Genomic DNA, 111,970 nt, shown 5'->3' with positions numbered 1-111,970 from the left:
ATTGCATGACCGGGAGATCGACGTCGCCGTATGTACGCAGACCACGCTCAGCGACGCGCGTATCGTCGAGGTCCCGTTGTTCTCCGAAGCATTCGTCGCGGTCGTCGCGCGCGCACATCTGGCCGGGCGCCAGCAGGCCGACTGGCGAACGCTGGCCGCCGAACTGCCGTTGATCCGTTACACCGCACGTTCCGTGATCGGCCAGCAGGTCGAGCGGTTCGCGCGCCATCTCGGCATTGATAGCCCGAGGCGCTTCGAATTCGACGCGACGGATCCGCTGCTGAGCCTGGTTGCCGCCCGGCTCGGCTTCGCGATCTCGACGCCGCTGTGCCTGTGGCAGGCGCGCCATTACCTCGGCGACGTCGTGGTCGTGCCGCTGCCGGGTGGCCGGCTCGGCCGGCGCGATTTCTTTCTCCTGCACCGACAGGGCGAGTGGGAGGACTTCGTCACGGAGATCATCGAGCTGACGCGCGGCGTGCTCGACCATTCGATCCGGCCGGCGCTCGCGCGCGCCGTGCCGCAGTTACCCGAAGATGCATTGCTTTGATTCGTACGGAGTGCTCGATGAGTGACCTATACACGCTGCAACGCGGCGATGCGCCGCTGCTGATTTCGATTCCGCACCTGGGAACGGCGATACCCGCGCCGTTGCGCGACGCGTACACCGACCGCGCGCTGACACTCGCCGATACCGACTGGCACCTCGACCGACTGTACGCGTTCGCGACCACGCTCGGCGCGACGATGCTCGGTGCGACGGTTTCACGTTACGTGATCGACCTCAATCGTCCGTCGGACGACGAGAGCCTGTACCCGGGCCAGACGACGACGGGCTTGTGTCCGACCGAAACGTTTCGGGGCGAGCCCGTCTATCGCGAAGGATCCGAACCGGATGCGGCGGAGAAAGGTCGCCGGGTCGACGCATACTGGCAGCCGTACCACATGGCGCTGGCGGCCGAGCTGGCGCGGCTGCGCGAGCGTCACGGGCACGTGCTGCTTTGGGAAGCGCACTCGATCGCGAGCCTGCTGCCGCGGCTGTTCGACGGCAAGCTGCCCGACCTGAACATCGGCACGCAGGACGGCAGGACCGTCGCGCCGTCCGTGCAGGCCGCGGTCGAGCGCGAGGCTGCCGCAAGCCCGTTCACGTGGGTCGCCAACGGTCGCTTCAAGGGCGGCTTCATCACCCGCTCGTCCGGCCGGCCGTCACACGGCGTGCATGCGATCCAGCTGGAGATGTGCCAGTCGACCTACATGGACGAAGCTTTCCCGTTCGCCTACGACACCGAACGCGCGGCCCGCGTGCAGCCGACCGTGCGCCGGATGATCCGGGCGGCGCTGGATGCGCTGGCGGCACTGCCGCGGCTCACAGCATAAGGAACGCTGATACATCTTCGTAATCAGGGTTCCCGTATCAGTGCGACGTTGCACCGAAGTTGGCGTGGCGCTGCACCCGCAGCACGCAGGGAGCGGGTTCTCACCCGCTGACGCACGGGTGCCATCTCGCCCGAAGTGTTTATTCACGGGAATCTTTGATTCCTGTAGATAAACCTGGCACGAGGCTTGCATTATCTCTCGCGACGGGAGGGTCATTCGTCGGCAGGGGGGCCGTAGACGAAGATCGACAGGAACTGGATCGGGGTCTTGATCAGGCGTTCCGGGCCGTGCGGTACGTCGGCGCGGAACGTCAGGGTGTCGCCCGGATGCAGGATGTAGGTCTGCTGACCGTGCCGGTATTCGATCACGCCCTTGAGCATGTGGATGAACTCGGTGCCGGGATGCTCGAAGACGGGAAAGCGTTCCGCCTGGTCCTCCATCGTGATCAGGAACGGCTCGAAGGTTTTACGCGGACCCTGGTCGTAGGCGAGCAGATGGTAGGTGTGGCCGCTTTTCGTGCCTTTCCGGACGACTTCCATGCCAGCGCCCTTCTTCACGAGCTGGGCGCCGCCCTGCGGGACGTCGAAGTTGCGGAACAGCACGGCCATGGAGACGCCGAGCGCCTGGGCAATGCGGTGGAGTACGTCGAGACCGGTCGAGGTCTGAGCGTTTTCGATCTTCGACAGCATGCCGCGGCTGATGCCGGCCTGTTCGGCGACCTGGGCGATGGTCAGGCCGTGGCTCTGGCGAAGCTCGCGGATGGTCGACCCGAGATAGCGTTCGAGCGGGGTCTTGCTGTCGTCAGCGGTATGCATCGTCGACCTCGGAAAAAGGGGCAAGGGTAGCAGATTGTGGTACGCGCGCCGGCACGGTCGGGACCGCCGGCGTGCGCACCGCAAGTTTCATATGGGGAATTATTGTTTCACAACAATAAATCCCTTCGCATGCAGAAGGCGTGATCGCAGCGTACCGGACGCGGTGCTTGCCTCATGTCGCGCAATTGGGCCGCTCGCCAGCCGGGCGGATTCCACAAACCAGTGAACGCAGCAGTTGCAAGGAGAGACGATGAACCTGAACGATGCGAGCCCGTTGCCAGTCAACGCACTCGGAAGCGTACCGCGCTTCGATTCGGTGGACGAAGCGCAGACATACCTTGCGCAACACGGTGTGAAGTATGTGCTCGCGCAATTCGTCGACATTCACGGCGTGGCCAAGGCGAAATCGGTGCCGGTCGCGCATCTGGGCAGCGTGCTGACCGCGGGCGCGGGTTTCGCGGGCTTTGCGATCTGGGGTGTCGGCATCGAGCCGAACGGGCCGGACTACATGGCGGTCGGCGATCTCGCGACGCTGACGCCGGTGCCGTGGCAGTCCGGGCTCGCGCGCATCGCGTGCGACGGTCACGTCGACGGCGCACCGTGGGCGTTCGATTCACGCGTGACGCTGAAGAAGCAGGTTGCCCGCCTGACCGAGCGCGGATGGACGCTCTTTACCGGCCTCGAGCCCGAATTTTCGCTGCTGAAGCGCTCCGCGTCGGGCACGCTCGAGCCTTGCGATCCGAGCGATACGCTGGCGAAGCCCTGCTACGACTACAAGGGGCTGTCCCGCACGCGCGTGTTCCTGGAAAAGCTCACCGAATCGCTGCGCGCGGTCGGCATCGACGTCTACCAGATCGACCACGAGGACGCGAACGGGCAGTTCGAGATCAACTACACGTATACCGACTGCCTGACGTCGTGCGATCACTACGTGTTCTTCAAGATGGCCGCGTCGGAAATCGCGAACGAGCTCGGGATGATCTGTTCGTTCATGCCGAAACCCTTCGCGAACCGCCCGGGCAACGGCATGCACATGCACATGTCGATCGGCGACGGCAAGCGCAACCTGTTCGCCGACGCCGACGATACGCTCGGCATGGGCCTGTCGGCACTCGGCTACCGGTTCACGGCGGGCCTGCTCGCGCATGCGTCCGCGCTGGCGGCGCTCTGCAACCCGACGGTGAACTCGTACAAGCGCCTCGTCGTCGGGCGCTCGCTGACCGGCGCGACCTGGGCGCCGGCCTACATCAGCTACGGCGACAACAATCGCTCGACCATGGTGCGGATGCCAGGCGGCCGGATCGAACTGCGTCTGCCGGACGGCGCATGCAACCCGTATCTCGCGACGGCGGCCGTGATCGCCGCCGGGCTCGACGGCATCGACCGCGACCTGTCGCCGGGTGCGCCGGCGAACGAGAACCTGTACGAGTGGCCTGCGCAGAAACTTCGCGACCACGGCATCGGCGTGCTGCCGCAAAACCTTGGCGAGGCGCTCGACGCGCTCGAGGCCGACCGGACGATCTGCGATGCGCTCGGGCCGGTGGTCGACGAGTTCATCAAGCTCAAGCGAATGGAGTGGCTGGAATACATGCGCCACGTATCGGACTGGGAAATCAAGCAGTACGTCGAATTTTTCTGAGGAGCAGGCAACATGTGTGGAATCGTAGGATTGCTGGTCAAGACGCCGGCGTTGCGCGACCGGCTCGGCGAGCTGATGGTGCCGATGCTGATCGGCATGACCGAACGTGGCCCGGATTCGGCCGGTCTCGCGGTGTTCGGCGACGCGGTCGAGCCGAACCAGCGCAAGCTGAGCCTGTACTCGGGCTTTACGGATGAAGGCGAGCATTTTCCGTGGGACGTGCTGCTCGATCGGCTGAAGGCGTCCGTCGACGCCGCGGCGCGTGTCGATGCGAAGGGAAACCACGCGGTGCTGACCGTCCACGCGCAGGCCGACACGGTCAGGCACTGGCTGAACGAGCATTACCCGCGCGTGTACCTGCTGTCGGCCGGGCGCTCGATCGACCTGTACAAGGACATCGGCCTGCCCGCGGAGATCGCCGCGCGTTACGCGTTCGGCGGCCTCAAGGGCTCTCACCTGGTCGGCCATACGCGGATGGCGACCGAGTCCGCGGTGACGCCGGATCGCGCACATCCGTTTACGGCCGGCGAGGACTTCTGCCTGGTCCACAACGGCTCGCTGTCGAACCCTTACGGCGTGCGCCGGAAGCTGGAGCCGAAGGGCATTCATTTCGATACCGACAACGACACGGAGGCGGCGTGCCGCTTCCTCGAATGGCGACTGCGCGAGGGCGACACGCTGCCGGTCGCACTGCAGAAGGGCTTCGAGGAGCTCGATGGCTTCTACACGTTCCTGATGGGGACGCCCACCGAGCTGGCGCTGATTCGCGACCCGTTCGCATGCAAGCCGGCCGTCGTCGCCGAGAACGACGACTATGTCGCGATCGCGTCGGAATTTCGCTCGCTCGCGCATCTGCCGGACATCAGGAACGCCAAGGTATTCGAACCCGCACCCGAGGAGATGTACGTATGGAACGCATGACATTCGACCTTGAGCACGCAACCGTCAGGGACGTCAACCAGTACCTGCACGGCAGCGCGGACGTGCTCGACGGGCAGGCGATCGTCGTGGCCTCGCCGAACGGTGCGCACAACATCGCGGTCGGCGTGGACGCCGACGTGACCGTGACGATCGATGGCCACGCCGGCTATTACGCCGGCGGCATGAACCAGCGCGCGACGATCGTCATCGAGGGCAGCGCCGGGACCGGCGTCGCGGAAAACATGATGAGCGGCAAGGTGCACGTGAAGGGTTTCGCGTCGAACGGCGCGGGTGCCTCCGCGCACGGCGGGCTGCTCGTGATCGATGGCGATGCCGGGTTGCGTTGCGGCATCTCGCTGAAAGGCGGCGACATCGTCGTCGGCGGGTCGGTCGGCAGCTTCTCCGCATTCATGGCCCAGGCGGGCCGGATGGTGATCTGCGGTGACGCGGGCGACGCACTCGGTGATTCGCTCTACGAAGCAGTGCTCTACGTGAAGGGTGAAGTGAAGTCGCTCGGCGCGGACGCGCAGTTCGAGCCGATGGCCGACGCGGACTTCAGTGCCGTCGCGGCGCTGCTCGATGCGGCCGGGCTCGACCACGATCCGCGCGCGTTCAGGCGCATCGCTTCGGCCCGCACGCTCTACCACTGGAACGCCGACGCGAACCAGGAATATTGAATCCACGCTCCATCGAGGCAACGCCATGGAAGTCAAACCCATTCATTTCGCCCGCTTGCAGCAGGAAGAGTCGTACGGCTACGACCGCAAGACGATCGACTACATCCACACGGCCGCCCAACGCGGCCTGTACGAGATTCGCGGCCTCGGGGCGAAGCGTCACGTACCGCACTTCGACGATCTGCTGTTCCTCGGTGCTTCGCTTTCGCGTTACCCGCTCGAAGGATATCGCGAGAAGTGCACGACGCAGACCGTGCTCGGCACGCGCTTCGCGAAGAAGCCCATCGTGCTCGACATCCCGATCACGGTGGCCGGGATGAGCTTCGGCGCGCTGTCGGCGAACGTCAAGGAAGCGCTCGGCCGCGCGGCGACGGCGGCCGGCACGTCGACGACGACCGGCGACGGCGGGATGACGCAGGAGGAGCGCCGTTCGTCGAAGACGCTCGTCTACCAGTGCCTGCCGTCGCGCTACGGCTTCAATCCCGACGACGTGCGCCGCGCCGATGCGATCGAGGTCGTGATCGGGCAGGGTGCGAAGCCGGGCGGCGGCGGCATGCTGCTCGGCCAGAAGGTCAATCCGCGCGTGGCGTCGATGCGCACGCTCCCGGCGGGCGTCGACCAGCGCTCGGCGAGCCGCCATCCGGACTGGACCGGCCCGGACGATCTCGCGATCAAGATCCAGGAACTGCGCGAGATCACCGACTGGGAAAAGCCGATCTACGTGAAGGTCGGGGCGACGCGCACGTTCAACGACGTGAAGCTCGCGGTGCATGCGGGCGCGGATGTCGTCGTGGTCGACGGGATGCAGGGCGGCACGGCGGCAACCCAGACCTGCTTCATCGAGAACGTGGGCATTCCGACGCTGGCGGCGGTCCGTCAGGCCGTCGCCGCGCTCGAGGACCTGAACATGAAGGGGCAGGTTCAACTGATCGTGTCGGGCGGCATTCGCACCGGTGCGGACGTCGCCAAGGCGCTCGCGCTCGGCGCGGATGCCGTCGCGATCGGCCAGGGGGTGCTGATGGCGCTCGGCTGCAACAGCGAATCGTACTTCCAGGACGGCATGCTGCATTCGGCTGCGGCAGATTACGCGGCGCTGCATACGTCGCCGGGTTTCTGCCACCACTGTCATACCGGCAAGTGTCCGGTGGGCGTGACGACGCAGGACGCGGTGCTCGAAAAGCGTCTCGAGCCGGAAGAGGGCGCGCGTCGTGTGCGCAATTACCTGAAGACGCTGAACATGGAGCTGACCACCATCGCGCGCGCCTGCGGCAAGCAGAACGTTCATCACCTGGAGCCGGAAGATCTCGTCGCGCTGACGGTCGAGGCGGCCGCGATGGCGCGCGTGCCGCTGGCCGGCACGTCGTGGATTCCGGGCGAGCGGTCATGACCGCGGTGTGACGGTGCACGCGACGTGGCGCCGCGCAGTAGCGGGCGGCGTCATGTCGTCGGTCGCTTCAGACGCCGCGACCCGCTCGGTGCCTCCGTGCGGTGTCGCGGTCATTCCCGATTTTGCTGGTTCGTCATCGGTTATCGCGTGCATCGCGGGGCGGTGCATGCCTTGCTTCGAGGAAACGACATGAAAAAGACGATTGGCTGGATTCTGTGCGCGTGGCTCGCATTGCTGGCGCTACCCGTGTTCGCGGACGACAAGGTGGCGGCGGTGCCGGTGCCGAACAAGGGCGACACCGCGTGGATGATCGTCGCGACGCTGCTCGTCGTGATGATGGCGGCACCCGGGCTCGGCCTTTTCTACGGCGGAATGGTGCGGGCGAAGAACATGCTGTCGATCCTGATGCAGACGCTCGTGGTGTTCTGCCTGCTCGGCGTTCTGTGGGCGGTATACGGTTACAGCATCGCGTTCACCGAAGGCAACGCGTTCTTCGGCGGGCTCTCGAAGGCGTTCCTGGTCGGCATCACGCCGGATTCGACCGCCGCGACCTTCAGCAAGGGCGTCGTCATTCCGGAGTTCATCTACGTGTCGTTCCAGCTGACGTTCGCCGCGATCACGCCCGCGCTGATCGTGGGGGGCATCGCCGAACGCGCGAAATTCTCCGCGGTGCTGGCGTTCATGGTGCTGTGGTTCACCTTCTCGTACCTGCCGATTGCGCACATGGTCTGGTACTGGGCGGGCCCGGACGCTTACACGAGCGCCGCGGCGGCCGACAAGGCCGGCGCGACGGCCGGCTTCTTGTTCCAGAAGGGCGCGATCGATTTCGCAGGCGGCACCGTGGTGCATATCAATGCAGGCATCGCGGCGCTGGTCGGCGCGATCATGATCGGCAAGCGGGCGGGGTTCGGCAGGGAGACGATGGCGCCGCACAATCTGACGATGACGATGATCGGCGGGTCGCTGCTGTGGGTCGGCTGGTTCGGATTCAATGTGGGCTCCGCGCTCGAGGCAAGCGGCGCGGCGACGCTCGCATTCGTCACGACGCTTTTGGCGACCTGTGCGGCGACGGTGTCGTGGACCTTCGTCGAATGGTCGCTGAAGAAGAAACCGTCCATGCTCGGCGCGGTGTCCGGCGCGATCGCGGGGCTGGTCGTGATCACCCCGGCATGTGGGTTCGTCGGGCCGATGGGCGCGATCGCGATGGGGTTGATCGCGGGCATCGTCTGCTATTGGGGCGTCAACGGGCTCAAGCGCCTTCTCGGTGTCGACGATTCGCTCGACGTATTCGGCGTCCACTGCATCGGCGGCATCGCGGGTGCGCTGCTCACCGGGGTATTCGCGTCGCCGTCGCTGGGCGGAACCGGGATCTACGACTACGTGGGGAACAAGGTCGCCGACTACCACATCGGCGAGCAACTGATTGCGCAGTGCTGGGGCGTCGGGACCTCGCTCGTGTGGTCCGCGGTCGTGTCGGTTGCCGCATTCAAGCTGGTCGACATGACGATCGGTCTGCGTGTCGACGGTGAGCGCGAACGTGAGGGTCTCGACGTCAGTTCGCACGGGGAGACGGCTTACCATTCGTGACGATCGCGTAGCCGCAAGCGCGCATTGTGCGCCGGTTCGCCGTCCCTATCCGGGGCGGTTGAACTGCATCGGTTGTCAAACGGGGCGGCGGGATCGATTAAGGCAGAGCATCGACGGATGACTGAATTCGGCGGCAATTCGTCGTTCATCTCTCTGCCCGACGAACGCTTCGATTGCCGGCGCTCCAGTGCGGAAGTTACTTGCCGTGCTCCTCCCATACCTTCGACCATGAACGAATCGCCTCGAGATTCGTACGGATATCACACAGTACGCCGTCGGCACCCTGGGGATGAAATTGATGTCTGCGAACGCTGTAGAAGTCCTGGGCGAGCATCCTGATGTGACCTACCCTGTCGGCGCAGTAGCCGCAGCGAGCGCGAATGCGACCATGCAGAAGCTCGAGTTGTTCCAGGGCCGAAGGGTTTGGAGCAGCGAGATCGTTTTCGCGAAAAATTGCTTCTATCTCGGCTGCGACGTCGCGAATGATTTCAGATGTCTTCATGGAAAACTTTATCCATAACACCGTGGGCGTTAGCTAGGTAAGATTGGTGAAAATGGGATTTAACAAAGTATAACGTTTCGATCGCGCCATTTTCTTTTTTTCAAAAAATAAGTCGCTGGTAGCCCGGATTTTCGTGGGTATCCCTATTGGCGTCTAATGCGAGTTATTTGGCGCATTTCGATAATGATTAAATGCAATGCAAATCACATAATGAAGTAACGGGAATTTATGAAAGCCGCGCCATGGGGAATTTGGTCGGCAAGCGAGTCGTCATTGCCGGTGGTCCCGATGGCTTCAGCGTCGGCGCGGCCAGGTGTCGTAATGAACCTGACGATGGGAGAGAAGGGTGATGGACCCGATAACCGCATTGCGCTTTTCGCGACGCAGCACCGCGGAGCAGGTCACCGAGGGCCTGGATCTCTCCGGCCGGACGATCCTGATCACGGGCTGTAATTCTGGTATCGGTCTTGAAACGACGCGGGTTTTGGCAATGCGCGGCGCCCGCATCATTGCCGTCGCGAGGGATGAAGACAAGGCGCGCGCCGCCCTGGCGATCGCCGACGCCGCAGATGGCATGGCCGTTGGAGCCGAACTGACCGATCTCGCTTCCGTTGCCCGGGCCGCCGACCGCATTCTCGCGTGCGGCATCACCCTCGATGCCGTCGTCACCAATGCCGCGATAATGGCGCTGCCAAAGCTGGAGACGGTGAACGGCGTGGAAAAGCAGTTCTTCGTCAACCATGTCGCCCATCATCTGCTGGTGACGCGGTTGCTGCCTTCAATCAACCGCTCGCGCCCGGGCCGGATCGTCATTGTGGGCAGTCATTCCCATCGCTTTGCTCCAGGCGGGAAAGGCATTGATTTCGACAATCTCGACGGTAGCAACGGCTATCGCGGTTTTCCGTTCTATGGCCAGGCGAAGCTCGCCAACATCCTGTTCGCGAACGAGCTTTCACGCAGAGTGGGTCATGTCGGAATCACTGCAAACGCACTCCATCCGGGACTGATTGGCGCCACGGGCCTGCATCGGCATATGCGCGGGCCGTTCAACTGGATCGTCTCGGCTGCGATGCTGTTCGGCAAAACGGTGCCGCAGGGCGCCGCGACAACGTGCCTGCTGGCCGCGCATCCTGCGCTGAACGGCGTCACCGGCCGTTATTTCGCGGATTGCCGCCCTGCCGAATCCTCGGCCTTCGCCCGGGACGCCGATCTCGCCCGGCGCCTCTGGGACCGCACCGAGGAAATCATCGCATCCCACGGGATGACCTGATCCCGAACGCTTGGCTTGCCTGCAGGTGTGTGCAAGCGGCAATCGCATCCGCTAGCCGCGTACGCGCGCCTTCTCCGGATCGTAAAAGATCGGGGCGGTCACCCGCGCGTCGATGCGCTTCTGCTGGCCGTCGAGCTTGCCGACGTGGAGCACGTTGCCCGGCTCCGTGTGGTGAACGTCGATTCGCGCGAGCGCGATGCTCCTGCCGAGGATCGGCGAGCGCATGCCGCTCGTGACGACGCCGACCTGTGCCCGCCCGTTGTGCACGCAATCGCCGTGACGGGCCGGTTCGTTACCGGCGAGTTCCAGCCCGACGAGCCGGCGTTGCGGATGCGCGCTGCGGCGAAGCAGCGCGTCGCGCCCGACGAAGTCATCGGTCTTCGTCGCGAGCGGAACGCTGAAGCCGATGCCGGCCTCGAACGGATCGGTTTCGTCGGTGAATTCGTAGCCGGCAAACACGAGCCCGGCTTCGATCCGCAACAGGTCGAGCGCGTCGAGACCGAGCGGCACGAGTCCGTGCGGCTGGCCCGCCGCCCAGATCGCGTCCCATACGGCTTGCGCGTCGCGCGGATGGCACCAGACCTCATAGCCGAGCTCGCCGGTGTAGCCGGTCCGGCTGACGATGACGGGGCAGCCGTCGTCGCCGCCGAGGCGGCCGATCAGGAAGCGGAACCAGCCGAGGCTGTCGAGCGACGGCTGGGTCGCGGGCGTGCGGATCAGCGCGCGCAGGATCTCGCGGCTGCGCGGCCCTTGCAGCGCGACATTGTGGATCTGGTCGGACGACGACTTGACCCAGGCCTTCATGCCGAGCCTGTTCGCCTGCTCCCGCAGCCAGACACCCGCGAAATCGTCGCCGCAGATCCAGCGGAACGTGTCGGGGCCGAGCCGCATCAGGGTGCCGTCGTCGAGCATTCCGCCGTGCGGATGGCACATCGCCGAGTAGACGACCTGTCCGACCGCGAGCCTGCGCACGTCGCGCGTCAGGCAGTATTGCAACAGGGCCTCGGCGTCGGGGCCGGTGACGTCGAACTTGCGCAACGCGGACAGATCGACGATTGCCGCGCGCTCGCGGCAGCCGTAGTATTCGTCGATCGCGCCGTAGCCGTCGAACCGCGCCGGCAGGTGCCAGCCGCGGTAGTCGGCAAAGTGGCGCGTGAGCGCCGACGTGCGGGCGTGGAAGCCCGACTGGCGCGTCAGCACGGGCGGGGCGTCGGGGGTGGGTCTGATGGCGGTGGACATGGTGAAGCGCGCCTCGCTCGAATAGGTTCGGATCCGGATGTCGGTCGGTTGCCACGCGTTCGCGGGGTCGATGTCGTCGGGGCACGACGTGCTGACGCACAGCAGCGGCTTCAGCGCGCGCAGCAGCACGTAGTCGCCCGGGCGCGACCACGGCTCGTCGATCGTCATCTGGCCGTGCGCGTCGATCGAGGTGTTGAAGAAGAAATTGATCGCCGGCCAGCCGGGACGCGCGGCGATGCCGTATTCGGCGAGCACCGCACTGATGTTGTCGCTGCAGTTCGCATGGCCCGGGTAACCCTGCGTGTCGTAATAGCGCGCGGTGCACGCGAGCGCGAACGTGTCGTGCCGGCCGACGGTATCGTGCACGACTTCGAGCATCGGCTGCATGAGCTGATCGAAGAACCGCGAGTACAGACCGGGCATGGGATACGCATGACCGTTCAGCGTGCGGGTGACGGTCGGATCGAGACCGACTTCCCGGTGCCCACCGAGCGCGTCGAGATCGAATGCGACGAAATCGGAGCATTGCCTGCCGTCGACGTCGACGATCTGCAGGTACTCGCCGGCCGCGACCGTGTACGCGACGGCCGTTCCCGGACGGATGACGAAATCCGCGAGCGGATCGGCGAGCGGCACGCTCGTCTGCGTGGCAGCGGACGCGCCCGCGCGCACGACGGACAGCTGAAGCTCCGTCGCCGGCTGGCCGGCCCGGTCCACGGGCACGGGGCCGCCGGGCGCCGCGACGATCGCGACGATCGGCTCCGTCGCGACGAACGTGCGCATGGTGCCGGCGCGGGTGTCGCCGGACCAGAGGACGGCGCCGTCGGGCAACGGCTTGCCCGTCAGCCCGTGCCGTTCGAGCAGGATGGCGAGATCCGCTTGTGCTGCGGAAGCGCCGTTCAGGCATTCGGCGATGAAGCGTGCGCTGTCGTCGGGCGTCAGGGCGAGCGCGGCCAGCGCACTGCCGCCGTCGCGCACGCGCAATGCGAGCAGCTCCGCGCGCTGCCGGCCTTCGACGTCGATCACCTGCAGCGTATCGCCGGCATCGAGCTTGACGGCGGCGAGCCCCGCACCGGCGACACGATGGCGTTCGCGGCCGGCCGCATGCGCGGACAACGCAGGTTCATGCGGCCGCGACACGGTCGGTGGTCGAATGAGCATGGACGTTCCTTGAATGAGTGGACGGGCGCGGCCCGCGATGCGCGCGGCCGCGAACGGCACGTCGGGCGTCGCGGCACCCGGGGCCCGGTCGGGTGACGCGACAGCGCAGTGCCGCGGCAGTCAGCCGGCGCGAACGCGCGGCTCGGGCGCACGCTCGCCGAGGTACGCGTCCATCGAATCGTCGAGCGCGTCGAGCCACGGCGTGTGATGCGGCGGCGACTGGGTGCCGGTCATCAGCGAGCGATACGATTTGTCGCGATAGCCCATGATGTTCTCGTGCTTGTCGTGTTTCCACGCGAGGAACGTGCGATTGACGCCGGCGATGTCGAAGCTCGGATAGTCGGTCGCATCGATCAGGTCCTGGATATAGCTGCCCTGATACTCGAACATCTGCTGGTTGGTGACCAGCGTTTCCTCGCGCGCGCGCCACGCGAGACTGTCGGCGTGCATCGCGTCGAAACCGGGCAGCGCGATGCGGCCGAGGATGACGTCGCGTGCGTACCAGGCTTGCGCGTCGAACATGTTGAACGAGTACCAGAGGTCCTGCATGCCGAGATAGATCAGTTTCGGGTTGCGTTCCCAGAAGATGCCTTTGTACAGGTCGAGCGGCCAAAGCCGGTTGTTCGTCTTCAGGCGCAGGCTGTCGGGCAGAAACGGGAAATGGTGCTGGTATCCGGTGCAGAGGATGATCGCGTCGATCTTCTTGCTGCTGCCGTCGGCGAAAAACGCGACGTTGCCGCGCACGCGCTCGAGCAACGGCTTTTCCTCCCAGTTCGCCGGCCAGTGATAACCCATCGGCGCCGTGCGATAGCAGCTCGTGATGCTGCGCGCGCCATACTTGTAGCATTGCGACCCGATGTCCTCGGCCGAATAGCTGCTGCCGACGAGCAGGATGTCCTTGTCCTTGAATTCGAGCGCGTCGCGAAAGTCGTGCGCATGCAGGATGCGTCCGCCGAAGCTGTCGAAGCCGGGAAAGCTCGGCATGTTCGGGGTCGAGAAATGGCCGCACGCATTCACGACGTAGTCGAAGTCTTCCGCGTACACGACGTCCTTGTCGAGATCGTGCGCGGTCACCGTGAAGCGGCCGCTCGCGTCGTCGAACGCAACCTGGCGCACGACGGTGCTGAAGCGGATGTCCTTGCGCACGCCGGCCTTCTCGACGCGTCCCTTGATGTAGTCCCACAGCACTTCGCGCGGCGGATACGACGCGATCGGCTTGCCGAAGTGTTCCTCGAACGTGTAGTCGGCGAACTCCAGGCATTCCTTCGGGCCGTTCGACCACAGATAGCGGTACATGCTGCCGTGGACCGGCTCGCCATGTTCGTCGGTGCCGGTGCGCCACGTGTAGTTCCACATGCCGCCCCAGTCGCGCTGCTTCTCGAAGCAGACGAGCTGGGGGATGTCCGCGCCCTTCGCCTGGGCCGACTGGAAGGCGCGAAGCTGGGCCATGCCGGATGGGCCCGCACCGATGATTGCAACACGTTGTGTCATCGCGTTCTACCTCGTTGGAAGTGGTTAGCCGTGGTTCGGCGAACGGCGCGTGCCGTTCGTGCGCGGACGCGGGTCACGTCGCGCGCTGCCGCCGCGCCGCGAGCGCGGTGTTCTTCATCAGGAAGGCGATCGTCAGCGGACCGACGCCGCCCGGAACCGGCGTCAACGCGGCGGCGACGCGCGCCACGCTGTCGTGGTCGACATCGCCGACGAGCCGCGTCGCGCCGCCGGATTCGATGCGGTTGATGCCGACATCCACGACGACCGCGCCCGGCTTGATCCAGTCCGCATCGACGAGCCCCGGCTTGCCGGCTGCCGCGACGACGATGTCCGCCTGGCGGCACAGTTCGGCGGCGTTCGCGCTGCGCGAGTGGACGGTCGTCACCGAGCAGTCGGACTGGAGCAGCAGCGCGGCCATCGGCTTGCCGACGATGTTCGAGCGCCCGACGACGACTGCATGCTTGCCGCGCAAGTCGCCGACGATCTCCCGCAGCAGATGCATGCAGCCCGACGGCGTGCACGGCACGAGCGCGTCCTGGCCGAGCGCGAGCCCGCCGACGTTGTCGCGATGGAAGCCGTCGACGTCCTTGCGCGGATCGATCGCGTCGATCACGGCCGCGGCGTCGAGTGGCGCGGGCAGCGGCATCTGCACGAGAATCCCGTGGACGTCGGGGTCGGCGTTGAGTTCGGCGACGAGCGCGAGCAAGTCGGACGCGGCGGTGTCGGCGGGCAGCCGATGCTCGATCGAACGGATGCCGACCTGCTGCGCGCGCAGCATCTTGTTGCGCACATAGACGTGGCTCGCCGGGTCGTCGCCGACGAGTACGACCGCGAGGCCGGGCAGCACGCCGTCGCCGCGCAGCCGCGCGACGTCGTGCCGGACGGATTCCAGCAGCGCGTCGGCGATCGCCTTGCCGTCGATGATCGTCGCGCCGCTCATCGGAAGATCACCGTGCGGTTCTGGTTCAGGAACACGCGGTGCTCGGTGTGATACTTGACCGCACGCGACAGTGCGACCGTCTCGGTGTCGCGTCCGATCGCGACGAGATCGGACGGCTGCAGCACGTGGTCGACGCGCTGCACCTCCTGCTCGATGATCGGCCCTTCGTCGAGGTCGGACGTCACGTAGTGGGCGGTCGCGCCGATCAGCTTCACGCCGCGCTCGAACGCCTGGTGGTACGGCTTCGCGCCCTTGAACCCCGGCAGGAACGAGTGGTGGATATTGATCGCGCGGCCGGCGAGCCGCTCGCACAGGTCGTTCGACAGGATCTGCATGTAGCGGGCCAGCACGACGAGTTCGGTGCCGGTTTCGTCGACGATGCGCATCAGCTCCGCCTCCTGCCGCGTTCGGGTGTCCGGCGTGATCGGCAGGTAGATGAAGCGGATGCCCTCGCGCTCGGCCATCGGCCGCAGATCCAGATGGTTCGACACGACCGCGGTGATCTGCATGCGCAGCTCGCCCTTGCGGAAGCGGTACAGCAGGTCGGACAGGCAGTGGTCGAACTTGCTGACCATCAGCAGCACCTTCATCGGCTCGCCGGCGCTTTTCAGTTGCCACTGCATCGAGAAATCCCGGGCGACGCCCGCGAAATCGCGCTGCAGCTGCTCGACGTTGCCGTTCGCACCGGTGTTGAAGCGGAACACGGCGCGCATGAAGAACGTGCCGCTGACCTCGTCGTCGTATTGCGCCAGCTCGCCGATGTAGCAGTTCGACGCGGCGAGATGGGCGGTGACGGCAGCCACGATGCCGGACGTGGCCGGGCAGCTGATCGTCAGGATGTAGTTCGGATTCACGTCGTGTGTCCTCGAAACGGATCGGAATGCGGGAAAGGCCGGCCGTCGCCGGTCATGCATGGTCGTCAACGCGTCAGCCGACGGCGGTGCGCTTTTTCTTGTCGGGATCGTCGAACGGCAACAGCGCGGTGGTCGCGCGCGTCTCGACGCTGCCCTTCACCACGAGCGGCACGCCCGCACGGGCATGCCGGACGTCGAGGCGGGCGAGCGCGAGCGAGCGCCCCGTCAGCCGCGAATACATCGCGCACGTGATCACGCCGGCCGCCTTGCCGTCGTGCCAGAGCGTGTCGCCGGCCTGCGCGGCCTTCGCGGCCTCGAGCTCGACGCCGAAGATCCGGAACCGCTCCTTGCCGGCGAGCCGGAAGTGCTCGGCCGCGCCGCAGAATTCGGTCTTGCCGGGCGACACCGTGAAATCGAGGCCGAGTTCCCACAGCGTGTCGCCGGCGCGCTCGTCGGCAAACGGGTACATCTCGGAGTTGTCGTACGGATAGAACAGCAGGTAGCTCTCGACGCGCAGCCAGTCGAGCGCGGTGAATGCGCAGGGGACGATGCCCATCGCCCGGCCCTTGTCGAGGATCGTGTCCCAGATGAACGGCGCGTCGGCGGCCTTGCAGAAGATCTCGTAGCCGCGCTCGCCGGTGTAGCCGGTGCGCGAGATCATCGCCGGCCGGCCGAACAGGCGCGTCTGCACATGGTGGAAGTACGGCAGGTTGCGGATGTCCGGCACGTATTCGGCAAGGAAGTCGACCGCGACCGGCCCTTGCAGCGACAGGTCGTGCAGGTCGTCGTCGAACAGCACGGCGACCTGCCGGCCATACGCGGAGCGCACGAGGCGCTCGTACCCCGCGCCCGCGCCATGGACGACCATGAACGCATTGGGGCCGGTGCGGTAGACGATGCAGTCGTCGATGAACTTGCCGCTCTCGTCGAGCAGCGTCGCGTACACCGACTTGCCGGGATACAGCTTGCCGATGTCGCGCGTCGTCGCCCAGTTCAGCAGGCTTTCGGCGTGCGGGCCGACATAGTGCACCTTCTTCAGCCCCGATACGTCCATCAGGCCGGCGCGGGTGCGAATGGCCTCGTGGTGGTCGGCGAGATCGGTCGCATAGGTCCATGCGGTGCCCATGCCGTTCCAGTCCTCGAGATTCGAGCCGAGTGCGCGATGCCGGTCCGCGAGGGCGGAGATGCGCCAGGAGTTCGCCATCTTGAATGCTCCAAACGAAAGTGAAGGTCGATTACGGAAAACGCCGGGTCAGGCGTCGACGTCGAACCGGCTGAGCCATTCGACGAGCGTGTGCCGGTAGCGGGTCATGCCCTTGTATTCGGCGATCGGGTCGGGCAGGTCGCGCAGCACGCGGTGCAGCCGGCGCGCCCACACCGGGTTGCCGACGAGGTCGGCCATGCTGCACAGGTAGGTGCGGATGCCGAACATCAGCGCATTGCTGCGCGCAAGCCGCGCCATCAATTGCAGCTCGACGCGCAGGTGCACGGCTTCGCCGACGTTGTCGGGCGTCACGCGCCCGCGGTCCGCGCCCCATTGGTGATAGGTCTCGGGCGACGTGTCGAGGCGCGGATGAATGGTCAGCGTCCAGTTCAGGCGGCGCACGGGGTGGCCTGCCTGCACGCCGAGCAGGTATTTCAGCGCGCGGTCGAATACGCCCGCCTGGTGCGCGAGCGGCACCGGCGCGTGCCATTGTTTGAAACTCATGCCCGCATCGAACGCGAGCGACCAGTCGGCCGGGCCGGTGACGACGCCGGCGTCCATGTACAGGTCGCCGTCGCGCTGGTCGAGCAGCGCGATGTCGCCTTGCGTCTGCCGCATGACGTATTCGAGCGGGCCGTACGGCAGCGTGCGCGCGTCGCCGAACACGAAGGCCTGGTCGAGGTCGAGCGCGTGGTTCCGCCAGTGCCAGCGATCACCGTCGCGCTCGAGCGCGAACCACGCCGGATAGTCGTGCGCGAGATGCGTCATGATCATCTCCAGCGTGTCCCAGCACGCGGTCTCCATGTGCGGCATCACGATCGCGCGGCGCGGATCGGCGTCGAGCACGCGTGCGCGTTCGGCGATCTCGGAACGGTAGTGCTCGTCGATGTCGAAGTGGTGCGCGTAGACCGAGCCGGGATCGCGCGGCGTCGCGGGCTCGAGGTTGACCGAATACATGTACCGGTCCTCGGGGAACGGAAACGGAAAGCGCGCGATCGCCGCCGGGCTGTTGCGGAACGAGAAGTCGTCGCGATAGGTTTGCGCGGGCTTGATGAATACGCTCATGGCTCGGATCTCACAGGTCGAGGGTCAATGCGGCGCCGCACGCGCGCGATACGCAGGGCATCAGATGGGTGGCGCGCGCGTCGGCGTCCAGGAACGCATCGCGATGCTCGACCGTGCCGTCGAGATAGCGCGTCGCGCACTGGCCGCATGCGCCGCCGCGGCACAGGTTCGGCACGTCGATGCCCGCCGATTCGAGCGCCTCGAGCAGGCTCTGCTCGGCGCCGACCGCGATGCGACGGCCGCTGCGGCGCAGGTCGACCGCGAACGGCTGGCCCGGCGCCGGCGCCACGAAGGCTTCCCAGTGCACGCGGCCGGCCGGCCAGCCGAGCGCGGCGGCCGCGGCGCGCACCGCGTCCAGCAGGCTTGCGGGGCCGCACACGTAGACGTGCGTGCCGAGCGGCTGCCTTTGTAGCATCGCGATCGCGTCGAAGCGTGCGTGCACGCCGTCATAGCCGTGAAAGCGCGCGCCGAGCCGCGCATCGAGCGATGCGCGATAGGCATCCGTCAGGCCCGCGCGGTACGCATGGTGCAACTCGTGGCTCGCTTGCCGGCGCTCGAGTTCCGCGAGATGCGCGATGAACGGCGTGATGCCGATGCCGCCCGCGACGAGAACGTGATGGCGCGCGGTGGTGTTCAACGCGAACAGGTTCGCCGGTGCGGTGATGCGCAGGCGCGCGCCGGGTTCCAGACGGTCGTGCACGAACGCGGAGCCGCCGCGTGACGACGCGTGACGGCGCACGGCGATCCGGTAGAGGTTTCGTTCGGCCGGATCGCCCGCCAGCGAATAGGCATTGCGATAGGTGCGGCCGCCGTCGTTCAGCACGACTTGCACATGGCTGCCCGACGAGAACGCCGGAAGGGGGCCGTCGAGCGCCGTCAGCACCAGTTCGCGCACGACGGGTGTGAGCATGCGGGCTTCGGCCACGCGAACGTCGAGCAGGTTCATGCGCGGTCTCCCGCGCAGGGCCGGTCGGCGTCCGCGCAGACGCCGAGATAGGCGCCGAGCCGCGCGGAGAAATGCTGGCGGACACTCAGGCGGACGTCGCATGACGGGCAGGTGACCTCATCGGGCTCGTCATGCCCGTCGTGCGCATGCGCGGCCCCGCAATGCACGCAGTACACGGTGCGCCGCGTGCCGGACACGGCCGCGGCCACCTCCTCCGGCAGCAGGCCGGCCGCCTGCGCGATACGCCGAATGTGCCAGACGAACGTCTCGTCGCCGCACACATAAAGACGCACGCCGACCGTGCTTTCATCCAGCCGGTGCCGCACCTCGTCTTCGAGCGTGTCGAGCGACGCGTGAAACACGGCCGGCAGGCCGATTGCCTGCAGCTTGCCGAGCGTGACGAGCAGCGCGCTGCCCGGCAGCCCGGCGAGCGCGTTGATGAACGCCGGCAGCGCGTGGAGCGCGTCGCCTTGCGCGACCACGAGATGCGAGCGGGCCTCGGCGCAGGGCTGCAGCGGCGCATAGTGCGGCAAACTCGGCGGCACGAATGGCGTGTGCGCCGGTTGCGGTTGCCGGCTGCGGGCTGCGAACGGTTCAATTGAGTGCATCGATCGGCTCCCAAAATGGGGCGTTTGCATCATGAATGGGCGTACGCTCGGCGACGGTCGTGGCGTCACGTTTGCGTTCCTGTTGTTCAACATAGTTTCTTGCCAGTAATTGCCGTTCAATCCTGAAGAGGAGGTACGCCCTAAGAGGTAGCGCGCCGGAACGGCGCCGAAAGGCATGGAACTTGCGTCGTGATTCGATCCTGGTTTGTCCGTGCCGAACGACCGTGACTCCTGACGACAGCCTGACCGACCGATGCATGCGGCCCGCCGGCGGCGCGTCGTTGCCGACGCGCATGCGTGACGCGCTGCTCGCGTTTCTGGCCGGATACGTCAATGGCGCGCCGCGCCACGTGGCGTTTCACGCGTTCTTCACGGGACTCGCGCGCGAATTGCCGGACGCGCGGATCGTGCTCGCGCTCGATGGCGGCGTGGGCTACGAATCCGCGCCGGACACGCTGGTGCGATGCACGCAGGGGCATCGCTGCAAGTTGCGGCATGGGGCAAGCGACGGCGCATGCGAACTGTGTCCGGACTGCGTCGGGCAGGGGCACGGGCGCGCGGTGCGCGCGCTCGGCGACGCGGTGCTGGTGCTGGACGTCGCGCTGCCGGCGGCGCCGACGCTGCTGATGGACCTCGAGATCGTCGCGGCCACGATCCGCGCGGCGCTGATGCGTCGGGCGCCCGCCGACGCGCACGGGCGCGACGCGACGAACCCGTCGGAGGCGCTGACACGCGAGTTGCACGACTCGGTCGCGCAGCAACTGGGCTTCATGTCGTTCCTGGTCGCTCGCCTGCAGCAACAGGACACGACCGGCAACCCGCTGTTGGCCGAACTGCGCACGATGACGACGCGCCTGCAGCGCCAGGTGCGCGAGCTCATCACCAGCGCGCGGCTGACGCTCGACGGGCGCTCGCTGCAGCAGGCGCTGGCCGAGTCGGTCGCGGAATTCTCGCGCCGCTGCGATGTGGTGTTCGAACTCGACAATCGCGTGCCCGACCTGCGGATCGATCCGCGCATCGCGCTGCATATCCTGCAGATCGTCCGTGAAGCGCTGTCGAACGTCGTGCGTCATGCGCAGGCCGGGCATGCGTGGATCACGCTGCGGACCGACGGCGATGGTTTGCAGGTATCCGTCGTCGACGACGGAATCGGGCTCAGCGAGGGATCGGCCGACCTGAACCACTACGGCCTCGACATCTTGCGCGAACGCGCGGCGGCGATCGGCGGACGCATCGCGATCGATGGCGGCGCCTGCCGCGGGACGCGCGTGATACTTGTCGTGCCGGACGGCGCGACATTCGGAGAGACATCCTGATGGAACCGACGACGCTGCTGTTGATCGACGATCACCCGCTGTTTCGCCGCGGCGTGGCCGAATTTTTTGGTGCGACCGGAGAATTTCGCGTGGTCGGCGAATCGTCGAACGGCGCGCAGGGGATTTCGCTCGCGGGCATGCTGCGCCCGGAGCTGGTGCTGATCGATCTGCACATGCCGGGGCTCGGCGGGCTGCAGGTGCTCGACGGGCTCAGGCGCAAGGAGGTCGATTGCGTGAAGGTGCTGCTGACGGCGTCGATGGAGCGCGACGAGCTGCGCGCGGCCGTGCGGCTCGGCGCCGACGGCTACGTGCTGAAGGAGTCGGAGCCGCAAGCGCTGCTCGCCTACGTGCGTAGTTGCATGCGGGGGCTCGTGGTGCTCGACGACGAACTCGCCGACGAAGACGGCGTCGCCGGCGCGCATGCCGACGCGCGGCCGGTCGACCTGACCGCGCGCGAAACGCAGACGCTGACGCTGATCGCCGACGGCATGAGCAACAAGCAGATCGCGCGCGTGCTCGGCATCAGCGAGGGCACGGTGAAGGTCTACGTGAAGAACCTGCTGCGGAAACTGGACGCGCGAACGCGGCTCGAGCTGGCGGCATCGGTGCACCGGCGCGCGATCGGCGCATCGACGCGGGAACGGGGGGCGTGATGAAGGACGGCGCGCGCGTGACTCAGCCTGTTCAGCCGACGCAGCCGTCGAGCGGCGCGTTCGACGTGGACGATTGCCCGCTTGCGCTGCTGAAGCTGGACGGCGCGGGACGGATCGCCGGCTTCAACGTCGCGTGGACCGACGCGATGGAACGGCCCGCGGCCGGTCGGCGCTTCGTCGATTACGTGCATCCGGAGGACCGGCGCATCTGGAGCGGCATGCTGCAGCGTGCGCGGGCGATCTCGCGCGGCGGGGTCCGCGAGCGTCTGCGCTGCGTGCGTCCGGACGGCGAACTGCGCTGGTTCGAGGTGTCGTTGAAGAGAAATGCCGGCGGCTCGTCCGTTGCGCTGTCCGACGTGACGCTCGACCGCCGTCGCGAGACCTCGACGCAGGCACACCTGAGAAGCGTCGCGGGGCTGCTCGACAGCATTCCGGGCCTCGTCTACCGCGGCCGCAACAACCGGCTGTGGACGATGGAGTACGTGAGCGCCGGATGCGAGGGCTTGACCGGCTATCCGCGGCAGTGGTTTCTCGACGGGCATGCGCATGCATTCGGGCAACTGATCGTGCCCGAGGATGCCGATTACGTGTGGACGGGTGTACAGCAGGCGCTGGCGGTGCGCGGCGTCTTCGATCTGCGGTATCGGATCAGGTGCGCCGACGGACGGATCAAGCCGGTGTGGGAGAACGGCGTCGGGATTTATTCGGCAAGCGGCGAGGTGTTGGGCGTCGAGGGCGCGATCTTCGAAGTGCGGCCGGGCGACCGGTCGGGCGCCTGAGCGGCCGACGCATTCGCGCGGCCAGCCGCGCCCGCGCCGGATTGCCGGCGCGAAAGCGCGGCGCCCGGTCGTGAACCGGGCGTCGTTTCGATTCGAGCGCAACCGCGACGGCGCGCTTATGGCGCGAACCAGTGCGTCGCAGCGACGACCGCCACGCCGAGCAGCAGCGTCAGGTACGGCAGATAGCCGGCCTTGCGCGGCTGCATGCTGCCGGACAACGCCATGTCTTCCCGCATCTGGTCCGGGAAGCGGCCCTTGTCGGTCACGTAATGCCGCCAGGCGAACACCGGCAGGATCAGCGCGGCGAACATGAGGCCCGAGACCAGCGTGCCCTTGCCCCACACGTCGGCGCCGAACCCCATCAGCGCGAGGTTGACGAACGACAGCAGCGTGCCGAGCGCGAGCAGCCAGCGCGGCGCCCTGAACGGGCGCGGCCAGTTCGCGCGGTCGAGGCGGTGGATCCATGCCGCGTTCAGGTTGAGGAAGTTGAAGATGATGTACCCGACGTTCGACATCGCGAGCACGACGGTGTAGTCGGACATCAGCAGCAGAAACAGGTTGAAGCCGAGATCGGTCCACATCGCGCGGGTCGGCGCGCCGTTCTCGTTCACGTGCGACAGGTACTTCGGCAGCCAGCCGTCGACCGATGCCTGATACAGCGTGCGCGACGATCCGGCCATCGACGTCATGATCGCGAGCACCAGCGCGAATACCAGCATCGGTTTCAGGATGTACTCGCCCCGGTTGCCGACGTGCACGATCTGCGCCATGGCTTCGGCGACGCCCATGCCGCTGAAGATGCCCGGCGACAGCACGCCGTCGTAGACGGCCGCCTGCGTGACGTTGCCCGCCGCATCCTTCACTTCGGGCGTGACGAGCTGCCCGAGGCCCAGCGCGCCCTGGAACGCGAGCGGGACCATCGTGAAGAACACGATGCACAGCAGGCCGGAATAGACGATGGCCTTGACCGTGTCGCGGCGCGGATCGCGAAACTCGCGCGTGTAGCAGACCGCCGTCTCGAAGCCGTAGGTCGACCACGCGGCGATGAACAGGCCGCCCGCCATCAGCTGCAGGCCCGCCAGATTCCATGTTCCGTCGATGACGCGGCCGGCCGCATCCTTCGCGAGCGGGTAGAGCGGCAGCAGGTGCGACTTGGGCAGGTCGCCGCTCAGGATCGGATAGACGCCGACGAGCAGCAGCGGCAGCAGCGCGGCGATCGCGAGAATCATCTGGAGTTTTGCGGCCTGCAGGATGCCGCGATGCTGGACCGCGAAGGTCGTGAGCAGGATGATCGCGCCGATCACGAAGGTCGCGTTGATGCGCAGCGACAGGCCGCTCGCGAGCCAGCCGAGATCGAGCAGCGTGATTTGCCAGGTGTTGATCGCAGCCCTGGCCGGGAACAGCATGTTCAGCACATAGCCCGCGCCCATGCCCGAGCCGATCGCCAGCACCGGCGACCACGCGAACCAGTTGCACCACACGGACAGCGGCGCGAGCAGCTTGCTGTAGCGCACCCACGCGATCGCACCGTACACCGATGCGCCGCCCGACTTGTGCGGAAAGAGTCCTGCAATCTCCGCGTAAGAAAACGCCTGGACGAAGCCGAACAGGATCGAGATCATCCATACGATCCACGACGGCTTGCCGACGGTGGCCGCGATGGAGCCGATCGAGAAGAGCACGAGCGCGGGCACGCCGCTCGCGACCCAGAACGCGCCGGTCCAGCTTATCTTGCGCTGAAGTCCGGCCGTCTCGCCATGCGCGGCGGGGAAATCCGCCGGTGCGCTGTCAGGGAGGGAACTCATGGGGGTCTCCGTCAAGTCGGGTTGGGTACGATGCGATCAACGATCGTTGGCCAATAACGCGCAAACAACTCTCTTGAAGAGGTACTCCTTCCGAGAGAGAACCGGCGTCGCACGGCGACGGAGGGGCGATGCCGGCACGCGCTCGGGCGCGCATGTGCGCAAATCGCGCAGGCGAAGCGGGGCGCGCTTCGTTAGGTTGACGAAGAAAATGGAACGAAGGGATGGTGTCCGGTGAGTGGTGCGCCGCGACCCGAGCATGGGCGGATCATTCGAAACGTTCGTTGCCCACGCGTCGTCGCCTGTCCGGGTAGTTCCGCCCGCCGCCGCGCTCCGGCGTGTCCCGCACGCTGTTGCGCGCGTTGTAAGCAATCGCGGCGGCACGGTGCCACGCGTGCCGACACCCGGGATTCGACGAGCCTTTCATCGCGCCCCACAAAAAAGTCTTGACTATCTATCTATGAGTAGATAAAGTTCGATCCATGGAAACGAAGACGACCGTCCGCGAACAGATTCTCGACCACGCGATCACGCTGATGATGCTGCGCGGTTACAACGGCTTCAGCTATCGAGACCTGTCCGATCTGGTTGGCGTGAAGACGTCGAGCATCCACTACTACTTCCCGTCGAAAGACGATCTCGTGCTGGAAGCGGTGGCGGCGTACAGCGACGAAGTGCTTGCGGCGATGCGTGCGATCGATCCGGCGTTGCCGGCCGACGTCAAGCTGAGCCTCTACACGAAGCTGTTCGGCAGAACGCTCGGCGACGGCAATCAGATCTGTCTGTGCGGCATGCTCGCGGCGGACATCGAATCGTTGCCGGAGCGCGTGCGGCAGGCGGTTCAGGCCTTTTTCAAGGCCAACGAGAACTGGCTCGCCGAGTTGCTGGCGCAGGGCGCGAAGGAGCGCACGCTGCAGTTCAGCGGCACGCCGGAAACGGCGGCGCGCACGTTGTACGCGGCGTTCCAGGGCAGCGTGCTGGCCAGTCGGCTGTTTCATACGCGGGCTCGTCTCGAGGATGTCGAGGCCGTCTGGAAAATCCGGTCCTGATGGACGGGGCAGGCAGTCAGGCGGTTCGCCGCCTTTTGTTGGGGTTACTTATCTATCTTGTAGTAGATAGATAATCGGACGGATGGATTCGATCATCCGCATTTTTTGGGGATACGTGTCTATCTATGAGTAGATAAACAAGCGTGATGCCGGCGGCCAGGCCGTCGGCGCGCGATCCCGGTTGGAAGGCTGTTTCACTTACTCACCATTGAAAAGGAGTCTGTCATGTCGATCGAAAAAGTGCTGTACCGCGCTCATGCAAAAGCCACCGGCGGCCGTGACGGCCGTGCCACGGTGCCCGAAAGCGGTCTCGACCTGAAGCTGACCACGCCGCGCGAACTCGGCGGTGCGGGCGGCGCCGGCGCGAACCCTGAACAACTTTTCGCGGCCGGCTACAGCGCGTGCTTCATCGGTGCGATGAAGTTCGTCGCGGCCCGCGACAAGATCGCGATCCCCGCGGACGCCGCGATCGAAGGCAGCGTCGGCATCGGTGCGATCCCGAACGGCTTCGGCATCGAAGTCGAACTGAAGATCTCGCTGCCGGGCCTCGACCGTGAAACCGCGCAAACGCTGATCGACCGCGCGCACATCGTCTGCCCGTACTCGAACGCGACGCGCGGCAACATCGACGTCACGCTGACGCTCGTCTGATCGCACGCACTACGAAGTAATCCGTCGTCATTCATTGCATACACCGGTTGAGCCAAGGAGTTTCATCATGAAGATCGTCAAGCCGCTGCTTGTCGCCGCTGCCGTTGCGGCCGCGTTGTTCACCGCCCCCGCCGCCTTTGCCGCCGGCAGCGACGGCGTCCGTCCCGATACGGCGACCAGCGGGTTGCTCGCCGTGCTGAACGGCCAGAAGGGGCCGGGCCTCGAAACGCTGAGCCCCGCGAAGGCGCGTCAGGTGCTGGTCGACGCCCAGCGCGGCGCGAAGGTCGACCTGTCCGGCATCGACGTATCGAACCGCACGATCGAGCAGGACGGCCTGTCGGTGCCGATCACGATCGTGCGTCCGCAAGGAGTGGCGGGCACGCCGCCGGTGTTCATGTTTTTCCATGGGGGCGGCTGGATTCTCGGCGACTTCCCGACGCATGAGCGCCTGGTGCGCGATCTGGTGGTGCAATCGGGCGCCGTCGCGGTGTTCGTGAACTACACGCCGTCGCCGGAAGCGCATTACCCGGTCGCGATCAACCAGGCGTATGCGGCGACGAAGTGGGTCGCCGCGCACGGCGCGGAAATCGGCGTCGACGGCAGCCGCCTCGCGGTGGTCGGCAACAGCGTCGGCGGGAACATGGCGGCCGTCGTCGCGCTGATGGCGAAGGACAAGGGCGGCCCGGCGATCCGCTTCCAGGGCCTGTTGTGGCCCGTGACGGACCACGACTTCAATACCGGTTCGTACAACGCGTATCAGCAGGGGCACTTCCTGAACCGGCCGATGATGAAGTGGTTCTGGGACGCCTATACGAAGAACGAAGCGCAACGCAACGAGATCTACGCGTCGCCGCTGCGTGCGAGCACCGCGCAGTTGAAGGGATTGCCGCCCGCGCTGATCCAGGTCGCGCAGTTCGATGTGCTGCGCGACGAAGGCGAAGCGTACGGTCGCAAGCTCGACGCCGCTGGCGTCGATGCGACGACGACGCGCTACGACGGCACGATTCACGACTTCGGTTTGCTGAACGCGCTGGCCGAGGATGCGCCGACCAAGGCGGCGATGAAGGCGATGGCCAACGAAATCGCCACGCGCCTGAAGTAGGGCTGCGGGCGGCATTCGAACGGGTTCGAATGCGAACGGCGAAGCGGCGGGCTTAGGTCCGCCGCTTTCGCATGGGGAGCGGGGCGACAGGGCCGTCGAAACGCGACCCCGGCGGCCGGATCGAAGCAGCCCGATGCCGATCCCGATCGCGTGATGGCCCGCGGTGCCCGCCGCGCGCATTGTTGGTACGATCGCGCGTATCGTCCACGCCGGCGTCGCATGCCGCCGGCCCATCGGCTGCACGGTCACGCGGCCACGTTCGGGAGAAGCGGCTCATGCTGCAGGCGTTCGCGGTCTTGCTGACCTTCCAGTGTCTCGGGGAAGGGGTGTCCTACCTGTTCGGCGTGCCGGTGCCGGGCCCCGTGATCGGCATGCTGCTGCTGTTCGGTTTCGTGATGCTGCGCCCGCGGGTGGCCGACGCGATCGAGCCGACCGCGCTCGAGCTGCTGCGCCATCTGTCGCTGCTGTTCGTGCCGGCCGGCGTCGGCATCATGGTGTCGGCCGACCGCGTGCGCGGCGATGCGCTGGCGGTCGTCGTCGCGCTGGCGGCGAGCACGTCGCTTGCGATCGCCGTGACGGCGCTCGTCACGCGCGCGTTGCTGCGGCGCCAGCGGCGCGCGGACGGTGCGGCGGAGGGCACGCAATGACGGCCTTCCCGAAACTCGGCGCGATCTGGGTCTACCTCGCCGCGACCCCGCTGCTCGGCCTGACGATCACGCTGATTGCCTACCTGGTTGCGCAGGCCGTCTATGCGCGGGCGCGCTTCAACCCGCTCGCGAACCCGGTGCTGATCGCGGTCGCGCTGATCGTCGTGCTGCTGACGATCACGCACACGCCGTATCCGACGTATTTCGAGGGCGCGCAGTTCGTTCACTTCCTGCTCGGCCCGGCGACCGTCGCGCTGGCGCTGCCGCTGTACCGCCAGTGGTCGAAGCTGCGGCGCGCCGCGGTGCCGCTGCTCGTCGGGCTGCTGGCGGGCTCGCTGACCGCGATCGTGTCGGCGGTCGGCATCGCCGCGCTGTTCGGCGCGTCGCACCAGACGATCGCGTCGCTCGCGCCGAAATCCGCGACCACGCCGATCGCGATGGCCGTCGCGCAGGAAATCGGCGGAATTCCGTCGCTGACCGCCGTGCTGGTGATCTCGACCGGCATTTTCGGCGCCGTGTGCGCCCGTGCGATCCTGAACGCGCTGCGCATCGAGGAGCCGGCCGTGCGCGGTTTCGCGCTCGGCGTCGCGTCGCACGGGATCGGCACCGCGCGCGCGTTCCAGGTCAGCGAGGAGGCCGGCGCGTTCGCGGGCCTCGGGATGGGGCTGAACGGCGTGCTGACCGCATTCGTCGTGCCGATCCTGCTGCCGGTGCTGTCGCGCTGGATCTGAGCGGCGCAGGGCAGCGGCGGCGCGCGATGCTATCGGTTTCCCTGATGGCCGCGCCCCCCCGCGCCGGCCCGCCGGGCGCCTGGCGCGGATGTATCGTGGCCGTTATCGGGAGAATTCAGGAACCGGCACGGACATTTGTGCAGCGATCGGCTAACGTTGCATCGGCGCCGTGGCGGCACGCCGACGTCCGTCGCGTGCGGGCCGGCGTTCAACCCACATCCAACAATCGACAAGGAGAACCGGTCATGACGAAGTCTCGCGTGGTTTCGGTGGCAGTGGCAGTAACGGCGTCGTTCGGTCTGCTGTTGACCGCAGCGCCGGCGGCATATGCGCAGGATCCGGCGTCCGCGCCCATTGAGAATCCGGCATCCGCACCGACGCAGAAGCAACTCGACAAGGCGCAGAAGAAAGCTGCCCGCAAGGCAGCGCGCGCGCGTCACGCGAAGGACCTGAAGGCGATCGGCACGGGCACCGGCTACCGGCTCACCAACGACCAGAGCAACTATCCGCAGAACGCGGTGGAGAAGGCGCCCGCGACGAAGGCGGCGCCGGCGCCGGCCGCGCCTGCATCGGGCCAGTAACGGCCGCAAACGGCTGCAAACGGCTGCAGGCGGCCGGCAAGGGCCGACGTTGGTTCAATGAAAAACGGCGCCGGGTTCGACCGGCGCCGTTCGCTCGTGTGTGTGCCGCGCAAGCGCCACGCGCCGCGGCCCCGGGGCTTCCCGGCACGCGCGGCATTCGTTCGCGTTACGACGCGAGCTTCGCGGCGAGTTCCGCGACGTGCTTGCCCTGGTAGCGCGCGATGTCGAGTTCGTTCGCGCTCGGCTGACGGCTGCCGTCCGCGCCCGCGAGCGTGGTCGCGCCGTACGGCGTGCCGCCCGTGATCTCGTTCATGTTGACGAGCCCGCTGCACGCATAGGGCACGCCGACGATCACCATCCCGTGGTGCAGCAGCGTCGTGTGGAACGACGTGATGGTGGTTTCCTGGCCGCCGTGCTGCGTGCCGGTCGACGCGAACACGCTGCCGATCTTGCCGACGAGCGCGCCCTTCATCCACAGGCCGCCGGTCTGGTCGAGGAACGTGCGCATCTGGCCGGCCATGTTGCCGAAGCGGGTCGGCGTGCCGAAGATGATCGCGTCGTAGTCCGCGAGTTCGTCCACGGTGGCGACGGGGGCGGCCTGGTCGACCTTGACGCCGATCGCCTTCGCCTGGTCGGCGGGAATGGTTTCCGGCACGCGCTTGAGCGTGACCTCGACGCCGGGCACCGATTGCGCGCCTTCCGCGACGTGCTGCGCCATCGTTTCGACGTGCCCGTAGGACGAGTAGTAAAGAACGAGTACCTTGGCCATGTTGCGAATCTCCGATTAAGAAGGCCCCGCCTTCAGCGGGGCCCGAGGTTCCAAGCAGGCGTCATGCCCACTCGGCCGTCACTTCGACCGGACGCAGGTCGAATACCAGCACTTCCGCATCCTTGCCGTCGGCGAACGTCAGCGCCTGTTCGTCGCGGATGCGCGCGCCGTCGCCTTCGCCGAGCGTCACGCCGTTGACCGTCACGCTGCCGCGTGCGACATGCACGTAGGCGAAGCGGCCCGGTGCCAGTTCGAGCGTGGCGCGCTCGTCGCCGTCGAACAGGCCCGCGTAGATCCGCGTGTCCTGGCGGATCTTCAGCGAACCGCCGCTGCCGTCGGGCGACACGATCGGCGTGAGCTTGCCGCGCTTGTCGGCTTCCGCGATGTTCGTCTGCTGATAGCGCGGCTCGGCACCCTTCTCGGACGGTCCGACCCAGATCTGCAGGAAGTGGACGGGCGTCTCGTGCGAGTGGTTGAACTCGCTGTGACGCACGCCGGTACCCGCGCTCATCAACTGGACGTCGCCCGGCACGATCACCGACCCGGTGCCCATCGAATCCTTGTGCTCCAGCGCACCGTCGAGCACGTACGACAGGATTTCCATGTCGCGGTGCGGGTGCGTGCCGAAGCCGCGGCCCGGCGCGACGCGGTCGTCGTTGATCACCAGCAGGTCGGAGAAGCCGACTTGCTTGGGATCGTAGTAGTTCGCGAAAGAAAACGTGTGACGGGAGCTGAGCCAGCCATGCTCGGCACGGCCACGTTGGTTTGCTGCACGAGTCTCGATCATGATTTTTTCCTGGATGTCGCCGGACCTCGGAAGTGGGCCCGGCCGTTCGTTGAGATGAATCTTAGGTCAATCTATTTGACAAATAAATGGCCGTGGAGATAATGACTGTCGCTATGGAGTGGACAATATGGAACTCAACGACCTGAGGATCTTCGTCGCGACCGTCGATGCCGGCAGCTTCACGGCGGCGGCCGACCAGCTGATGCTGTCCAAGCAGTTCGTGAGCCGGCGCACGATGGCGCTCGAGGCGTCGCTCGGCGTGCGTCTGCTGCATCGCAACACGCGCAATCTCGCGGTCACGGAATCGGGGCAGGAGTTCTATGCGCGCGCGCAGCGGATCCTCGCCGAGGTCGCCGACGCCGAGCAGGCGATGTCGGTGCGTAGCACCGAGCTGCACGGCTCGCTGAAGATCAGCGCGCCGCTGTCGTTCGGGATCACGCACGTGTCGCCGCTGATCGCGGAATTCCTGTCCGCGCATCCGGCCGTGCGGCTGAACGTCGACCTGACCGATCGGCGGGTCGACCTGATCGGCGAGGGCTTCGATCTCGTGCTGCGGATCGGCACGCTCGAGGATTCGACGCTGATCGCGCGAGCGCTCGGCGCGTGGCAGATGATCGCGTGCGCGAGCCCCGCTTACCTGAAGCGGCACGGCGCGCCCGCGACGCCGGCCGACCTCGGCGGCCATACGTGCCTGATGTACGGGCGCGAGCGGCGCGTCGGCTGGGAATTCCGGGTCGACGGGGTGGCGCGCACCTTCGACGTGCAGGGGCCGCTCGTCGCGAACAACGGCGAAGTCGTGCGCGACGCGGCGATCGCGGGGCTCGGCATCGCGCTGCTGCCGCATTTCATCGTCGGCGCGGCGCTCGACAGCGGCGCGCTCGTGCCGGTGCTCGACGCGTACGCGCCGCCGCCGATCACGCTGAACGCGGTGTTTCCGCAGCACCGTGAAGGATTCGTCACGCTGCGGACGTTCATCGGGTTTCTGGCCGAGCGGCTGGGGAAGGCCGTGCCGGCGGCGAACGGCGGCGCGGACCGGCGGCGGTAGAGGCGCGGGCGTGCGGCGCGTGCGGTGAATCGAAGCGTAATCTCCGCAGGATTTGCGGAGATTGTTGAGTCATGCGGTGAATCGGTGGGATAATCTCCGCATCATGAGCGGAGATTACACCTTCATCTGGCAGTCGTCCGACTGGCCCGCCTGGCGCTTCGACCTCCCGGCACTCGCGACGTCACTGGCCGATGTCAGCCGTGCGCAAGGTGCGCTGGCCGGGAGACTGGCGGATGTCGGCCTCGCACTGCGCGATGAGGCCAGCCTGGCCGCATTGACGGAGGATGTCGTCAAGACCAGCGCAATCGAGGGCGACAACCTGAACGTCGCATCGGTCCGATCGTCGATTGCGCGCCGGCTCGGCGTCGATATTGGGGCGCTGGCGCCGGTTGATCGCCATGTCGAGGGCGTGGTCGACATGGTGCTGGACGCGACGGCCCGTTCGGCGGAGGCGGTGACCGAAGCCCGGCTGCGCGGGTGGCATGCGGCGCTTTTTCCGACCGGCTATTCCGGGATGTCGCGGATCACCGTCGGCGCGTGGCGTATGGATGCGAGCGGGCCGATGCAGGTGGTGTCCGGGCCGATCGGCCGGCAACGCGTGCATTTCGAAGCGCCGCCTGCCGCGCGCCTGCCGAACGAGATCGAGCGCTTCCTGCGGTGGTTCAATGCGACGCCGGTCGAGCCCTTGCTGATCCGGGCCGGCCTGGCCCACCTGTGGTTCGTCACGCTCCACCCGTTCGACGACGGCAACGGCCGTATCGCACGCGCGCTCGGGGATCTGGTTCTGGCGCGCGCTGATCGGAGCCCGCAGCGCTTCTATAGCCTGTCGGCGCAAATCCAGCGCGAGCGCAATGCGTATTACGACGTGCTGGAGCGCACGCAGCGCGGTTCGCTGGACGTCACGGCATGGCTCGCGTGGTTTCTGGATGCGCTGGGTCGGGCCGTCGATCACGCGCACACGACGCTCGATGCGGTTCTGGTCAAGGCGCGCTTCTGGCAGCGATGTGCGGGCCTCGCGATGAACGAACGTCAGGTCAAGGTGATGAATCGCCTGCTCGATGGTTTCGAAGGGAAGCTGACCACCAGCAAGTGGGCCGCCCTCGCGAAGTGCTCGCAAGACACGGCGCTGCGTGATATCGAGCAGCTCGTCGCGCGCGGTGTCCTGCATCGCTCGTCGTCCGGTGGCCGGAGCACGAGTTACGAACTGGTGCCATTCGACGGCTGACGGCTGACGCGTGCTTGCGCTGCCGGCGTTCGCGCGTGTCGCCATCACGGCGTGCACATGCAAGGCCGAGGCATCGTGCGCGTGATCGGTGTGGATGGCGCGCCCGGTTCGGGTTACGCTTCGGCGGGCGGGGCGAGTGCCGCATGCCGCGCCGGGCATTTTTACCTCGAACGTTGCGGGCATGGCGTTTCTACAGGCCCGCGAACCAGCGACGATCCAGGCCATGACAACCCAGAACCGATCGAGTGCTCGCGCCGGCGAGCGAGGGCAAGCCGCGCTTCGCGGCCGGCATGCGTGGAGCGTGAGCCCGCGAGCCGCCATGATGTTGGCAATACTGACGATCGCGCCGATGGCCGCGCAGGCGGCCGGCTTCGACTGCGCGAAAGCCGCTTCACCGACCGAGAAGACGATCTGCGCGGACGCCGGGCTGTCGTCGCTCGACGGCCAGCTGGCGGCGGTGTGGAAGAACACGCTCGCGAAAGGCGGCGATACCGCCGCGCTGAAGGCGGCGCAGTTGAAATGGCTCAAGCAGCGCGATCGCTGCGGCAACGATGCATCGTGCCTCGGCGATCGCTATCGCGAGCGGCTCGCGAGCCTGAACGGCGCGCCGCTTGCGGCCGACCGCTGGCAACAGACGTGGTATCGCGACAGCGACAACCCGTCGTTCGGCGGCGTGCTGACGTTTACCGGCACGGCACCGCGTCTGCACTTCGAACTGAGCGGCAACAATGGCGCGAATACCGGCGGACTCGGCGGCGATATCGACCTGCACGGCGACCGCGGCACGTTTCGCCAGGATCGATGCCGGCTCGATTTCAGCCGCAAGGGCGGCCGCGTGCAGGTCGCGCAGCAGGGCGGCGATGCCGATTGCGGCGCCGGTGCGGGCGTCGTGTATTCGGGCGAGTACGTGACGGCGTCGAAGGCGCAGGCGAGCCAGGCGGCTGACCTCGTGACGCTGAAGGTGCTGGCCGACGCGCACCAGAACGCGATCGCACATACGCTGCTCGGCGCCGACTATCAGACGCTCGTCGATACGATCAACACCAGCGCGAACGAGCAGGATCTTGACGGCCTGAACGCCGACGTGAAGTCGTACTGGGTGCGCGGCATCGCGACGACGAACGCCGCGATCGTGATGCGCCGGGGCACAGAGTTGTGGGTCGGGCTGCTCGTGTTCGATGCCCATGACAAGGTGCGCATGCGCTACTACTCGAACGTGCCGGCGTGGAAAAAGACCGTGCCGAAGACCATTCGCGCCTGGCACGACAATCTCGACAAGACGCTGCCGATCGATTTGATGTGATTCGGCGGGCCGCTGCGCCAGGCGTGACGAGGCCCTGGTCTTGGGCCAACGCGCTTCGCAATCGACGGCCGGCCACCCTGGCAACTGTCGTCAAGCTCGGCCGTGATGCGAGCGGCATCCTGCAAGACGTCTACACCGGAAGCGATCTACCTTTGCTGTCTCGGGGTGGGGCAAATTCGGCGGCGAACCGTGGGTTCACGATTCGCTGATCGCGGACAGCTGCCCGTCATTCGAGCGTATACGTCAGCGTGCCATATCCCAGTTGATCGAAGCCGCCGCTGTTGGGACCATAGTCGCCACCGCCGCCTTCCGGCGCGACCTTGCGGGCAAAGGCCTCCACGTCCGGCGCGGAGAGCCCTTTCAGCACGACGTAGTGGTTATAGACGAGTGCCCAGACAGGGCGCTCGTTACCGCGCGAATTCGGCGAGATGACGGGCTGCGTGACGTCGCTGTTCGTGTATTGCGTGTAAGGCACGTCCCTCCCGAGGTTGTATCGAGCGGCGTATTCCGCTGCGCGCAGGAACCGGTTGTCGTCATATCCGTAAAGATCGTCTCCCTGGCTCCAGGCCATCTGGCAGAACGCCCCGAGCAGCGCAATATCGAGCATGGCATGCCCCTGGTCGCGCCCGCTTTCCTGCAGCTGACCCAGCCCGTCCGGATACAACTTCCACACCACGTGTTCGATCGAGCCGTTGCCGGCGCCGTGCCTGAAATAGTCGACCGCTTCGGCGTAGATGTCGGGGCGATCGGTCAGGATCCCGATCGCCAGCATGGATGCCATGTTGGCGAGATCCCAGTTGGCCCAGTAGTGGTCGATCCTTGCGCCGTTGTGCCGAACCAGGAAGTCGTGGTTCATGGGATAGAACACGCCGAGCATCATCGACTGGAAGCGCCGGAAGTCGTCGGCGCGCCACAGGGGAGAGGTGCGCAGGATTTCGCCCGCGTTCGCCAACTGGTAGCCGTAAATACCGGAAGCCAGGAACTTGTCGGAACTGCCGCCGATCGTCGTCAGCGTGCGCGACCACGCGTTCAGGACTCCTATCGCGTGTTGCGCGTAGGCGTCGTCGCCGGTGATCTTCCACCGAAGTGCCAGCGCGTAGGCCGCGGCGGCATCATTGAAGAGCGTCGCGTAATTTTCCGGGTGGTCGGGGTTTCGGCCGCGATAGATGGCCGGCTGCGGATTCGGCTTCCAGTCGAGCGAAGCATGCCGATTGGCAACCAGGCGTTGCCAGCCGTCGAACCAGGGCTGCCGCCGCGCGGCGACGTTCTCGCGCATGCGCGTGAAATCGCGCTCCGTATGCAGCAGCCCGGGGTGGACAAAAGGCGCGCCGGCCGTCCGGGCGCCGGGCACGGTCTTCAGTTGCGTGCCGGTGGGCGACCGAGATGAAACGGTCGCGTCGGCAGGGTGCTGCGCCACGGCGGCGCACGCGCCCAGCATCACCACGCAAAGAACCGGGAGCGCGGCTGCTGTTCGCAAGGACGGACGAAATGCCATATGGCTCCGATAATGGTTGCGCGGTCTTGCCGAAAAAGAACCGGCATGGATTCGAACCGGGACCGTCGCACGATGAACGGGCCGCCGGGAGAAAGCTGCCTTGCCGAGTATGAACGGTCATCGCGACGCGGCGGTTGACAGTCGTTCGGATGCTTCGCATGCCCTTGGTACAGGCGTTGCTGAAAAACGGCGTCCCGATGTTTCGACACAAGTCGTGTCGATCGCCGAAGGCCGAAACGCGACCGAAACGCGGCGTCGCGCGGCCTGGTCGCCATTCGAGCGGCGGAGGTCGCCTGACCGGCATTCCCGACAGGTCTCGAGGGCATGCGTCGAAGATGCCGGGGCCGTGTCCCTGCCTTGCGTGCGCCTGCCCGCTATCTCTTGTGCAACTGCCGCCCCCATCGAATGTCACATCCTGCGATCGATTTGGCGCGCATTGCATGTGTCCGATCGCGGTTCAACAGCTAAGCTGTTACCGCACACCGGATCACGTCCGGCCATCATCGACCTTTGGTGCACACCCATGGCACGCAACCTCACTTTCTCTCTGGATATCGCATGGCGCACGCTGCTGAAGGACTTCGGCGTGCAGGCCGACCACGTGCTGCGCAGGGCGCGTCTGCCTGAAGACCTGTTTCATCGCGCAGATCGCGGGCTCGACACGGACGAGTACTTCCGCTTCTGGCGCGCGCTGGAGCTGGAAGCGAACGACCCCATGTTTCCGTTGCGCCTCGTCGAGATGGTCTCGGCCGAGGTATTCGATCCGCCGCTGTTCGCCGCCCTGTGCAGTGCCAACCTGATGCAGGCGGTGCAGCGCCTGGCCAAATACAAGCAACTTGTGGCGCCCATGAGGCTCGAGGTCGACGTGGATGAGGCCGGATCGCTGACGGTGTCGCCGCGCTGGTTGTCGGTGCAGACCGAGTTGCCCTATTCGCTGCAGGTGGCCGAGGTCGCGTTCTTCCTGCGGCTGGCTCGCCTGGCCACACGCGAGCCCGTGCGGGCATTGCGGGTGGCCCTGCCCCAGCTTCCGCCCGCCAGCTGTGCGCCGCGCTACCAGCGCTTCTTCGGCGTGCCCGTTCAACGTGGCGAGCGTCCGGCCATTACCTTTGGCGCCACCGATGCCCTGCGCCCGTTCCTGACCGTGAACGAAGGCATGTGGCGCGTGTTCGAGCCCGAACTGCGCCGTCGGCTCAGCGAACTGGACGCCACAGCCACGATGGCCGAGCGCGTGCGTGCGGTGCTGCTGGAGCTGCTGCCCGGCAACACGGCCACCATCGAGAAAGCCGCCGAGCGCCTGGGGCTCAGCAAGCGCACGCTACAGCGCCGCCTCGAAGACGAAGGGGAGAATTTCCGCTCGCTGGTGAACACCACCCGGGAAAGTCTTGCCCGCCACTACCTCGGGAGCACGACGATGACTGCCGGCGAAATCGCCTTCCTGCTTGGTTTCGAGGATCCCAACTCCTTTTACCGCGCCTTCCTGGAATGGACCGGGCAGACGCCGGATACCGCGCGCAATGCGATGCGCCTGAACTGAGAACGACACTCATGACCCTGGAAGAGAAACAACGCAAAGTGCTGCTGGCAGGTGCCACCGGACTCGTGGGCGGCCTGATGCTGAAGGCCCTGCTGGCCGACCGGACGGTCTCGGAGGTCCATGCGCTGAGCCGCCGCCCGCTGGCTGTGCGCGACCCCAGGCTCCAGGTCCACCAGGTGGATTTCGGCTGCTTGCCCGCGCTTGCGCAGGTCGACGAGGTGTACCTGTCCATGGGCACCACGATCAAGGTGGCCGGCAGCAAGGCGGCCTTCCGCGCGGTGGACTTCGATGCCAACCTGGCCGTGGCGCAGGCCGCATTTGCGGCGGGCGCGCGGCGCGTGGGGCTGGTCAGCGCCGCAGGGGCGAATGCCCGGTCGTCCATGTTCTATACCCGCGTCAAGGGCGAACTGGAAGATGCGCTCAAGGCCATGCCCTTCACGGCGCTGGTCATCGCGCAACCTTCGCTGCTGCTGGACTACCGGGACGGCCTGGGCCAGGCCACGCGGTACGGCGAGATCATCGCGATCCCCGTCGCCAGACTGCTCGCGCCGATCCTGCCCGGCGCCTACAGGCCCGTACACGCCGAGGCCGTTGCCCAGGCGCTGGTACGAACCGTTCCCACGTCCCGGGGCGTGGTGATTCTGCCTTCTGCCGAACTGGCCCGGCTCGGCGCCGCGCAGAATTGAGCGGGATGGGAACGCGTTGGCTGCGCGCAGGCTTGCCTTGGATGCTGGCGGTCAGCCTGCTGAGCGCATGTGTCGGCGCGCCGAAGCGGGCGCGGCCCGGCTTCGAGGGCCTCTGGCTGGTCGACGGCGTCTTGCAGGCGCCAGCGGCCGTGCCGCCTGTCGCACCGCTTGCCGCCAGACCCCGGTTGGCCCTCGTGCTGGGTGGCGGGGGGCTGCGCGGCTTTGGGCACGTCGGCGTGTTGCAGGCGCTGGAAGAAGCCGGCATCCGCCCGGATCTGGTCGTGGGCACCTCCGTCGGCGCCATCATCGGCGCGGCCTATGCGTCGGGCCGCTCGCCCGGCCAACTCTGGCAGCAGGCCAACAGCATGCGGATGCGCGCGCTGGTCGATGTTGCCCTCGGCGGTCCCGGCTTCGTCAAGGGCGAGGCGCTGGCAAGCTGGGCCAACGGCCTGGTTGGCGGGCAAGCCATCGAGCGCTTCCCGGTGCGTTTCGCCGCCGTCGCCACGGACCTCGACCAGTCCCGGCCCTACGTGATCACGCGAGGTGACGCCGGCCAGGCACTGCGTGCGTCGGCCGCGATTCCCGGCGTGTTACTGCCGGTGCAGGCCGGCGGCCACCTGCTGGTCGATGGCGGCGTCGCCGCACTGGTGCCGGTGCGGGCAGCGCGTGCGCTGGGCGCCGACGTCGTGATCGCAGTGGACATCTATTGCCACGGACCGCAATACCCCTCCAGTTCGGCGGTGTCGATGTGGTTGCGTGTGTCGCAGGCACAAAGCTGCTTGCTCTCGGGTCCGGAGGCCGCGTCGGCCGACGTGCTGATCGCTCCGCCGATCGCGCCCGCGGGCATGGACGATGCCGAGGGCCGGGAAACGGCACGGCGCCTGGGCTACGAGGCTGTCGTCGCGCAATTGCCTGCCATCCGGTCGGTCTTGCAGCGCCACGGCCTTGCAGCCCAGGTTGCACAGGCGCGAACGAAATCGCCCTGAGCCGCGTTCAGGCTGGCGCCGATCGCCATCCCTCTGGCGCGCGTGGCGAGTTCGCTGCGCAGCGTGGCCCTCTATGGTGAAGGCATCTTCACTCCATGAGGTTTCGCGATGATCGCCCGACGCAATCTTCTTTCCGCCGCCCTGCTGATTGGGCTGCTGGCCAGCCAGACGACCTTCGCGCAGGACGGCTGGTCGCTCGCCAGGCAGGCCGATGGCATCAGGGTCTACGTGCGCAACGTCGACGGATCGCCGCTGCGCGAATTCCGCGGCGAGGTGCAGATCCGGGCTACCCCCGATGACGTCGTCAAGGTGCTGCGTGACGCCGATGCCTACCGTCAATGGATGCCCGACGTGGCCGCATCCGAACTGCTCAAGGCCACCGACACCGAGCAGTTCCATTACCTGGACAACAAGGCGCCCTGGCCGGTCTCCAACCGCGACGGCATCTACCACTTCACCTACACGAAGGCCGGCGACGGCGCGGTCACCGTGCGCGTGGAGGCGGTCCCCGACTACCTGCCGTTGCGCGAGGGCAAGGTGCGGATTCCGCAGGCCAAAGGTCAGTGGAAGCTGGTGCCCGACGCCGAGGGTGTGAAAGTCACCTACCAGATGCATGCATCCCCCGGCGGCGCCATTCCCGACTGGCTGGCCAACCGGACAGTGGTCGACACGCCGTACGGGACGCTCAAGGCACTGCGCAGCCGTGTGCAGGAGGCCGGCCGATGAACATCGCGCCCCGTGCGGCGGCGCGGATCGCAAGCCGTTTGGCACATGACGCGAGGCAAGCGGCCTGCTTTTCCTGAAAAGCTAGCGGCAATTCAACAAAACGAGGTGCGACATGTCCACCACAGGAAAGAGAAAAACGGCCTTGGTCACCGGCGCATCGTCAGGCATGGGCAAGGCCATTGCCCAGCGTCTGATCAAGGACGGCTATCGGGTCTATGTCGCTGCACGCAGTGTCGACAAGATGGACGACCTGGCGCGACTCGGCGCCGAGCCGCTGCGCATGGACCTCTCCAGGGACGACGAGATCGTCGATGGCGTCAAGTTCATCCTGTCCCGGACGGGCGGGGTGGACGTGCTGGTCAACAACGCGGGCTTCGGCCTGTATGGGCCGGTCGAGGAAATCGGCATCGACGAGGCGCGCTACCAGTTCGAGGTCAACCTGTTCGGCGCCGCGCGGCTCACGCAACTCCTGCTGCCGGCCATGCGGGCCAGGCGTTCGGGATACATCGTCAACATCACCTCGATGGGCGGCAAGATGTACAGCATCCTGGGGGCCTGGTACCACGCGACCAAACACGCACTGGAAGGCTGGTCGGACTGCCTGCGCCTGGAAGTGGCCGAGTTTGGCATCAAGGTCGTGATCGTCGAACCCGGCGTGATCGAGACGGGTTTCGGTGATGCCGCCACCGACAGCATCGTCAAGCGTTCGGCCAGCGGCCCGTACGGCCGCCTGGTGCAGATGGTGGCCAAGTCGATCAAGAACACATACGGACACGGCACCGGTAGCGATCCGCGCGTGATCGCGGACGTGGTCTCCAAGGCCGTCTCCAGTCGCAAGCCGCGCACGCGCTATGCGGCCGGCAAGTTCGCCAAGATGCTGATCCGCATGCGCGTCTGGCTAGGCGACCGCATGTTCGACCGCATCATCCTCAGTCAGACGCGCTGACAGACCGTACGGCTTTTTTCCCCAACATGGAGGTATGCGATATGACATCGAAAGTCTGGTTCATCACGGGCGCCGCACGCGGATTCGGGCGCATCTGGGCAGAAGCCGCACTCGCGCGCGGCGACAGGGTGGCTGCAACGGCCCGCAACGCCGGCTCACTGGACGTGCTTGCGGAGCGCTATGGCGACCGCGTACTTCCCCTGGCCCTGGACGTGACCGATGCGCAGCAGGTTGCGGACGCAGTCACGCAGGCGCACCAGCATTTCGGGCGACTCGACGTGGTGCTGAACAACGCCGGCTACGCGTTGGTCGCCGCCATCGAAGAAGCCACGGTCGACGACGTGAAAGCCGAATTCGAGACGAATTTCTTCGGTGCGCTGCGCGTCATCCAGGCTGCGCTGCCTGTCCTGCGCAGCCAGCGCAGCGGGCATATCCTGGGCGTCTCCAGCGTGGCGGGCATCGTGGCCGGTCCCATTTCCGGCTTCTACAACGCCTCCAAGTGGGCGCTGGAAGCCCTGCACGACAGCCTGGCGCAGGAAGTCGCCAACTTCGGCATCAAAGTGACGCTGATCGAGCCCGGTGCCTACGCGACCGACTTCGCGAGTCCCGCGTCCCTGAAGATCTCCGAGGGGCTGGAGGCCTACGCCGCGCTGCGTCAGCAAGCGTTCGCGCGGGGTGCGGCCATGGAATTCGGCGAACCGCAGGCCACGGCGCAGGCCGTGCTGCAGGTCGTCGATACGGACAAGCCGCCGTTGCGTCTGTTCCTGGGCACCGAGGGCATGCCCGTCGTGCGTGCCGCCTATGCGGCGCGACTGGCCGAGTGGGAGCAATGGGAGGCCGTATCGAATGCGGCCCAGGGCATCTCGATCCGCCAGGCCATCGTCACCTGAGGTCATGCCGTGGCCGGTGCCATCGGCATGTCCGGCGGGCGCCGTCCGGCGTATTCGCGGGCCGAGGGGGCTTCGACGCTGCGCTGGCCGGGCCCCCGCCGATCTCCGGCTGCCCTTGCATGGAAGGGAAAGCCGCGATAGCCCTTTCGTGTGCGATGCCCCGCCGGTCGCCTATGACGCGTTTGTTACGTGACAATTGTCCACCAAATCGAGACAGCCAATCTTGTTGTGACGGATTGATGATTTCCGGTGAGACAGTAGACTGCACTCGTGCTTCGCCAGAACCGTTCGGCAGCGCGCCACGACGGCGCGACCGGACGGATTCTTCGGCAGCGGGCCGGCCGGCCCGCGGTTCGATCGTGCGAGGCGGGTTCGTTGTCGATCCGTGGGTTCGCCATTGTGGCGGACGTCGGCACCGAATGCGTCAAAACCGTCAAATCAAGGTGATTGCTATGCGTTACGTTTCGCTGGAGTCGAAGAAGGACGAGCTGCTGCTGGCGGCTCGCGTGCTGCTGATGATCCTGTTCGTGCTGTTCGGCTGGCAGAAGCTGAGCGGCTTCTCGGGCACGGTCGCGTACATGGCGTCGACGGGTGCGCCGTCGCCGGAGCTGTCGGCGGTGATCGCGGTGGCGGTCGAGCTGTTCGGCGGCGCGCTGATCGCGGTCGGCTTCTATACGCGTCCGCTCGCGCTGGTGTTCGCGGTCTATACGCTCGCGACCGCGTTGATCGGGCATCGCTACTGGGCGCTGCAGGGCATGGACCAGTACCTCGCGATGATCAACTTCTACAAGAACATCAGCATCATCGGCGGGCTGCTGTTGCTCGCGGTGAGCGGGCCGGGGCGGTATTCGTTCGACCGGAAGTAAGCGGGCGCGAGAATTCGTGCTGCACGACGGGCCCGGTGCGTGGAAGCGCACCGGGCCCGTGTTTCATCATCCGCTCGTCGTCGACGGGCGAGCGAAATCGACATCGGTTGCCGGTTCTCGTATAGATTGGGGCCCCTCGTCCCCTTTCATCGTTGGCTACCGTGTCGCACCCGACCATCCTTCTCATCGGCGCGTCCGGCCTGCTCGGCCGTGCGGTTGCCGCATCGTTGTCCCGCGCAGCGTCGCTGACGCTCGTCGCAACCATCCGGAACCCGGACACCGCGGGCGCACGGCGCCTCGCATTGCCGCCGGAAAACATCGTCCGACTCGACGTGCTCGATCAGCCGGCACTCGAACGTCTGTTCGACACGCGCCGCCCGGCCGCGGTGATCATCTGCGCCGCCGAGCGCCGCCCGGACGTCTGCGAACGCGACCCCGCGGCGGCGCGCGCGATCAACGTCGACGCGCCGGCGCGCATCGGCGCGCTTGCCGCGCGCTACGGCGCGTGGACGCTCGGCATCTCCACCGACTACGTGTTCGACGGCAAGGCCGCACCGTACCGCGAAGATGCCGTGCCGAACCCGCTGAACATCTACGGCCGCACCAAGCTGGAAGGCGAGGCCGCGTTGCTCGCCGCGTCGCCGCTTGCCTGCGTGCTGCGCCTGCCGTTGCTCTACGGCCCGATCGTCGACTGGCGCGAGTCGGCCGTCACGAGCCTCGTGCCGGCGATCGTCGCGTCCGCGCGAGCGGGCGCGGATGCGGTCGGCATGGACGCGTGGGCGATCCGCTATCCGACCTACACGCCGGACGTGGCGGACGTGATCCGCGACCTGACGCTGCGCCAGCTCGCGGGTTCGCCGGTCACGGGTATCCGTCATTGGTCGGGTGAGGAACCGATGACGAAGTACGACATCGCGCAACGGATCGCGGCCGCGCTCGGCATCGACGCCGCGCTCGCGCGGATCGACACGCCGGCCGATGCGACGCCGCGTCCGTACGACTGCCATCTGGATGCATCGCGCGTGCGCGCACTCGGGATCGATCATGTGACACCGTTCGCGACGGGGCTGCAAGCCGTGTTGCGCGACGCACCGCCGCTGCCGTAAGCGCGGCGCGCCGCAATGCCGCAACGTGTGGCAGCGGTCGGCGCCGGGGCGCGGCTGGACGTTACACCGCGCAACATTCCCGTTTGGGGGAAGCGTCCGGGCCGCAAGGCGGCCCGTCCGGTTCGCCGATACCCTGGCGCATTCGAAAAATCACGCGAGCAAGCGAGAGCCGATCGCGGCGTGTCTTCGTATCGGATGCGATCGCGCGCGCGACCTCGTGCGTGCCCGTTCCCGACCGATTGCTTTCCGGCCGCGTTGCCGGACGAAGCGAAACGTTACGTCATCCATATCGATGTCGACACGTTCCATGCGCCGTGGCTCGGGACGAGCGCAGCTATCGGGGTTGATCGTGTCACCTGTCATCGTGGTTGCGTCCGCAACTGTGGGTTGCGGACGCAATCGTGGATCGATTCAGCAGTGCCGGCGACGTGCGGAGGATTTCGCGCTTACGACCCTACTGCGATTCGAGCCATGTGGCGACCGCATTGGCGTCGTCGGCATCCAGCGTATGAGCAACGGCTGTCATGACGGGGGAATTGGCACGTGTCTCGTTCTTGAAGAACTCGATCTGCCGAAGCAGATAGTTCACGTGTTGTCCGGCAAGCCGCGGGAACGCGCCGGCACCCTGGCCCTGCGGGCCATGGCACGACGCGCATGCCGGGGTCCCCCGGTGCGGTACGCCATGCTCGAAAATATCTTTCCCCCTGGCCATCAGCGCGGCGTTGCCTGCCTTGCCATGCACCGGTTCCTGATGCGAGTAATAGGCTGCAAGCGATGCAATCGTCGCATCGTCGAGCCGCGACGCAATACCCCACATATACTCGCGCGCATGCGTCTCGCCCCGCGTGTGCTCGCGGAAGCCCTTGAGCTGCACAGTGAGATATTCCGGTGTCTGGGCGCTTAAGCGCGGGAACATGGGTGATTCGCTGTGTCCCCGTGCACCGTGGCAAGTGGCACAGACCTGCCGAGCCAGTTGCTCCCCGTCCTCGGCGCGTGCGTGCGACGGGACGCCGCCGATCGCGATGACGATCGGTAGCAGTGACATTGGCAAGAAAAACATCTTGTTCATCTTTCTTTGCTTCCAGTCGAACCGCGGTACAGCCAAACAGCCGGTATCGGTCGCTTGCGTTGGTATCGATGTCTTCCCTGGCGGCCTCATGCTTGCGTAGCGATACTGAATACAGTGTGAGAGCGCCGGAGACGGATATCTTGATTGAAGTCAAATACGAGTGTATTTTGCCGCTCGCCGCGGGTGCTTTGCCGGTCCATCGCAGTCGCCCATCTTTCACACGATCGCGCTGACGGCGGAGCGCATCCGGACCTCGAAAACCAGGTGCCGGATCGATGACAAGCACGAGCGATTCAGTCGGCAGGGCACCTGTTCGAATCGGCCGACGCATGCCGACTTCGCGCGTTGCCGGGCCGGCACACTCTTTGATCTCCCTCAAGGCCGTCGCGTCGGCACACTTTGATGTCGAGCCGCAGCGGACCAAGATGGAAATTGTGGGCACTGGCTGACGGGCTCGCCGAGCAAGCGAGTCGATCGAGCGATCGCCAGTGCATTCCGCCTGTTTCCGTGAGGTCTGGTATGTCGTCGTTGGGGCCGCGGGCCGCGATCACCGTCATCCTCCGTGAGCACGAGCGGCTGTCTGCCGTCGTCGAGGGCATGCGGCGCTATGTCCATCTGCTTGCGGCTGGCAAGCCCGTTCCGGGTCTCATGGTGTTCCGGGCGATGCTCTATTACATTCGAGAGTACCCCGAGCAGATACATCATCCGAAAGAGGAGCGCTACCTGTTTGCACCATTGCGGGATGTGGCCTCCGAATTCGACGGCGTGATCGACGAACTGGAGACTCAGCACGCGCGAGGTGACGGGATGTTGACCAATCTCGAACACGCGCTCACCCGGTACGAGTTGAAGGGGGCGCCCGCATTAGCGGCACTGGTGGCGCTGGTGGATGAATATGCCGAGTTCTATTCGGATCACCGGTTTACCGAGGAGACGCTGATTTTGCCGGCCGCGAGACGTTTGCTGTCAAACGAGGACTGGGCGGAACTTGACCTCGCCTTCGGAGCCAATCGCGATCCATTCGACGGGGTCAAGCTCGAAGCCGATCTCGGCAAGCTGTTCTCGATGATCGTCAATGCGATTCCGGAAACGGAAGATTAGCGGTTCGCGCGTGGGTCTGGGCCGAGGCTCTCTACCGAGCCAGGATGCCGGCTCCGTGTGTGCGACGCGCTCAGCGTGCGTCGTCTGCAAACAGCCGGTGCTCGGGTTCGGCCTGCTCGGTATCGAGACATTGCACGCGCCAGCGACCGGCATCCGGCGCGTGATGGGCATGCGGGTACCAGCGTGCCATGCCGGATGCGCCGACACTTGGCGCTTCGGCATTGCCGGACGCGAAGCCGTCAAGGACGATGAGCGGACGGCTGGCATCGGGCACGGCAAGCCGGATGCCGTCGCCGGTCCGGGCAAGCGTCCCCCATGAGGGCATTGCCATCGCGTAGTGGCCTTCACACGACCACTTTTGCTCGTCGAAATCAAGCCAGACGATCGCATACGCCGACGGGCCGGCATGCGCGAACGTGTCGAGATGAACGGTGATGCGCATGGTGGATTCCTGTGATGAGTGACTGCCGACATCCGGTGAGAGGGCATGGGTCCAGTCTAGGTTTGGCCGTGCGGCCGGCCTTGACGCACGTCAACCGGTCAAGCGGCATGACGGCCATCGACGATCGCTGGCTCGACGACTTCCGTCGTGGTTTTCTCGTGACGCTGACGACAAGCGTCGCGGCGGCTGCCTCCTGATCCTGACCAACTGCATCCGCCACGGGCCGGCGTCGCGGAACCCGCGCCGCGCATCCGGATTTCCGCGGACATCTGGCCGGACGCGTCGGCCATGCAAGCGCGCTGAACGCCGCGCGCGGTCCGAAGCTGCATGCGCGGATCGCGCGGGACGGGTGCCGCTTCGGCACGTGAAACGCCGCGCCGGCGTCGAGGCTCGCGGGCCAAGGCCGGCGAGTGTGCGCCGGACCGCAAAAGTCCTCGAACATGACGGATGCGCACTGCTATCATTCGCGCCATGCCGCGCCTGTGCCAGGGTGCGGCGCCAGGCGGCGAGGAGGTCGCCGCCGAAGGCTCGCCGCGCGTTCGAACGCGGCGCGTCAGGTGTTGCGTGCCGATGTCATGCGGTTTTCGACGATGGTGTTGCGTTCGGCACACTTCGAAACCCTTACAGATGCCGGCAAACGATTCACACATCGCAACACAGATTGGCGGAACTTCGTGATAGGTTCTGCCATCGGAGGTTTTTTGAATAAAAACATGCCCAAAGAGGATGAATACATGACCCAGGCTCTGCAGGAACTCGAAGCACAACTTCGGGACCTGAACATCAAGCTGTCGGAAGCCAAGCAGAAGGAGAAGCAAGCCGCACTGGCGGCATTCAGGGAGCAGGTCCAGCTGTTGGGCATCTCGCAGCAGGAAGTGCTGAGCGCCCTCGGCTACATCGTCCAGCGAAAACGCAAGGCGCCTGCCAAGTATTACGATCCGACGACCGGCCGCTCGTGGTCGGGCCGCGGCCCGCGACCCAAATGGCTCGAAGGCCGGGATCTCGATACGCTGCTCGTCGACCGCGAGGCCAAAACCTGGTGGCCCGGGGACGATCAGGGCTGAGTCAGCACCGCGCCGGCCTCACCACTCCCGTTTCATCCCGTTCTTTCGGTGTCCCAGCCTGCTGCGGGATCGCCGGCTTCAACATTTTTCAAATTCATTACCGCCGCTGCCCGCTTCCGTTCCCGGAAGCGGGCAGCGCGGCGCTTTCTGCGTGCGCCCGTGCACGGGCCCGTCATGCGCGGGAACAGGCTTTAGAATGTCGCCCGGACATTTCCGGCGGGACACCATGGCAGCAAACATGAAATCTTCGGCGCTCGACGATCCGGCGGCGCCGCGCGGCGGGCAGGTCGGGGCGTACGCGTGGAAGGCGCTGGCCGGCTCGGCGATCGGCTACGCGATGGACGGCTTCGACCTGCTGATCCTCGGCTTCATGCTGCCGGCGATCACCGCGGCTTTGCAGCTGACGCCCGGGCAGGGCGGCGCGCTCGTCACGTGGACGCTGATCGGCGCCGTCGCGGGCGGCATTTTGTTCGGTGCCCTGAGCGACCGCTACGGCCGTGTGCGCGTGCTGACCTGGACGATCATGCTGTTCGCGGTCTTCACCGGCCTGTGCGCGTTCGCGCAGGGCTTCCGGGACCTGCTCGTGTATCGCACCATCGCGGGCATCGGCCTCGGCGGCGAATTCGGCATCGGCATGGCGCTCGCGGCCGAAGCGTGGCCGGCGAGCAAGCGGGCGCGCGTGTCGTGCTACGTCGCGCTCGGCTGGCAGGCCGGCGTGCTGCTGGCCGCGCTGCTGACGCCGCTGTTGCTGCTCCATATCGGCTGGCGCGGGATGTTCGTGGTCGGCGTGTTGCCCGCACTGCTCGCATGGGTGCTGCGCAACCGGCTGCACGAGCCGGAAGTCTTCGTGCGGCGCGCGACGCAGCCGCGGGCCAACGCGTTCCGGATGCTCGTCGCCGACGCGCACACCGCGCGCACGAGTCTCGGCATCGTGATCCTGTGCTCGGTCCAGAACTTCGGCTACTACGGGATCATGATCTGGCTGCCGACCTTCCTGTCGAAGCAGATGGGCTTCTCGCTGACGAAGTCGGGGCTGTGGACCGCGGTGACCGTCGTCGGGATGATGATCGGCGTCTGGACCTTCGGGCAACTCGCCGATCGTATCGGCCGCAAGCCGACGTTCCTGCTGTACCAGCTCGGCTCGGTCGTGACGGTCATCGCCTACGCGCACCTGTCGGACCCGACGGCGATGCTGTGGGGCGGCGCGCTGATGGGGATGTTCGTCAACGGGATGGTCGGCGGCTACGGCACGCTGATGTCCGAAGGTTATCCGACCGCCGCGCGCGCGACTGCGCAGAACGTGTTGTGGAATATCGGCCGTGCGGTCGGCGGCTTCGGGCCGGTGGCGGTCGGCGCGCTGGCCGCGCGCTACTCGTTCCAGACGGCGATCGCGCTGCTCGCCGGCCTCTACGTGCTCGACATGGTCGCGACGCTGTTCCTGATCCCCGAGCTCAAGGGCGTCGAACTCGAATGACGATGCGCGGCGCGTGGCCGGGTTTCGCAGCCCGGTGCCGCGCCGCGGTTCAATTCAACGATTCATCACATCACCGGAATACATGATGCAACGCAACCACCGAACAATCGGCGTGATGGGCTCGGGCAAGGAACCGTGGCTCGCGTTTTCCGAGCCGCTCGGCGCATGGCTCGCGCAGGCCGGCTTCAACCTGCTGACGGGCGGCGGCCAGGGCGTGATGCTGGCGGTCGCGCGCGCGTTCGCCGGCGTGCCGGGGCGGGCCGGCCGGTCGATCGGCATCCTGCCGACGCAGGCCGATCCGCACGCGGGCTTCGTGCCGCTCGACGGCTACCCGCATCCGTTCGTCGAGATCCCGATCCTCACGCCGCTGCCGCGCCGCGAACCGGGCGCCGATCCGCACACCATCAACCGGAACTACGTGAACGTGCTGAGCAGCGACCTGATCGTCGCGCTGCCCGGCGGGCACGGGACCGCCGAGGAGATCGCGCTGGCGCAGCACTGGCGCAAGCCGCTCATCTGCCTCGGGCCCGACGGCGCGTTTCGCGAGCTCGCCGCGGGCGCGACATGCACGTCGTCGCTCGACGACGTGATTCGCTTCATCGACGCAGCGTTCGCGGCGGCGTTGCCGCATGCGGAGCCGGCGCAGCGATAGTGCAGCCGCGGCCGGGCATCAGTCGCCGGGTGCGGGTGCCGACGGCGGCTGGTCGTGCAGCCGGTCGGGCACGGCCCGTTCGGATCGGCGGTCGTGCATCCGCGGCCGTTTTCCCGAACAGCGGATGATCGTCGCGGGAGCGCGTCGGTGCGTGCCGGCGATCTGTCGGGGCGGCCCGACTGGGCCGCCCCGTGCTGGTCAGCGCCCCGTCTTCAGTTGCGCCCACAACCTGTTCTGAAGCCGGCGAATCTCGGGCGGCATCGGCTTGAGCAGCGTCATCTTGCTCAGCACCTCGTCGGCCGGATAGACCGACGGATCGCGCGCGATCGCGGGCTTCACGAACTGGCGCGCGGCCTTGTTCGCGGTCGGGTAGAACACCGCGTTGGTGATCCCCGCGTTGACCTTCGGGTCCTGCAGGTAGTTGATCCATTTCAGCGCGGCATCGCGGTTCGGCGCATCCTTCGGGATCACCATCATGTCGAACCACAGCAGCCCGCCTTCCCGCGGATTCGCGAAGCGGACCTCGTACGGACGCTTCGCTTCCGCCGCACGGCGATGCGCGATGCCGACGTCGCCGGAATAGCCGAACGACACGCACAGGTCGTTGTTCGCGAGATCGTTGATGTAACCCGACGAGTTGAACTGCGTGATGTACGGGCGCACCTTCTTGAGCACCTCGTACGCGGCGCGGTAATCGGCCGGAATCGTGCTGTTCGGATCCTTGCCCATGTACTGCAGCGTCGCGGCGAACACGTCGACGGCCTGGTCGAGGAACGATACGCCGCAGCTCTTCAGCTTCGCCATGTTGGCCGGGTCGAACACCAGCGCCCAGCTGTCGACCGGCGCCTTGTCGCCGAGCGCCTTCTTCACCGCCTGCACGTTGTAGCCGATGCCGTCGGTGCCATACGCCCACGGCACGCCGTACTGGTTGCCCGGATCGGCATCGGCGACCATCTTCATCAGCAGCGGGTCGAGGTTCGACAGGTTCGGCAGCTTCGTCTTGTCCAGCGGCTGGTAGACGTTTGCCTGGATCTGCTTGGCCATGTAGTTCGACGTCGGCACGACGATGTCGTAGCCGGAGTTGCCCGACAGCAGTTTCGCCTGCAGCGTGTCGTCGCTGTCGTAGTTGTCGTAGCGCACGTGCAGGCCGGTCTGCTTCTGGAAATTCGGAATCGTGTCCGGCGCGATGTAGTCGGACCAGTTGTAGATGTTCAGCTCGCCGGCGGCCTGGGCGTGCGTAGTGACGAAGGAGGCGATGCCCGCGACGGACATCATGGCGGCGGTTGCGATGGTGCGGCGAAGGGTGCGGAGTTGCATGGCTTGTCGTTCGTATCGGGAGGCTCGGCGGTTGGCTGCTCGCCGCGCCACGGTTCAAGGGATGGACGTGTGCAACCGGCCGGCGCTCGAAACGAACGCCGGCGGTGCATGATGATCAGGAGTCGGCTCGGCCTGCGAAGCGAATCGTGAGGGCACGCAACGCGAGCCGACCCTGTCGCGAGTCACGCGACACGATGCGCAGGTCGAACGGAACGGAGGGGGCGCGCTAAGGCAGCAGCGACGCCACGTCGTCGGTGTGGATCGCGACGTATGCGCGCGCGGCGACGGCGTTGTGACGGCGGACGGAACGGCGGGACAGGATGGTGTAGATCGACAGATGCAGGCGAGGACTTTGCCGGCGGTCACTGTCGCCGGTGGACGAGATCGATGCACGCACGTTGCGCGCATCGCCTCGTCTCCACCGCACCAGCGGGCCACGGATTCTCACGATTGCTCTCGACCGGGTTGTTGAAAGTATTGAACACCCGGCGACTCGCGGACGCTGGCCGTTTCACATGTCGATCGCCGCATTTGCCGCGCGGCGGCAGCGGGACCGTCAAGCAAAACGAAAGCATGATGCAAAGCGAAATCGCCGAAACATCGCGTTCCTGTGAATCATCAGGTAAATCGCTGTAAGGATGTCTCCGGATTTTCCCTAGTGATTCGCGCGTCGACGGATCGGGTCGTCGAGCGTGAGCGCAAGGGCGTGCGTGACGTGTGCCGTTCGGGATGCGGTCGAAGTGATGAGAATATTCGACAGATTGCCGGCAGCACATGCGACATGCGCGGTTCGCGGCCGGCGTCGCGCATGTCGGCCGCGGGGCGAAGCAACGCGCGTGCGGTCGTCAGGCGACCCGGATCCCCAGATTCTCGATCAGCATCGCGGCCTGGTCATACGAGATGGTCGCGCCGCGCAGCACGCCCGACGCGAGCAGCTTCGGCGTGCCGCCGAGCTCCACGTCGCGCAGGTCGGCCCCGTCGAACCGGGCGTCGTTCAGATGCGCGTTGCGCAGGCTGCCGCCTTCGAACACGGCGTCGCGAAAGTCCGTGCCGGCGAGATCGGCATCCGAGAAGTCGAGCGCCACGAGCCGCGTTTTCCGGAACGAGAAGCGGCGCAGGCTCGCGCCGACCAGCAACGTGTTCGCGAATTCGATGCCGAGCGACTTGCATTCCTCGAAGTCGGCGCCGGTCAGCCTGCATTCGTCGAAGCGCGCCGAGCCGAGCTTGCTGCGGCGCCAGTTCGTGTTGTTGAGATCGCAGGACTGAAACTGCGCGTCCTCGAGGTCGGCCGACGCGAAGCTCGTCTGGCGCGCGCGGCAGCGAATCCACGCGGTCTGCGCGAGCGTCGCGCCGACGAACGACGCTTCCGCGAGCGCGCAGCGCTCGAATCGCACGCCGCGCAAATCGAGCCGCGACAGGTCCGCACCTTCGAGATCGCAGTCTTCGAGACGAAGCGGCGCAGGCGAGCCTTCGACGAGAAGCAGCAGGTCGGCGCGATCGAGCGTTCGGCCGGAGACGGAAACTCCGCAGGTCGTCATGGGGTAGTCCGGTGTGAGTTGAAATGTTCGAGGCCGGTATCGGATGGTATCGGCCGGGCTGCGCGACATCGCGCGGGCGCCGCCGCTCAGCGCGCGGCCTTCATCCGGGCCGCGACCGGCTTGCCGGCCGGCTCGCGCTGGAACGTCCACAGGATGCGCATCTGCGCGCGCATCGCCTGCTCGTCAGCCGGAACCAGGCAGTACGCGAGCCCGATACGGCTGATCAGCGCGATGATGTCGTCGAGCGCGGGCACCCGCGCGCCGTGCACGGCGACGTATTCACGGTACGGCTTTTCGAGCACGCGCTGCCACATCGGCGCGATGTTCTCGACGATGTAGCCGAACACGTCGGTGGACAGGCTCGTGGCCAGATAGTTGTGGTGAAAGCCGCCGTGATGACGATCGCGATAGCGCACCGCGAAGCACACGCTCTCTTCGCAGTAGGCCTCGAAGTCGTGCTCGAAGGCGGTGAGCGCGCGCTGCATCTCGTCGAAGAACTCGGCGTTCTGGATGCCGATCACGCCCTGGATCAGCTCCTTTTTCGTGCCGAAGTAGCGGTACAGCGTGCGCCGCGAAATGTTCGCGCGGCGTGCGACGTCGTCGATCGACAAACGGTCGATCCCGTGCTCGATCATCGCGTCGAGCGTGGCGCGCAGGATCGCGCTTCGCCCGTCGTTGACGCTGTCCATCCTGCTGGCGTCGCCCCAGCGCAGTTGCCGATCCATACCTTTCCTCGTTGCCGTGCGTTGCGCGGCGTGTGCCGATGAGCCGACCGAATGCGTCGGTTCGGAATTTTCGCATACGTTGTCACAAAAATGGAATTTGTGCCATTATTCGTCACAAAATAAATGTTTTGTGACATAGCGCCGGGTGCATCGACCCGCCCGGCATATTCCCGGCAAGGTCCGCCACGCAGGTGCAGGGCTGCGCCTTTCGACTGGAAGGAGACGATCCATGACCGAATCATCCGCGCCGGCCACCCGGCATCCCGTTCACCGGATTCATGCCGCACCCATCGACGCGCGCTACGCGCGCGGCTGGCATTGCCTCGGGCGCGCCGACGACTACCGCGACGGCCGCGCGCACGGCCTGTCGATCTTCGGCACGCGCGTGGCGGTGTTCCAGGGCGAGGACGGGCAGTTGCGAATCCTCGACGGCTACTGCCCGCACATGGGCGCCGACCTCGGGCGCGGCCACGTCGACGGCAACGCGCTCGTGTGTCCGTTTCACGGCTGGTCGTGGGCCGGCGACGGCACCTGCACTGCGATTCCGTATTCGCAGCGCATCCCGCCGAAGGCGCGCATCAAGTCGTGGCCGGTGATGGAGCAGAACCGCCTGCTGTTCGTGTGGAACGATCCGGAGGGCAATGGGCCCGATCCGGCGGTCGAGATTCCGCGCATCGACGCGTGCTTCTCCGATGCGTGGAGCGACTGGGCGATCGTCAAGTGGGTGATCGACACGAACTGCCGCGAGCTGATCGACAACCAGTCCGACATGGCGCACTTCGGCCCCGTGCATGGCGCGCCGATCGACTACTTCTGCAACACGTTCGCGGGCCCGGTGGCCTACCAGAAGCTGCGCGGCGGCAGCACGCGGCTGGCCGGCAGCGGCGGGTTGACGGCCGACTCGGCCTACTTCGGCCCGGCATACCACGTCACGCTGATGACGGGCGAAGCGCACGGGCAGCCGCTCAGGTCGATCCTGCTCAACAGCCACGTGCCGATCGATACGAACAGCTTCGAGCTGCGCTTCGGCGTGATGGTCGAGAAGAATCCGGCGCTGACGGAAGAACAGAATCGCGCGATGGTCGACGGCTACGTGCTGGCCGCGCAGTCGGCATTTCGCGAGGACGTCGCGATCTGGGACCACAAGACGCGCGTCGACAATCCGCTGCTGTGCGAAGGCGACGGCCCGATCTATCGGCTGCGTCAGTGGTACCAGCAGTTCTACACGGACGTGGGCGAGCTGCCCGCGCGGCACGCGAGCGTCGAGGTGCACGAATACCGCGGCGAGCACGGCGCCTGGCGCCAGCTCGCCGACGTGCCGGCCGATGCGGCAAGCTGCCTTGCCACGATCTGAGCGGAGGCGATCATGTACGACGATCGACACGATTCGTTCGGCGACGCCACGTACGACGTGGTGGTGGTCGGTTCCGGCGCGGGCGCGATGACGGCGGCGCTGCGCGCGCATGACCAGGGGCTGTCGGTACTGGTGGTCGAGAAGAGCACCGTCTACGGCGGCACCACGGCGGTGTCCGGCGGCGGCATCTGGATTCCGTGCAACGACCAGATCGCCGCGCTCGGCGGCAGCGATTCGTACGACGAAGCAATCATGTATTTGCGCGACGTGGTCGGCGAGGATTTCGACGCGCAGCGCATCGATGCGTATCTCGACAACGGCCCGAAGATGGTCGCGTATCTCGCGAAGCACGCGCACACGCGGTTCAATGCGGTGCCGCGTTATCCCGACTACTACCCGGACCGCAAGGGCGGCAAGCCCGGCTACCGGACGATGGAGCCGGCGGCGTTCGATGCCGCGCGTCTCGGCGCGCATTTCGACACGTTGCGCGCGCCTTCGCCGGCGACGCTGATCGGCGGGCGTATCGCGATGACGCAGATCGAGGCGCACACGATCCTCACGAAGGAGCGCGGCTGGCTGCGGCTCGCCGTGCGCCTGATGCTGCGCTATGCCACCGATTTCAAATGGCGGCGCCGCACGCCGCGCGACCGGCGCCTGACGCTCGGCAATGCGCTCGTCGCGAGCCTGCGCGCAGCGCTCGAGCAGCGCGGCATCGCGCTGTGGCTCGCAACGCCGATGCGCTCGCTGCACACCGACGGCGCACGCGTGAACGGTGTGGTCGTCGAACGCGACGGCCGGCCGTTCGGCATCCGTGCGACGCATGGCGTCGTGCTCGCGTGCGGCGGATTCGAGGCGAACCAGGCGATGCGCGACCAATTTCTGCCGAAGCCGACGCGCGCCGAGTGGAGCGCGGCGCCGCCGATCAACACTGGCGACGGCATCCGCGCGGGGCTCGCGCTCGGGGCCGACGTCGCGCTGATGGACTTCGTCTGGGGCGTGCCCACGGTGCGCGTGCCGGGCGAGGAGAAGCAGCGCGGGCTGTTCGTCGAGCGCTCGGCGCCGCGCTGCGTGATGGTCAACCGGCTCGGGCGGCGCTTCGTCAACGAATCGGCGGCGTATCCGGACGTGATCCACGCGATGTATGCGGACCATGCGAACACGCAGGCCAACGTGCCCGCGTGGCTGATCTTCGATGCCGAATATCGCAGGCGTTATCCGTGCGGCGTGCTGCTGCCCGGCAGCGTGCAGCCGGACAGCAGGATTCCGCCCGGCTGGCTCGACTCGGTCATCTATCGCGCGGGCACGCTGGCCGAGCTGGCCGCGAAGATCGGCGTGGATGCGCGGGGGCTCGCGCAGACGGTCGAGCGGATGAACGGTTACGCGCTCACCGGCATCGATACCGAATTCGGCAAGGGCGGCAACCTGTTCGATCGCTACTACGGCGATGCGTCGTCGAAGCCGAATCCATGCCTCGGGCCGATCGAGCGTGCGCCGTTCTATGCGCTGCGGGTCGACCCGGGCGAGATCGGCACGAAGGGCGGCTTGCGTACCGATGCGCATGCGCGCGTGCTGCGTTCCGACGGTTCGGTGATCGACGGCCTCTATGCGCTCGGCAACACGTCGGCGGCCGTGATGGGCAAGACCTACCCGGGCCCCGGCTCGACGATCGGGCCGGCGATGACGTTCGGCTATGTCGCGGCCGATCACATCGCGGCCGCGCGGCGGGCAGCGGAGGCGGTTGCGCAATAGGCGAGGCGCGGAGGCGGGGCGGGACGCGATCGCCGGGTGCAGCGGATACGGGCGGCCGGCTGCTGCCGAAGCCGGGCGAGGGGCCGAGCGTCGCCGCGCAACTGGCCGGCCGTTTCGACCTGCGCTTCTTCGGCCGCGCCGACGACGGGCGGACGCTGCGCGTGAAAGTCACCGGCGATCGCGATCCGGGCTACGGCTCGACCGGGAAGATGCTGGGTCAGGCCGCACTCCGCCTCGCGCTGGATTGCAGCCGCGACGGTGAGAAGACCGGGCGCGGCGGCGGCTTCTGGACGCCCGCGACGATGTTCGACGAGCGCTTCGTCGAGCGCCTCGTGCGTCATGCCGGCTTGCGTTTCGAGGTGCTTTGAGCGTGTGGCGCACGCGTCCCGGTCGACAGGAATCGAAAAAACAAAGGATCGCGAATCAACGTGAGGAGGCAGCTTGCTGCAACCGCGGGTCCGACACGATCCCGCCGTGCTCGTAGATCTCGCGCGTGAGCCGCTGCAGGCCTGCGTCGCGGCGTGCGCGTCAGTGCGCGAACGTCTCGACGAGCGCGTCGACGACGACGCGCACCCGCGCCGTATGGGCAAGATCCTGATGGAGCACGAGCCACGTCTCGTACGGTTTCGTGCGGTGCCGTCCGGGCCAGATGCGTACCAGTTCCGGATCGCGCTGCGCGAGGTAGGCGGGCAGTTCCCCGAGCGCGAGACCGGCGCGCACGAACGTGGCCAGCATCAGGCTCGAATCGAGTTCGGCCACGACACGTCCGTCGGCGGCCGATTCGCCGGCCAGCGTGTCGTGCTGCTGTTGCATGACGCCCGGCTGGTAGCGCGCGATGTCGTGGCCCGCGAAGCGGCTGCCGGGCCGCGGTTCGCCGAAGCGATCGAGATAGCGCCGCGTCGCATAGAGCCCGACGTCCCAGCGCGCGAGCAGCCGCACGATCAGGTCGGGCTGGTCGGGACGCGTCGTGCGTACCGCGATGTCGGCCTCGCGGCGCGCGAGATCGACGATGCGCGTCGTGGTGCTCAGCAGCACGCGCACGTCGGGATGGTGTTGCTGCAATCGTTCGATCGCCGGTACCACGAAGTCGACCGCGAGCGCATCGGTCGTGGTCACGCGCACTTCGCCGGCCACGCGCGCGTCCGCGCCTTCGCTGCGCCGTTCGAACGACACGGCCAGCCGCTCCATGCCCTCCGCGGTATCGAGCACCTGCCGGCCGCTGTCGGTCAGCCCGAGCCCGGCGGTGGTGCGCAGAAACAGCCGGCTGCCCAGCGTGCGTTCGAGCGCACCGAGGCGGCGCCCGACCGTCGTCTGATCGATGTCCAGTTGCTCCGCCGCGCCGCGCAGCGTGCCGGCGCGATGCGCGGCGAGAAAGATGCGAATGTCGTCCCAGTTCATGTCGTGTCGTGGTGATGCAAATTTGCAGGGATGGCATGCGATTTCGTGCATTTTCACATGTCCGGTCGATCTCTACCATGCGGCGCCTGAGTTCAACCACATGCGCGCCGGGCGGACCGGCGTGCGAGGAGCCTTGTCGTGCCGCGTCTTTCCCTGATTCTCGTCATCGCGATGCTGAGTGCATTCGGCCTCATCGCGTCGGACGTCTACCTGCCCGCGATGCCGGGCATGGCCGCCGATTTCGGCGTCGCCGGCTGGCGGATGCCGCAGACCGTGTCCGCGTACCTGCTCGTGCTGGCGTTCGCGCAGCTGGCGTATGGGCCGCTGTCCGATCGTCACGGCCGCAAGCCGGTGCTGGTGGCCGGCATCCTGATCTACGTCGGCGGCTCGCTCGGGTGCGCGTCGGCCGGCAGTTTCGCGACGTTCGTCGCCTGGCGCATGGTGGAGGCGGCCGGCGCCGCGTCGGGGCTCGTGATCGGCCGCGCGGTGATCGCGGACACGTGCGACAAGCGGGTGTCCGCGAAGGTCTACGCGGTGATTTATCCGCTGGTGTCGCTGTCGCCGGCCCTGGCGCCGGCGCTCGGCGGGCATCTTGCCGCATGGGCCGGCTGGCGTGCCGACTTCCTGTTCGTCGCGGCATTCGGCGTGGCCGCGCTCGCGACGACGCTGGCGCTGCTGCCGGAAACCCGGCCCGCGCACGCACGCTCCCGCACGTCGCCGTTCGCCGGGTTCGGCAACGTGCTGCGCGATCCCGCGTTCCGCCGCTACACGGCGGTGGTGTGCGCGATCTACTGCGCGTGGTTCGTCTACCTGACGCAATCGCCGTTTCTGTTTGCGGCGGCGGGCGTGGACGAGGCGCGGCGCGGCTGGCTCTACCTGCCGCTGACGGCCGGCATCGTCGTCGCGAACGTCGTGGCGAAGCGCCTGCTCGACTGCTGGCCGTACGACCGCATCGTCGCGGCGGGCATCGTGTGCTTCGTGCTCGGCGGCGTCGCGTTCGGCGTCGCTCGCGCGTTCGGGATCACGGGCGTCGCCGCGACCGTCGTGCCGATGTGCATCGTCAGCCTCGCGAACGGTTCGTCGCTGTCGCTGGCCGTATCCGGTGCGGTGGCAGGCCAGCACGGCCATGCGGCGAGCGCGTCGGGGCTCGTCGGCTTTTGCCAGATCGGCAGCGCGGCGCTGGTCGCGACGCTCGTCAGTGCAACGGCCGGCACCGGGCAGACCGTGCTGACGATGTCGATCCTGGTGCTGTCGTTCGTTGCGCTCGCGGCATGCGTCGCGCGGCCGACGCGCGCGCGCGCGGTCGATCCCGCATGAGGCAGGAACAGGCGGAGGGCCGGGGCGCGGTGCGACCAGGGCGATCGCGTCAGTCGATATCAAAAGCAGTCCGAAGAAAGATCGCCACGCCGGGCGCGCAAGCCCGCTCGGTCCTGATCCTTCGTTCGCGGACGGCTCACGTGTCGTCGTTCGCGCCCGCTCGCGGCGTCTTGCCGGTCCAGCGCCGGTACGCATGGCGGAAGCTGCGCGGCTCGCTGTAGCCGAGCCGCTCCGCGATCGCGGCGACGCTCAGCGCCGGCTCGTCGAGCAGCCGCACCGCCTCCTGGCGACGCACGTCGTCGAGCAGCGACTGAAACGTGATGCCGTCCTTGTCGAGCCGGCGTCGCAAGGTGCGCTCGGTCAGGTGCAGCGCGTTCGCGAGCGACGTCATCGACTTGAAGCGCGCGAGGTCGCGCGCCATCAACTCCTTCGCGCGATCGGCGAAACGCGTGCCGACCGACGCGGCCCACTGCCGTTCGAGCGCTTCGCATTGCCCGTGCAGCGCATTGAAGCTGACCTCGTTCGCGAGCCGCGGGGCTTCCGTGCCGTTCACGCTCGTGAACACGAGCCGGTTCTCGCCCGCATTGAACGTGACCGGGCAGTCGAAGTGGCGCGCGTAGTCCGCGCCGTTGCGCGGCGTGCGGCGGGCGAGATGCAGCTGCGCGGGCCATACCGGCTTGCCGACCAGATCGGACACGATCAGGCGCAGGCTCGACAGGCACATGTCGGTCTGGAACACCTCGAGGTCGGGTTCGCCGTTGTAGCGGCCGATCGTCACGCTCATCCCGTCCGCGTGCGCGTGCACGCGCACGTCGAAATACAGCCCCATGAACAGCGGAAACTGGCTCATGCACCGGAACGCCTGCATCACGGAGCCGCTGATCAGCATCGCGTAACCGGCGAGGCCGAGCGTCGACACATGGAGCCGCGCGCCGATCGACAGGCCGATCGACGGTACGCCGCTGCAGCGCAGCAGGTTGCGGAAGCAACGTTGCTCCTGGCCGCGATTCACGTGCAGGTTCGGCGACGCGACTTCGGCCGCGCCGAGGCCGGTGCCCTCGAGCAGCGCGGCGCCGTCGATGTGCCGGACGCGGCATTCGTCGAGCGCGACCGCGATCGCGTGCACGGTGGCGGGAATGTCTTCCTGGCGTCCGGCCGGACGCGCGAGGCCGAGCGCCGAACGCAGGCTGCGTTCGGCGCGGCTTTGGGGTCGATGGGACTTGCTGTCCATGGCGAGGGGCGGCAACGGGTTCGCGTAGAACATAGCCGGAATGTCCGCGAAACGCCAGAGGGCCCGCATCAGCGGGGGGCGGCCGGCTGCCACGCGTCCGGAAATATCCCCCGATTACGTCCGCTTTTCTCATTCGTCGTCGATTTTTTGGCGCACCACACTCGTCTCCGGATCGCGCAATGCCTGCACTGCTGCACGGCACGCATTGCCGACGAGACGAGTGTTGATGTCATGGACCACGCCACGTGAGGACAGCATGAAAGACACCAGGCCGGAGCAGCGCACGCCCAGCGCCGCGACAGACGACGTGCGGGCACGCACGGACGGGCACGCCGACGCGGAGCCACGCGCCGCGCATTCGCTCGGGCTGTTCACGCTGGTGATCTTCGGCCTCGCATACATGCTGCCGATGACGGTGTTCACGACCTACGGGATCGTCACGCGCGAAACCAACGGACACCTGACGATCGCGTATGCGGTCACGCTGGTCGCGATGCTGCTGACCGCGCGCAGCTACGGCCACATGGCGCGGCTGATGCCGAGCGCCGGTTCCGCCTATACGTTCGCGAGCCGCAACTTCGGCACCTCGGCCGGTTTCATGGTCGGCTGGGCGCTGCTGATGGACTACCTGTTCATCCCGATGATCAGCTACCTCGCGATCGGCATCTACATGAAACAGCTGTTCCCGGCCGTGCCGGCCAGCGTGTGGATCGTCGCGAGCATCGCGCTGGTCACCGGGCTGAACATCGTCGGCATCCGGCTCGTCAACCGCGTGAACCTGATCCTGATCGCGAGCCAGCTCGTGTTCATCGCGGTCTTCGTCGCGGCGGCCGCGCATGTCGCGAGCGGCGAGGGGCTGGCGCCGACGCTCGCGCTGCCGTCGTCGGACGACGCACGGGCGATCTTCGCCGGGTCCGCGATCCTGTGCCTGTCGTTCCTCGGTTTCGATGCGGTGTCGACGCTGTCGGAGGAAACGCGCGAGCCGCGCCGCACGGTGCCGCGCGCGATCCTGCTCTGCACGCTCGCGAGCGGCCTGCTGTTCATGCTGATCGCGTATGCGGGACAGGTGGTGTTCCCCGACTGGCATGCGTTCAAGGATCTCGATTCGGCCAGCCTCGAACTGATGCGGCGCATCGGCGGCGGCACGCTGTCGGCGCTGTTCGTCGCGGTCTACGTGGCCGGCTGTTTCGCGAGCGCGATGGCCGGCCAGGCGAGCGTCACGCGCGTGCTGTTCGCGATGGGCCGCGACCGGGTGCTGCCCGAGCGCGTGTTCGGCCACCTGCATGCACGGTTGCGCACGCCGGTGCGCGCGACGCTCGCGGTCGGTGTCGTGTCGCTGTCCGCGCTGTTCATCTCGCTCGATCTCGCGTCGACGATGATCAGCTTCGGCGCGCTCGTCGCGTTCGCGGTCGTGAACCTGTGCGTGATGCGCAGCTATCTCGGCCGCCCGGAACATCGCCGCTTCGCGGGCTGGATCAGGTTCGGCGCGGTGCCGGCGCTCGGCTTCGCGATGAACGTCTGGTTGTGGTCGGGCCTGTCGCGCCAGACCTTCTACGTCGGCATCGGCTGGCTCGCGATCGGGCTGTGCCAGCTGCTGTGGCTCACGCGCGGCTTCACGCGCCCGGCGCCGACGCTGTCGATGAACTGAATGACCGGCCGGCGGCCTCCGGCTGCGGGCCGCCGGTCTCGAATCCCTGAAGGAGGAATGACCCATGAACGGTGTTGACGTCAATCTCGATGCGGACCTGCAGGCGCTCGGCAAGCGCCATCTGCTGATGCACTTCACGCATGCCGATGCGTATCGCGACCACGCGCTGACGGTGTTCGACCGCGGCGAAGGCTGCTGGCTCGTCGATCGCAACGGCAAGCGCTACTTCGACGGGCTCGCCGGGCTGTACTGCGTGCAGGTCGGCTACAGCCACGGCGCGGAGATCGGCGACGCGATCCGCGAGCAGATGGTGCGGCTGCCGTTCGCGACCAACTGGGGCTACGGCCACGAACCGGCGATCCGCCTCGCGCACAAGCTCGCGGCGCTCGCACCGGACGGCCTGAACCGCGTGTTCTTCACGTCTAGCGGCTCGGAGTCGAACGAATCGGCAATCAAGCTGGTGCGCCAGTATCACCAGGCGCGCGGCGAGCCGCAGCGGCGCAAGTTCATCGCGCGGCGCGTCGCGTATCACGGCACGTCGTTCGGCGCGCTCGCGCTGAACGGGATGACCAACTTCCGCAAGCATTTCGAGCCGCTGATGGCGGGCGTGCGGCACGTGAGCAACACGAAGCGCTACGGGCGGCCGGAAGGCGAGACGGAAGCGCAGTTCACGCGCCATCTGCTCGACGAGATCGAAGCGCTGATCGTCCAGGAAGGGCCGGACACCGTCGCCGCGCTCGTCGTCGAGCCGCTGCAGAACGCGGGCGGCAGCCTGACGCCGCCGGCCGGTTATGCGCAGGGGCTGCGCGCGCTGTGCGACCGGCACGGCGTGCTGCTCGTGGCCGACGAAGTGATCTGCGGGTTCGGCCGGCTCGGCGAATATTTCGGGTCGACGCGTTACGGGCTGAAGCCGGACCTCATCACGTTCGCGAAGGGGATCGCGTCGGGCTACGTGCCGCTCGGCGGCGTGATCGCGAGCGACACGGTGGTCGACACCGTGCTCGCCGGCCCGCAGCAGATGTTCCTGCACGGCGCGACCTACGGCGGCCATCCGGTCGCGTGCACGGCAGCGCTCGCGAACCTGGCGATCATGGAGCGCGAAGGCGTGCTCGCGAACGTCCGCGCCAACGAGGCGGTGTTCCGCGAGACGCTCGACGGCCTGCGCGAGCTGCCGTGTGTCGGCGACGTGCGCGGCGACGGCTACCACTACTCGCTCGAACTCGTGACCGACAAGGCCGCGCGCCGCTGGGCGGCCGGCATCAGCGCGCAGACGTTCGTGTCGACGCTGCTCGCGCCCGCGATCTTCGAAGCCGGGCTGTTGTGCCGCGCGGGCGTCGACCACGAAGGCACGCCGATCGTGCAGTTCTCGCCGCCGCTCGTGATGTCGCGCGACGAGATCGTGTGGTTCGTCGCGAAGATCCGCGACATTCTCGCCGACACTTACGCGCGTGCGACGCGCTGAGCGCGGCAGCACCGTTCGTCATTCCAGGAGCCTTCGATGCGAACCTCACAACAGAGCTATATCGCCGGACAGTGGTGCGATCCGGCCGATGCGCGCGCGATCGACGTGATCGATCCGGCGACCGCGAAGCCGTATGCGCGGCTCGCGATCGGCGGGCCGGCTGACGTCGACCGCGCGGTCGGCGCGGCGAAGCGGGCATTCGACGCGTATTCGCGCTGGACGGTCGACGCGCGCGTCGCGCTGCTGCAGCGCGTGCTCGAGATCTACCGGCGCCGCTACGACGAAGTCGCGCGCACGATCAGCCAGGAGATGGGCGCGCCGATCGCGTTCGCGCGCGCGATGCAGGCCGCGGTCGGCACCGCGCATCTCGAACAGACGATCCGCGCGCTGCAGTCATTCCGGTTCAGCACGCAGACCGATTCGCTGCTGGTGTCGCACGAGCCGATCGGTGTGTGCGCGCTGATCACGCCTTGGAACTGGCCGATCAACCAGATCGTCTGCAAGGTCGCGCCGGCGCTCGCGGCGGGCTGCACGATGGTGCTCAAGCCGAGCGAGATCGCGCCGTTCAGCGCGATCCTGTTCGCGGAGATCCTGCACGAAGCCGGCGTGCCGCCGGGCGTGTTCAACCTCGTGCACGGCTACGGGCATGAGGTCGGCGATGCGCTGTCGCGGCATCCGGACGTCGACATGGTGTCGTTTACGGGCTCGACGCGCGCCGGTGTCGAAGTCGCGAAGGCCGCGGCCGATACCGTGAAGCGCGTGCACCAGGAACTCGGCAGCAAGAGTCCGAACCTGATCCTGCCCGATGCCGACATCGAGGATGCCGTCACGCGCGGCGCGCGCAGCTGCTTCAGCAACAGCGGACAGTCGTGCAACGCGCCGACGCGGATGTTCGTGCACGTCGATCAGCTGGCCGCGGCCGAGGCGGCGGCGCGCGATGAGGCTGCGCGCACCGTCGTCGGCGATCCGCGTTCGCCGGAAACGGGCATCGGGCCGGTCGTCAGCCGCACGCAGTTCGACCGCATCCAGCAGCTGATCCGGAGCGGCATCGACGAGGGCGCGACGCTCGTCGCGGGCGGACCCGGCCGTCCGGACGGGCTCGGCGACGGCTTCTACGTGAAGCCGACGGTGTTCTCGAACGTCACGCCGGACATGACGATCGCGCGCGAGGAGATCTTCGGGCCGGTGCTGTCGATCCTGACCTACCGGACCGAGGATGAAGCCGTGGCGCTCGCGAACGATTCGGTCTACGGGCTCGCGGCCTACGTGCAGACGAAGGATCTCGAGCGCGCCCGCCGGATCGCGGCGCGCTTGCGCGTCGGCAACGTGCACATCAACTATCCGGCGTGGAACCCGGCCGCGCCGTTCGGCGGCTACAAGCGTTCGGGCAACGGCCGCGAGTATGCGGAGTTCGGCCTCGTGGAATATCTGGAGACGAAAGGCACGACGGGGTACGCGTGAGCGGCGGTGGCCGACCGCCGCCGGACGGTCGGCCCCTGCCTCGAGCCGGCTTCGCGTGTACCGACAGTCAGTTGTCCTCGCGATCCGCCGCGGCCGCGTCGGAGCCCGAGACGGGCGCGGCGGCCCGCCTGCGGATTTCGGAGTCGAGGATCAAGCGCCCGCGCAGCTTCCCTTTCATCCGTTTCACGTGCTTGGGCGCCTCGGTCATGTGCTCGACCATCAGTGCACGTACGCGCTCGGCATCGCGCGCTCGCGCGGCCAGCAGGATCTCCTTGTGGATCGACACGTTCGCTTCGCCGAAGTGCTTGTGCTCCGCGAGCGGCGTATCGTTCCTGAACTCGATCAACTGCCGGATCATCTCGTTGATCAGCTCGCAGCTGAAGCGCAGGAAGGGGTTCGGGTTCGCGGCCGCGAGGATGTCGTGGAACGTCGTGTCCTCCTGCCGCTGGCGCAGCATGTGGCCGCGGTCGTGCACGCCCGACGCGCCGTCGCAGCACGCGATGTTCGCCTCCAGCGCCGCGAAGTCGCGCTCGGTCAGGTGCGGCACGGCGCCCGCCGCCAGCTCGGGTTCGAGGAGCTTGCGCACCGTGTAGATGTCGTCGATCGTCACGTCCTTGAAGAACAGGTAGTTCTGCAGAAGTTGCAGCGTGCGGTCGAGCGGCACCTCGACGACCATCCCGCCGCCCGACGGCCCCGTCGTGACCTTGATGAGCCCCTGCACCTCGAGCGACTTCAGCGCCTCGCGGATCGTGCTCTTGCTCACCGCGTACAGCTGCTGCAGTTCCGCCTCGCGCGGCAGGCGGTCGCCCGGCTTCAGATCCTTCTCGGTGATCAGCCGCTTGATCTCCTCGGCGACGAGATCCGCCCGCTTCGGCTGCTTGATTTCGACCGCGAGGCCCGCCCTGGCTCGGTCCATGACCATCTTCAAGACTCCTTTGTCTGACTGCGCGCCACGTCATCGTCGACGATCCGTTGCGGCGCGGGGTACGGAATTTTGCCTGATTGACACCAATTTTGATCAACTCTAGCATCAGGTTCATTCTATTTATCATGATAAATAGGATCAACCGGCGACGCGCATCCTGCAGGGCGTGGATACGGTTTGGGTTTGGCAGTCGGTCGCATCGTGTGTCCCCCTTTATCAGGAGCGTCAACTTGAATCGCCGAGAACTGTTGAAACTGGCCGCGCTGTCGGCCGTGCCGGGCGCGCTCGGCAGCATGTCGTCCCGTGCCGCATTCGCGCAGGGTTCGACCATCCAGCTTGCCTGCCCGGTGCCGATGTCGGGGCCGTTCGCCGCCAATGGCAAGTACGCCGATCTCGGCATGCAGCTCGCCGTCCGGCAATACGGCAAGGTGCTCGGTGCGCCGCTCGCGTATACGGCACTCGACACCGAGGGCAAGCCCGCGACCGCCGTGCGGCGCGTGCAGGAGATCGCGCAGCAGAAGGGGGCCCGCTTTTTCGCGGGCGGCATCCTGTCGTCCGAATCGCTGGCAATGGGCAAGGAAGTCCAGAAGGCGGGCGGCGTGTTCATCACGACGGCGGGCGCGGATGAACTGACCGGCAAGGACTGCAACGATGCGACGTTCCGCTGGTCGGTGCCGACCTTCGGCGCGATCGAGCAGACGGTGCGGCCGTTGCTCCAGATGCTGCCAAAAGCGAAGCGCTGGTACACGATCACGCCGCAATACGTGTTCGGCGAGGGCCTGCTGTCCGCCGCGAAGGCGATCTTCAAGGAGAAAGGCATCGAGCATGTCGGCAACAGCTACCACTCGCTCGCCGAGAAGGAGTTCAGCGGCTACCTGACGAACGCGGCGGCCGCGCAACCGGACGTGCTGCTGATCCTGAACTTCGGCTCGCAATCATCGGACACGCTGCGCCAGGCCGTCAGCTTCGGGATGAAGCGCAACTGCACGATCCTGCTTGCGTGGGCATCGGGCCTCGAGCAGTTCGAGGCGCTCGGCCCCGACATCTGCGACGGCGTGTATTTCGGCGCGCAGTACTGGCACGGCATCGATTCGCCGCTGAATCGCGACTTCGTGAAGCGGGCGAACGCCGCGTTCAAGGCGAACCCGAACTACAGCCTCGCGGGTTCGTACATCTGCTCGAAGATCCTGCTCGACGCGATGGTGAAGGCCGGCAGCGCCGATCCGAAGAAGGTCGTCGCGGCGATGGAAGGCATGAAGTACGACGGTCTCACGGGCCCGGAGGAAATCCGCAAGGGCGACCACCAGGTGCTGAAGAACTACTACCTGCTGAAGGGCAAGCCGAAGAGCCGGATGAAGAACGCGGACGACTACGCGGATATCGTCAGCTCGGGTCAATCGTTCCTGTCCGTCGACAAGACGGGGTGCAAGCTCGCGTAACGCGATGCGCGCGTTCGCGGCCGTCGCGCGCCGCGGACGTCCGTTTCACTCCTTTCCGGTACGGAAGCCATGAACGTCTATCTGCTGCAGATCGTCAACGGCATCGGCGTGGGCATGCTGTATTTCCTGCTCGCCGTCGGCCTGTCGATCGTGTTCGGCCTGCTGCGCTTCGTGAACTTCGCTCACGGCGCGTTCTATCTGCTCGGTGCGTACCTTTGCTACCAGGCGCTGCAATGGTCGGCCAACTTCTGGGTTGCGCTCGCGGTCGTGCCGCTCGTCGTCGGCGCGTTCGCGTGGATCGTCGAGAAGCTCGTGCTGCGTCACGTGTATGCGCAACAGCATGAATTCCACATCCTCGCGACCGTCGGGCTCGCGCTCGTGCTGCAGGAGTGCGCGATCCTCGCCTGGGGCCCGCTTGGCGACAACGTGCCGCCGCCCGACGCGCTGAACGGCGTCGTGATCTGGGGCGGCTTCGTCTACCCGAAATACCGGCTGTTCGTGATCGCGTTCACGGCCGTGCTTGCCGGACTGCTGTGGTGGGTGCTCGAAGGCACGCGGCTCGGCAGTACGGTGCGCGCGGGCAGCGAATCGACGGAGATGGTGTCGCTGCTCGGTATCAACGTGACGCGCGTGTTCAGCCTCGTATTCGCGCTCGGCGCGGCCACCGCCGCGCTCGCCGGCGTGCTCGCGGCACCGATCCGCGGCGTCGATCCGTTCATGGGCATCGAGGCGCTCGGCGTCGCGTTCGTGGTGGTCGTCGTCGGCGGGATGGGGAATTTTCTCGGGGCGCTCGTCGGCGGGCTGCTGGTCGGCATCGTGCAGAGCCTGATGAGCACGCTGTGGCCGGAAGGCGCGCGCTTGATGATCTACGTCGCGATGGCGGCCGTGCTGCTGTTGCGTCCGAACGGATTGCTGGGGAGGGCCGCATGATCGAATCGTCGAAACCGCTGCCGCCCGCGGCGGCAGCCTCGCAGCGTTCGCGGCCGTGGTGCGGTGCGCTGCGGCGGCCGGAGGGCTGGCTCGCGGTGGCCGTCGCGTGCGTGCTGCCGCTGGCGCTGAGCTCGGGCTCGCTCGCGACCGAAGTGCTGGTGTTCGCGCTCGCCGCGCTCGGTTGCAACCTGCTGCTCGGCTATACGGGGCTGCTCTCGTTCGGGCAGGGCATCTTCTTCGGGCTCGGCAGTTATGCGGCGGGGCTGGTCCTGACGCACGGCGTCGGGTCGGTGACGGTTGCGCTCGTCGCGGCCGCCGTGCTCGGCGCCGCCGCGGCCGCGCTCGTTGGCTGGTTCTCGATCCGGCAGCGCGGCACTTACTTCGTGATGCTGACGCTCGCGTTCGGGCAGTTGTTCTACTTCCTCGCGTATACGACGCCGGATCTGACGGGCGGCGACAACGGGCTGCTCGACATCCCGCGCCCCGCGCTGTCCGCATTCGGGCATCCGCTCGTTCCGCTCGATTCGCCGTGGCGCTACTACGGCTTCGTCGCGGTGCTGTTCGTCGCGGTGTTCTGGCTGCTGCTGCGCGTATCGCGCTCGGTGTTCGGCCGGACGCTGCTCGCGATTCGCGACAACGAGGCACGCGCGGCGGCGGCCGGCTACGACGTGCAGCGATTCAAGCTCGCGGCGTTCGTGATCTCGGGCGCGGTCACGGGCCTCGCGGGGGCGCTGCACGCGCTGATGACGGGCATCGCGCCGCTGTCGAACATCGACTATCACACGAGCGAGATGATCCTCGTGATGACGGTGATCGGCGGCACGGGCAACCTGTTCGCGTCGGTGCTCGGCGCGGCATTCTACGTGCTGTTCGCGGATTGGCTGTCGACGCTGTGGCCGCGCTGGCTGCTGCTGCTCGGCCTCGTGCTGATCGCGGTCAGCCTGTTCATGCAGCGCGGATTGTGGGGGCTCGGCGAACGCGTCGCGGCATCGCTGCGGCGCGCCGATCGTACTGCGGCTACGGCCAGGGAGCGGCAATGAGCGAAGCGATTCTCGAAGCGCGCGGCATCGTCAAGCGCTACGGCAAGTTCACGGCGCTGGGCGGCGTCGATCTGCGGATCATGCCGCGCACCGTGCATTCGGTGATCGGCCCGAACGGTGCCGGCAAGACGACGCTGTTCCATACGCTGACCGGCACGCTGCCGATCACGTCGGGCTCGATCCTGTTCGATGGTCACGACGTGTCGCGCGAACCCGATCACAAGCGCGTGCGGCGCGGCATCGCACGCTCGTTCCAGGTGACGAGCCTGTTTCCGAACCTGAGCGTGCGCGAGAACCTGCGCGTCGCCGCGCAGGGCGTGGAATCGCGGCGCGCGTTGAATCCGTGGACGCCGCCGAGCGGCGCACTCGCGCATGACGGCATCGTCGACGAGGTGCTCGAGCGGCTCGGCCTGCAGCGCTTCGCCGACACGGCGGCCGGCGTGCTGTCGCACGGCCAGCAGCGCCGGCTCGAGGTCGGGATGGCGCTGGCGGCACGGCCGCGCGCGATCTTCCTCGACGAGCCGACGTCGGGCATGGGCATCGACGACCTCGACGACATGAAGGCGCTGATCCGCGGCCTGCGCGACGACTACACGGTCGTGCTGATCGAACACAACATGGGAATCGTGATGGACATCTCGGACACGATCACGGTGATGCAGCAGGGGCGCGTGCTGGTCGAAGGCAAGCCCGATGCGATTCGCGGCGATGCGCGCGTACGCAGCGCGTATCTCGGCAACATGATCACCGGAGGCCGCGCATGATGCTCGACGTGAAGGAGGTTCACGCCTGCTACGGCAAGAGCCACGTGCTGCAGGGCGTTTCGCTGAACGTGAACGAAGGCGAGACGGTGACACTCCTCGGCCGCAACGGCGCGGGCAAATCGACCACGCTCAAGACGATCGCGGGTGTCGTCGCGCCGACCGGCGGGACGGTGACGTTCGCCGGCCGGCCGGTGTCCGGGCAGCCCGCGCACCGGATTGCCGCGTGCGGCCTGTGCTTCGTGCCCGAGCATCGCGGCATCTTCCGGCTGCTGTCGGTCGAGGAAAACCTGCGGCTCGGCGCACGCCGCGATTCGCCGTGGCAGCTCGACGACATCTACCGGATCTTCCCGCGCCTGAAGGAGCGCCGCCGCAACGGCGGCGCGCAGTTGTCGGGCGGCGAGCAGCAGATGCTCGCGATCGGCCGCGCGCTGATGAACCACCCGCGGCTCCTGATGCTCGACGAGCCGGTCGAAGGGCTCGCGCCGGTGATCGTCGAGGAGATCGTCGCGCAATTGAAGCAGATCAAGGCGGCCGGCGTCGCGATCCTGCTCGTCGAACAGAACCTCGAAGTGTGCACGCAGCTCGCGGACCGCCACTTCGTGATCGAACAGGGCGTGATCGTCTACGAAGGCAGCAACGCGGCGTTCGCGGCCGATCACGAGGTGAAGGACCGTTACCTGGGTGTCGGCGTCGCGTAAGCGCCGGGCCCGTTCATTGCGAGGAATTCCATCGATGCAAGTTCTGGATTCGACACAGGGCGCCACGGCGTCCGGCCTGCGCGTCGACGGCGCGCGGCTGTGGGACAGCCTGATGCGTCTCGCGCGAATCGGCGCGACCAACAAGGGAGGCGTGTGCCGCCTCGCGCTCACCGAACTCGATCGCGAGGCGCGCGACCTGTTCGTCGCGTGGGCGAAGGAAATGGGCTGCACGGTACGCATCGATGCGATCGGCAACATCTTCGCGCGACGTACGGGCGAACGCGACGACCTGCCGCCCGTGACGACGGGCAGCCATATCGACACGCAGCCTACCGGCGGCAAGTTCGATGGCAACTACGGCGTGCTCGCCGGCCTCGAAGTGCTGCGCACGCTCGACGACGCGGGCGTGCGCACGCGTGCGCCGCTCGAGGTCGCCGTGTGGACAAACGAGGAAGGCTCGCGCTTCGTGCCCGTGATGATGGGCTCCGGCGTGTTCGCGGGTGCGTTCACGCTCGATCACGCGCTCGCGCAACGCGATCGCGACGGCATATCGGTGGGCGATGCGCTGGCCGCGATCGGCTATGCGGGCGACGCGAACGGCGCGCATCCGGTCGGCGCGTATTTCGAGGCGCATATCGAGCAGGGCCCGGTGCTGGAGGCGCACGACACGACGATCGGCGTGGTCGAGGGCGCGCTCGGGCAGCGCTGGTACGACGTGACCGTACACGGGATGGAGGCGCATGCGGGACCCACGCCGATGGAACTGCGGCGCGACGCGCTGCTGGTCGCGGCCGATCTCGTGCGCGCGGTGAGCGGCATCGCGCGTGCGCACCCGCCGCACGGGCGCGGCACGGTCGGCTGGGTCGACGTCCATCCGAATTCGCGCAACGTGATTCCGGGCCGCGTGACGCTGACCGTCGACTTGCGCGCGGCCGACGATGCGACGCTGGCGGCGATGGATGCGGAACTGCGCGCGGCCTGCGCCGATCTGGGGGCGGTGGCCGACATGCGGATCGACGTCGAGCAGGTCGTGTATTTCGCTCCCCAGCCGTTCGACGCGGCACTCGTCGAGCGGGTGCGCGCGGGCGCCGGTGCGCTCGGGCTGTCGTCGATGAACGTGATCAGCGGCGCGGGTCACGACGCGGTGTATCTCGCACGCGTCGCGCCCACCGCAATGATCTTCGTGCCGTGCAAGGACGGGATCAGCCACAACGAGATCGAGGATGCCGATCCCGCCCACCTCGAAGCGGGCTGCAACGTGCTGCTGCATGCGATGCTCGGCGCGGCGGGCGTGGCGGAGGGCGCCACGCGATGAAGATCCTGATCGCCCGGATGAACCACGAAACCAATACGTTCTCGCCGGTGCCGACGCCGCTCGCCGCGTTCGGCCGCAACGGCCCCGACTGGGGTGACGACGCGTATCGCGCGAATCGCGGGATGCGCACCGCGATGGCCGCGTTCATCGATGCGGCGGCTCGCGCAGGCGCGGAGATCGTCACGCCGGTGTCGGCGGCCGCGAACCCGAGCGGGCCGGTCGCCGCCGACGCGTATGCGGCGATCTGCGACGCGATCGTCGCGGCCGCGCCCGGCTGCGACGCGGTGATGCTCGACCTGCACGGCGCGATGGTCGCCGAGCAGAGCGCGGACGGCGAGGGGGACCTGCTCGCGCGCGTGCGCGCCGCGCTGCCCGATGCGCCGATCGCGGTCGCGCTCGACCTGCACGCGAACGTCACGCAGAAGATGATCGATCACGCGGACGTGATCGTCAGTTTCAAGACCTATCCGCACGTCGACATGTACGAAACCGGCGAGCACGCGGCGCGTGTGCTGCTCGACCGGCTGCACGGCCGCGCACGGCCAGTGCTCGCGTGGCGGCAGCCGCCGCTGATGACGTCGACGCTGCGCAGCGCGAGCGCCGAAGGCGCGATGCGGCGCGCGGTGGAGGCCGCGCGCGCGGCTGAAGCCGACGGGATGCTGGCGGTATCGGTGCTGCCCGGCTTCTCGCTCGCGGACATTCCCGCGCCGTGCATCAGCATCGTCGTGGTCGCCGATGGCGACCACGCGGCGGCCGACGCGGTGGCCGAGCGCATCGCCCGGCAGATCTGGGACGCACGCGACGCGTTCGTCTACCGCAGCGCGCCGCTCGCGGAATCGGTCGCGCAGGCCGCGGCGCTGGCGCGCGGTGCTGACCGTCCGGTGCTGATGCTCGATCACGGCGACAACTGCATGTCGGGCGGCCCGTGCGACACGATGGACCTGCTGGAGGAAGCGCTCGCGCAGGGGCTCGACGGGATCGTCAGCGGGCCGCTGTGCGACCCGGATGCAGTCGCGGCGCTGATCGGCGTGGGCGTCGGCGCGACCGTGACCGTGCCGGTCGGCAACCGGATGCCGTCGCACGGCGGCGCGCGGCGCGCGCCGTTTCGGGCGACGGGCATCGTGCGCGCGATCACCGACGGCGAATACGTGATTACCGGGCCGACGTATACGGGCCAGCGCGCATACATGGGCCGCGCGGCGGTGCTCGATATCGGCGACGCGACGCTGGTCGTCACCGAGCGCACGCAGGAGCCGTGGGATCTCGGCGTGTTCGAGAGCGTCGGCATCGATCCGCGCCGGGCGCGATTCCTGCTGCTGAAGTCGCGGATGTACTGCCGGCCGGTGTTCGTGCCGATCGCGGCCGCGCTGGTCGAGTGCGACAGCCGCGGCGTGACCGGTTCGGACTACGGCCTGTTCCGCTACGAGCGGCTCGCGCGACCCGTGTATCCGCTCGACGACGTCGATCGGTGGGACAGCGCGGACGTGCGCACGACCTGAGCGGCGGGCGCGAGACGCCGGTTTCGCGCGCTTTCGTGCATCATGCGGTGGCATCGACCCGTCGAGCAGCAGGGTCGTGCCAGTCCTTGCGTCCGCAACCGATCCGGAGAACCGACCGCCATGCATTCGAATCGCTTTCGCTTTCGCCTTCGTCGCGCCCGCCTGCTCGCCGCGCTGACGCTCGCTACCACCGCCGGCACCGCCGTCACCGCGCACGCGGCCGACTGGATCGTGTCCGGCAACGACGGCACGTATCAGCGCGTCGAAGGGCGCGACACCTATCTCGCGTCGCCGCCCGCCGACACGCTGACGTTGCTCGACGCGAGCGTGTTTCCGCCGAAGGTCGCGCTGCAGGTCGATGTCGAGAACGGCATCCAGGGCCCGCCGCAGGCCGTCGCGATCGCACCCGACGCGAAGCTCGCGCTGGTCGGCGCGCCGACGCGCTACGACCTGGGGGTGAGGCAACTCGTGTTCGACACGTTTCTGCAGGTCGTGAACCTCGCTGCGTCGCCGCCGGCGATCACGCGCGTCGAACTCGGCACGCACCCGCAGGGGATCGCGATCGACCGGTCGGGCCGGCTCGCGCTGGCGGCGAACGTCGACGGCAGCGTGTCGATCCTGCGGATCGACGGAACGCAGGTGACGCTCGACGGCAACCTGAAGATCGGCAAGAAGCGGCTCGCCGGGATCAGTTTCACGCACGACGGCAAGCATGCGCTCGTGTCGCTGCGCGACGAGCAGGGCATCGCGGTGCTGAACGTCGACGACGGCAAGGTGACCGACAGCGGCACGCGGCTGAGCACGGGCGTCGCGCCCTACACGATCGACGTGTCGAGCGACAATCGCTGGGCCGTCGTCAGCAACGTCGGGCTCGCGGGGCTGCCGGGCTATACGGGCACGCTCGCGGGCGATGCCGATTCGGTCGCGCTGATCGACGTGTCGCGCACGCCGTTCCGCACGGTCCAGTACCTGACGGTGCCGTCGCTGCCGGAAGGCGTCGCGATCTCGCCGGACGGAAAGTGGATCGCCGTGCAGGCGATGGACGGCTCGAACCTGACGCCCGACAACCCGGGTCGCCACAAGCTCGGCAAGGTGGTGCTGTTCGAGATCCGCAACGGCCGTGCGGTGCAGACGAGTGAAGTGCCGGGCGGCGAAGCCGCGCAGGGCATCGTGTTTACCGCCGACAGCCGGCACGTGATCGTGCAGTTCAACGTCGAGCGGCAGCTCGCGCTGTATGCGGTGGAGGGCGGCAAGCTGCGCGATACGGGCAAGCGCATCGCGCTGACGGGCGGGCCGTCGTCGTTGCGGACGTTGCCGCGGTGATGGGTTGAAGCGTTCGACGGGGTGGCCGACGCGTGCGTCGTGCCGGTCCGGGATGCCGGGCTGCGCACGCAGCCCGAAGTCGCGATGACGGCGACGGTCAGCCGCCATCCGCTAGCCGAACTGCTCGCGCCGCTACGCGTTGCGCAGCGCCAGCCGTTCGCGCCCGCGGCTCATTGACCGAGCAACGCCGGCAGGTTGCCCTCATAGAGATGAACGCCCGCGTGGACGGTCTGGAACCACGAACACGCATACAGCTTGCCGCCGCACATCCGCCATTTCTTGCAGAAAGACAGATCCTCCGACAGCGAGCGCCCGTCGGGTTCCCTCAGGAACTCGAAATGCTCGTACATGGAGGTCGAATTCGGCGACAGGTTCCGATAGCTCGGCGGAAACTGGACCTGCGTCTCGGGATAGGCCTGCGCCATCGTGTCGAACACGGGGCGCGCGATCATCATCAGGCCGGCGCCGCCCGAGTGGATTTCGGAAACCGAATCGAGCTGGATCCGGGACTGTGCACCGTCCACCGCATACGCGGTCTGGCTGTAATCGGCGCTGAACAACGCGAGCCGCTCGGGCGGCGCCGACGGATCCGAGCGCGCGGCCTCGGCGACCGCCGCCCAGTTGATGCTCTTGGACGGATACAGCCCGAGCATCACGTCGTGCTGCTGTTCGAACATCCGGATCACGTCGCTGCCGCGAAAGCCGATGTCCGCATCGATGAACATCATGTGCGACAGGCCGCTGTGCAGGAAGCGCTCGACCGCGACGTTTCGTTGCTGATGCAACAATGCGGTGCCGCTCAGGTAGAAGTATTCGAACGCGAGGCCGGCGCTCAGGCACGCATGCTGGAGCTCCAGCAGCCCGTTCACGTAGGGCAGGTAACACATGCCGCCGTAGGCGGGCGTGGCGACGAAAATGCCTTGTTTCATGATCGGACGGCCTGCGTGGGCGGTGCCCTGTTCGTGCTGCGCGAGAATGACGACTCCGACCCGGATCTTACCCTGCGTCGCGGCCCGCCGGTCGGCGTTTTTCAGTGCGGCGTCGTCGCGTCTGCCGCTGCCGTGCGCGCCGCCGTCGTTACGGACGCAGCAGGTCGAATCCGCCGAACACGACCACGCCGCTGAGCGCAATCATCGCGACCGAATGCTGGCCGAAATAGAGAATCGCGGCCGCGAGCCACGTGGTCAGGCAGAAGGCGCCGATGCGGGCCATCGTGAATTCCTCGAAATGCGTGATGAAGGGGGGCGTGCCGAAGTCGGCGCGTCGCATGTCGATGCGGGCGCGGGGCTCGCGTTGCGACGGCGCCGGACGGCATCGCGTATCGGGCCCGACCGGGCGGGCACCGACGCGGGGTAGCCCGCGAGGCCTTGCCGGAAGCAGCCGGTGTGCTGCGGCAGCAGGCCAGCCGGCGATTTTACCAGCGTCGACGGCCGGCCAATCTGGCCCCTTCGCGACGATCGGCGGTACGCGCACGGCGCGGGCATCTCGGGGCATCTCAGGGCAGCTGGAAAGGCGCGGCTCAAGTTTCATCCGACGAATACCGTAAACCGGTTGCAAGGTTTCCCCTGTTCAACCAACCCGAGTCGCACACTCACTACGGACCGATACGATGCAGATCGACCCTTCTTCCGCCGCGCAGACCTCGCCAGCCGCTGGCAACGCGACCGCCAACCAGTCCGGCACCGGTGCCGCGTCGCCGGCGGGCGGTGCCGCGCAGTCGGACGGCGCGGGGCAGACGCCGGGCGCGTCGGGATCCTCGGCCGAGGATCCCGCGGTAAAGCAGTTGAAGCAACTCATCGAGCGCCTGCAGAAACAGCTTGCGCAACTGCAGCAGCAGATGGCGGCGGCCGCGCAGCGCGCGAAGCAGGATCCGGCCGCGACACTCGAGCAGCAGACGCTGGGCGCGGAAGCCAGCACGATCTCCGCCGCGCTGTCGACGGCGATCGCGCAGCTTGCGCAGGCGATCCAGAAGTCGGGCGGCTCGACGTCCGGCGCGCTGGTGTCGACGCAGGCCTGAAGGCACGACGCCGCGCCGTCGCGCACCGCAGCGCGCGGACGCGTCGCGGCACGCCGTCGCGCGCATTACAATCGCAAGCTCGTCTCCCTCGCAAGGAAGGCAGAACGATGAACGCGGAATTCGCCGACGACGACCTCGTCCGCTTCGACGCGCAAGGCGGCGCGCTGCTGCCGGCGGCCGACGCCGAAGGATGGCTGGACCACGACGGCGCGCGCATCTGGCACGCGTCGTTCGGCCACGGCCCGCCGGTCGTGCTGCTGCACGGCGGCCTCGGCCACGGCGGCAACTGGGGCAACCAGGTGCCGGCGCTGCTCGCGGCCGGCTACCGCGCGATCGTGATCGACAGCCGCGGCCACGGCCGCAGCACGCGTGACGATCGCCCCTATTCCTACGAACGCATGGCCTCCGACGTGCTGGCGGTGCTCGATGCGCTGCGCATCGGGCGCGCACGCTTCGTCGGCTGGAGCGATGGCGCGTGCGTGTCGCTCGTGCTGGCCGCCCGCGCGCCGGCGCGTGCGGCGGGCGTGTTCTTCTTCGCGTGCAACATGGATCCGGGCGGCACGAAGGAGATGATGCCGAGCCCGCTGATCGACCGCTGCTTCGCGCGGCACCGCAAGGACTACGTGCGGCTGTCCGCGACGCCGGACCGTTTCGACGCGTTCGTTGCCGCCGTCAGCGAAATGATGCGCACGCAACCGGATTACAGCGCGGCCGACCTCGCGGCGATCGCCGTGCCGGTCGCGATCGTGCAGGGCGAGCACGACGAGTTCATCCGCCCCGACCATGCGGCGTATCTCGCGCGCACGATTCCGGACGCAACGCTGACGATCCTGCCGGGCGTGAGCCACTTCGCGCCGCTGCAGCGGCCGGCGCGCTTCAATGCCGCGATGCTGGCGTTTCTCGACCGCTTGCCGGACTGACACGCGCGGGACCGGTTCACGCGCCGCATAAGATTTTCTTTAGGCTCGCGCAACATATCGTCGATTGTCGGTTGGCGGCCGGCAGCGGATAGTCCTGCTTCGACGGGACGGCTGGCGCGGCGTCCGCGCGGCGCGGCCGAATCCGTTGTTCATGCAACCATCTGAAAATCGAAGGAACCGCACCCATGCGATTCAACGCGATCCGCATCGCCGCGACCCTGTTCGTCGCCGCATGCGCCGCCACCACGGCCGGCCGCGCGGCCGCCGCCACGCAGGACGAGATTCACGACACCGTAACCCGCCACGTCGCACCGCTGATGAAGCAGTTCGCCATTCCCGGCATGGCGATCGGCATCGTCGCCGACGGCAAGCCTTATGTGTTCGACTACGGCGTGATGTCGACGCAAACCGGCCAGCCGGTGACCGGCGACACGCTGTTCGAGATCGGCTCCGTCAGCAAGACGCTGACCGCGACGCTCGCATCCGACGCGCAGGAGGGCGGCGAGCTGTCGCTCACGGACCCGGCCGGCAAGTATCTGCCCGCGCTGCGGGGCAAGCCGTTCGGCCGCGTGACGCTGCTCGAGCTCGGCACGCACACGCCCGGCGGGATGCCGCTGCAGGTGCCCGACAGCATCCGTGACGACGCGGGCCTGATGCGCTATCTCGACGCGTGGCGCCCCGCGTACGCGCCGGGCACGCGGCGCACCTATTCGAACGTGGCGATCGGGATGCTCGGGCAGCTCACCGCGATGGCGATGAACCGCGACTTCGCGGGGCTGATGGAACAGCGGCTGTTTCCCGCGCTCGGGATGGCGCACACCTACATCAACGTGCCCGCCGCGCGCCAGGCCGACTATGCGCAGGGTTATACGCAGGACGGCAAGCCGATCCGGATGACGGGCGGCATGCTGTGGCAGCCGGCGTACGGCGTCAGGACGACGGCGGCCGACCTGTTGCGCTTCGTGCAGGCGAACATGGGGCTCGTCGAAACGGCGCCGCGGTTGCAGCGTGCGCTCGAACGCACGCACACCGGCTATTTCCACGCGGGGCCGTTCACGCAGGACCTGATCTGGGAACAGTATCCGTATCCGGTCGCATTGCCGACGCTGCTCGCGGGGAATGCGCCGCCGATGCTTCACGACGCGACGCCCGCGATCGAACTCAAGCCGCCGCTCGCACCGCGCCCGGACGCGTGGATCAACAAGACGGGGTCGACCAACGGCTTCAGTACCTATGTCGCGTTCGTGCCCGCGAAGCGGCTCGCGATCGTGATGCTCGCGAACCGCAGCTTCCCGATCGAGGATCGTGTGAAGACTGCGTACCGGATCGTCGAGTCGCTGGGCGGCAAGCCGTAGCCTGGAGGATCCGGCACTGACGCGGCGCCGCCGCCGATCTTCCCGCCCGGATCAAAACTCTTTTCGCGATCCGCCTCTTTCGCCGCCCGCGCGCGGCATCGATACTGACGCTACAGGCCGCGTTGCGCAGGTTCGACGCGCCGCACGGCCGGCATCGACGGCCCGCGCCCATCCGACACCGGTGCGCGCGGGCCGACTCATTTCCGCGAGGCGCGGGCAGTTTCGCGGCCTCGCCATCGGAGCGGTGGATGAAGGGCATCAAGGTATTCGTGACGGGCGCGGCCGGCTACATCGGCGGCTCGGTGGCCGCACGGCTGGTATCGGAAGGGCATGTCGTCACCGGGCTGGCGCGCAACGGCGAGAAGGCCGCGACACTCGCGGCAGCCGGCATCTTGCCGGTCATCGGCACGCTCGACGACACGGCGCTGCTGCATGCGTTCGCGAGCGACGCGGACTGCGTGATCAACGCGGCGAGCAGCGACCACCGCGCATCGGTCGAGACGATCGTCGCGGCGCTGAGCGGCTCGGGCAAGACGTTCCTGCATACCAGCGGCACCAGCGTGATCGCGGACGACGCACAGGGCGCGCACGGCGACGCGCCGGTGTTCGACGAAGCGACGCCGGTCGTCGCGCCGGCCAAGCCCGAGCGCCGTGCGATCGATCAGCTCGTGATGTCGGCGGCGACGCTCGGCATCCGCTCGGCGGTGATCTGCAACAGCATGATCTACGGCGACGGGCTCGGCATCCGGCGCGACAGCGCGCAGCTTCCGCTGCTCGCGGCGATCGCGCGCGAGGCCGGCGCGGTCCGCGTGATCGGCAAGGGGTTGAACCGCTGGTCGAACGTGCATGTCGAGGACGTCGCCGATCTCTACGTGCGCGCGATGCGGCACGCGGCGCCCGGCGCGCTGTATTTCGCGGAGAACGGCGAAGCGTCGTTCGCGGACATCGGCGCGGCGCTCGCCGCGCGTCTCGGTTTGCCGTCGGTCGTCGAGTGGGACATCGCCGAGGCCGAGCAGGTGCTCGGCCACTCGCGCGCGCATTTCTCGCTGGCGTCGAACAGCCGCGTGAAAGCCGTGCGCGCGCGGCAGGAACTCGGCTGGGCGCCGCAGCATGGCGCGATGCAGGACTGGATCCGCCACGACATGCCGATCGCGGCCTGACGCCGCAGAATTGCTTCGCAGCACGCAGCACGCAGCACGCAGCACGCAGCACGCAGCACGCAGCACGCAGCACGCAGCACGCAGCACGCAGCACGCAACACGCAACACGCAACACGCAACACGCGCCCTCCCGGGCGCGTGCGCCCCCCGGCCCGCGATCGCATTGCTCGGACAATATTGGCCGCGCATTCTTGAATCTGAATCAACTATGATTCGCGCCGGCTCCCGCTTATCAAACGGGCGCTGCGGCACTATCGTGACGATTCTGAAACCGTCACCGATTCCCGACCATGAAGACCACCCTCGACGAGATGCTCGCATTCGTGACCATCGCCGATACCGGCTCGTTGACGGGGGCGGCGGACAAGCTCCACCAGCCGACGTCGGTGATGAGCCGGATCCTGCGGCGTCTCGAGGAAAAGCTCGACACGACGCTGATCCGCCGCACGACGCGCCGGCTCGAAGTGACGGAAGAGGGCACGCTGTTCCTCGAATACGCGCGCGAGATCATCGCGTCGGTCGAATTCGCCGAGGAACAGCTCGCCAGCCAGCGCGAGAAGCCGGCCGGGCGGTTGCGCATCAACGCGGCGATGCCGTTCATGCAGCACGTGATCGCGCCGATGATGCCGGGCTTTCGCGAAGCGTTTCCGGCGATCGCGGCCGAACTGCATACCAGCGACGAAATCATCGACTTGCTCGAACAGCGCGCCGACGTCGCGATCCGGATCGGCGAGCTGCGCGATTCGACGCTGCACGCGCGCAAGCTCGGCAGCAGCCGGCTGCGCATTCTCGCGAGCCCCGCGTACCTGGAGAAGGCCGGCGTGCCGACGCGCGTGGCCGATCTCGCGGACCATACGCTGCTCGGCTTCGTGCAGCCCGAAACGCTGAACCACTGGCCGCTGCGCACCGCGGACGGCGACGTATACCGGATCCATCCCGCGCTGCAGGCGTCGAGCGGCGAGACGCTGCTGACGCTCGCGCTTAACGGCGCGGGCATCGTGTGCCTCGCCGACTACATGACGGGCACCCATCGCCGCGACGGCAGCCTCGTCGAAGTGCTGGTCGACGACACGACCGAATTCCGCCAGCCGATTCACGCGGTCTACTATCGCAACGCTACGCTGTCGTCGCGCATCGTCAGTTTTCTGGACTACTTGAGCGCACAGCTGAAGGAAGGCGGCGATATCGACTGAAGGGGCGCGCAAACCGCCGCTCGTCTCGTGCGAAGGGCGACGTGTTCGATCGATATCGGGCACGTCGCCCTTTTTTCATGGCGACCGACGCGACCAACGCGACCGATGCGCCGCACCAGCCGCATCGCACCAACCCGCCTACTGCCCGAGCGCGGTCATCAGCCTGACCTGCGCGAGCATCTCGTCGGTGCGCGCCTGCGCGAGCGAATCCTCGGCCGCGAGCAGCGAGCGCTGCACCTCCAGCGTGTCGATGAACGCCGATTCGCCGCTGCGCCACGACCGGTTGATCTGCGCATAGGCATCGCGCGCATTCGACGCCGCGCGTTCGAGGCGCTCGGTCCGGCTGTGATCGCGGGCGGTTGCGGCGAGCGACGTTTCGACATCGCTGACCGCGCCGAGCACGGTCGAGCGATAGGCGGCGACGGCCTGATCGGCCTGCGCGCGTCGCAACGCGACGATGCTGCGGCGCCGTCCGCCGTCGAACAGCGGCGCGCTCGCGCCGGCGCCGGCCATCCAGGCGAGCGAACGCGCGAGCGTCGCGCCGGAGAAGCCGTCGACGGCCGCGCCGATCACGCCGATCAGCTGCAGGTGCGGCCTGAGATCGGCTTCGGCCACGCCGATGCGTGCATACGCGGCGACGACCCTCGCTTCGGCGGCGCGCACGTCGGGCCGGCGGCGCAGCAGGTCGGCTGGCGTGCCGATGCCCGGCGCCGCTGCCGTCCACACCGGCCCCGGCGCGGGCGGATCGAGTTGCGCATAGACGTCCTGCGGCGTCGCCGCGGTGATGATCGACAAGCGGTGAATCGCGGCCTGCCGCTGCAACTGCAGCACGGGCAACTCGGCGAGCGTGGTTTCCGCCTGCGCGGCGGCGCGGTCGACGTCGGCGATCGGCACGACGCCCGCGTCGAACAGGCGCCGCGTCGATGCCTCGGTGCCGCGCTGACTCTCTGCGTTCGCCTCGACCAGCGCGAGCCGCTGCTCGAGCCCGCGCACCGTCACGTAGGTGCGCACGGTTTCGTCGATCGTCGCGATCCGCACGGCCGCCGCGTCGTTCTGCGCGGACGCGATGTCGGCGTCGGCGGCCGACACGCCCTGGCGGATGCGCCCGAAGATGTCGATTTCCCACGCGACGCTCGCATTCAGGTCGAACGCATTGCCGGTCGTCGGCGTGTCGGTCGGGAACGCCTGCGACGCGGACAGACGCTGACGGCCGGCGCCCGCATTCAGATCGAGCGACGGGAACCACTGCGACGCGGCGCCGATCCGTACCGCGCGCGCCGCGTCGATGCGCGCGACCGCCGCCTTCAGGTCGAGGTTGTTGGCGAGCGCGCGATCGACCAGCCGGTCGAGAATCGGATCGTGAAAGCCGTGCCACCACGCGTCGGTCGCGGCGGCAGGGCCGGCGGCGACGAGATCCGCGTTCGCGTAGGTCGCGGCGAGCGGCGGCGGGGCGACGGTGGCGACCGGCGCGCTCGTGCACGCGGTCAGGACGGCCGCCGCGGACAGCGCGGCCACGAGTCGGATGAATTTCATTGCACCACCTCCGCGGCCGCCGCCGCGACGCCGGATTTGCGTGTCGCGAGCCGGCGGACCAGCACATAGAACACAGGCGTGAACAGCAGCCCGAAGAACGTCACGCCGATCATCCCGAAGAACACGGCCGCGCCGACCGCCTGGCGCATTTCCGCGCCGGCGCCTTCGGAGATCACGAGCGGCAGCACGCCGAGAATGAACGCGAGCGACGTCATCACGATCGGGCGCAGCCGCTGCACGCACGCGTCGACCACCGCGTCGACCAGCTCCCTGCCGTCGGCCTCGAGCTGCCGTGCGACCTCGACGATCAGGATCGCGTTCTTCGCGGCGAGCCCGACCAGCACGATGAAGCCGATCTGCGTGAGGATGTTCACGTCCTGGCCGAGCGCGCGCACGCCGAGCGACGCGGCCAGCAGGCACATCGGCACGATCAGCAGGATCGACACCGGCAGGCTCCAGCTGCCGTACTGCGCGGCGAGCACCAGATAGACGAGCAGCACGCACAGCGGGAACACGAGCAGCCCCGTGTTGCCGGCCGTGGTCTGCTGGTACGACAAGTCGGTCCATTCGAACGAGATGCCCGGCGGCAGCACCTGCTTCGCGAGCGTCTCCATCGTCTTGATCGCAAAACCGGAACCGAGGCCGGGTGCGGTATCGCCGTTGATCTCGGTGGCCGGATACAGGTTGTAGCGCGGTGCGCGATCGACGCCGAGCGTGTCGTCGATGCGCGTGACGCTGCCGATCGGCACCATGTCGCCGTCGCGGTTGCGCACCTTCAGGCGCCCGAGGTCGGAGGCCGTCACGCGGAACGGCAGGTCGGCCTGCGCGGTGACGCGATAGGTGCGCCCGACGATGTTGAAGTCGTTGATGTAGGTCGAGCCGAAATACGTTTCGACCGCGTCATTGATCTCCTGGCTCGGCACGCCGAGCATCTCCGCCTTCTCGCGATCGAGCTCGACGTGAACCTGCGGACTCGTCGCCGAGTAGGGCGTGTAGACGCCGACCATGCCGGGCGTGCGGTTCGCGGCGTCGACGAGATCCTGCGTCGCCTTCGCGAGCGCGGCCGTGCCGAGGCCGTTGCGGTCTTCGAGCCGCATCGCGAAGCCGCCCGTGCTGCCGAGGCCCTGCACCGGCGGCGGCATCGCGACGACGATCGACGCTTCGGTGATGCCCGCGAGGCGCTTGCGCAGCTCGGCCGCGATCGTGTCGATGGTGAGGCCCTGCGCCTTGCGTTCGGGCCAGGGCTTGAACACCGGGAACAGGCCGGCGCTGTTCGCCGAATTCGTGCCGGTGGCTGCGTTGACGCCGGAGAACACCGGCACGCGCGCGACGCCCGGCACCGACAGCGCGATGTCCTCGATCTTGCGCGCGACCGCGCTCGTGCGTTCGAGCGTCGCGCCGTCGGGCGTGCGCACCAGCACCACCAGGTAGCCGCGATCCTGCGCGGGAATGAAGCCCTTCGGGCTCGATACCAGCAGATAGCCGGTCGCCGCGATCAGCACGACGTACAGCACGCTCATCGCGGGAATGATCCGCACGAGCTTCCTGACCAGCGCGCCGTAGGCGTCGGACACGCGCTGGAACACGCGGTTGAAGGCATCCGCGAAACGCTGCACCGCGCGCATGAGCGGCGCGAGCAGCGCGACCGTGCGCGACGTCGACGCCGGCGCATCGTGCGCGGAGTCGTGCGCCTTCAGCATCATCGCGGACAGCGCGGGCGCGAGCGTGACCGACGTGAAGAACGAGATCGCGGTCGACACGGCGATCGTCACGCCGAACTGGCGGAAGAACTGGCCGGAGATGCCCGGAATGAACGAGGTCGGCACGAACACCGCGCACAGCACCAGCGTGATCGCGAACAGCGCGCCGCCGACTTCCTTCATGGTCAGCAGCGTCGCATCGCGCGGCGCGGTGCCGGCCGCCAGGTGCCGCTCGACGTTCTCGACCACGACGATCGCGTTGTCGACGACGATCCCCACCGCGAGCACGAGGCCGAACAGCGTCAGGTTGTTGATCGAGTAGCCGAGCACGGCCATCGCCGCGAACGTGCCGACCAGCGACACCGGAATCGACAGGATAGGGATGATCGAAGGCCGCCAGCCCTGCAGGAACAGCAGCACGACGAACACCACGAGCACGACCGCCTCGTAGATGGTCTTCACGAGTTCGTGGATGCTGTCGCCGATGAACGCGGTCGGGTTGTAGCCGATGTTGTAGACGATGCCCTTCGGGAACGCCTTGCCGAGCTCGGTCATCTTCTTCTCGACCGCGTCCATCGTCGCGACCGCGTTCGCGCCGGGCTGCTGCAGCACCTGCAGCGCGATGGTCGGGTGGCGCAGCATGTAGCTGTCGGTCGCGTACGCGAGCGCGCCGACCTCGATGCGCGCGACGTCCTTCAGCCGCACGAGACGCCCGTCCTGCCCCTGCTTGACGACGATGTCGCTGAAATCCTCGGGCCGCTTCAGGCGCCCTTCGAAGATCAGGTTCGGCTGGAACGCCTGGTTCGTGATCGGCGCCTGCGCGACCACGCCGCCCGCGAGCTGCGTGTTCTGCGCGCGCACCGCGGCGATGAGGTCGCGCGGGCTCAGGCCGAACGACGCGACGCGTTCCGGGTCGAGCCAGATGCGCATCGAGTATTCGCGCGCGCCGAGCGGGTTGATGTCGCCGACGCCGTCGATCCGCTTCAGCACGTCGGCGACGTTGCGGATCGCGTAGTTCGACACGTACAGCGGATCGTAGCGCTGGTCGGGCGAGTAGATGAAGATCGTGCCGAGCTGCGTCGGCGACGACTTGCGGACCGACACGCCGCTGCGCTGCACGGGCTGGGGCAGGCGCGGCGTCGCGAGCGCGACGCGGTTCTGCACCAGCACCTGCGCCTTGTCGACGTCGGTGCCGGGCTTGAACGTCGCGGTGATGTTCAGGCTGCCGTCGGAGGTCGCCTGGCTGTACATGTACAGCATGTCCTCGACGCCGTTCACTTCCAGCTCGATCGGGGTCGAGACGGTTTGCGACACGGTTTCCGCGGACGCACCCGGGTAGCTCGCCTGGATCACGACGGTCGGCGGCGCGATGTCCGGATACTCGGACACCGCGAGCGAGAAATAGGCCAGCGCGCCTGCGATGGTCAGCACGATCGACAGGACGATCGCGAGCACCGGCTGCTGGACGGACAGGCGGCCGAGGTTCATTGCGCGCTCCCGGTCGCGGTTCTGGACGCAGCGGTTGCGTTCGCAACTTTTTCGGAATTCGTCGCATTCGCCATCTGCGCCGCATCGATCGCGCGCGGCACCGCATTGACCTGATCGCCGGCCTGCACGCGCTGGAAGCCGTCGACGATCACGCGGTCGCCGGCCTTCAGCCCCGCATCGATTTCACGCAGGTTGCCGAACAGGCGGCCGGGCGTCACCGGGCGCACCGATACGGTGCCGTTCGCGTCGACGAAATACAGCACGCGGCGCGTCGCGTCGGTCGCGACGGCCGAATCCGGCACGAGCAGTGCCGCGTGCGCGACGCGGCTCGACAGCGACACGCGGCCGAACTGGCCAGGGCTCAGGCGCCCGTCCGGATTCGCGACGCGCGCGCGCTGGCGCAGCGTGCCGGTCGAATTGTCGAGGCGGTTGTCGACGAAATCCATCGTGCCCGACAGCGACGGCTTCGCGTCGCCCGGCAGCGCGATCGCCACCTGTCGCGACGACGCGCTGCCGCCATGTTGCGCGGCTTCGCGCGTGTAGCGCAGGTAGCTTTCCTCGTCGACGTCGAAGTAGATGTCGATCGGGTCCTGCGACACGATCGTCGTCAGCACCGTGGCTTCGCTGTCGCCGCCCTTCACGAGGTTGCCCTCGCTGACGCGCTTGCGGCTGATGCGCCCCGACATCGGCGCGACGATGCGCGTGAACGACAGGTCGAGCCGCGCGCGTTCGAGCGCGCCTTGCGCGCTCGTCACGTCGGCCTGCGCGCTTTGCACGGCCTGGCGGCGCTGGTCGTACAGGCTCTGCGCGATGGTGTCGGTCTTGATCAGGACGCTGGCCCGCTCGAAATCCTGCCGGCTCAGCTTCAGTTGCGACTGCGCGCGCTCGAGCGTGCCTTGCGCGGCCGTCACCGCCGCCTGGTACGGGCGCGGATCGATGACGAACAGCAGGTCGCCTTTTTTCACGGTCGCGCCATCCTGGAACGCGACGCGTTCGAGATAGCCGCTCACGCGCGGGCGCACGTCGACCGTGTCGACCGCTTCGAAACGGCCCGTGTAGACGTCGACGTCGTTCACGTTGCGCGCGACGGGTGCGCTGACGATCACGTTCGGCTTCGGGGCCGGCGCGGTGTCGTCCGACCGGCAGCCCGTCAACGTGAGCAATGCGGCGAGCGGAAGGGCGGCCAGCACGGCCGGTCGCGCGAAGCGCTTCAATCCTGGGTAGCTGTTCATGTTGTTCGGGGTATCGAATGACGCGCACGGCGCCGGATGGTGCGCAGTATCGTGCGTGGCGCGCGATGGATAAACGGACGCGGCGTCATAAGAACTTGTACTGCGCAGTCACGAATCGCGCGGTGCGGCGACGATGCGCGCGGCAGGGGCGTGATGCGGGAAGCGGTGCGACGACGCGCGGCCCGAATGCCTGTTCAGGCGATTCGGGCCGGCGATGCGGAGGGGACGGACGAGCGGGGGCGCGTGGCGGGCAAGGTGCTCGCGCGCGTCGACGCCGCTCAATGACCGCGATAGATCGCGGCGCGGCCGTTGGTCGTCAGCGCGTGGCCGGATGCGCTGGTGCTGGTGCCTTCGCTGCCGTAGCCGGTCGTGTCGGCTGCCGGTGCGGTGTTCGATGCCGCTTGCGCGACGGCGTTTTCACGCACGCGCTTTTCGGCGGCGAGGATCGCGACCGGATACTGGTTGTGGTCCAGTGCCGGCGTATAGCCGACGGCCGCGAGGCGGGCCATTTCGGCTTTCACTTCGGCGCGGGTCAGCGGGCGGTCATGCTGCTGCGCGAACGAAACGGCCGGCGTGGCGATGATCAGTGCGGCAAGCGTGGAAGAAACGAGCGTTTTCATCAGGGGTACCTATCGGGTCGAGTGAACCGCAACCACGTCGTCGTCGTTGCGAGTGCTGCCAATATAGGTATCCCGACGCCGCGGAAAAACGGGCCGCCGGCGAAATCATTTTTGACCTGGAATCACGAATCGGCGGTCGATGCAAACGATCGAGCCCGCACACGGCGGCCGGCCGGTCACGCGCGCCCCATGATCCGCGCGCCGAGCGAGATGCCGAGCGCGGACAGCGACGCATTGGCCGCAATAGACCGTCTCGTGAGACACGCGCATCGCCTCGTCATCGGCATATCGGTTCTTAAGCCAACCGCTCACTTGCTCTGGAGACCATTCGCGGCAAAGCTTACGCTCGACCGCATAGCGCAAGCGCCGGTTCTGCTCCAGGAAGCAGCGTTTGGGTCGCAGAGCAGCCTGCAAGGCTCGCTCATCCGCTTCCAGAGCTCGATAGTGGCCCGTTCCGCCGTTACGCGCAATCTCACGGGAAATCGTGGAAGGAGCGCGGTTCAACTGGCGGGCAAACGTCGAGAATGAAAGTCGGCGAGGGCGGTGCAGCCTGGCAGGTGACGCCGTCGTTCAGCGTGATCGGAGGGTATCAGTACACGACGTTCGAAGGCCATCACGGGAACGAAGGGGCGCTTGGCCTCCATTACCTGTTGTCGAAACGGACCGACGTCTATCTGTCGGGAGACTACGTGAAGGCGTCGAGCGGTGTGAACGCGGTGGTGGGTTACAGCTTCGTGCCGTCGTCGACCACGACACCGGCAGACTAAGGATCGGGATGCGCCACTCGTTCTAGTCGCATCATTCTTTTGAGCAACAGGGACGGGCCGCGAAATTCCGGTCGACGTTCTTCGTCGCGCCCGCACGCAGAGGGATTGACAGGGAGATTCTCTCGGTGCGGGCTCGCTCGAAGAACGAGACGTGATCTTGCGGCCGCTTTAGCGGCGGCCAAGGCTCCACGGTGCCGATCCGGGAAGATCTATTGAAATACCCGGTCGGCTGCATTCGCCTCTCGAAGTGCGCGCTCGACGATCTTCATCAACATCCTGGATTGCCGGTCGCGAATCGGATCAAGCCCCGGAGCGACGATTTCGGTGATCAGGAGGCGGCGACTGCCGTTAGTGCGGGTGAATGTGCGGAACGCTTCGTCATTGCGCGTCGGGCGCGGTGGTGCCGCCGGCCGCTGCCGGCTCACTGACGGTCCGCGTTCTGGCCGTTCACTGCTGCAACGCGCGCCTGGGCGGCCTGCAGGTTTTCCGGAAATTGCGTTCGTCTGGCCATGGACGGCCGGTAACCCGCCGTCTCGATCTGGATCAGCTCGTTGCGAACTTCCGTGCGGGTCTTCGCCGGATTCTGCGGTTGGGCGAACGACACGGCGGGAATGGCGATCATCGCGGCGATTGCGAATGTATTAATAAAGGATTCCATAGTGATTTACCTCCGATGCGGATGCGTATGGCGATCTCAACCTTCCTGTCAGTCACCGGTAAGAACAGTGTAGCCGAGACTGCATCCCCATGCTGGTAAAACATGATTGCTCGAACGTGCAATTCAGATTATCCGGATGTCATTTCGAAAAACCGGATTGATTCGATCGAAACGTTCGAAGTATCGGCGCGGGAACAGCGCGTGGCATCGTTCGAGCGATGCCGTGCTTGTTCGAAAAGGCGAATGATGCGTCGAACGATACGCCGATCGACCGAGTTTCTCGTGCTTACTGCAGCGCAATGAATTGCTCGAGCAGATCCCGGTGGTCGAACTTGTCGCGCCACCATCGCAGCGCGCGTCCGGCTTCGTCGTCGCGCCATGCCAGATAGCATGGCGTCGTTTCTCGCATCCCGGTCACCTGGCGCGTTACGAGCTTGCCTTCCTCGATCGCGCGGGCGGCCAGGCCCGCGGGTAGCGCGCCGACGGCGAGCCCTTCGCACAGCACCGCGAGCTTGATCTCGAGGGTCGGCACCGCGAGGTAGGGCTGGGACGGTTGGAACGCCGCCGACCGCAGCAGCGATTCGCGCGAGGGGCCTTCGACCACCGCGCATCGAAATTGCGTCACGGCGAGGAGCGTGAGCGGTTCAGGCATCGTTGCCAGAGGGTGATGCGGCGCGACCGCGAACACGTAACGCAACGTGCCGATCGGGCGCGCGACGATGTCCGTCAGCGCGGGCGGCTCGCCGGTCGCGCCGACGACGAGATCCGCGCGTCCCGAGACGAGCGCATCCCACGTTCCGCCGAGCACGCCCGTCGACAAGCGCAGGCGCGTGTCCATTTCGAGCGCGTCGAATTCATGCACGTACGGCCAGAATCCTGCGAACGGCAGCACTTCGTCGACGCACACGTGCAATTCGGTCTCCCAGCCGTCCTGGATCCGGCGCGCTCGCAGTTCGAGCTGCTCGGCGGCCGCGAGCAGCCGGCGGCCCTCCTCGACGACGACACGCCCCGCGTGTGTCAGCCTCGCGCGGCGGCCGCTGCGATCGAACAGGACGACACCGAGATCGCTCTCGATCTTCTGCACGAGATAGCTGAGGGTCGAAGGCACGCGGTGCAGCAAGGTAGCCGCATCGGCGAACGAATGCGTCCGGTCGATCGCATCCAGGGCTTCGAGGGCTTCGAGTGACAGTTTCAATTCCGCTTTCCTCAGCGCAATGGTGTGTGCATGTCCGGCGTGCATTCGGCGATCGTCGTGTCCCGTGAGCAGCGCACGGCGGGCGATACGGCGTGTTGCCCGTGCGCCGGGCGGCCTGCTGTCGTTGTCGTCATCGATCAGGAAAATTCAGGTGATCTTAAGAACATCCGTCTCGCCGTCATGTAAGTTTTATAGGCGTGGCCTCGGCCGGAACCGCGGACGATGCGGATCGAGAGGGGCGGGCACGCGGAACCGTGACATTCGCTCGTCGACGAAAAAGGAGAATCGACATGATCAAGTCCGGCATGATGCCGCTCGCGCTTGCAGTGCTGACGGGTGTTGCGCTGCTGGGTGCGCCGGCCGCGTACGCGCAGGATTCGGATGCCGCTCCGGCAGCGGCCAGTGCACCGATGTCGAAGCAGGAACTGAAAGCGCAACGCAAGGCACAGCGCAAGCAGGCTCGCCTGAAGCGTAACCAGGAACTGAGTGCGCTCGAGAAGAACGGTTATCGCGTAAGCAAGGACGATCACTATCCGCAGAGCCTCCAAAGGGCGGAACACAAGGCCGATGCACAGAAGGCTGCCGCCGGCGCGTCCGCGCCCGGGCAATGACGATCCGGCGCCGTATCCGCGCCCCGGCGTGGCGTGGCGGGTGACGGCGTCCGCCCGCGGCCTCCCGTGCATGCTGGCGCGATGCAACCGACAGGCTCCGCGTCCATTCTCGCTCGATTGGGTGCAAACGGTTGCAAAGCGAAGCATACCCATATTCACTGAAAAATTGCCGAAATTCAGGGTTAACGCTCTCTAGCCTGTTACGGTCAGGCAGGTACTATTGCATCAACTTATGCAAACGGTTGCATGGAGGGTATCATGACGGAGCAGGCAACATTGAGTGCGATTACCGACGATCCCGCGTCCGTTACCGCGATCGTCAAGGCGGCGATGGCGGGAACCCGGGACGCCCGACTGAAGGAGATCATCGATGCATTGGTCGATCACGGCCATGCGTTCCTGAAGCAGGTCAAGCTGACGGACGAGGAGTTCGAGCGCGGCCTGTCGTTCATCCGGGCCGCGGGGCACGCATGCAACGAGCGCCACAACGAGGTCGTGCTGCTGTCGGATGTCCTCGGCTTTTCGACGCTGGTCGCATTGCTGAACAATTCCGACGCGACCGATCGCACGCCGGGCGCGTTGCTAGGGCCGTTCTACCGCGGCGGTTCGCCGGTCTACGAGGATGGCCGGTCGATCGCAAGCCCCGGGTCGCCCGGCTCGCCGCTTTTCATGCGCGGTCGTGTGCTCGACGTGTCGGGCCGGCCGGTCGCGAACGCGGTGGTCGATGTGTGGCAGGCATCGCCCGTCGGTCTCTACGAGAACCAGGATCCGGAGCAGCCCGACCGCAATTTGCGCGGTCGCTTTCATACCGACGCGCACGGGCGTTTCAACTTTCGGACCGTGCGCCCCGCCGGTTACCCGGTGCCCGTCGACGGCCCCGTCGGCACGCTGCTCGCCGCGCAGGGCCGCCATCCGTATCGACCCGCGCACATCCATTTCGTGATCGTCGCGGAAGGTCATGCGACGCTGGTGTCGCAGGTGTTCGCCGATGATTCGGAGCATCTCGACTCGGATGTCGTGTTCGGTGTGAATCGTCGCCTCGTCGGCACGTTCGAGCGTCACGAGCCCGGGACGGGGCCGCACGCGGAAACGGGCGACGCGTATTACACGCTCGATTTCGAATTCGTGATGGCTGACGGCACGCCGACGTACCCGACGCCGCCAATCGACTGAACAGGAGCAGGCCGTGTCACGCAATCTGAACGATAAAGTCGCCGTCATTCTCGGCGGCACCGGCGGCATCGGTTTCGCGACCGCCATGCAGTTCGCCGAAGCGGGCGCGCGCGTCGTCGTCGTCGGACGAAGCGACCTCGACGCCGCGCGGCACATCGCCGACAAGCTGCCCGGCGAAGGGCACTCGGGCGCGATCGCGACGATCACCGACAGCGCGACGCTCGCCGCGCTTGCCGACGACGTGCGCACGCGTTACGGGCGGGCCGACGTCCTGGTGAATGCCGCCGGCTTCACGAAGCCGGTCCGGCATGCGGACCTCGACGCGCTGACGGACGACCTGATCGACGAGATCATGAAGGTCAACTGGCGCGGCCAGTTCGCGGCGATCCGGGCATTTCGCGCGCTGCTCGACGAATCGGGCGACGGGCTGGTCGTGAACGTGTCGTCGATCTCGGGGACGACGGGCAATGGCAGCAACGTGGCGTACTGCGCGGCGAAGGCGGGGATCGACGTGATGGCGTTGTCGCTCGGACGCGCGCTGGCGCCGCGCATTCGCGTCGTGAACGTGTCTCCCGGCGTCGTGGATACGCAGTTCGTTCCGGGGCGCGGCGACGATTTCAACGAGAAGGCCGCGGCGACGACACCGCTGCGCAGGATCGGTGCACCGGACGATGTCGCGGCCGCCATCGTCGCGTGTGCGACGACGCTCACGTTCACTACCGGCACCACGATCGTCGTCGATGGCGGCCGCCGTCTGAACTGATTGCCAGGAGCGCTTCTCATGCATGCTCGCAAGACCATCATTACGTGCGCCGTCACGGGCAACATCACGCGGCCCGACCAGCATCCGGGGCTGCCGGTCACGCCCGAGCAGATCGCGAACGCGTCGCTCGAAGCCGCGCAGGCCGGTGCCGCCGTCGTGCACATCCACGTCCGCGATCCGGCCACCGGCAGGCCGTCGATGGACATCGAACTCTATCGCGACGTCGTCGAGCGAATTCGCGCGGTCGATCGCGAGTTGATCATCAATCTGACGACAGGCCCGGGCGGACGTTTCATTCCGAGCGACGACGACCCGCGGGTGGCCGCTCCCGGCACCACGCTCCTGCCGCCCGAACGGCGGGTGGAGCACATTCTCGCGCTGAAGCCCGATATCTGCAGCCTCGACCTGAACACGATGAATTCGGGGGCCGAGGTCGTCATCAACACGCCGAAGAGCGTCACGCGGATGGCCGAGGTGATACGCCGTGCCGGCGTCAAGCCGGAACTCGAGATCTTCGACTCCGGCGATATCCACCTGGCGCACGACCTGATGGCGAGCGGCGTGCTCGACGGCCCCGGCCTGTGGACGTTCGTCGGCGGCGTCAAGTACGGCTTCGCCGCGTCGCCCGAAACGCTGCTGTATGCGCGCGGGCTGCTGCCTCCGGGTGCGATATGGTCCGCCTTCGGCATCGGGCGCTTCGAGTTTCCGATCGTCGCGCAGGCATGGCTCGCGGGCGGGCACGTGCGCGTCGGCCTCGAGGACAACATCTATATCGAGAAGGGCGTGCTCGCCGAGAACAATGCGGCGCTTGTCGCGCGGGCCCGCGAGATCGTCACGCTGCTCGGCGGCGAGATCGCGACGTGCCGCGATGCGCGCGCGAGCCTCGGTCTCGCGTCCTGAGCGCAACGCTGCGAACGACATGCGGCAACGGCGCACGCCGGCACGATCGGCCGACGGTCATCGTGTCGTGCGCCGGAATCCGAATTTTCCATGAGGCCATCGAGCATGAAATGCATTCGCGTCCAGCAGAAAAGTACTGATATCAACGCGCTCGCGCTGCACATCGACACGCAGCCCGTGCCGCGGATCGATGCGACCGACTGCGTGATCGCAATCGAGAGCGCGGGCGTCAACCCGAGCGATGTCAAGGCCGTGCTCGGCTTCATGCCGCACGCGGTGTGGCCGCGCACGCCGGGCCGCGATTACGCGGGACGCGTGATCGACGGTCCGCCGGACCTGATCGGCAAGGCGGTGTGGGGCAGCAGCGGCGAACTCGGCATCCGGCGCGACGGCACGCACGCGAGCCATCTCGTCGTGCCGGTACATACCGTGCGCGAGAAACCGGCAAACCTGACGATGGACGAGGCGGGCTCGATCGGCGTGCCGTTCGTCACGGCATTCGAGGGCCTGCACCGCGCCGGCGGCGTGCGGCGCGGCGACGTCGTGCTCGTGCTGGGTGCGAACGGCAAGGTCGGGCAAGCGACCGTCCAGCTGGCGACCATGGCGGGGGCGGAAGTGATCGGCGTGGTGCGAGACGATCCGTCGTACGTCGGGCACGCCAGCGGCGACGTGACGATGATCAACGCATCCGCGGAGCCGTTCGACGAACTCGTGCTCGAGATGACGGCGGGCCGCGGCGCCAACATCGTCTACAACACGGTCGGGAGTCCGTACTTCGAGCGTGCGAATCGCGCGATGGCCGTGTGCGGCACGCAGATCCTCATCTCGACGATCGAGCGCGCGGTACCGTTCGACATCTTCGCGTTCTACCGCGGACAGCATACCTACGTCGGGATCGACACGCTCGCGCTCGACACGCGGCACTGCGCGAACATCCTCGACAGGTTGTTGCCGTCGTTCGAGCAAGGTGTGTTGAAGCCGTTTCCGATCGATCCCGGCTCGGTGTTCGACCTTGCGGATGCAGCGCACGCCTATCGGACGGTATTCAGCGGTACCGCGAGCCGGGTGTTGCTCAAGCCATGAACGTGACGCGCTTTCGGGATGCCCCCGACTACTTCCCTCCGAATCACGTCGGGATGCGCTGCGTACGGCTGCAGGGGCGCGAGGCAGGTCCGGCCGAATCGTTGTGGCTCGGCGTATCGACGATCGAGCCCGGCGGGCACACGACGATGGAGGGATCTGGCGTCGAGAAGCACTACGTCGTCCTGGAGGGGCAGGTGTGCGTCGAGACGGATGGTGCCGAAGTCGACTTGCAGGTGTTCGATTCGTGCCGCCTCGCGCCGGGCGAGCGGCGTGCACTGCGCAACCGCTCGGACCGTCCCGCCAGGATCCTGCTCGCGATGCCGTTCGCGCGTCCTTCGCACGACTAGCTGCGGCCGCAGGCCGGGCGGTGCAATGCCGTCGATGATCGAGCGCGGTGGCGACCGGCCGCGCCCGGTCATGATTATCGGACGATCCGACAAGCCGTAGACCATTTCGGTCACCTTTCGAAGCGGCTCCCGCTGTATATTCGATTCACCCGATTCGACGACGCGCACTGAAAGCGCGGCGTCGGTTTCGGGCGCGAGCACGCGCTTCCGACACGACGAGCGGGCGCCGTTGACGACATGGACCGCCGCCGAAGTGTGCGCCGGGCAGGTCGTGCATGCCCGATGCGCGGTGCGCGTCGCGTGTCCGGACGCACGGCGGAATGCCGTTCACGATCGCCAATACAGTTCTGGCGGAACGCCTGTATCGATCGGCGATCCGTCGTCATGAGGGTGACGCGCTTGTTCTGACCGGCGGGCAGTGCGCGTGCGGCGGGTGCATGCGCGACGCGGTGCGACTCGTCAGCTCGAACGCGCCCGGCCGCCCGCCGCACGCGGCGCGCCGGTCGAGCCGCGCACGACCAGTTCGGGCGGCAGCGTGATGCGCAGCGGCGCCTTACCCGGCGTCGTGATCATGCCGAGCAACAGGCGTGCGGCTTGCCGGCCCATCTCGCGATGCTGGATCCGGAGCGTGGTCAGCGACGGATTCAGCATGTCGAGCAGCGGCATGTCGTTGTGCCCGATCAGCGAGATGTCCTTCGGGCAGGCGATCCGCCGCTCGGCGAACACGTCGTAGCAACCGAGCGCGATCAGGTCGTTCGCCGCGATGATGGCGGTCACGTTGCGGTGCGTGTCGAGCAGTTGCGCGCAGGCGGCGCGTCCGGCTTCGCGCGTGAACTCGGTGGCTTCCACGATGACGTTGGCCGCAAGGTCGTACTGTTGGGTCGCGATCTGGAAGCCCTGTAGTCGCGACAGGCCGGTCGCGAGCCGTTCCGGTCCCGACAGGTGCGCAATGCGCGTATGCCCGAGCCCGACCAGATGCTCGACCGCGAGCCGCATGGACAGGAAGTCGTCGTTGACGACTTCGGGCACGTGACCGCCGTCCTCGCCGCGATTGACGAGCACGACGGGCACGCCGTCGAGGATGCAGCGTCGCACGAGCGGATCGTGCCGCGCGGCGGTCGCGAGGACCAGGCCGTCCACCTGGCGCTCGAGCATCTGCTCGAGCATCCGTTCCTGATTCCTGGGATTGCCGACGATGTTCGCGATCAGTACGCCATAGCCCTCGGCTGACAGTTCCTCCTCGATTCCGCAGACCATCGGCGGGAACACGGGATTCGAGATGTCGGGCAGGCATACGCCGATCACCTTCGATTGCCCGCCGCGCAGCGCGGAGGCAAGGCGGTTCTGTCGATAGCCGAGCGACTTCGCTGCCGCGAGCACGCGGCGCACGACCTCGTCGCCGATCAGGTGACGCGTGGCCGGATTGAGCACGCGCGACACCGTCGACGCATTGACGGACGCCGCCGCGGCGACTTCGCGAATCGTGACGCGGCCGGTGCCGCGCGTGTCGGAGGATGGGCTCATGGAACCTGCCGGTGGATAGGGATCCGATTGTATCGATGCAATGGGTTGCGATCAATGTTGCAGGTAAAACCCTAATGTTTTCAGCGCTAAACCTCATTGACAGAGGTTTTGCGTCGAGTACGATGTGCATACGTTTGCATAAAGAAAAACACGAGCTCGACGCGATCGATCGGAGCGGTAGCAGGACCGGGAAAACCACGGGCGGCAAGGATGCCGCAAATTCCGGGAAAAAATGCAGATTCATTGACGTCGACCGGTAAGTAGCGCCGATGCGTTGCGTGGATGTTTTGCCTGGATTTATGCAAACGGTTGCATTTGATCACCCAGAGTGCCAGGCCGGCTAGCGGCATGGCCAACGTGAACGACGGACAGGAGACAGTGGATGGAGACGAACCACAATTCCGGGCGGCAGCCGGCGGGCAGTCGGGCGGCGATGCGCATCGCCGCCGCGTGTGCGGCGGCGCTCGGCCTTGCTCACGGCGCGAGCGCGCTTGCGGCAAACGAAACGATCGCGGCCTTCTACAAGAACCAGGTCGATCCGCATTTCGCGCTCGTTCGCGCCGGCGTCAACGCCGAGGCGAAGCAGCTTGGCGTGACGGTCACGCACTACGCGCCGACCCGCCCGAACGATCTCGGCGAGCAGCTGAGCGAGCTCGAAGACGTCGGCGTGAAGAAGCCGAACGCCGTGCTGTTCATGGGCGTGAATCCGCACGGCGTCGTGCCGGCGATCCAGAAGATCAACGCGATCGGCATCCCGGTCGTCAACTACAACGATCGCGTGGCGGGCGGCAAGTTCTCGTCGGTCGTCGTCGCGGACGACTACAACCTCGGTCTCGACGTCGCGCGATACCTGTTCAGGAGTCTCGGCGGCAAGGGCAATGTCGTGATCCTCGAAGGCGTGAAAGGCTCGACGACGAGCGACGAACGCGAGCGCGGTTTCAGGAAGGCGCTTCAGGAATTCCCGGGCATTCGCCTGCTCGCGGCGCAGCCGGCGAACTATCAGCGCCTGCAGGCGCTGCAGGTGATGGAGAACCTGATCCAGTCGAATCCGAAGATCGACGGCGTACTGGCGGCGGCCGACGTGATGGCGATGGGGGCGATCGAGGCCCTCGAGGCCGCGGGCCAGAAGCAGGTGAAGGTCGTCGGCATCGGTGGCGTGCCCGAATCGGTCAAGGCGATCAAGGAGGGGCGCCTGCTCGCGACCGCCGAATTCAACGGCTTCAGGATGGGTTGCGTCGCGACGATGGCGGCGGTCCGCACGCTGCGGAAGGAGCCGGTGCCCGACACGGTGCTGATCAAGGGCATCGTGATCGACAAGACGAACTATGCGCCGTTCGAGCAGCCGGGCGATCAGCGTCAATGCCCGGCGTGGAGCGACGTGGCCAGCAACTGACGCGTGCAGGCGGGCCGGCCTGACGGCCCGTATCGCGGTACGTGCGCCGGCCGCCGCATGATGCACGGCCGACCGCCGAACCGCACCGTGGAGATGAACATGGAAACCTCGACCGGGCGCGTTCCGCGTCTCGAATTACGCAAGATCTGCAAGCATTTTCCGGGTGTGGCGGCGTTGACCGACGTCGACCTCGCGCTGTATCCGGGTGAAGTGCACATGTTGCTCGGCGAGAACGGCGCCGGGAAGTCGTCGTTGATGAAGGTGCTGTTCGGCGCTTACCGTGCCGATGGCGGCGAGATTCGCTACGACGGAACGCCCGTCGCGATCGAATCGCCCGCCGATGCGAAACGCCTGGGCATCGCGGTGATCTTCCAGGAGTTCTCGCTCGTGCCGCATCTGTCGATCGCGCAGAACATCTATCTCGGCCGCGAGCCGCGCAACCGTCTCGGCCTCGTCGATCACCGGCGCATGCACGCGGACGCGGCGGCCGTGCTGGCGCAACTGGGGCTCGCGTACGACACGCGCACCCACGCGGCGGACCTGGGCGTCGCGCAGCAGCAGATGGTCGAGATCGCGAAAGCGCTTTCGCACGATGCGCGCGTGCTGGTGATGGACGAGCCGACCGCCGCGATCTCGGACCGGGAAGCCGACGCACTGTTCGCGGTCGTGCATCGGTTGCGCACCTCCGGCGTGGCGATCGTCTACATCTCGCACCGGATGAAGGAAGTGTTCGATCTCGGCGATCGCGTGACCGTCTTGCGCGACGGGCGCCTCGTGACGTCGATGCCGGCTGGCGACGCGACCCCTGAGCAGCTGATCGCGCTGATGGTCGGGCGCAAGGTCGGCGCGGTCTACGAGCGCCGTTATTTCGGCGCATGCGGAGAGGTGGCACTCGACGTGCGCGGCCTGACGACGTCGACGGGCGTGAACGGCGTCGACCTGCAGGTGCGCTGCGGCGAGATCGTCGGATTGTCGGGGCTCGTCGGCGCCGGGCGGACCGAGGTCGCGCGCGCGGTGATCGGCGCCGACCCGATCCAGGGCGGGCGCATCGAAATCTTCGGCAAGGCGGTATCGGGCGGCCCGCACGAGGTCGTCAGGCGCGGCGTCGGCCTGATTCCGGAAAACCGCAAGCACGAAGGCGTCGCGCTGCGCCGCTCGGTGCACGAGAACCTGCTCGTGTCGAGCCTGTGGCGACTGTTCCCGAACGGCTGGTATCGCCCGGCCCGCGCGAGGCGCGTGACGCGCGACCTGATCGAGCGGCTGCGGATCGCGCCGGGCGATCCGGCGAAACGGGCGCGCAACCTGAGCGGCGGCAACCAGCAGAAGATCGTGATCGGCAAATGGCTCAGCGCCGACTGTCGGCTGTACATCTTCGACGAGCCGACGCGCGGCATCGATATCGGTGCGAAGACGGAGATCTTCAACCTGATCGAACGGCTCGTCGAGCAGGGCGCGGCAGTGCTGCTGATCAGCTCGGAGCTGTCGGAGATCGTGCATGTTTGCGACCGCGCGTACGTGATGCGCAGCGGCGCGATCTCGGGCGAACTGCCGCGCGAACAATTGAGCGAGCAACGCATTCTGGGTCTGGCGATGCATGGAGGTGACGATGTCGATTGAAACGAAACGAAATGGCAGGGTTTCGGCGGCACGGCGCAAACGGCCGCTGCCTTCGATCGTATGGGCCAGCGTCGCGCTGGTCGCGGCGGCGGCGTTCGGTGTACCGGGATTCGCGTCGCGCGCGAACCTGGTCGACATCGGCCTCCAGGTCGCGATCCTCGTGATGATCGCGATGCCGATGACGCTGGTGATCCTGAGTGAGGGGCTCGACCTGTCGGTCGGCGCGTTGCTGAGCCTGTGCGGCGTCGTGTTCGCGCAGATGCTCGGTGCGGGCGCTGGTGTCGGTGCCGCACTCGGCGCGGCCGCGGCGGTCGGGATCGCGATCGGCTTCCTGAACGGGATGCTCGTCGCGCGACTCGCGCTGCCGCCGTTCGTCGTGACGCTCGGCACGCTGGGTGTCGCGCATGGCGTTGCGCTCGTGCTGACCGACGGCAATGCGGTCGTCGTCGCGAATCCCGCGGTCGGCGCGCTGTACGGGGCGTCGGTACTCGGTGTGCCGTTCCCGATCGCGTGCGCGGTCGCGGCCTACGCGGTCACGCATCTGCTGCTCTACCACACGCGGTTCGGTGCCTATGTGTTCGCGATCGGCGGCAACCGCGACGCGCTCACGCTGGCCGGTGTTCGTGCGCGCGTCCATCACGTCGCGATCTACGCGATGAGCGGGCTGTTCGCGGGTCTCGCCGCACTCCTGCTCGTCGGGCGCATGAACGCGGCGGAGCCGAATGCCGCGATCGGCATGGAATTCGATGCGATCGCGGCCGTCGTGCTCGGCGGCACGTCGTTCGAGCGCGGTGCAGGGTGGTTGCCCGGCACGGCGATCGGTGTGTTGACGATCGGCGTGCTGCGCAACGCACTCAACCTGGTCGGCATCGAATCGTCGCTGCAGGTCGTGACGATCGGCTTGCTGGTTCTCGCGGTCGTCGTCGTCGATAGCGTCCGTCAATCCCGTGTCGCAGGAGCGCAAGCATGAATCTCCAGAATCCCTCTCCGTCGGCGGCGGTGCGCGTCGGGCGCATCGAACGCCGAGGCCGCCTGTCCGACGATGCGAACGCGCTGATCTGTCGAGCGGTATTCGTCGGCGCGATTGCGATTGCGCTTGCGTTCGCATCGGACGGCTTCATGACGTCCGGCAACCTGCTGAACGTGCTGCGGCAGGCGAGCCTGATGTTCCTGCTGGCGTCCGGCCTCACGATCGTGATCCTGTCGGGCGGGTTCGACCTGTCGATCGCCGCGAATCTCACGCTGTCCGCCTGTCTGGCAGCGGGTGCGATGAAGGCGGGCGTGTCCCCGTGGCTCGCCGTCGCGATATCGATGTCGTGCGGCGCATCGATCGGACTGCTGAACGGCATGGCGGTCACGTTCCTGAGGCTGCCGCCGTTCCTGGCGACCTACGGGATGCTCTGGGTCGTGCAGGGCCTTGCCTTTCACTACATGGGCGGCAACGAGATCTTCGGCTTTTCGGCCGGCTTTCGCGCGCTCGGTACCGGGTTCTGGTGGGGCGTGCCGATTCCCGTCTACATGATGCTGCTCGTGCTCGTCGTCGGATCGATCGTCACCGCGCGACTGAACTTCGGCCGCGAGATCTACGCGATCGGCGCGAGTCCGGAGGTCGCGCGGCTGTCCGGGATTCCGGTGCGCCGCCGCCGGATCGCGGTCTATACGATCAGCGGCTTGATGGCCGGCATCGCGGCCGTGGTCTATCTGGCGCGCGTGAATGCGGCCGATTCGACGATGGGCGAGCCGATCCTGCTCCCTGCGATCGCGGCCATTCTGATCGGCGGCGCTTCGCTGTTCGGCGGGACCGGCACCTTGTTCGGCACGCTGCTCGGTTGCGTGACGCTGGCGCTTGTCATCGACGGGATGAATCTGCTGAACCTCAATGCCAACTGGCAACCGCTCGTCGTCGGCGTGGTGCTGCTGGTCGCCGTGCTTACCGACGCGCTCGGCCGCCGGCATGCGGAGCGGATCGGCTGACGGCCGCGACGCCGGGTTTTCCCGGCGAAAACAAAGAGACGATTTGACAAGCGGTGAGACTCTTCGGCGATGGTCGCCGGCGGAAGTGTCCTTAACATGAATGCCAGGTGATCGACATCTTGCGATCCGGTCCGGTCGGGCCGTCAGATCGGATCGCACGACCTTTCACTTCCGACGTGGCCATCTGGATGATTAGTTATACAGATCAAAAAAGCATTCCGTGCATCGGCATCCAGTATCGAAAGACTGAAATGGAGGGGTAGACAGTGGTGGAGATGAAAAAGACAGCGATCGCCGCACTGATCGGCGCGGCGTTGAGCGGATCGGCCTTCGCACAGAGCAGCATCTCGCTCTCCGGGAAGCTTGACAACGGCCTGACATTCGTGACGAACGAAGGCGGGCATCACAACTACAAGATGGACAGCGGCGTGCTGTTCCCGAACGTGTGGATCATGTCGGGTGCGGAAGACCTGGGCGGTGGCAATCGCGCGATCTTCAAGTTGTCTTCGCTGTTCAACATGAACAACGGGCAACTGAACCAGGCCAACACGTTGTTCGGGCAACAGGCGTATGTCGGCGTACAGACACCCTACGGCTCGGTCACGCTGGGCAAGCAGTTCGACTTCACGGCCGAATTCCTCGCGCCGCTCAACGTCAGTTCGGCCGGCAGCGGCTATGCGATTCACCTCGGCGATTTCGACCGCACGAACAACGATCGGCTGACGAATTCGATCAAGTACATGAGCCCGACGTGGGGCGGATTCCAGTTCGGCGCGATGTACGGGTTCAGCAATACCCCCGGCAGCTTCCACGACGGCAGCGGCTGGAGCGCGGGCCTGCAGTACACGAACGGCCCGCTGACGCTCGCGACCATGTACACGTTCGTCGCCACGCCGACGATCGATCCGTACGCGCAGATCGGCGTGCATTCGTTCTTCGGCCTGCCGGTCGCGACGGGCGCGGGCGACAGCGTCACCGACACCGCGCCGAATTTCCAGATCCGCTCCCTCGGCACGCTGGGTGTCGGCGGCTCGTATGCGATCGGCGACGTCACGCTGTATGCGAACTACACCAACACGGTGCTGAAGTTCCAGGACGCGAAGTCGGTCATGAACGTCTACGAGGGCGGCGCGACGTGGCAGGTGACGCCGGCGTTCCAGCTCGTCGGCGGCTATCAGCACACCAGTTTCGAAGCGCACGCGTGGAACCAGGTCACGGCCGCTGCGCTGTATTTCCTGTCGAAGCGCACGACGGTCTACCTGTCCTCCGATTACCTGAAGGCGTCCGGCGGAGTCGACGCCGTGATCGGCGCGAGTTTCGCGCCGGCACCGACAGGTCATCAGGCGGACGTCCGGGTCGGCCTCGCGCACACGTTCTGACCGTATCGCGCGGCGCTCGGCCGGCACGGTGCCGGTCGCCCGCGAATGCATCGCTTCCCGGCTTGCGTCGGGTCTATCCATGAGTACCACGAGGAGACAAAGATGAAACGTACCTGTATCGCACTCGCGATGATGAGCCTGACCGCTGCCGCCGCGATCGCGTGGGGCGCCGATGCCGGCGGCCCGAAGCTGATCACGACCATCCCGGTCACGAGCGAGAAATCGTTCGGCTTCGATATCAGCGCCGTGTCGGACGGCAACTACTACCTCGCCGACGGCGCGAACGGGACGCTCGACGTATTCGATGCGACCACGATGAAGCTGCGCGACCGGATCAAGGCCGATTTCGCAGGTATCGGCCCGACGCACGAAAAGTCGGGGCCGTCGGGCGTGTTGCCGATTCCGGGCACGTCGCAGGTGTACGTGGGCGACGTGAACGCGGTCAAGGTGATCGACGTCGCGTCGAAGCAGCTCGTCAAGCGCATCGAGGTCAGCGCGTCCGGCATTCGCGCGGACGAGGGCTGTCTCGACCCGAAGCATCATGTCGCGATGTTCTCGAGCGGTGCCGAGCAGCCGCCGTTCGTGACCTTCATCAACACCGAGACGCAATCGGTGATCGCGAAGATGCCGCTTGCCGACTCGACTGGCCTCGAGGCATGCGAGTTCGACGCGAAGAACGACAACTTCGTGCTGAACAACGACGGGACGAAGGCCAACCCGAAGGGCGAGGTCGATCTGATTCCGGCGAAGTCGGTGCTCGAAGGCAAGCCGGTCGTGCAGTCCGTGTTCAAGCTGAAGGGCTGTGAAGGCCCGACCGGCATCGCGCTCGGGCCGGGCAACGACGCGCTGATCGGCTGCGATCCCGACGAAGGCGGGAAGCAGACGACGGTCATCATCGATCGCACGAACGGGACGCCGCTCGCGCAATTGCCGTTCGGCGGCGCCGACGAGGTGGCCTACGACCCGGTGTCGAATCGCTACTTCCTCGCCGCCGGCCACCACTCGGCGGACAACGTCTCGCGGGTGGGCGCGAAGGACGCGAAGTTCGACTCCGCGCTCGGGATCGTCGACGCGAGCACCCGCAGCCTCGTCGCGATCGTGCCGACCGGCAAGTTCTCGCATTCGGTCGCGGTCGACGGTGCGTCGCATCACGTGTTCGTCCCGTACGGTGCCGGCTCTTCCGAGCAGTTCCCGGGAACCGGTGTGGCGGTGTTTGCGACGGAGTAACGGCTCCAGTGTGGTGATTTGCCGCGGGAGACGGGCTCCCGCGGACTTTTTTGTACACCGCGAGCGACTGCTGCGCGCAACCGGATATCGGACTCGACGGTCGATCGCGAGGCCCGATGGTCGACCGAAACGGCCTGGCCGGACGTGCGCGGGGACTTGGGCGTACCGGATGGCATGGAGTCAGGAGATGGAAGTGAAATTCAGCAGGTTACGGGTTCGGCGATGGTTGACGCGGGCAGGCGTGGGAGCCGGCTGCGTGGTCGCCATGCACGCTGCGTGCGCGCAAGAGGTGCGCAGTGACGCCGCGACCCTGACCTATGCGCTGAGCTACGCGCAGACGCAGGCGCTGCTGTCGCTCGCGATTGCCGAGGCCGATGCACGGCACCTGGCGATGGGTTTCGCGGTCGTGGATCCCGGCGGCCATCTGCTCGCCGCCGTGCGGATGGATGGTGCGTCGTTTTCGAGCATCGACTTCGCGCGCGGCAAGGCGTTCGCGTCCGTCGCGCTCGGCGGCCAGTCAGGCGTCACGCTCGAACATCGCTACCGGGACGATCCGTCCGAGTACAGCAACATGTCCGGCGCCGGCTATTACGCGCCGTTCCTGCCCGGCCGCGGCACGTTCCCCGTCTTCATGAACGGTCATCTGCTCGGTGCGATCGGCGCCGCCGGCGCGCCGTCCGAGATCGACGATCAGGTGGTGCTGAAGGCGATCGCCGGGCTCGGTGCCCAATCCGCGCGTTGAACGCGCATTGTCCTTGAAACCCAGTCTGGAAGACGTATGAGACACAACATGGAAATCGAACACGCGGCCGGCACGCCGGCGAGCGGCACGGAAACGAGCGGCGCGATGACGATGGACGGCACCGCGCAATGCCGGCGCACGATGCTGAAGCTAGGCTTCGGCGCGATCGCGGCGGGTCTGGCCGGCGCGGCACGCGCGCAAACGGCGGCCCCCGGGGCGCGGGCGGCCACGCCGCACGTCCTGCCGGGCGGCAAGACGGTGAAGCTCGTGCCGTCGTGGAAGACGGTGCAGGTCGGTCAGATGACGCCGGACGCCGAGGCCGCGGCTTCGATCCGGTCGGGCGACACGGTCTGGTACGACGGCACGTGGACCAATTGGGGCAATGAAGCGAAGTACGGGATGGGATTCAAGGAGCGCGAGCCCATCCGCAAGAAATATCCGAACGGTGCATTCTCGTTGATCGGGCCCGTCGAGATCGACGGCGCCGAGCCGGGCGACCTCGTCGAATGCCGGATGCTGAAGATGCGGCCGATCGATTGGGGCTGGAATTCGGCGCCGCCGGGCGTCGGCGCGCTGCCCGGCGATTTCGGCCCGTATCTGCGGTACCTGAAGTTCGATGACGCGCGCACCTACGCATCGTACGTACCGGGCGTGCGGATTCCGCTGAAGCCGTTCCAGGCCTATCTCGGCACCCAGCCGCCCGGCGACCGGGTGACCAGCGCGAACTTCGCAGGCAGCTACGGCGGCAATCTCGACTGCGCCGTGCTCGGCGTCGGGACCTCGGTGTTTCTGCCCGTGCAGGTCGCCGGCGCGCGCGTGTGGACGGGCGGTTCCATGGGCGCATCGGGCGAGGGAAACATCGATCAGACGTCGATCGAATCCGCGTTCGAGGAGATGCGCATCCAGTTCCTGCTCCACAAGCGATCGGCGCTCAACGGCCCGCTGGCCGAGACCCCGGAACACTGGATCGCCTTCGGCTTCGCCGACAGCCTCGACGACGCGCTCGTGTCGTGCATTCGCCAGACGATCGGCTGGATGTCGTCGGCCACGGGAATCCCGGCGGTCGATTGCTACGGGATCCTGAGCGTGGCCGGCAGCTTCCGGATCACGCAGTACGCGCACCAGACCGGCACGGTCTACAAGACGGAGCCGCCGAAAGGCGTGCACTGCATGGTGCCGAAGAACATATTCTCCGCCGGCATGCTGCGGCGCCTGTCCGATTACGTGCGCGCGTAAGCGCACGTTCCTTACCGCTTTGGAACGACCGGCCGCGCGGGCCGCGGCCGTGCTTCACGGCGAGCCGGCCCGCGCGCGCCGCAGGAGGTTGCGTAGTGAATTCGCATGACCAACACACCACGGCCGACGCCGGCAGCCAGGACATCGGCGGAATGCGCCGGGCTGTCGCACTGCTCGTTTGCTTTCTCGTCGTCGTTCTCGACGGCTTCAACACGACGTCGATCTCGTTCGTCGTGCCGACGCTGGCGCGCGACTGGCATCTCGCGCCGGCCGCGTTCACGCCGGTCTTCGTCGCGACGAATGTCGGCGCGGCGATCGGTTTCATTGTCACCGGATCGCTCGCCCATCGTTTCGGGCATCGCGCCGTCGGGCTGGCCAGCGTCGTGCTGTTCGGCGGCTGCACGCTGCTGACGGCGGTCGCGGACAGCGTGGCGCTGCTGTCGGTGATGCGCGTCCTGGCGGCGATCGGGCTGGGCGCGGCGTTGCCGATCGCGATCACGGCGTCGGCTTCGATCATCGGCGCGAAGCACAAGGTTGCCGCGTCGGTGCTCGTGACGACCGGGATGTCGGTCGGTGCCGTGACCGGGGGCGTGATCGGTGGGCCGCTGATGCACGGCTTCGGCTGGCAGTCGGTATTCCTGATCGGCGGTGCATTGCCGTTCGTGGTCGCGCCGGCGTTCTTCGGGATCCTGCCGGCGGCCACCGCCGAGGAGAAGGGCGCGACGCATCCGGAGCGGCCGGTGGCGAATCCGGTCCGCGCGCTGTTCGCCGACGGCCGTGCCGGCTATACAGGCGTGCTGTGGCTGTTCTCGTTCCTGATCTTCATGGACGTCTATGCGCTGTTGTTCTGGCTGCCGACCCTGCTGCTCTCGTTCGGCTTTTCGCTCGATCGGGCACCGGCCGGCATGGCTGCGTTCAGTGTCGGCGGGTTGAGCGGCAACCTGCTGATGACGGCCGCGGTGACGGCGATGACGGTTGCGGGCAGGTTGCGCGTGAAGTCGGCACTGGCGGTGGGGATCGTCTGCGTGATCGCCGGCATCGGCGCGTTGAGCCAGGCCGCGTTGCCGCTGTCGACCGTGCTGCTGTCGATCGGCGTGATCGGCGCGGGGCTCGTCAACGGAATCATGGGCCAGACGGCGCTCGCGGTGGCGTTTTATCCGCCGGCCATCCGCGCCACCGGCGTTGGCTGGGGGCATGCGATCGGGCGGATCGGTTCTTTCATCGGCCCCGCGATCGGCGGCGCACTGCTCGCGACCGGCTGGGAGCCGCGCAACATCGTGCTCGTGGCCGTGGTGCCGGCGATCGCGGCAATTGCCGCGCTCGGCGCGCTGGCGATCATCGGCCGCCGCACGCCCGAACGCGAAGCGCCCGCGGGCGGCGCGTCGACCGTGCACTGAGTCGTTTTCGACACATCTTCCTCGCAACCAGCGGAATCACGCTCAACCATGAAAATCATTGCTTATTCGGACGCGGGCACTCAAGCGCTCGGCGTCGTCACCAGCGATACGCAGTTCATCCCGGTCGCGGAGATCGCGCCGGACTTGCCCGCGACTCTGATCGAGATCCTCGAGATGGATGACGGGCTCGACCGTCTGCGCGCATCGGCCGCCGGCCGGACCGGCACCCGGTTGCTCGCGTCCGTGACGCTGAAGCCGTTCCTCGGCCGGCCCAACGCGATGTGGGCGCTTGCGCTGAACTTCAAGAGCCACATCGCCGAGACCGGCCTGCAAACGAATCCCGACTATCCGCACCTGTTCCTGCGCACGGCCGCGTCGTATGTCGGCGCGGGCGAGCCGATCGTCGCGCCGCCGGAACCGGTTGCGCGCGCATTCGATTACGAGGGCGAACTCGGCGTGATCATCGGCAAGCCGGGGCGCTACATTCCCGTCGAGCGCGCGCTGGAATACGTCGCCGGCTACACGTGCCTGAACGAGGGCTCGGTGCGCGAATACCAGGTGCACAACCGGCAGTTCGGCCTCGGGAAATGCTTCGAGGCGTCGGGGTCTTACGGTCCGTGGCTGATGACCGCGGACGAATTCGGCAACCCGGCGAAGCACACCGTGCTCACGCGAATCAACGGCGTCGTGCGGCAGCGCGCGCCCCTCGACGACATGCTCGTCGACGTCGCGCGCACGGTCAGCTACCTGAGTCGCGGCTACCGGTTGCGCCCTGGCGACCTGATCGCGATGGGGACGCCGGGCGCGCTGAAGCCCGAACCGGATGATGTGGAGGGCAACGACCTGACGCGCCAGTACGGACCGTTCCCGACGCCGGGCCTCGTGCACATGCGTCCGGGCGACTGGGTCGAGATCGAGATCGACGGGCTGGGCGTGCTGGGCAATCCGGTGATTGCCGATCCGACCGACCTGCTCGCCTGACCGGTACCGCATGTGCGCCAGCGCGTGCATGCGGCAGACCGGCCGCGCCGGTCAGTCGAATCGCTCGAGATCGAGCGTGACCGAATGCCGGCGAAAATCGCTCGGCGGCACGCCCATGTGCTGCGCAAAGAAGCGGGTGAAGTGGCTGTGTTCCTCGAAGCCGAGCTCGTCCGCGATATCGGCGAGCGGCCGGTCGCTCGCCGCGAGCAGCCGGATGGCGTGCGACATTCTCACCCAGTCGATGAAGTGCTGCGGCGAGATGCCCATGCAGCGCCGGAACTGCTCGAAAAAACGCGACCGCGACAACCCTACCTCGGCGGCGACCTGCGTGACCGTCATGTTCGCGGATGGCGCGCGCTTGATGAAGTCGAGCGCCTTCCGGATTCTGAAGTCGACCGGACGCGTCGACGGCGCGATGCGCGTCGTCAGTTCGGGATCGGCGAAATCGCGCCCGAGTGCCGTCACGAGATCGTCGAGGATCGGCAGGCAGCCCGCATCCTGCGCAACGAGATGATTCGTGATGGCGGCGGCCAGCCGATCGACGTGATGCTGCACGTCCGGCGTCACGACGACGATCCTGCGCGGGAAGATGTCGGCCGGGCCGCCGTCCGCGAGGCCGAGCTGCTTGCGCAGCCACGGCGTTTCGATCACGAGCGACAGGATCAGCGACGGCGTGTCCTTGTTCGCGCACTTTGCGTGTTCGACCCACGGATTCAGGCAGATCGCGGAGTCGGCACTGAGCGTGCAGTCCTCCGCACCCATCCGGAAATCGCAGTCGCTGCCGCCCAGCTTGAACAAGAATTGGTACTGCGAGTGCGCATGGGCGACCAGCGGCCGGCTGATGAAGTTCACCGTGGCACGGCCGAACTCGCCTTGCAGAATCCAGACGGGCTTTTCCGATTCCATTGCTGCTTGCGCCATTTCAACCTTCTCCGGTATCGCCGCGGCTGGAGCGCCGTCGCAGGTTTCGCTCGCTCCGCTTCGATGCAAACGGCTGGCACCGTTGCGATAAAGCGATGGCGCCTGAACGTCCGCACAAGCCATCTACTAAATCAAATGCGCGGCGGCCCGTCAATCCGGGGAAGATCGCAGACGCGCATTGCGCAACGCATCGACATGCCTCGCGATAAAAAATCCGGACGATCCGGTAAGCCGTCGCTTCAATCGACCATCGCCTCCGCCGCCCGAAAGATAGAGTGTGAAGCGAGTGGGCCGCACGGCGCTGCCCCGGCTAGTCCGAGTTGACGAGAGGCTGAGGATGAAAGCATGGTTTGAACGCGAGGGTATCCGTTTCGCATATGAAGAGTCCGGCCCGAAGGAAGCGCCGGTGGTCGTTTTCAGTCACGGTTTCCTGATGGACGGCGACATGTTTCGCCCGAACGTCGACGCACTGGACGACACGTTCCGGTGTGTCGTCTGGGATCAGCGCGGCTTCGGCACGACCGGGCCGATCGACCGCGCGTTCAGCTACTGGGACTCGGCCCGCGACCTGATCGCGCTGCTCGATCACCTGGAAATCGCGACGGCTTCGCTGGTCGGGATGTCGCAGGGCGGGTTCGTGTCGATGCGTGCGGCGCTGCTCGAACCCGCCAGGTTCCGCGCGCTCGCGCTGATCGCGACGCGCAGCGATCTCGACGAGGCACCGGTGATTGCGTCGTTCGAGGAACTCAAGGCGGAGTGGGCGCGAAATGGTGCGGCGAACGTCGCCGAGCACCTCGCCGGGTTCCTGCTCGGCGCCGGCTTTCCCGCGTCGGCGTGGATCGAGAAATGGCTGAAGATTCCGCGCGATCATTTCGAATACCCGGTCGATGCGCTGACGTCGCGCGACGACATCACACCGCGGCTCGCCGAGATCACGCATGCGTCGATCGTCGTTCACGGCATGGCCGATGCGGCCATTCCGCTGCGTTGCGGCGAGGCGCTTGCCGAAGGGCTGCCGAACTCCAAGGGAATAGTCGGCGTGGCCGGGGCCGGACACACGCCGAATCTGACCCATGCCCACGATGTCAATCCGAAGCTGCGGGATTTCCTGCTGCGCTACGGCCGCTGATCGCGTCGATGCGCTCGCTCTGATGAAACGGCTCCGTTCACGAGTTCATAGGATGCTTGGTGATATTGGAGGAATCCGAATCAAATGATGGATTCTGAAAATTAGGAAAGAACATGCTATTTATTGTCTACTGCCTCGATCACCCGGGTATGGCGGAGCGGCGCCAGGCCCACTTTGCCGCACACAAGGCGCGGTTGCTCGCTTCGCCGTTGAAGGCGCGCATTGCCGGGCCGCTCATCGATCCGGACGGCTCGGTGGGCGGGAGCCTGTTTCTTTACGACGCCGACGATATCGAAGCAGTACGGCGACTCGTGCTCGACGATCCGTTCCATACGGAAGGCATCTGGAAGACGGTCGACATCCGGTTCTTCCTGAACCGCGCAGATGAGCACTGAGGCGCCTTTGCGCCATTCATCGGCCCCGCGGCGCGCGTTCGTGAGCGGGGCCAAGGAAATGCAGTCCGCGCGTGCATCGATCAACGGGATGACGCCACCGGTATCGCACGTCTTTGACGCGTGTGCCGCCTGCGCCCGCCGGGGCGGTCGCGACGGGTTGAAGCCGCGCTTGCCGCGATGGTCAACAACGTCGGTTTCTATGCGCCGGGCACGATTTTCAGCGCCGACGACGACGCATGGGGGCGGTACTTCCTCGTCAACTGATGTCCGGCGTGCGGCTCACGCGCGCTTACCCGAAGGGCATGATCGCACGCGGCCGGGGGCGCGCGGTGTTCGTATCGTCGGAGTCCGTGTTGAACGTTCCCCCGGACATGCTCGCCTACGGCTTCTCGAAGACCGCTCGACTGAGCGTCGCCCGCGGCATCGCGAAGCAGGCGGCCGGCAGCGGCGTGACTGTGAACGCGGTCCTGCCGGGGCCGACATTGTCGGATGGCTTCCGCTCGATGGTTGAGGCGACCGCGGCACGGCAGGGCAAGTCCGTGGAGCAGTTCGGCATCGACTTCGTGTGCGCGCATCGGCGCAGCTCGATTCTCCAGCGGCCGATCATGCCGGAGGAGGTCGCGAACCTGGTCGTCTACGTACGTTCGCCGCAGGCGTCGGCGACCGCCGGCGCCTCGTTGCGGGTCGATGGCGGCGTGGTCGAGAGCATTGCGTGATCGAACGATGCGGCACACGGCCGGTGTGCCGTCACGCGCGTCCCATGATCCGCGTACCGAGCGAGATGCCGAGCGCGGACAGCGACGCATTGGCCGCGAGCTGCGCGGCTTCCCAGCGCGACAGCGCGGCGTCGAACGCGTTGGCGGGCACGCCGCCGCGCAGCGCCTCGGCAAGACCGACCGCGTTGTCCGCCGCTTTAGCGACACCGGCGGCCGTATGCGGCCGCACGAGGCAGGCCGCGTCGCCGAGCAGCACGGCGCGGCCGAACGCCATGCGCTCGACCGCGAGATCGAGGATCGCCTGTGCGAACGGCGCCTGTGTCGCGTCGACGAG

At 67.0% G+C, this 111,970-nt stretch carries 106 protein-coding genes and 4 pseudogenes (2 of these 110 running past the window's edge); 74 read left to right on the top strand and 36 right to left on the bottom strand.

Annotated elements, in window-relative coordinates:
- Positions 1–547 carry the 3' portion of a LysR family transcriptional regulator gene (locus tag DIE02_RS19080; protein ID WP_124488118.1) on the top strand. It extends 419 nt beyond the left edge of the window, so the window shows 547 of its 966 coding nt (coding positions 420–966); its start codon lies off the left edge, out of view; the stop codon is at positions 545–547.
- Between the two features lie 17 nt (positions 548–564).
- Positions 565–1,374: an N-formylglutamate deformylase gene (gene hutG / locus DIE02_RS19075; protein ID WP_124529664.1), complete on the top strand. Its 810-nt coding sequence runs from the start codon at positions 565–567 to the stop codon at positions 1,372–1,374.
- Positions 1,375–1,586: 212 nt separating this feature from the next.
- Here the strand turns inward: hutG and DIE02_RS19070 are convergent, their stop codons facing one another.
- Positions 1,587–2,189: a helix-turn-helix domain-containing protein gene (locus tag DIE02_RS19070; RefSeq protein WP_124488097.1), complete on the bottom strand. Its 603-nt coding sequence runs from the start codon at positions 2,187–2,189 to the stop codon at positions 1,587–1,589.
- 250 nt (positions 2,190–2,439) lie between these two features.
- Between DIE02_RS19070 and glnT the strand changes: the two genes are divergently transcribed.
- From glnT to DIE02_RS19045, 5 genes are all read left to right on the top strand, one after another.
- Positions 2,440–3,828 (top strand): type III glutamate--ammonia ligase, encoded by a 1,389-nt coding sequence (glnT, locus tag DIE02_RS19065; RefSeq protein ID WP_185640876.1) that lies wholly within the window; start codon positions 2,440–2,442, stop codon positions 3,826–3,828.
- A 12-nt stretch (positions 3,829–3,840) separates the two neighbouring features.
- Positions 3,841–4,749 carry a class II glutamine amidotransferase gene (locus DIE02_RS19060; RefSeq protein ID WP_034191062.1) on the top strand — a complete coding sequence of 303 codons (909 nt, stop codon included), beginning with the start codon at positions 3,841–3,843 and terminating at the stop codon, positions 4,747–4,749.
- Positions 4,737–5,426, top strand: a complete 690-nt coding sequence (locus tag DIE02_RS19055; RefSeq protein ID WP_124521265.1) for a protein glxC — start codon at positions 4,737–4,739, stop codon at positions 5,424–5,426. The genes DIE02_RS19060 and DIE02_RS19055 overlap by 13 nt, the downstream gene beginning before the upstream one ends.
- 25 nt (positions 5,427–5,451) lie before the next feature.
- Complete coding sequence (locus DIE02_RS19050) at positions 5,452–6,813, top strand: FMN-binding glutamate synthase family protein (protein WP_039370809.1); 1,362 nt, start codon at positions 5,452–5,454, stop codon at positions 6,811–6,813.
- Positions 6,814–7,002: 189 nt separating this feature from the next.
- Positions 7,003–8,400 (top strand): ammonium transporter, encoded by a 1,398-nt coding sequence (locus DIE02_RS19045; protein WP_124488094.1) that lies wholly within the window; start codon positions 7,003–7,005, stop codon positions 8,398–8,400.
- A gap of 196 nt (positions 8,401–8,596) precedes the next feature.
- On the opposite strand, the gene DIE02_RS36070 is transcribed toward DIE02_RS19045, so the two are convergent.
- Entirely contained in the window at positions 8,597–8,902 is a 306-nt protein-coding gene (locus DIE02_RS36070; RefSeq protein ID WP_260441515.1) for a hypothetical protein, read from the bottom strand.
- A gap of 349 nt (positions 8,903–9,251) precedes the next feature.
- Here DIE02_RS36070 and DIE02_RS19035 point away from each other — a divergent pair, with 349 nt between their 5' ends.
- Complete coding sequence (locus DIE02_RS19035; RefSeq protein ID WP_221622532.1) at positions 9,252–10,172, top strand: SDR family oxidoreductase; 921 nt, start codon at positions 9,252–9,254, stop codon at positions 10,170–10,172.
- A 51-nt stretch (positions 10,173–10,223) separates the two neighbouring features.
- Here DIE02_RS19035 and DIE02_RS19030 read toward each other — a convergent pair whose 3' ends face one another.
- From DIE02_RS19030 to DIE02_RS18995, 8 genes are all read right to left on the bottom strand, one after another.
- Positions 10,224–12,572, bottom strand: a complete 2,349-nt coding sequence (locus DIE02_RS19030; RefSeq protein ID WP_221623422.1) for a DUF1989 domain-containing protein — start codon at positions 12,570–12,572, stop codon at positions 10,224–10,226.
- Between the two features lie 120 nt (positions 12,573–12,692).
- Positions 12,693–14,063 (bottom strand): NAD(P)-binding domain-containing protein, encoded by a 1,371-nt coding sequence (locus DIE02_RS19025; protein ID WP_124488092.1) that lies wholly within the window; start codon positions 14,061–14,063, stop codon positions 12,693–12,695.
- A 73-nt stretch (positions 14,064–14,136) separates the two neighbouring features.
- A complete protein-coding gene (locus tag DIE02_RS19020) occupies positions 14,137–15,003 on the bottom strand; it encodes a bifunctional 5,10-methylenetetrahydrofolate dehydrogenase/5,10-methenyltetrahydrofolate cyclohydrolase (RefSeq protein WP_124529660.1) in 867 nt (288 codons plus the stop codon).
- Positions 15,000–15,857: a formyltetrahydrofolate deformylase gene (gene purU / locus DIE02_RS19015; RefSeq protein ID WP_260426285.1), complete on the bottom strand. Its 858-nt coding sequence runs from the start codon at positions 15,855–15,857 to the stop codon at positions 15,000–15,002. The genes DIE02_RS19020 and purU overlap by 4 nt, the downstream gene beginning before the upstream one ends.
- 73 nt (positions 15,858–15,930) lie before the next feature.
- Complete coding sequence (locus DIE02_RS19010; protein WP_124488090.1) at positions 15,931–17,061, bottom strand: aminomethyltransferase family protein; 1,131 nt, start codon at positions 17,059–17,061, stop codon at positions 15,931–15,933.
- Between the two features lie 48 nt (positions 17,062–17,109).
- Positions 17,110–18,126 (bottom strand): DUF3445 domain-containing protein, encoded by a 1,017-nt coding sequence (locus DIE02_RS19005; protein ID WP_124529658.1) that lies wholly within the window; start codon positions 18,124–18,126, stop codon positions 17,110–17,112.
- A gap of 10 nt (positions 18,127–18,136) precedes the next feature.
- Positions 18,137–19,072: a PDR/VanB family oxidoreductase gene (locus DIE02_RS19000; RefSeq protein WP_124529656.1), complete on the bottom strand. Its 936-nt coding sequence runs from the start codon at positions 19,070–19,072 to the stop codon at positions 18,137–18,139.
- The gene (locus DIE02_RS18995) at positions 19,069–19,680 is read right to left on the bottom strand and encodes a dimethylamine monooxygenase subunit DmmA family protein (RefSeq protein WP_124529654.1); all 612 of its coding nucleotides are present in this window, start codon (positions 19,678–19,680) and stop codon (positions 19,069–19,071) included. Before DIE02_RS18995 ends, DIE02_RS19000 begins: the two co-directional genes overlap by 4 nt.
- Before the next feature lie 224 nt (positions 19,681–19,904).
- On the opposite strand from DIE02_RS18995, the gene DIE02_RS18990 reads away from it, so the two are divergent.
- The 3 genes from DIE02_RS18990 to DIE02_RS18980 are packed head-to-tail and all read left to right on the top strand — an operon-like array spanning position 19,905 to position 22,428.
- Positions 19,905–20,996, top strand: coding sequence for a sensor histidine kinase (locus DIE02_RS18990; protein ID WP_221623421.1), 1,092 nt, complete (start codon positions 19,905–19,907; stop codon positions 20,994–20,996).
- Positions 20,996–21,649, top strand: a complete 654-nt coding sequence (locus DIE02_RS18985) for a response regulator (RefSeq protein WP_124521251.1) — start codon at positions 20,996–20,998, stop codon at positions 21,647–21,649. The genes DIE02_RS18990 and DIE02_RS18985 overlap by 1 nt, the downstream gene beginning before the upstream one ends.
- A gap of 17 nt (positions 21,650–21,666) precedes the next feature.
- On the top strand, positions 21,667–22,428 hold the full coding sequence (locus DIE02_RS18980) for a PAS domain-containing protein (RefSeq protein WP_260427318.1): 762 nt from the start codon (positions 21,667–21,669) through the stop codon (positions 22,426–22,428).
- Between the two features lie 116 nt (positions 22,429–22,544).
- Here the strand turns inward: DIE02_RS18980 and DIE02_RS18975 are convergent, their stop codons facing one another.
- Positions 22,545–24,233 (bottom strand): APC family permease, encoded by a 1,689-nt coding sequence (locus DIE02_RS18975; RefSeq protein ID WP_185702640.1) that lies wholly within the window; start codon positions 24,231–24,233, stop codon positions 22,545–22,547.
- Between the two features lie 479 nt (positions 24,234–24,712).
- Between DIE02_RS18975 and DIE02_RS18970 the strand changes: the two genes are divergently transcribed.
- The 6 genes from DIE02_RS18970 to DIE02_RS18945 all read left to right on the top strand — a co-directional run bounded on the left by DIE02_RS18970 (position 24,713) and on the right by DIE02_RS18945 (position 28,991).
- Positions 24,713–25,279, top strand: a complete 567-nt coding sequence (locus DIE02_RS18970) for a TetR/AcrR family transcriptional regulator (RefSeq protein ID WP_124529652.1) — start codon at positions 24,713–24,715, stop codon at positions 25,277–25,279.
- A 225-nt stretch (positions 25,280–25,504) separates the two neighbouring features.
- Positions 25,505–25,930 (top strand): organic hydroperoxide resistance protein, encoded by a 426-nt coding sequence (locus DIE02_RS18965; RefSeq protein WP_011880657.1) that lies wholly within the window; start codon positions 25,505–25,507, stop codon positions 25,928–25,930.
- A 67-nt stretch (positions 25,931–25,997) separates the two neighbouring features.
- Positions 25,998–27,032: an alpha/beta hydrolase gene (locus DIE02_RS18960; RefSeq protein WP_124529650.1), complete on the top strand. Its 1,035-nt coding sequence runs from the start codon at positions 25,998–26,000 to the stop codon at positions 27,030–27,032.
- Positions 27,033–27,307: 275 nt separating this feature from the next.
- Positions 27,308–27,679: a CidA/LrgA family protein gene (locus DIE02_RS18955; protein ID WP_124521247.1), complete on the top strand. Its 372-nt coding sequence runs from the start codon at positions 27,308–27,310 to the stop codon at positions 27,677–27,679.
- Entirely contained in the window at positions 27,676–28,410 is a 735-nt protein-coding gene (locus DIE02_RS18950) for an LrgB family protein (RefSeq protein ID WP_124488082.1), read from the top strand. Before DIE02_RS18955 ends, DIE02_RS18950 begins: the two co-directional genes overlap by 4 nt.
- A gap of 245 nt (positions 28,411–28,655) precedes the next feature.
- On the top strand, positions 28,656–28,991 hold the full coding sequence (locus DIE02_RS18945; protein WP_044847701.1) for a hypothetical protein: 336 nt from the start codon (positions 28,656–28,658) through the stop codon (positions 28,989–28,991).
- Positions 28,992–29,157: 166 nt separating this feature from the next.
- On the opposite strand, the gene wrbA is transcribed toward DIE02_RS18945, so the two are convergent.
- Both wrbA and DIE02_RS18935 read right to left on the bottom strand, forming a co-directional pair.
- Positions 29,158–29,760 (bottom strand): NAD(P)H:quinone oxidoreductase, encoded by a 603-nt coding sequence (gene wrbA / locus DIE02_RS18940; RefSeq protein WP_124529648.1) that lies wholly within the window; start codon positions 29,758–29,760, stop codon positions 29,158–29,160.
- Positions 29,761–29,821: 61 nt separating this feature from the next.
- Positions 29,822–30,547: a pirin family protein gene (locus DIE02_RS18935; RefSeq protein WP_124488081.1), complete on the bottom strand. Its 726-nt coding sequence runs from the start codon at positions 30,545–30,547 to the stop codon at positions 29,822–29,824.
- Positions 30,548–30,674: 127 nt separating this feature from the next.
- On the opposite strand from DIE02_RS18935, the gene DIE02_RS18930 reads away from it, so the two are divergent.
- The 3 genes from DIE02_RS18930 to DIE02_RS18920 all read left to right on the top strand — a co-directional run bounded on the left by DIE02_RS18930 (position 30,675) and on the right by DIE02_RS18920 (position 34,120).
- Entirely contained in the window at positions 30,675–31,592 is a 918-nt protein-coding gene (locus tag DIE02_RS18930) for a LysR family transcriptional regulator (protein WP_124488080.1), read from the top strand.
- A 103-nt stretch (positions 31,593–31,695) separates the two neighbouring features.
- Positions 31,696–32,817, top strand: a complete 1,122-nt coding sequence (locus tag DIE02_RS18925; RefSeq protein WP_221622570.1) for a Fic family protein — start codon at positions 31,696–31,698, stop codon at positions 32,815–32,817.
- 319 nt (positions 32,818–33,136) lie between these two features.
- Positions 33,137–34,120 carry a lysozyme inhibitor LprI family protein gene (locus tag DIE02_RS18920; protein ID WP_260427864.1) on the top strand — a complete coding sequence of 328 codons (984 nt, stop codon included), beginning with the start codon at positions 33,137–33,139 and terminating at the stop codon, positions 34,118–34,120.
- 226 nt (positions 34,121–34,346) lie between these two features.
- Here the strand turns inward: DIE02_RS18920 and DIE02_RS18915 are convergent, their stop codons facing one another.
- Entirely contained in the window at positions 34,347–35,558 is a 1,212-nt protein-coding gene (locus tag DIE02_RS18915; RefSeq protein WP_124521284.1) for an alginate lyase family protein, read from the bottom strand.
- A 580-nt stretch (positions 35,559–36,138) separates the two neighbouring features.
- On the opposite strand from DIE02_RS18915, the gene DIE02_RS18910 reads away from it, so the two are divergent.
- The 8 genes from DIE02_RS18910 to DIE02_RS18875 all read left to right on the top strand — a co-directional run bounded on the left by DIE02_RS18910 (position 36,139) and on the right by DIE02_RS18875 (position 43,355).
- Positions 36,139–37,149, top strand: a complete 1,011-nt coding sequence (locus tag DIE02_RS18910; RefSeq protein ID WP_124488078.1) for an AraC family transcriptional regulator — start codon at positions 36,139–36,141, stop codon at positions 37,147–37,149.
- 11 nt (positions 37,150–37,160) lie between these two features.
- Complete coding sequence (locus tag DIE02_RS18905) at positions 37,161–37,835, top strand: NAD(P)H-binding protein (RefSeq protein ID WP_124521241.1); 675 nt, start codon at positions 37,161–37,163, stop codon at positions 37,833–37,835.
- Between the two features lie 41 nt (positions 37,836–37,876).
- A complete protein-coding gene (locus DIE02_RS18900) occupies positions 37,877–38,821 on the top strand; it encodes a patatin-like phospholipase family protein (protein WP_260427863.1) in 945 nt (314 codons plus the stop codon).
- 108 nt (positions 38,822–38,929) lie between these two features.
- Positions 38,930–39,547 (top strand): START domain-containing protein, encoded by a 618-nt coding sequence (locus DIE02_RS18895; protein ID WP_044847693.1) that lies wholly within the window; start codon positions 38,930–38,932, stop codon positions 39,545–39,547.
- A gap of 112 nt (positions 39,548–39,659) precedes the next feature.
- Entirely contained in the window at positions 39,660–40,493 is an 834-nt protein-coding gene (locus tag DIE02_RS18890; RefSeq protein WP_124488075.1) for an oxidoreductase, read from the top strand.
- A 41-nt stretch (positions 40,494–40,534) separates the two neighbouring features.
- Positions 40,535–41,383, top strand: coding sequence for an SDR family NAD(P)-dependent oxidoreductase (locus tag DIE02_RS18885; RefSeq protein ID WP_124521237.1), 849 nt, complete (start codon positions 40,535–40,537; stop codon positions 41,381–41,383).
- A gap of 452 nt (positions 41,384–41,835) precedes the next feature.
- A complete protein-coding gene (locus DIE02_RS18880) occupies positions 41,836–42,249 on the top strand; it encodes a DoxX family protein (RefSeq protein ID WP_124488073.1) in 414 nt (137 codons plus the stop codon).
- A gap of 161 nt (positions 42,250–42,410) precedes the next feature.
- On the top strand, positions 42,411–43,355 hold the full coding sequence (locus DIE02_RS18875; protein WP_124488072.1) for an SDR family oxidoreductase: 945 nt from the start codon (positions 42,411–42,413) through the stop codon (positions 43,353–43,355).
- A gap of 454 nt (positions 43,356–43,809) precedes the next feature.
- Here DIE02_RS18875 and DIE02_RS18870 read toward each other — a convergent pair whose 3' ends face one another.
- Entirely contained in the window at positions 43,810–44,424 is a 615-nt protein-coding gene (locus DIE02_RS18870; protein ID WP_124488071.1) for a cytochrome c, read from the bottom strand.
- Between the two features lie 519 nt (positions 44,425–44,943).
- Here DIE02_RS18870 and DIE02_RS18865 point away from each other — a divergent pair.
- A complete protein-coding gene (locus tag DIE02_RS18865) occupies positions 44,944–45,525 on the top strand; it encodes a hemerythrin domain-containing protein (RefSeq protein ID WP_124521235.1) in 582 nt (193 codons plus the stop codon).
- A gap of 70 nt (positions 45,526–45,595) precedes the next feature.
- Here the strand turns inward: DIE02_RS18865 and DIE02_RS18860 are convergent, their stop codons facing one another.
- On the bottom strand, positions 45,596–45,967 hold the full coding sequence (locus tag DIE02_RS18860; RefSeq protein WP_124488069.1) for a DUF3564 family protein: 372 nt from the start codon (positions 45,965–45,967) through the stop codon (positions 45,596–45,598).
- A 196-nt stretch (positions 45,968–46,163) separates the two neighbouring features.
- Here DIE02_RS18860 and DIE02_RS36065 point away from each other — a divergent pair.
- The 4 genes and pseudogenes from DIE02_RS36065 to DIE02_RS18840 form a co-directional block, all read left to right on the top strand.
- Positions 46,164–46,335 (top strand): annotated as a pseudogene (locus tag DIE02_RS36065) (RNA-directed DNA polymerase); the annotation flags it as partial.
- 366 nt (positions 46,336–46,701) lie between these two features.
- Complete coding sequence (locus DIE02_RS18850; protein WP_044847685.1) at positions 46,702–47,031, top strand: H-NS family nucleoid-associated regulatory protein; 330 nt, start codon at positions 46,702–46,704, stop codon at positions 47,029–47,031.
- A gap of 226 nt (positions 47,032–47,257) precedes the next feature.
- Positions 47,258–48,505 carry an MFS transporter gene (locus DIE02_RS18845; protein WP_124521233.1) on the top strand — a complete coding sequence of 416 codons (1,248 nt, stop codon included), beginning with the start codon at positions 47,258–47,260 and terminating at the stop codon, positions 48,503–48,505.
- A gap of 85 nt (positions 48,506–48,590) precedes the next feature.
- On the top strand, positions 48,591–49,157 hold the full coding sequence (locus DIE02_RS18840; protein ID WP_124521231.1) for a DNA-binding protein: 567 nt from the start codon (positions 48,591–48,593) through the stop codon (positions 49,155–49,157).
- Between the two features lie 198 nt (positions 49,158–49,355).
- On the opposite strand, the gene DIE02_RS18835 is transcribed toward DIE02_RS18840, so the two are convergent.
- The 4 genes from DIE02_RS18835 to DIE02_RS18820 all read right to left on the bottom strand — a co-directional run bounded on the left by DIE02_RS18835 (position 49,356) and on the right by DIE02_RS18820 (position 52,737).
- Positions 49,356–50,432, bottom strand: coding sequence for a polyamine ABC transporter substrate-binding protein (locus tag DIE02_RS18835; protein WP_409364198.1), 1,077 nt, complete (start codon positions 50,430–50,432; stop codon positions 49,356–49,358).
- Between the two features lie 268 nt (positions 50,433–50,700).
- Positions 50,701–50,871 carry a hypothetical protein gene (locus DIE02_RS18830; protein WP_221622533.1) on the bottom strand — a complete coding sequence of 57 codons (171 nt, stop codon included), beginning with the start codon at positions 50,869–50,871 and terminating at the stop codon, positions 50,701–50,703.
- Positions 50,872–51,319: 448 nt separating this feature from the next.
- Positions 51,320–52,012, bottom strand: coding sequence for a pentapeptide repeat-containing protein (locus DIE02_RS18825; protein WP_124488065.1), 693 nt, complete (start codon positions 52,010–52,012; stop codon positions 51,320–51,322).
- 86 nt (positions 52,013–52,098) lie between these two features.
- Positions 52,099–52,737 carry a TetR/AcrR family transcriptional regulator gene (locus DIE02_RS18820; protein WP_124488064.1) on the bottom strand — a complete coding sequence of 213 codons (639 nt, stop codon included), beginning with the start codon at positions 52,735–52,737 and terminating at the stop codon, positions 52,099–52,101.
- A 229-nt stretch (positions 52,738–52,966) separates the two neighbouring features.
- Here DIE02_RS18820 and DIE02_RS18815 point away from each other — a divergent pair, with 229 nt between their 5' ends.
- The 3 genes and pseudogenes from DIE02_RS18815 to DIE02_RS18805 all read left to right on the top strand — a co-directional run.
- Positions 52,967–54,091: a Rieske 2Fe-2S domain-containing protein gene (locus tag DIE02_RS18815; RefSeq protein ID WP_124521227.1), complete on the top strand. Its 1,125-nt coding sequence runs from the start codon at positions 52,967–52,969 to the stop codon at positions 54,089–54,091.
- A 12-nt stretch (positions 54,092–54,103) separates the two neighbouring features.
- Positions 54,104–55,840 (top strand): FAD-dependent oxidoreductase, encoded by a 1,737-nt coding sequence (locus tag DIE02_RS18810; RefSeq protein ID WP_124521225.1) that lies wholly within the window; start codon positions 54,104–54,106, stop codon positions 55,838–55,840.
- Positions 55,841–55,899: 59 nt separating this feature from the next.
- Positions 55,900–56,208, top strand: a pseudogene (locus DIE02_RS18805) (saccharopine dehydrogenase); the annotation flags it as partial.
- A 160-nt stretch (positions 56,209–56,368) separates the two neighbouring features.
- On the opposite strand, the gene DIE02_RS18800 reads toward DIE02_RS18805, so the two are convergent.
- Complete coding sequence (locus DIE02_RS18800; RefSeq protein WP_124521223.1) at positions 56,369–57,238, bottom strand: LysR family transcriptional regulator; 870 nt, start codon at positions 57,236–57,238, stop codon at positions 56,369–56,371.
- 138 nt (positions 57,239–57,376) lie between these two features.
- Between DIE02_RS18800 and DIE02_RS18795 the strand changes: the two genes are divergently transcribed.
- On the top strand, positions 57,377–58,555 hold the full coding sequence (locus DIE02_RS18795) for a multidrug effflux MFS transporter (protein WP_124521221.1): 1,179 nt from the start codon (positions 57,377–57,379) through the stop codon (positions 58,553–58,555).
- 136 nt (positions 58,556–58,691) lie between these two features.
- Here DIE02_RS18795 and DIE02_RS18790 read toward each other — a convergent pair whose 3' ends face one another.
- Both DIE02_RS18790 and DIE02_RS36060 read right to left on the bottom strand, forming a co-directional pair.
- Entirely contained in the window at positions 58,692–59,786 is a 1,095-nt protein-coding gene (locus DIE02_RS18790) for an AraC family transcriptional regulator (RefSeq protein ID WP_124521219.1), read from the bottom strand.
- Positions 59,787–59,915: 129 nt separating this feature from the next.
- Positions 59,916–60,044, bottom strand: a complete 129-nt coding sequence (locus DIE02_RS36060; RefSeq protein ID WP_260427862.1) for a hypothetical protein — start codon at positions 60,042–60,044, stop codon at positions 59,916–59,918.
- Here DIE02_RS36060 and DIE02_RS18785 point away from each other — a divergent pair.
- The 3 genes from DIE02_RS18785 (at position 60,043) to DIE02_RS18775 (ending at position 64,357) form a co-directional block, all read left to right on the top strand.
- Positions 60,043–61,434: an APC family permease gene (locus DIE02_RS18785; RefSeq protein ID WP_124521217.1), complete on the top strand. Its 1,392-nt coding sequence runs from the start codon at positions 60,043–60,045 to the stop codon at positions 61,432–61,434. The genes DIE02_RS36060 and DIE02_RS18785 overlap by 2 nt on opposite strands.
- A 64-nt stretch (positions 61,435–61,498) precedes the next feature.
- The gene (locus DIE02_RS18780) at positions 61,499–62,896 is read left to right on the top strand and encodes an aspartate aminotransferase family protein (RefSeq protein ID WP_124521215.1); all 1,398 of its coding nucleotides are present in this window, start codon (positions 61,499–61,501) and stop codon (positions 62,894–62,896) included.
- A gap of 36 nt (positions 62,897–62,932) precedes the next feature.
- Entirely contained in the window at positions 62,933–64,357 is a 1,425-nt protein-coding gene (locus DIE02_RS18775) for an aldehyde dehydrogenase family protein (RefSeq protein ID WP_124521213.1), read from the top strand.
- A 67-nt stretch (positions 64,358–64,424) separates the two neighbouring features.
- On the opposite strand, the gene DIE02_RS18770 is transcribed toward DIE02_RS18775, so the two are convergent.
- Positions 64,425–65,279, bottom strand: a complete 855-nt coding sequence (locus DIE02_RS18770; protein WP_124529646.1) for a FadR/GntR family transcriptional regulator — start codon at positions 65,277–65,279, stop codon at positions 64,425–64,427.
- 233 nt (positions 65,280–65,512) lie between these two features.
- On the opposite strand from DIE02_RS18770, the gene DIE02_RS18765 reads away from it, so the two are divergent.
- The 9 genes from DIE02_RS18765 (at position 65,513) to DIE02_RS35570 (ending at position 74,467) form a co-directional block, all read left to right on the top strand.
- Positions 65,513–66,721 (top strand): ABC transporter substrate-binding protein, encoded by a 1,209-nt coding sequence (locus tag DIE02_RS18765; protein WP_124488055.1) that lies wholly within the window; start codon positions 65,513–65,515, stop codon positions 66,719–66,721.
- Positions 66,722–66,790: 69 nt separating this feature from the next.
- A complete protein-coding gene (locus tag DIE02_RS18760; RefSeq protein ID WP_124521209.1) occupies positions 66,791–67,651 on the top strand; it encodes a branched-chain amino acid ABC transporter permease in 861 nt (286 codons plus the stop codon).
- Positions 67,648–68,691 carry a branched-chain amino acid ABC transporter permease gene (locus DIE02_RS18755; RefSeq protein ID WP_124521207.1) on the top strand — a complete coding sequence of 348 codons (1,044 nt, stop codon included), beginning with the start codon at positions 67,648–67,650 and terminating at the stop codon, positions 68,689–68,691. The genes DIE02_RS18760 and DIE02_RS18755 overlap by 4 nt, the downstream gene beginning before the upstream one ends.
- Complete coding sequence (locus tag DIE02_RS18750; RefSeq protein ID WP_124521205.1) at positions 68,688–69,455, top strand: ABC transporter ATP-binding protein; 768 nt, start codon at positions 68,688–68,690, stop codon at positions 69,453–69,455. The genes DIE02_RS18755 and DIE02_RS18750 overlap by 4 nt, the downstream gene beginning before the upstream one ends.
- A complete protein-coding gene (locus DIE02_RS18745) occupies positions 69,452–70,153 on the top strand; it encodes an ABC transporter ATP-binding protein (protein ID WP_124521203.1) in 702 nt (233 codons plus the stop codon). The genes DIE02_RS18750 and DIE02_RS18745 overlap by 4 nt, the downstream gene beginning before the upstream one ends.
- A 34-nt stretch (positions 70,154–70,187) precedes the next feature.
- Positions 70,188–71,468, top strand: a complete 1,281-nt coding sequence (locus DIE02_RS18740) for a Zn-dependent hydrolase (protein ID WP_124529644.1) — start codon at positions 70,188–70,190, stop codon at positions 71,466–71,468.
- Positions 71,465–72,967 carry a M81 family metallopeptidase gene (locus DIE02_RS18735; protein ID WP_124521199.1) on the top strand — a complete coding sequence of 501 codons (1,503 nt, stop codon included), beginning with the start codon at positions 71,465–71,467 and terminating at the stop codon, positions 72,965–72,967. The genes DIE02_RS18740 and DIE02_RS18735 overlap by 4 nt, the downstream gene beginning before the upstream one ends.
- 120 nt (positions 72,968–73,087) lie before the next feature.
- The gene (locus tag DIE02_RS18730; RefSeq protein ID WP_124521197.1) at positions 73,088–74,290 is read left to right on the top strand and encodes a beta-propeller fold lactonase family protein; all 1,203 of its coding nucleotides are present in this window, start codon (positions 73,088–73,090) and stop codon (positions 74,288–74,290) included.
- Positions 74,291–74,329: 39 nt separating this feature from the next.
- Entirely contained in the window at positions 74,330–74,467 is a 138-nt protein-coding gene (locus tag DIE02_RS35570) for a hypothetical protein (RefSeq protein ID WP_185641015.1), read from the top strand.
- Here DIE02_RS35570 and DIE02_RS18725 read toward each other — a convergent pair.
- Positions 74,461–75,219: a hypothetical protein gene (locus DIE02_RS18725; RefSeq protein ID WP_124521195.1), complete on the bottom strand. Its 759-nt coding sequence runs from the start codon at positions 75,217–75,219 to the stop codon at positions 74,461–74,463. The genes DIE02_RS35570 and DIE02_RS18725 overlap by 7 nt on opposite strands.
- A 148-nt stretch (positions 75,220–75,367) precedes the next feature.
- On the bottom strand, positions 75,368–75,847 hold the full coding sequence (locus DIE02_RS35565) for a hypothetical protein (RefSeq protein ID WP_185641017.1): 480 nt from the start codon (positions 75,845–75,847) through the stop codon (positions 75,368–75,370).
- A gap of 52 nt (positions 75,848–75,899) precedes the next feature.
- On the opposite strand from DIE02_RS35565, the gene DIE02_RS18715 reads away from it, so the two are divergent.
- The 5 genes from DIE02_RS18715 to DIE02_RS18690 all read left to right on the top strand — a co-directional run bounded on the left by DIE02_RS18715 (position 75,900) and on the right by DIE02_RS18690 (position 80,935).
- Entirely contained in the window at positions 75,900–76,307 is a 408-nt protein-coding gene (locus DIE02_RS18715; protein ID WP_124521193.1) for a hypothetical protein, read from the top strand.
- A gap of 107 nt (positions 76,308–76,414) precedes the next feature.
- Positions 76,415–77,227: an alpha/beta fold hydrolase gene (locus DIE02_RS18710; protein ID WP_124521191.1), complete on the top strand. Its 813-nt coding sequence runs from the start codon at positions 76,415–76,417 to the stop codon at positions 77,225–77,227.
- A gap of 185 nt (positions 77,228–77,412) precedes the next feature.
- On the top strand, positions 77,413–78,582 hold the full coding sequence (gene ampC / locus DIE02_RS18705) for a class C beta-lactamase (protein WP_124521189.1): 1,170 nt from the start codon (positions 77,413–77,415) through the stop codon (positions 78,580–78,582).
- Positions 78,583–78,830: 248 nt separating this feature from the next.
- Positions 78,831–79,742 carry an NAD-dependent epimerase/dehydratase family protein gene (locus DIE02_RS18700; protein WP_124521187.1) on the top strand — a complete coding sequence of 304 codons (912 nt, stop codon included), beginning with the start codon at positions 78,831–78,833 and terminating at the stop codon, positions 79,740–79,742.
- A 290-nt stretch (positions 79,743–80,032) separates the two neighbouring features.
- Positions 80,033–80,935, top strand: coding sequence for a LysR substrate-binding domain-containing protein (locus tag DIE02_RS18690; RefSeq protein WP_124521185.1), 903 nt, complete (start codon positions 80,033–80,035; stop codon positions 80,933–80,935).
- 138 nt (positions 80,936–81,073) lie between these two features.
- Here DIE02_RS18690 and DIE02_RS18685 read toward each other — a convergent pair whose 3' ends face one another.
- From DIE02_RS18685 to DIE02_RS18665, 5 genes are all read right to left on the bottom strand, one after another.
- A complete protein-coding gene (locus DIE02_RS18685) occupies positions 81,074–82,468 on the bottom strand; it encodes an efflux transporter outer membrane subunit (RefSeq protein ID WP_124521183.1) in 1,395 nt (464 codons plus the stop codon).
- Positions 82,465–85,656 (bottom strand): efflux RND transporter permease subunit, encoded by a 3,192-nt coding sequence (locus DIE02_RS18680; protein WP_124522890.1) that lies wholly within the window; start codon positions 85,654–85,656, stop codon positions 82,465–82,467. The genes DIE02_RS18685 and DIE02_RS18680 overlap by 4 nt, the downstream gene beginning before the upstream one ends.
- Positions 85,653–86,888 (bottom strand): efflux RND transporter periplasmic adaptor subunit, encoded by a 1,236-nt coding sequence (locus DIE02_RS18675; protein WP_124522888.1) that lies wholly within the window; start codon positions 86,886–86,888, stop codon positions 85,653–85,655. The genes DIE02_RS18680 and DIE02_RS18675 overlap by 4 nt, the downstream gene beginning before the upstream one ends.
- A 278-nt stretch (positions 86,889–87,166) precedes the next feature.
- On the bottom strand, positions 87,167–87,508 hold the full coding sequence (locus DIE02_RS18670; RefSeq protein WP_124521177.1) for a DUF4148 domain-containing protein: 342 nt from the start codon (positions 87,506–87,508) through the stop codon (positions 87,167–87,169).
- Positions 87,509–87,613: 105 nt separating this feature from the next.
- Positions 87,614–88,012 (bottom strand): helix-turn-helix domain-containing protein, encoded by a 399-nt coding sequence (locus DIE02_RS18665; protein WP_260427861.1) that lies wholly within the window; start codon positions 88,010–88,012, stop codon positions 87,614–87,616.
- A gap of 5 nt (positions 88,013–88,017) precedes the next feature.
- On the opposite strand from DIE02_RS18665, the pseudogene DIE02_RS18660 reads away from it, so the two are divergent.
- Positions 88,018–88,301: pseudogene (locus DIE02_RS18660) on the top strand (porin); the annotation flags it as partial.
- Positions 88,302–88,696: 395 nt separating this feature from the next.
- Here the strand turns inward: DIE02_RS18660 and DIE02_RS18655 are convergent.
- Positions 88,697–88,933 carry a DUF4148 domain-containing protein gene (locus DIE02_RS18655; protein WP_124521175.1) on the bottom strand — a complete coding sequence of 79 codons (237 nt, stop codon included), beginning with the start codon at positions 88,931–88,933 and terminating at the stop codon, positions 88,697–88,699.
- 286 nt (positions 88,934–89,219) lie between these two features.
- A complete protein-coding gene (locus DIE02_RS18650; protein ID WP_124521173.1) occupies positions 89,220–90,128 on the bottom strand; it encodes a LysR substrate-binding domain-containing protein in 909 nt (302 codons plus the stop codon).
- Between the two features lie 290 nt (positions 90,129–90,418).
- Between DIE02_RS18650 and DIE02_RS18645 the strand changes: the two genes are divergently transcribed.
- From DIE02_RS18645 to DIE02_RS18620, 6 genes are all read left to right on the top strand, one after another.
- The gene (locus DIE02_RS18645; RefSeq protein WP_124521171.1) at positions 90,419–90,739 is read left to right on the top strand and encodes a hypothetical protein; all 321 of its coding nucleotides are present in this window, start codon (positions 90,419–90,421) and stop codon (positions 90,737–90,739) included.
- Positions 90,740–90,997: 258 nt separating this feature from the next.
- On the top strand, positions 90,998–91,912 hold the full coding sequence (locus DIE02_RS18640) for a dioxygenase (protein WP_260427860.1): 915 nt from the start codon (positions 90,998–91,000) through the stop codon (positions 91,910–91,912).
- 13 nt (positions 91,913–91,925) lie between these two features.
- Positions 91,926–92,675: an SDR family NAD(P)-dependent oxidoreductase gene (locus tag DIE02_RS18635; protein WP_044847082.1), complete on the top strand. Its 750-nt coding sequence runs from the start codon at positions 91,926–91,928 to the stop codon at positions 92,673–92,675.
- Positions 92,676–92,693: 18 nt separating this feature from the next.
- Positions 92,694–93,575: a 3-keto-5-aminohexanoate cleavage protein gene (locus DIE02_RS18630; protein WP_124521167.1), complete on the top strand. Its 882-nt coding sequence runs from the start codon at positions 92,694–92,696 to the stop codon at positions 93,573–93,575.
- 105 nt (positions 93,576–93,680) lie between these two features.
- Entirely contained in the window at positions 93,681–94,658 is a 978-nt protein-coding gene (locus DIE02_RS18625; protein WP_124521165.1) for a zinc-binding alcohol dehydrogenase family protein, read from the top strand.
- Complete coding sequence (locus DIE02_RS18620; protein ID WP_124521163.1) at positions 94,655–95,005, top strand: cupin domain-containing protein; 351 nt, start codon at positions 94,655–94,657, stop codon at positions 95,003–95,005. The genes DIE02_RS18625 and DIE02_RS18620 overlap by 4 nt, the downstream gene beginning before the upstream one ends.
- Positions 95,006–95,464: 459 nt before the next feature.
- Here the strand turns inward: DIE02_RS18620 and DIE02_RS18615 are convergent, their stop codons facing one another.
- Positions 95,465–96,529, bottom strand: a complete 1,065-nt coding sequence (locus DIE02_RS18615) for a LacI family DNA-binding transcriptional regulator (RefSeq protein WP_124521161.1) — start codon at positions 96,527–96,529, stop codon at positions 95,465–95,467.
- A gap of 382 nt (positions 96,530–96,911) precedes the next feature.
- Between DIE02_RS18615 and DIE02_RS18610 the strand changes: the two genes are divergently transcribed.
- The 10 genes from DIE02_RS18610 (at position 96,912) to DIE02_RS18565 (ending at position 108,475) form a co-directional block, all read left to right on the top strand.
- Positions 96,912–97,922: a sugar ABC transporter substrate-binding protein gene (locus DIE02_RS18610; protein WP_124521159.1), complete on the top strand. Its 1,011-nt coding sequence runs from the start codon at positions 96,912–96,914 to the stop codon at positions 97,920–97,922.
- Between the two features lie 99 nt (positions 97,923–98,021).
- Positions 98,022–99,539, top strand: a complete 1,518-nt coding sequence (locus DIE02_RS18605) for a sugar ABC transporter ATP-binding protein (RefSeq protein WP_221623419.1) — start codon at positions 98,022–98,024, stop codon at positions 99,537–99,539.
- Positions 99,529–100,509 carry an ABC transporter permease gene (locus DIE02_RS18600; RefSeq protein ID WP_124521155.1) on the top strand — a complete coding sequence of 327 codons (981 nt, stop codon included), beginning with the start codon at positions 99,529–99,531 and terminating at the stop codon, positions 100,507–100,509. The genes DIE02_RS18605 and DIE02_RS18600 overlap by 11 nt, the downstream gene beginning before the upstream one ends.
- A complete protein-coding gene (locus DIE02_RS18595) occupies positions 100,506–101,513 on the top strand; it encodes an ABC transporter permease (RefSeq protein ID WP_124529642.1) in 1,008 nt (335 codons plus the stop codon). Before DIE02_RS18600 ends, DIE02_RS18595 begins: the two co-directional genes overlap by 4 nt.
- 275 nt (positions 101,514–101,788) lie before the next feature.
- Complete coding sequence (locus tag DIE02_RS18590) at positions 101,789–102,892, top strand: porin (protein ID WP_124521151.1); 1,104 nt, start codon at positions 101,789–101,791, stop codon at positions 102,890–102,892.
- 102 nt (positions 102,893–102,994) lie between these two features.
- A complete protein-coding gene (locus DIE02_RS18585; RefSeq protein WP_124521149.1) occupies positions 102,995–104,119 on the top strand; it encodes a YncE family protein in 1,125 nt (374 codons plus the stop codon).
- A 265-nt stretch (positions 104,120–104,384) separates the two neighbouring features.
- A complete protein-coding gene (locus DIE02_RS18580) occupies positions 104,385–104,861 on the top strand; it encodes a heme-binding protein (protein WP_260427866.1) in 477 nt (158 codons plus the stop codon).
- A 48-nt stretch (positions 104,862–104,909) separates the two neighbouring features.
- Positions 104,910–106,097, top strand: coding sequence for an acetamidase/formamidase family protein (locus DIE02_RS18575; RefSeq protein ID WP_260427859.1), 1,188 nt, complete (start codon positions 104,910–104,912; stop codon positions 106,095–106,097).
- A 95-nt stretch (positions 106,098–106,192) separates the two neighbouring features.
- Complete coding sequence (locus DIE02_RS18570) at positions 106,193–107,494, top strand: MFS transporter (RefSeq protein WP_124521143.1); 1,302 nt, start codon at positions 106,193–106,195, stop codon at positions 107,492–107,494.
- A 48-nt stretch (positions 107,495–107,542) separates the two neighbouring features.
- Positions 107,543–108,475 carry a fumarylacetoacetate hydrolase family protein gene (locus tag DIE02_RS18565; protein ID WP_044847090.1) on the top strand — a complete coding sequence of 311 codons (933 nt, stop codon included), beginning with the start codon at positions 107,543–107,545 and terminating at the stop codon, positions 108,473–108,475.
- Between the two features lie 51 nt (positions 108,476–108,526).
- Here DIE02_RS18565 and DIE02_RS18560 read toward each other — a convergent pair whose 3' ends face one another.
- The gene (locus tag DIE02_RS18560; protein ID WP_221623418.1) at positions 108,527–109,396 is read right to left on the bottom strand and encodes an AraC family transcriptional regulator; all 870 of its coding nucleotides are present in this window, start codon (positions 109,394–109,396) and stop codon (positions 108,527–108,529) included.
- A 337-nt stretch (positions 109,397–109,733) separates the two neighbouring features.
- Between DIE02_RS18560 and DIE02_RS18555 the strand changes: the two genes are divergently transcribed.
- From DIE02_RS18555 to DIE02_RS18545, 3 genes and pseudogenes are all read left to right on the top strand, one after another.
- Positions 109,734–110,525, top strand: coding sequence for an alpha/beta fold hydrolase (locus DIE02_RS18555; protein WP_124521141.1), 792 nt, complete (start codon positions 109,734–109,736; stop codon positions 110,523–110,525).
- 113 nt (positions 110,526–110,638) lie between these two features.
- Positions 110,639–110,920 (top strand): YciI family protein, encoded by a 282-nt coding sequence (locus DIE02_RS18550; protein WP_044847093.1) that lies wholly within the window; start codon positions 110,639–110,641, stop codon positions 110,918–110,920.
- 165 nt (positions 110,921–111,085) lie between these two features.
- Positions 111,086–111,636 (top strand): annotated as a pseudogene (locus tag DIE02_RS18545) (SDR family NAD(P)-dependent oxidoreductase); the annotation flags it as partial.
- Between the two features lie 31 nt (positions 111,637–111,667).
- Here DIE02_RS18545 and DIE02_RS18540 read toward each other — a convergent pair.
- A protein-coding gene (locus DIE02_RS18540; RefSeq protein WP_124521139.1) for an FAD binding domain-containing protein crosses the window boundary here: on the bottom strand, positions 111,668–111,970 show its end. It continues 840 nt past the right edge of the window; the window shows 303 of its 1,143 coding nt (coding positions 841–1,143); the start codon falls outside the window, past its right edge — the gene reads right to left on this strand; it ends in the stop codon at positions 111,668–111,670.

This window comes from Burkholderia sp. Bp8991 (genome assembly GCF_003853795.1).
Taxonomy (GTDB): Bacteria; Pseudomonadota; Gammaproteobacteria; order Burkholderiales; family Burkholderiaceae; genus Burkholderia.
This window is presented reverse-complemented; position numbering and strand designations above follow the sequence as displayed.

What these genes read in the sequence shown, in the direction of transcription:
- DIE02_RS18590 (WP_124521151.1), top strand. Translation starts at nt 101,789, where the DNA reads ATGAAAAAGACAGCGATCGCCGCACTGATCGGCGCGGCGTTGAGCGGA.
- DIE02_RS18910 (WP_124488078.1), top strand. Translation starts at nt 36,139, where the DNA reads ATGGCACGCAACCTCACTTTCTCTCTGGATATCGCATGGCGCACGCTG.
- DIE02_RS18750 (WP_124521205.1), top strand. Translation starts at nt 68,688, where the DNA reads ATGAGCGAAGCGATTCTCGAAGCGCGCGGCATCGTCAAGCGCTACGGC.
- DIE02_RS18580 (WP_260427866.1), top strand. Translation starts at nt 104,385, where the DNA reads ATGCACGCTGCGTGCGCGCAAGAGGTGCGCAGTGACGCCGCGACCCTG.
- DIE02_RS18785 (WP_124521217.1), top strand. Translation starts at nt 60,043, where the DNA reads ATGAAAGACACCAGGCCGGAGCAGCGCACGCCCAGCGCCGCGACAGAC.
- DIE02_RS18890 (WP_124488075.1), top strand. Translation starts at nt 39,660, where the DNA reads ATGTCCACCACAGGAAAGAGAAAAACGGCCTTGGTCACCGGCGCATCG.
- DIE02_RS19010 (WP_124488090.1), bottom strand. Translation starts at nt 17,061, where the DNA reads ATGGCGAACTCCTGGCGCATCTCCGCCCTCGCGGACCGGCATCGCGCA.
- DIE02_RS19025 (WP_124488092.1), bottom strand. Translation starts at nt 14,063, where the DNA reads ATGACACAACGTGTTGCAATCATCGGTGCGGGCCCATCCGGCATGGCC.
- DIE02_RS18690 (WP_124521185.1), top strand. Translation starts at nt 80,033, where the DNA reads ATGAAGACCACCCTCGACGAGATGCTCGCATTCGTGACCATCGCCGAT.
- DIE02_RS18675 (WP_124522888.1), bottom strand. Translation starts at nt 86,888, where the DNA reads ATGAACAGCTACCCAGGATTGAAGCGCTTCGCGCGACCGGCCGTGCTG.
- DIE02_RS18800 (WP_124521223.1), bottom strand. Translation starts at nt 57,238, where the DNA reads ATGAACTGGGACGACATTCGCATCTTTCTCGCCGCGCATCGCGCCGGC.
- DIE02_RS18945 (WP_044847701.1), top strand. Translation starts at nt 28,656, where the DNA reads ATGACGAAGTCTCGCGTGGTTTCGGTGGCAGTGGCAGTAACGGCGTCG.
- glnT (WP_185640876.1), top strand. Translation starts at nt 2,440, where the DNA reads ATGAACCTGAACGATGCGAGCCCGTTGCCAGTCAACGCACTCGGAAGC.
- DIE02_RS18655 (WP_124521175.1), bottom strand. Translation starts at nt 88,933, where the DNA reads ATGGAATCCTTTATTAATACATTCGCAATCGCCGCGATGATCGCCATT.
- DIE02_RS18615 (WP_124521161.1), bottom strand. Translation starts at nt 96,529, where the DNA reads ATGAGCCCATCCTCCGACACGCGCGGCACCGGCCGCGTCACGATTCGC.
- DIE02_RS18865 (WP_124521235.1), top strand. Translation starts at nt 44,944, where the DNA reads ATGTCGTCGTTGGGGCCGCGGGCCGCGATCACCGTCATCCTCCGTGAG.
- DIE02_RS18930 (WP_124488080.1), top strand. Translation starts at nt 30,675, where the DNA reads ATGGAACTCAACGACCTGAGGATCTTCGTCGCGACCGTCGATGCCGGC.
- DIE02_RS18745 (WP_124521203.1), top strand. Translation starts at nt 69,452, where the DNA reads ATGATGCTCGACGTGAAGGAGGTTCACGCCTGCTACGGCAAGAGCCAC.
- DIE02_RS18965 (WP_011880657.1), top strand. Translation starts at nt 25,505, where the DNA reads ATGTCGATCGAAAAAGTGCTGTACCGCGCTCATGCAAAAGCCACCGGC.
- DIE02_RS18860 (WP_124488069.1), bottom strand. Translation starts at nt 45,967, where the DNA reads ATGCGCATCACCGTTCATCTCGACACGTTCGCGCATGCCGGCCCGTCG.
- DIE02_RS18825 (WP_124488065.1), bottom strand. Translation starts at nt 52,012, where the DNA reads ATGACGACCTGCGGAGTTTCCGTCTCCGGCCGAACGCTCGATCGCGCC.
- ampC (WP_124521189.1), top strand. Translation starts at nt 77,413, where the DNA reads ATGCGATTCAACGCGATCCGCATCGCCGCGACCCTGTTCGTCGCCGCA.
- DIE02_RS18870 (WP_124488071.1), bottom strand. Translation starts at nt 44,424, where the DNA reads ATGAACAAGATGTTTTTCTTGCCAATGTCACTGCTACCGATCGTCATC.
- DIE02_RS18820 (WP_124488064.1), bottom strand. Translation starts at nt 52,737, where the DNA reads ATGGATCGGCAACTGCGCTGGGGCGACGCCAGCAGGATGGACAGCGTC.
- DIE02_RS18575 (WP_260427859.1), top strand. Translation starts at nt 104,910, where the DNA reads ATGGAAATCGAACACGCGGCCGGCACGCCGGCGAGCGGCACGGAAACG.
- DIE02_RS18585 (WP_124521149.1), top strand. Translation starts at nt 102,995, where the DNA reads ATGAAACGTACCTGTATCGCACTCGCGATGATGAGCCTGACCGCTGCC.
- DIE02_RS18880 (WP_124488073.1), top strand. Translation starts at nt 41,836, where the DNA reads ATGCGTTACGTTTCGCTGGAGTCGAAGAAGGACGAGCTGCTGCTGGCG.
- DIE02_RS18730 (WP_124521197.1), top strand. Translation starts at nt 73,088, where the DNA reads ATGCATTCGAATCGCTTTCGCTTTCGCCTTCGTCGCGCCCGCCTGCTC.
- DIE02_RS18595 (WP_124529642.1), top strand. Translation starts at nt 100,506, where the DNA reads ATGAATCTCCAGAATCCCTCTCCGTCGGCGGCGGTGCGCGTCGGGCGC.
- DIE02_RS18790 (WP_124521219.1), bottom strand. Translation starts at nt 59,786, where the DNA reads ATGGACAGCAAGTCCCATCGACCCCAAAGCCGCGCCGAACGCAGCCTG.
- DIE02_RS18960 (WP_124529650.1), top strand. Translation starts at nt 25,998, where the DNA reads ATGAAGATCGTCAAGCCGCTGCTTGTCGCCGCTGCCGTTGCGGCCGCG.
- DIE02_RS18775 (WP_124521213.1), top strand. Translation starts at nt 62,933, where the DNA reads ATGCGAACCTCACAACAGAGCTATATCGCCGGACAGTGGTGCGATCCG.
- DIE02_RS18600 (WP_124521155.1), top strand. Translation starts at nt 99,529, where the DNA reads ATGTCGATTGAAACGAAACGAAATGGCAGGGTTTCGGCGGCACGGCGC.
- DIE02_RS19050 (WP_039370809.1), top strand. Translation starts at nt 5,452, where the DNA reads ATGGAAGTCAAACCCATTCATTTCGCCCGCTTGCAGCAGGAAGAGTCG.
- DIE02_RS18555 (WP_124521141.1), top strand. Translation starts at nt 109,734, where the DNA reads ATGAAAGCATGGTTTGAACGCGAGGGTATCCGTTTCGCATATGAAGAG.
- hutG (WP_124529664.1), top strand. Translation starts at nt 565, where the DNA reads ATGAGTGACCTATACACGCTGCAACGCGGCGATGCGCCGCTGCTGATT.
- DIE02_RS18740 (WP_124529644.1), top strand. Translation starts at nt 70,188, where the DNA reads ATGCAAGTTCTGGATTCGACACAGGGCGCCACGGCGTCCGGCCTGCGC.
- DIE02_RS18850 (WP_044847685.1), top strand. Translation starts at nt 46,702, where the DNA reads ATGACCCAGGCTCTGCAGGAACTCGAAGCACAACTTCGGGACCTGAAC.
- DIE02_RS18885 (WP_124521237.1), top strand. Translation starts at nt 40,535, where the DNA reads ATGACATCGAAAGTCTGGTTCATCACGGGCGCCGCACGCGGATTCGGG.
- wrbA (WP_124529648.1), bottom strand. Translation starts at nt 29,760, where the DNA reads ATGGCCAAGGTACTCGTTCTTTACTACTCGTCCTACGGGCACGTCGAA.
- DIE02_RS18780 (WP_124521215.1), top strand. Translation starts at nt 61,499, where the DNA reads ATGAACGGTGTTGACGTCAATCTCGATGCGGACCTGCAGGCGCTCGGC.
- DIE02_RS18680 (WP_124522890.1), bottom strand. Translation starts at nt 85,656, where the DNA reads ATGAACCTCGGCCGCCTGTCCGTCCAGCAGCCGGTGCTCGCGATCGTC.
- DIE02_RS19055 (WP_124521265.1), top strand. Translation starts at nt 4,737, where the DNA reads ATGGAACGCATGACATTCGACCTTGAGCACGCAACCGTCAGGGACGTC.
- DIE02_RS18710 (WP_124521191.1), top strand. Translation starts at nt 76,415, where the DNA reads ATGAACGCGGAATTCGCCGACGACGACCTCGTCCGCTTCGACGCGCAA.
- DIE02_RS18700 (WP_124521187.1), top strand. Translation starts at nt 78,831, where the DNA reads ATGAAGGGCATCAAGGTATTCGTGACGGGCGCGGCCGGCTACATCGGC.
- DIE02_RS18925 (WP_221622570.1), top strand. Translation starts at nt 31,696, where the DNA reads ATGAGCGGAGATTACACCTTCATCTGGCAGTCGTCCGACTGGCCCGCC.
- DIE02_RS18550 (WP_044847093.1), top strand. Translation starts at nt 110,639, where the DNA reads ATGCTATTTATTGTCTACTGCCTCGATCACCCGGGTATGGCGGAGCGG.
- DIE02_RS36060 (WP_260427862.1), bottom strand. Translation starts at nt 60,044, where the DNA reads ATGCTGTCCTCACGTGGCGTGGTCCATGACATCAACACTCGTCTCGTC.
- DIE02_RS18975 (WP_185702640.1), bottom strand. Translation starts at nt 24,233, where the DNA reads ATGAGTTCCCTCCCTGACAGCGCACCGGCGGATTTCCCCGCCGCGCAT.
- DIE02_RS18935 (WP_124488081.1), bottom strand. Translation starts at nt 30,547, where the DNA reads ATGATCGAGACTCGTGCAGCAAACCAACGTGGCCGTGCCGAGCATGGC.
- DIE02_RS18605 (WP_221623419.1), top strand. Translation starts at nt 98,022, where the DNA reads ATGGAAACCTCGACCGGGCGCGTTCCGCGTCTCGAATTACGCAAGATC.
- DIE02_RS18640 (WP_260427860.1), top strand. Translation starts at nt 90,998, where the DNA reads ATGACGGAGCAGGCAACATTGAGTGCGATTACCGACGATCCCGCGTCC.
- DIE02_RS18905 (WP_124521241.1), top strand. Translation starts at nt 37,161, where the DNA reads ATGACCCTGGAAGAGAAACAACGCAAAGTGCTGCTGGCAGGTGCCACC.
- DIE02_RS18735 (WP_124521199.1), top strand. Translation starts at nt 71,465, where the DNA reads ATGAAGATCCTGATCGCCCGGATGAACCACGAAACCAATACGTTCTCG.
- DIE02_RS18810 (WP_124521225.1), top strand. Translation starts at nt 54,104, where the DNA reads ATGTACGACGATCGACACGATTCGTTCGGCGACGCCACGTACGACGTG.
- DIE02_RS18670 (WP_124521177.1), bottom strand. Translation starts at nt 87,508, where the DNA reads ATGAAAACGCTCGTTTCTTCCACGCTTGCCGCACTGATCATCGCCACG.
- DIE02_RS18770 (WP_124529646.1), bottom strand. Translation starts at nt 65,279, where the DNA reads ATGGTCATGGACCGAGCCAGGGCGGGCCTCGCGGTCGAAATCAAGCAG.
- DIE02_RS18835 (WP_409364198.1), bottom strand. Translation starts at nt 50,432, where the DNA reads ATGATGTCCGTCGCGGGCATCGCCTCCTTCGTCACTACGCACGCCCAG.
- DIE02_RS18970 (WP_124529652.1), top strand. Translation starts at nt 24,713, where the DNA reads ATGGAAACGAAGACGACCGTCCGCGAACAGATTCTCGACCACGCGATC.
- DIE02_RS18955 (WP_124521247.1), top strand. Translation starts at nt 27,308, where the DNA reads ATGCTGCAGGCGTTCGCGGTCTTGCTGACCTTCCAGTGTCTCGGGGAA.
- DIE02_RS19000 (WP_124529656.1), bottom strand. Translation starts at nt 19,072, where the DNA reads ATGAACCTGCTCGACGTTCGCGTGGCCGAAGCCCGCATGCTCACACCC.
- DIE02_RS18915 (WP_124521284.1), bottom strand. Translation starts at nt 35,558, where the DNA reads ATGCTGGGCGCGTGCGCCGCCGTGGCGCAGCACCCTGCCGACGCGACC.
- DIE02_RS18755 (WP_124521207.1), top strand. Translation starts at nt 67,648, where the DNA reads ATGATCGAATCGTCGAAACCGCTGCCGCCCGCGGCGGCAGCCTCGCAG.
- DIE02_RS18760 (WP_124521209.1), top strand. Translation starts at nt 66,791, where the DNA reads ATGAACGTCTATCTGCTGCAGATCGTCAACGGCATCGGCGTGGGCATG.
- DIE02_RS18995 (WP_124529654.1), bottom strand. Translation starts at nt 19,680, where the DNA reads ATGCACTCAATTGAACCGTTCGCAGCCCGCAGCCGGCAACCGCAACCG.
- DIE02_RS18560 (WP_221623418.1), bottom strand. Translation starts at nt 109,396, where the DNA reads ATGGCGCAAGCAGCAATGGAATCGGAAAAGCCCGTCTGGATTCTGCAA.
- DIE02_RS18985 (WP_124521251.1), top strand. Translation starts at nt 20,996, where the DNA reads ATGGAACCGACGACGCTGCTGTTGATCGACGATCACCCGCTGTTTCGC.
- DIE02_RS18715 (WP_124521193.1), top strand. Translation starts at nt 75,900, where the DNA reads ATGCAGATCGACCCTTCTTCCGCCGCGCAGACCTCGCCAGCCGCTGGC.
- DIE02_RS18630 (WP_124521167.1), top strand. Translation starts at nt 92,694, where the DNA reads ATGCATGCTCGCAAGACCATCATTACGTGCGCCGTCACGGGCAACATC.
- DIE02_RS18895 (WP_044847693.1), top strand. Translation starts at nt 38,930, where the DNA reads ATGATCGCCCGACGCAATCTTCTTTCCGCCGCCCTGCTGATTGGGCTG.
- DIE02_RS18950 (WP_124488082.1), top strand. Translation starts at nt 27,676, where the DNA reads ATGACGGCCTTCCCGAAACTCGGCGCGATCTGGGTCTACCTCGCCGCG.
- DIE02_RS19020 (WP_124529660.1), bottom strand. Translation starts at nt 15,003, where the DNA reads ATGAGCGGCGCGACGATCATCGACGGCAAGGCGATCGCCGACGCGCTG.
- DIE02_RS18620 (WP_124521163.1), top strand. Translation starts at nt 94,655, where the DNA reads ATGAACGTGACGCGCTTTCGGGATGCCCCCGACTACTTCCCTCCGAAT.
- DIE02_RS18815 (WP_124521227.1), top strand. Translation starts at nt 52,967, where the DNA reads ATGACCGAATCATCCGCGCCGGCCACCCGGCATCCCGTTCACCGGATT.
- DIE02_RS19070 (WP_124488097.1), bottom strand. Translation starts at nt 2,189, where the DNA reads ATGCATACCGCTGACGACAGCAAGACCCCGCTCGAACGCTATCTCGGG.
- DIE02_RS19060 (WP_034191062.1), top strand. Translation starts at nt 3,841, where the DNA reads ATGTGTGGAATCGTAGGATTGCTGGTCAAGACGCCGGCGTTGCGCGAC.
- DIE02_RS18685 (WP_124521183.1), bottom strand. Translation starts at nt 82,468, where the DNA reads ATGAAATTCATCCGACTCGTGGCCGCGCTGTCCGCGGCGGCCGTCCTG.
- DIE02_RS18920 (WP_260427864.1), top strand. Translation starts at nt 33,137, where the DNA reads ATGATGTTGGCAATACTGACGATCGCGCCGATGGCCGCGCAGGCGGCC.
- DIE02_RS18565 (WP_044847090.1), top strand. Translation starts at nt 107,543, where the DNA reads ATGAAAATCATTGCTTATTCGGACGCGGGCACTCAAGCGCTCGGCGTC.
- DIE02_RS18840 (WP_124521231.1), top strand. Translation starts at nt 48,591, where the DNA reads ATGCAACGCAACCACCGAACAATCGGCGTGATGGGCTCGGGCAAGGAA.
- DIE02_RS18645 (WP_124521171.1), top strand. Translation starts at nt 90,419, where the DNA reads ATGATCAAGTCCGGCATGATGCCGCTCGCGCTTGCAGTGCTGACGGGT.
- DIE02_RS19005 (WP_124529658.1), bottom strand. Translation starts at nt 18,126, where the DNA reads ATGAGCGTATTCATCAAGCCCGCGCAAACCTATCGCGACGACTTCTCG.
- DIE02_RS19030 (WP_221623422.1), bottom strand. Translation starts at nt 12,572, where the DNA reads ATGCTCATTCGACCACCGACCGTGTCGCGGCCGCATGAACCTGCGTTG.
- DIE02_RS36070 (WP_260441515.1), bottom strand. Translation starts at nt 8,902, where the DNA reads ATGAAGACATCTGAAATCATTCGCGACGTCGCAGCCGAGATAGAAGCA.
- DIE02_RS19045 (WP_124488094.1), top strand. Translation starts at nt 7,003, where the DNA reads ATGAAAAAGACGATTGGCTGGATTCTGTGCGCGTGGCTCGCATTGCTG.
- DIE02_RS19035 (WP_221622532.1), top strand. Translation starts at nt 9,252, where the DNA reads ATGGACCCGATAACCGCATTGCGCTTTTCGCGACGCAGCACCGCGGAG.
- DIE02_RS18845 (WP_124521233.1), top strand. Translation starts at nt 47,258, where the DNA reads ATGGCAGCAAACATGAAATCTTCGGCGCTCGACGATCCGGCGGCGCCG.
- DIE02_RS18610 (WP_124521159.1), top strand. Translation starts at nt 96,912, where the DNA reads ATGGAGACGAACCACAATTCCGGGCGGCAGCCGGCGGGCAGTCGGGCG.
- DIE02_RS18625 (WP_124521165.1), top strand. Translation starts at nt 93,681, where the DNA reads ATGAAATGCATTCGCGTCCAGCAGAAAAGTACTGATATCAACGCGCTC.
- DIE02_RS18725 (WP_124521195.1), bottom strand. Translation starts at nt 75,219, where the DNA reads ATGAAACAAGGCATTTTCGTCGCCACGCCCGCCTACGGCGGCATGTGT.
- DIE02_RS18900 (WP_260427863.1), top strand. Translation starts at nt 37,877, where the DNA reads ATGCTGGCGGTCAGCCTGCTGAGCGCATGTGTCGGCGCGCCGAAGCGG.